This window comes from Chryseobacterium luteum (assembly GCF_000737785.1).
In the GTDB taxonomy this organism is placed as follows: Bacteria; Bacteroidota; Bacteroidia; order Flavobacteriales; family Weeksellaceae; genus Chryseobacterium; species Chryseobacterium luteum.
In genome coordinates, this window is the sequence record NZ_JPRO01000015.1 from 1 (window position 1) to 115,343 (window position 115,343).

The following is a 115,343-nucleotide window of genomic DNA, read 5'->3' on the forward strand; positions in this document are numbered from 1 at the left end:
GTCATTTTTATCGTAGAATCCTTCGGCAGAGAATATTCAGGTGCTTTCAATAAAGATAAAAATATAAAAGGCTATGTTTCCTATACACCGTTTATAGACAGTCTCGCCGGTCAGAGTTTGATCTTCCCTAATATGTTTGCCAACGGCAGACAGTCCATTCATGGGATGAGCAGTGTTTTGGCAGGAATTCCAAGCCTTACCGATGCTTTTACCAGCTCGCCGTATTCCAATCAGAAAATTCAGTCTATTGTTTCAGTGTGCAATGATCTGGGCTATGATACCTCTTTTTATCACGGAGCTCCGAACGGATCGATGGGTTTCCTCGGATTTGGGAATATATTGGGCTTTAAACATTATTTCGGGAAAAATGAATACAACCACGATGAAGATTTCGACGGAATGTGGGCCATCTGGGACGAACCGTTTCTCCAGTATTTTGCGAAGAATGTAGGGAAAAAACAGCCTTTTATGGCTACGGTATTTACCGCCTCGTCACACCATCCGTTTAAAATTCCTGAAAAATACAAAGGAAAGTTCAAAAAAGGAACCATAGAAATGCATGAACCGATCCAATATACGGATTATGCCATCAAAAAATATTTTGAAACCGCTAAAAAGGAGCCCTGGTTCAATAATACCATTTTCGTATTCACAGGAGACCATACCAACGAGATCGCTTATGGAGAATATGAAAAAGCAATGAACCGCTTTGCCGTTCCCTTGATATTGTATTCCCCGAATCCGGCATACAATCTTAAAGGTGTAAACCCCGAAACCGCACAGCAAATAGATATTTACCCTACGCTGGCAGACCTTATCGGGTACAATAAACAGATCAGAAGCTGGGGAAGAAGCCTGGTGAGCGATAAAAAATATCCTTCTATTGTAGTGAATTCAGATGGAAGCTCAGAACAGTTCATCATTGGAAACCACATGTACCGTTTTGACGGTAAAGAAATTACAGGAGTATATGAAAAGAATGACCTTGGCTTTACAAACAACTTAATAGGAAAACCGAAGACCCCCGAAATAGAAAAAGAAATGCAGACTGCAAAGGCCTGGTATCAGGATTATATGGACAGGGTAATTAACAGGAAACTTAAATAAGTTTGAGGGTCAGAGAGTTTTAGCGTTGTAGAGTCGAGTTGCTGGTTATTCGTTCAAACCCCGAATCTCGATCCGAAACTTTATTATTTGCGGAAATTTAAGAGTCTGATGTCTTAAATCTAGATTCTTGACTCTTGTCTCATCAACCTTTTTACCCTTTGGCCTATGATATGCTCTGTATAGTAAAAGTTTTTGTCTGTTTAAAATTAAATTTATACTTTTAGCAATAGATAGATAACAAAAAACGTATATCGGAATTAAAACTATAAGAAATATGAAAAAATTATTATTAACATTCGTGCTTTCTCTGTTTGGCGTATTATCATTTGCACAGATTGAAGGCAAATGGAAGACTATAGATGACGAAACAAAACAGGCCAAATCCATTGTTGAGATCTATAAAAAAACAGACGGGAAATATTATGGAAAAGTTTCCCAGCTGCTTATAAAGCCCGCCAATCCAAACTGTACATCATGTAAAGATGACAGAAAAGGCAAGCCGATCTTAGGACTGGAAATCATCAGAGGACTTCAAAAAGAAGGAGATGAATTTACCGGAGGAACCATTACCGATCCTAAAACAGGTAAAACTTACAAATGTACCATTACAAAAAGCGGTGACAAACTGAATGTAAGAGGATATATGGGAGTTTCCGTGTTTGGAAGAACACAAATCTGGGAGAAAGCAAACTAACCAGGTTTAAATAGAATTTTAAGACGGCATTTCAGCAATGAGATGCCGTTTTTTTTATTTTTTTTTGAATAATTCTGTAACGAAAATAAAAACTTCCCACTCATAAGGGATGAACTCAGAACTGGAGAAAACTTTTGTTGATTTTTTTAAGCCCAACCAGAGGCTTATCCACAAAATATGCAAAATATACACAGACAATGCCGAAGACCATGAAGATCTCTTTCAGGAAATTACCGTCCAGCTCTGGAGGTCCTTCCCCGGTTTCAAAGGAGAAGCTAAATTTTCCACCTGGATGTATAAAGTGGCACTTAATACGGCGATGACCCTTTTCAGAAAACCACGGAAAAAAGGACTGCAGCATGCTGATATAGACGTTTCCTCCCTGAAAATGGAATATGAAGTATACGAAGATGACGAATATAAGTTGAAAAAAATGTACCAGGCTATCCACGGGCTGTCCGATGTAGAAAAAGCTTTGATCATGATGTACCTAGAAGACAGGCCCTACAGAGAGATTGGTGAAATTCTCGGGATCACGGAAGGAAATGCACGCGTAAAAATGAACAGGGCAAAGAATAATTTGAAAACCAAAATAAACACAAAATAATATGGAAGAACTGGAACTTTTAAAAAAAGACTGGAATAAAAATGAAGAAGACTTTAAAGATTATTCCGAAACTGAAATTTATTCAATGATCAGGCAGAAATCCATTTCTGTAGCAAAAACTTTATTTCTGGTTGGCTTAATAGAAATTATACTCTGGTCGGTATATGGATATATTAACGGTGAATTTCCATATCTCAGATTCATCCTGTTTTCCGGATGTATTATCTTGGCAGTTTTGCTGTTCCGGAGACTGAAAACCGGGCAGGATTCCCTGTCATTGATGAAAAATATCCTCAATATAAGAAAGCTGGTCCTCGGCTACGCAGCCATTTCTTTTTTTCTCATCATCCTGGATAACCTGATCCATTTTGATCTTTATACAAGAGATTTTATGGCAGGAACAAAAGACGGCTGGAATGAAGGATACAATACAACAGTGCATACCGATCCTGGCAGCATGGTTCCGGGATGGGGAAATTATGCTGTATTCCTGTTTTTTATGCTGTTGGCATTTTTTATTTATAAAAGGACTTATGGTAAAATCCTGTCTGATCTCAGAAAAAACTATAGAGACCTCAGCCGGACAGAGGAAAAATCTTTTTGATTAAAATGAATATTAAGGCATCACATTCAATGAGATGCCTTTTTTGTTATGTTAATAATAAAAAAACACTATTTTTGTAGTCTAAATTTTTCAAATAAATATGGCAGAATATACTTTTCGTGAGGTAATTGCACAAGCAATGAGCGAGGAAATGCGTAAAGACGAATCCATCTTTTTAATGGGGGAGGAAGTTGCAGAATACAATGGTGCGTATAAAGCTTCAAAAGGAATGTTGGATGAATTTGGTCCTAAAAGAGTAATCGATACACCCATTGCTGAGCTTGGTTTTACAGGGATTGCTGTAGGGGCTGCGATGAATGGTAACAGACCAATTGTAGAGTATATGACGTTCAATTTCTCTTTGGTAGGTATTGATCAGATTATTAACAATGCAGCTAAGATCCGTCAGATGAGTGGTGGCCAGTGGAACTGTCCTATCGTTTTCAGAGGTCCTACAGCTTCGGCAGGACAATTGGGAGCTACACACTCCCAGGCTTTTGAAAGCTGGTTTGCCAACGTTCCCGGGCTTAAAGTAGTGGTTCCTTCCAACCCTTACGATGCGAAAGGATTATTGAAAACAGCTATCCAGGATAATGATCCGGTTATTTTCATGGAATCCGAGCAGATGTATGGCGACAAAATGGAAATTCCTGAAGAAGAATATTACCTGCCGATAGGCAAAGCAGATATCAAGAGAGAAGGTACAGATGTTACTTTGGTTTCTTTCGGTAAGATCATGAAGTTGGCCATCCAGGCTGCTGAAGATATGGCTAAAGAAGGAATCTCTGTAGAAGTGATCGATCTTAGAACCGTTCGTCCTCTTGACTTTGATACCGTTTTAGCTTCCGTTAAAAAAACAAACAGATTGGTAATCCTGGAAGAAGCCTGGCCATTCGGTTCAGTATCTTCCGAAATTACTTACATGGTACAGCAGAAAGCATTTGATTACCTGGATGCCCCTATCAAGAGAATTACTACTCCTGATGCCCCTGCACCCTATTCAGCTGCATTATTTGCAGAATGGTTCCCTAAGCTTGAAAAAGTAAAAGAAGAAATCAAAAAAGCGATGTACGTAAAATAACGATTATAGAGAAAAACTTCCGAAAGGAAGTTTTTTCATTTATTATATTCATGAAGAATAATTCATGACCTCATAAAATTAGTATAAATTTGCGCGTTTAAAAAAAATAAGCTGACATGGCAGACGTTACAGAAGAAGGTTATCATTTTGACATAAAAAAACTTTCTTTTATTGGAGTTTTAGTCTCTCTCGGAATTGTATTCGGAGATATTGGGACATCACCGCTTTACGTAATGAAAGCGATTGTAAATGCAAGAGACGGTGGCAGCAATATGCCTTTCAACGAATACATAGAAGGAGCTCTCTCCTGTATTATTTGGACCCTGACTCTTCAGACTACGATAAAATACGTAATCATTGCTTTAAGGGCAGATAACAAAGGAGAAGGAGGGATTTTAGCCTTATTCTCGTTAGTTAAAAACCTTAAAAAAGGATGGCTCTATCTTATTGCTATTATAGGCGCAGCAGCACTTGTTGCAGATGGGGTAATCACGCCATCGCTTACCGTGATGTCGGCTATTGAAGGTCTTGAGATCTATAATCCGCATACCCCTGTGGTTCCTATTACGATCGGAATTCTGATTGTCATTTTTGTGGTGCAGCAGTTTGGAACCAGCTTTATCGGACGATTTTTCGGACCGGTAATGGTAGTATGGTTCCTGGTGTTAGGCGGTTTAGGAGTCATGCATTTGAGCGAAAATTTCGAAATTCTGAGATCTTTCAATCCTTATTATGCTTATAAGCTTATTGCAAATTCTCCAAGCGCAATTGTTATTCTTGGTGCTGTTTTCCTTTGTACAACCGGGGCAGAAGCTCTTTACTCGGATTTAGGACACTGTGGTGCCAAAAACATAAGAGTAAGCTGGGGATTTGTTAAGATTATGCTTATTTTAAACTATCTTGGACAGGGAGCCTGGTTATTAACCAATCATGGGAAACCTGGGTTTTCTGTAGTCAACCCATTCTTTGGAATCATGGAAGAGTGGATGATTGTACCGGGAGTAATTTTAGCAACTGCGGCGGCAATTATTGCAAGTCAGGCTTTGATTACAGGCTCTTTTACCATATTCTCAGAAGCAATGTCTCTTAATTTATGGCCTAATCAAAAAATTGATTACCCTTCCGGAGTTAAAGGACAAATGTATATTCCAAGAATCAACTGGGGACTTCTTATTCTGTGCATTATTGTAGTGCTTCATTTTAGGGAATCTGGCAAAATGGAAGCCGCATACGGCCTTTCTATTACAGTAACGATGCTTATGACAACAGTTCTGCTGGTTTTCTGGTTGTTGAAACACAGAGTGAGCAAAGTATTAATTGTACTTTTCGCGTTAGTTTATATGGTTATTGAACTAGGATTTTTCAGTGCAAATGTCATCAAGTTCATGGAAGGTGGATGGATTACAGTTGTCCTGGCTGGCTCTATCGGAATTTCAATGTATGCATGGTATAATGGAAGGCTGATAAAAACAACATTTATTCAGTTTGTAAAAATAGAAAAATATGTAGCTATCATAAAAGATATGAAGCTGGATGAAAGCATTCCAAAATATGCGACCAATCTTGCCTATCTGAGCAGAGCTAAAAGAAATGATGAGGTAGAATCAAAAATTATTTATTCCATCATCAAGAAACAGCCCAAAAGAGCCGATCATTATTTTATATTAAGTATTGTTAATCAGGAAGATCCTTATACCTTTAAATATACGGTGGATGAAATTCTGCCGGGTACAGTCTACAAAGTCAATTTCCTTTTAGGATTTAAAGTAGACCGCAGGATCAATGACTATTTTAATATGGTGCTGAAAGATCTTATGGCAGACGGAACCATTCCTTCAAGAAGCAGTCATCCGTCTCTCAGAGTTCATAACATTCCGCCCGATCTGAAATATGTCATTATAGATAATACATATATTAACGATATACTTTTGACTGTTAAACAGAAGATTACACTTAATATCTACAACTTCGTTAAATACATTGGAAGTGACGATTTCAAAGCATGGGGAGTATCCTCACACAACGTAGAAGTGGAGTCTGCACCGATTACGGAACTTACGGTTTACGACAATAAAATTGAGCAGTCCGGTTTCTTCCGTCATAATTCCTAAAACTAACGGCTTCCGGATCATAAGGGTTATTTAAATAAAAATCAATAAATTTGTAGATAATTTTTTTGATGGATACAGTACAAAAAGAAAAAAATATTGCTTTGATTAAGGATGTTTTAAGAAACTACCTCTTGGAAAAGGGTTTCAGAAACACTCCCGAACGGTATACGATATTAGAAGAGATTTATAGTATGGATCACCACTTCAATGTGGACGATCTGTATCTTCTCATGATGCAGAAGAAATATCATGTTTCAAAAGCAACGATTTACAACACTATTGAAATTTTCCTTGATGCAGGATTGATCCGGAAGCATCAGTTTGGAGAAAAAACATTGACCTCTTCATCCTATGAAAAGTCTTATTTTGACAAGCAGCATGACCACCTGGTGATCTACAAAAAAGGCTCCGATAAAGAAATTGAAGAGATTATCGAATTCTGTGATCCGAGAATCCAGGGAATTAAAGAAGCAATTGAAGAAGCATTTGGCGTAAATATTGATTCGCATTCGCTGTATTTCTATGGTACTAAGAATGATTAATTAATGAGAATAATCCTTTTTCTGCTGATTTTTATTTCTGCGTTCAGTTCCGCACAGGACAATAAAACCACGCAGATGGATCCTTATATTCAAAATAAAGGGAAACCTGTGGCAGTAAAACCTGAAGATAAGGTGAAGATCATCCATTCCGATGAATTTAAAAAAGACACCAAATACGAAGGAAACCAGTACATGACAGGCCACGTTCAGATAGAACACCAGGGGTCTGTCCTCTATGCCGATGAGGTTATTATCTACAACGATCAGAGTCTTGTAAAAGCCATTGGCAACGCAAAGCTTCAAAATGCTGACGGCTCCGTCATTACGGCCCACGAAATGGAGTACAATGGAGTTACCCAGAAAGGAGTAGCCAAAAAAGATGTTGTTCTTACAGATCCGAAGCAGACCATCAAAACCGATATAATGTATTACGACAGGCTTGCCAATCAGGCCTACTTCAATACTGGAGGAACGATTTCTGATGCGCAGAATGTAATGTATACTAAATCTGCAACCTATTTTCTCGATACCAAAATGATTGATTTTGTTGGGAATGTAAAAATAGACAGTCCTGATTACATCATTGAAGGTCCCAACATCAAGCAGAACCAAAATACAAAAGTTGCTGAGTTTTTCGGACCTACAACAATTACTAACCGCGCCAATCCTAAAAACCGTATTTACACCGAAAGAGGAACGTATAGAATGGAGACGAAGGAAGCTTTTCTTACCAAAAACTCCAGAATTTTTTATAATGACAAGATCCTTACCGGGGACGATATGTATTTCAACAATATTACAGGATTCGGTAAAGCAACCGGAAATGTTACGCTCGATGATCCTATAGAAAGAAGATACATGAAAGGAGGTTACGGAGAAATTTTTCAGAAGAAAGATTCTGCCATGATGACCAAAAATCCTTATGCAGTTAAGATCATGGAAAAAGATTCCGTTTATTTTGCAGCAGAAAAAATACTTTCCTACCAGAGACCTGATCCGGCAGATATAACCTTAAAGAAAAGTTTTTTAAGAGCCTATAAAAAAGCACGTATCTTTAAGTCAAATGCTCAGGGAAGAGCTGATTCCATTGCCTTTAATGAGACAGACGGGATCATGCATATGTATACCAATCCCATCCTTTGGAGTGGTGAAAAACAGGTTACCGGCGACAAAGTTGAAGCGTATTTTAATACCAAAACTGAAAATATAGATTCACTTAAAGTAATTGGAAATGCCTTTGCAATCAGTAAAGTGGATTCATTAACTCTGAAAGATGAATTTAATCAGGTAAAAGGAAAATTCATGACCGTTTACTATGAGAAAAATGATATTAAAGAAGCCAGAGTAGTCGGGAATGCACAGTCAATTGTATATGTAGACGATGTGGATCAGGAGACCAAGCAGCCCCAGAGAATAGGGATTACACTTTCTACCTGCGGGATTATAGGAGCTTTGTTTGAAGAAAAAGCCTTACAGATTGTATCATGCAGTATAGGAGCCAATTCAGATACCTATCCCATGAGTAAAATAGAACCGGAAAAAAGGAAATTCTCAGATTTCAACTGGAATACCAAAGACCGGATCAGGAAGTGGCAGGACATACTTGTAGACAGCCCTAATTACGAAGAAATAAAATATTCTTCCGATAATGATCTGTTTAATAAGGCTCAGGAAGCTATAGATAAAGAAAAAGCCAAAGAAGAAGCCAAGAAACCTAAAAGAGTACGGAAATAAAAATCAATATTCTTCAACGAAATAATAAAACACCATTTTTTAATAAGAAATGGTGTTTTTATTTGAAAAACAGTGAAAATGAGGCAAAACAAGAGGTTATTATCTATAAGTGCTTTTGCTTAGACTTAAAAATCAGCCGGATGCTTTATAAAATCCGTGTTTATCATTGTATTTCTGTTTAATTTCTATTCCAAATTCAGGTTAAGGACTGATAATTTCTGCATGTGCCGAATCTTTTTTAGCTTTGCTGAAAATTTTCGAGACAATGGAAATGCATAAAGACTTTTTTATATACCAGGCACAGACCACACAATTTGCATCAGGTTTTGAAGTGGAGAAAGCAGAAGGAAGCTATATCTACGGGACAGACGGAAAGAAATATCTGGACTTCGTGGCAGGCGTTTCAGCCAATACTTTAGGACATTCGCATCCTAAGGTTGTGGAAGCCATCAAACAGCAGGCAGACAAATATCTGCACGTAATGGTGTACGGTGAATATGCACAGGAAAAACCGGTAGCATTATGTAAACTCCTGGCAGAAGCCACTCCCGATCCTCTGGAAATCACTTATCTGGTAAATAGCGGGGCGGAAGCTATCGACGGAAGCCTTAAACTGGCAAAACGTTATACAGGAAGAGAAGAAATTGTTTCCTTTAAAAACTCATACCACGGGAACACACATGGTGCATTGAGCGTATCCGGAAACGAAACCCATAAAAGAGAATTCCGTCCCTTACTGCCGATGGTGACTTTTATTGAATTCAATAATGAAAAAGATTTTGATAAAATTACGGAGAAAACAGCCTGCGTGATCCTGGAGACAATTCAGGGAGCGGCTGGATTTTTAGTGCCCGACGACAATTACCTCATCAGGCTTAAAAGAAGATGCGAAGAAGTGGGAGCGCTTCTTATCCTTGACGAGATCCAGCCGGGATTCGGAAGAACCGGAAAATTATTCTCTTTTGAGCATTTCGGTATCGTTCCTGATATTCTTGTGATGGGTAAAGGAATGGGAGGCGGAGTGCCCGTAGGTGCTTTTATGAGCTCTAAAAAAATCATGGAAACACTGTCGCATTCACCCAAATTAGGACATATTACAACGTTCGGAGGAAATCCTCTGATTGCAGCAGCCAGTCATGCCACTCTGAAAGAAGTCCTCGAAAGCGGTCTCATGGATGAAATTGCTGAAAAAGAAAAACTGTTCAGAGAACTTCTAGTACATCCGAAGATCAGAAATATCAACGGAAAAGGCCTGATGCTCGCCGTTAATCTGGAGACACCCGAATATACCCTCGCCGTAGCCGCGAAATGCATGGAAAAAGGGCTTATTGTATTCTGGCAGCTCTACAGAAACGAATACATGAGGATCTCACCGCCACTTACGATTTCCATGGACGAAATCAGGCAGGGATGTCAAATTATTCTGGATATTTTAAATGAAAAATAGCTGATAAAATCTCTCCGTTACGGAGAGATTTTTTTATGCTTTACATTGCAGTTTCCGGCCGGAAAATTATATTCAATATATATTTAAAACCCGTGATAAATATCATGAAGATTCTTTAAAAAAGTAATTGCTTTTTTGTGTAATAAAAAAATTAATTTATATATTGCGGGACGATTAAAACAAAGATATATGGCGAAACATAAAGTCCATTACGAATTTCCAATGCATTGTTTGTCAGAGATTTTATACGAATATCTGGCAACAGCTGAGGGGTTATCTGAATGGTTTGCGGATGAGGTAACAGAAAAAGGCGATGATTTCTTTTTTAGTTGGGGTGGAGGACCTGCTGAAAAGGCCACTTTGATTAGATACAAGCCCGAAGGTTTCGTGCGTTTCAGATGGGAAGAAGATGAGGGGACTAAAAATTTCTTTGAAATGACTATCACTGTAGACGATATTACAGAAGACCTGGCCCTGAATATTACAGATTTCTGTGAAGAAGGGGATGAAGAGGAAAATGCATTGTATTGGGAGAATCTTATAGAAAACCTTAGAATAAAATTAGGTGCGGCATAAGCCGGATACTATTAAATGGTAAAACTGATGAACGATTTATCGTTCATTATTTTTTTATAAATAAATCACATCAAAAATTGGAAAATCAATATTTTACATCAGACGGTTTAAATATAAAGAACAGGGCGTTCCTTTTGGGCGACGCAGTGAAGGTTTCTTTCTTTGTGAGAAACGGAGGATTAATCATGGATGAAGAATGCTATTTCTTTTTAATGGCCTCCATGAGGAAAATGAGAATGAATATTCCCCTTACCTATACCCTGGAGTTTTTTCAGACCCTTTTTCATAAAGATGTTATCGACGGTAAAGGAATAAAAAACGGGATTATCAATTTCCAGGTTTTCAGAAATAATGATGCTGTGACGGTTTCAAAATCTTCAGTATCTTATTTTTATGAAGTGACGGAATCGGATGATGTACTAGCCGTTCATCAGAGACCGCTGGAAATGGATCTGACTAAGGAAATCAATGTAAACAATAATTTGTTAAGCAATATCAGGGTTCATTGCCCGGAAAATATCTACGGTGGCATTTATGCAGAAGAAAATGACCTGGATGATGTAATCCTGCTTAATCCGAACAAGAGGATCGCCCGTACAACTTCCGGAAACCTGTTGTTTTTAGAAGGAAATGTAATTAAAGTTCCCAGGCAGTCCGAAGGTGCATACATCTCTCCTTTAATGGAAAATTTTGTTACTTTTTTGCATAAAAATAACCTTGCAGATATTCAGGAGCATGAGATTATAGCTTTTGAATCGCAAAAAGCCGAAGAGATTCTGATGATCTCTGACGAGAAGGGCATATTTTCTGTAGGTAAAATAAGAAATAAGACATTTGAAAGCTCCCGATTTATCGAAATGGTGGAAAGCTGGAAGAATAGTTTTTAAAATTGACAAACCCGGTAAACAACAAAGTACCCAAGTCCTTTACCGGGTTTTATTCTGAATGTATCAGAAATTGTTTCTTTATTTAATATTCACGGATAATCTCTGTGAATTTTTGAGCGATTTGTTTCTGTCCCTTTTCACTGGTAACATATTCCCTGTCTTTAGTGTTATTGATAAAGCCAAGTTCTACCAATACCGCAGGAGATTTGGTTTCTCTCAGCATATGGAGATTGCGTTCCTCGATTTTAGCGACATTGAATTTTTTAGAAATTTTTTCAGCCAGTTTTTTTGAATGGTCAGTATTCTGAATAAACACCTCAGTTCCCTGTTTTGGCGTTTCCTTCTGCGGATTGCTATTCATATGAAGTGAAATAACAATTTCCGGATTCAGCTTGTTGATCATAGCTGTTCTTTCCTGAAGAGAAGGATAGCTGTCAGCATCTCTGGTTAAAATCACCTCATACTGATCCTGGCTTTCGTTCAGTTTCTGAATCTCTTTAGCTATATTAATGGTAATCTCTTTCTCCGAAAACTTTTCAAAGACCGATCCCATATCATCTCCACCATGTCCGGCATCAATAACGATATACTTTTTGTTGATAGGTGTAAATGATAAAAATGAAGCAGAGAAGGCAGATATAGCAAGTAATTTGATTCCTTTCATTTCATGAATTTTTGGTTTTTCAAATAACGGGAATTCTTTCTTTAAAATTGGTTAACATAATCTTAAAATTTGTTAATGTTTTCAAAGTGTATCAAAAAGGAATTCAGCTAGTTAAGAGAAATGTCCTCAGGTGCGTTGGCCCAAAGCAGATATTCTCCGCCCAGGTTCTGCATGATAGACTTCCAAAGGGTTTGGTCATTAGGAAGCGTGTAGTCCAGATTATAAACATCTACTACGGTCCACATTTTTCTTTGTACCTCATCGTCCAGCTGCTCGGCAGACCATCCGGAATATCCCGAGAAAATTTTCACATCAGTAATGCTCAGTTCCTTATTAAGAACAGCGCTGATGATACTTTCAATATCTTCCGTAATATAAAAATCTTTATTGATCTCAGAATAGATCTCCGTTACCTTATTTTCTTTAACGATGAAGAAAACCTTGTCATTCTCCACAGGCCCGCCGTCATACACCTCTATTTTGAAATCAAAAAACTCTTTGAACTTACTACTCATCTGGCTGTTTTTTTTGTTCAATATCAAACCAAATGCACCGCTTTCATTATGCTCAACGATCAGCACCACCGACCTCGAAAAAATATCGCCGGAAATGTCAGGTGTGGAAATTAATATTTTACCTTTGTATGAGTAATTCATACTCAAATTTAATAAAAAATATTTATGGAAAACCTGCACGACAAAAGAAAAGTGTATGAGAAATCCCAACTTATTGAAAGTGAGATAAAACAAAATCCCATAGAACAGTTCAGAGACTGGTTTATGGCTGCCAATGAAAGCCCGTCGGTCTCCGAAGCTAATGCCATGGCTGTTTCTACAGTAGAGGAAGACGGATGCCCGAGAACCAGGATGGTCCTTCTTAAAGAGTATACCTACGAAGGATTTATCTTCTATACCAATTATAATAGCAGGAAAGGGAAGGCCATAGAACACAACCATAAGGCCTGTCTTAGTTTTTTCTGGCCCGGCCTGGAAAGGCAGATTATTATTAAAGCAGATCTTGAAAAAATTGCCGAAAACCTCAGTGACGGATATTTCCATTCAAGGCCCAAAGGAAGCCAGCTGGGAGCTGCCGTTTCACCCCAAAGCCAGAAGATCCCGAACAGGGAATTTCTTGAGGAAAAATTGAAAGAGCTGGAAAAAGAATACCAAAACAGCGAAGTACCTAGACCTGTCAGCTGGGGCGGATATATAGCAAAACCTTATGAAATTGAATTTTGGCAGGGAAGGCCCAACCGTCTTCATGATAGAATTATTTATCAGCTGGAAGATCTGGACTGGAAAATTTCACGACTGGCACCTTAGATATTTAAAGGTTAAAAGCCGGAAATAAAAGGTTAGAAATGGATGCTGGAAGTTGTGATGGATATATCACAACTGCTAGCCTTTTTATTCAAACAGTATTCTATCTCTTTATTTTTGAAAAGATATCATGTAAAATTCAATAGGAGCGGGCTTTTAGCCTGCTCTTAATTTATAAGCATTAGCCAAAACTTAAAAGAGATATTTATAATGTTTATATGATCCCTGGGGTGGCTGAGGTTCTCGAAACCACCGGAACCACAAATAAGTATTCATTATTTGCAATAAAAAAAGCCGCTTCCCGGGAAACAGCCTTTGATTTTTTTAATCTGAATGATTATTTTTTCTTAGCACCAGAAACTGCAGTTGATAAATCAGCTCCTGCTTTGAACTTAGCAACTTTTTTAGCAGCAATTTTGATTGGCTTTTTAGTTGCAGGATTGATCCCTTGTCTGGCAGCTCTCTCAGCTACTGAGAAAGTACCGAATCCTACTAAAGAAACCTTTCCGTCTTTTTTCTTTAAAGTAGTTGTTACATTACCAATGAATGATTCTAAAGCAGCTTTAGCTGCAACCTTAGTGATTCCTGCATCTTTTGCGATTGCGTCGATTAATTCAGACTTGTTCATAATTTTTAATATTAAGTTAGTTCGTAATTATAGCAAATATAATACTATTTTCTAATTGTGCAATTATTTTATTAAAACTTATAAAATTTTTTTGCTTTTTGATGAAAACAGTTAAAATATGATAATTTGACTTTTCACGTAAAATCTACGTTACCGCTCACTAAAATCATGCCAAATGCTTATGAGTATTGACTTTAGCAAAAAATTAATATTATTTCCTGTATTTATTAAATCCTGAATTACGTATAAACTATTAATGCTTTTACCGATATGTTTGCATATTTTGTAAATAATGGCTTGAAAACTTGTATAGTATAAAATTAAATGACTGAGTTTGTGGGAGTTTTAAAATGAATTCAAAAGCCCGATTTATTAATTTTTATTAATAAATTTGCAGAATGTTAATAGAAGTTTTCAAGTCTAAGATCCATAGGGTACGGGTTACGGCCTCAGACCTTAATTATATTGGGAGTATAACGATCGACGAAGATCTTATAGAAGCTGCCGGTCTGGTAGTGGGAGAAAGGGTCTATATCGTCAATGTGAACAATGGAGAGCGTTTTGATACCTATGTTATCAAAGGAAAAAGAAAATCGGGTGAAGTATGCCTGAACGGGCCTGCCGCAAGAAAAGTACAGAGAGATGATATCATTATCATCATTGCTTACGCGCAAATGACTCCGGAAGAAGCAAAAGTCTTTCAGCCGAAAATCGTTTTCCCGGATGAAAAAACAAATCTTCTGACCTGATCCCATGGAGAAAAAATCAAAGAATCCTTTAAAATCAATACTAACAATAGTAATCTCGCTTGCTTTTGCAGGCTTTTTTTTATGGCTTGCTTTAAAAGGTCTTGATTTTAAGGTGATTAAAGCCTCTTTGGCAAAAGCTAATTACCTCTGGGTACTGTTTGCGTCTGTTTTTGGAATTCTGGCTTACTGGTTCAGGGCCATACGCTGGAATCTGATGCTGGAACCGATGGGACATACAATTTCTAATTCAAATTCGCTGTGGTCGATATCTTTCGGATATCTTATGAATCTTACCATTCCGAGAAGTGGTGAAGTGGCAAGAGCTACTGCCTTATACGGAGTAGAGAAAGTTCCGGTAGATAAATCTTTCGGGACGATCATTCTGGAAAGAGTGGTGGATCTTATCTGCATGCTTGGGTTTCTGGGACTGACGTTGCTTTTCAAATATGAAGCTATTCTGTCTTTCTATGAAAATTCAGGTGTTAACATTAATCCCAATAAAATATTACTTATTGTTTCAATTCTCGCTGCAGGGACAGTTGCATTCTTTGTATTTAAGAAGAAATTGGCCAATGTTCCGTTTTTAGGAAAGATCGTGAATTTTATTGATGGAATTTTCGAGGGATTGGCATCCATATTTAAATTAAAAGAAAAAGGGAAATTTATTCTTTATACTATAGGGATATGGGTTTGTTATTATTTTGCAGCTTACTTAGTATGTTTTGCACTTCCTGAAACTTCTAATTTCACTATTGCTGACGGCTTTTTTATTATTGTTGTCGGTACCCTGGGAATGATCGTTCCTGCCAGTGGTGGAATCGGTGCTTTCAATCTGGCCATGAAGTTCGGATTTATGGCGCTCTTTATTTCAATGGGTAAAAGTGCTGAACTGGGCGGTGAGATGGGACTGACATATTCATTTATATCGCTTCCGTTACAGATTACAATTATGCTGGTAATGGGGCTTATTTCCATTCCCATGCTGGCAAAAGCAAGAGAAAAGGCCGTCTCCGGTAAGGAGTTTGAAGCCAGTTAATTCAACAATATCTTTTCAATTCATACTAGTCCGATTTTTTTATCGGACTTTTTTAATGTTGTTACTGAAAGAACTTGCCACTTAAAACATAAACCTTATAGGTTTTTAAAACCTATAAGGTTTCCTTTTTTATCATCAGAGAAAATTCAAACAACAGATAAAGACAGAATGTCTGTTTTTTCAACAATATCCTTATGTTAAAACCCTATTAAAATTAAACATACCGAATGTCATTTATTTTTTTATCAATAAATTTGGTCAATTCGCAAATCAAATTTATCTTAAACAAAAAATAATTAATAATCTAAAATACTATGGCAATTAATTTACAGAAAGGACAGAAGATCGATATAGGACTGACAAAAATGACGATAGGGCTCGGCTGGGACCCGAATGAAGGAACAGGTTTTGATTTCGATCTGGATGCTTCTGCCATCATGATTGATTCCGAAAGAAAATTATTAAATGAAGAATGTTTTGTTTTCTATAATAACCTTCAGTCTCCCGATGGGGCACTTACTCATACAGGAGACGATCCGAGCGGTAAAAACAGTGACGGGGACGATGATGAGGCAATTATTGTAGATCTTGAAAAAGTAGATCCCAGAGCTGAAGAAATTCTTTTCGTGGTAACCATTGAAGATTTTGAGAGAAGAAAACAGAATTTCGGTCAGGTAAGAAATTCATACATCAGAATTGTGGATAACAGCACCAACCAGGAAATCGCAAAATATGAACTGGACGAAGATTTCTCTATAGAAACCGGAGTAGAGTTCGGAAGACTGTACAAAAGAAACGGGAGCTGGAAGTTTGAAGCCTCAGGAATAGGCTACAGAGCAGATTTGGCTTTCTTCCTTGAGAAATATTATAAAGGGCAGATCATTAAATAATTATACTTCAAATACACAAAACGATAACTATGGCAATTAATTTACAGAAAGGTCAGACGATTGATTTAAGAAAAAATGACCGTGGAGAAAGTGTTTATGACCTTTCAAAAGTAACGATCGGTTTAGGATGGGATGTAAGAAAACAAGGCGGTTTCTTTGGGAAACTCTTCAGTAAAGAAGCAGAATACGATCTTGATGCCGTTGCATTTCTTTTAGACGGAAACGGTAAAGTAGCCAATCTGGGAAAAACGGTACAGACCAATGAAGGAAGACAGATCGCGCTTTATCAGGGTGATGTGGTTTTCTTTAATTCTATGCAGCATCCAAGCGGAAATATATGGCTGACCGGAGACAACAGAACCGGCGCAGGAGACGGAGATGATGAGCAGATCATCGTTAAACTGGACCAGCTGGACGAAAGCTATCAGAAAATATTATTCCTGGTGACCATTTATCAGGGAAAACAGAATAACCAGCATTTCGGGATGATCGAAAATGCTTTTATCAGAGCGGTAGATGCCAAAGGTAAAGAGATTACCAAATACAGCCTTTCAGGGGATGCGAGTATGAACGGAAAATGTGCGATGGTATTTGCCGAAGCCTACCGTCACAATGGCGACTGGAAGTTCCGTGCCATTGGAGAACCTCACCAGACGGATAACTTTATTGAAATTCTGAAGGAGTACGCATACAGCAATTAAACCCGAATATTTATCAAACTCAAAAGCCGGCAGCGGAAGTTGAAAACTTCCCTGCCGGCTTCAGAATTAATATTGTCTTACCATGAGCAGGAGATTATTAGCATACTTTTTACTGGATACTTCCGGATCTATGAACGGAGAGCCTATCCAGGCACTGAATAACGGATTTAACGGGCTGATAAGCATGCTCCGTGCAGATCCCCAGGCAATGGACAGCCTTCATCTGAGCGTGATCACTTTTGACCGTGAAGTGAAAAATATCATTCCGCTGACCGACCTGGCCAGTTTTTACCCGATGGAGATCACCTGTCCTGACAGCGGGCCTACCCATACCGGTGCGGCACTGGAGATGGTTTCGGAGTTGGTGAAGAAAGAGCTGGTGAAAGGTTCTTCAGATGAAAAAGAAGACTGGAGGCCATTGCTGTTTATATTTACCGACGGAAGGCCATCCGATATCCAGAAATACAGACAGATGATTCCTGTGATCAGAGGCCTGGAATTTGGAGCTATTGTTGGCTGTGCAGCAGGTCCGAAAGCAGATGAGCAATTTCTGAAGGAGCTTACCGATCATGTGGTAAAACTGGATACAACCGACGCTATAACGCTTTCCTCATTTTTCAAATGGGTGAGTTCATCCATCACGATGGGCGGAAAGTCACAGGGGACAGGAGAAAGCACACCGCTGCCTCCACCGCCTTCCGAGCTTAATATTATTATCTAAACCATTTGTCTTTACTATAAATTATGAGAAGACTGCCCATTTATTTTTTAGTCGATGTTTCCGAATCTATGGTTGGAGAGCCTATTGAACAGGTACAGGAAGGTATCGCCAATATCATCAGAGAATTAAAGAAAGACCCGTATTCACTGGAAACGGTTTATATTTCCATTATAGGTTTCGCGGGAGAGGCCGAAGTGATCACGCCGCTCCAGGATATCATCAGTTTTTATCCGCCAAAGATCCCGATTGGAAGCGGTACATCGCTGTCCCAGGGTCTTATCAAAGTAATGGACTGCATAGATAAAGACATTATAAAAACAACTTATGAAAGAAAAGGCGACTGGAAACCTATCGTTTTTCTTTTTACGGACGGCGTTCCTACCGATGATGCTACAAAAGCTATCGAAAGATGGAATAATAAATACCACGGAAAATCCAACACCATAGCTGTTTCTATCGGAGAAAACACCAACTATAAACTGCTTGGGACGTTATCGGATAACGTTTTACTGTTCAATAATTCTGATGAGAATTCTTATAAAGAATTTTTCAAATGGGTGACGGATTCCATTAAAACAACCAGCCAGAGTGTTACCGAGGCCAATAAAGAAGGAATCAACCTTTCCAAGATCGATTCCATTATTCTGGAAAAAGTAGATCCTGAAATGGAACAGAAATTCCCCGACAATAATTTTGTGGTTCTGAACGGGAAATGTTCGGAAACGGAGAAACTGTATTTAATGAAGTTCAAAAAAACATTCGCCGAATCAGGGATACCGGGAATGTCTACAAGATATTACAGACTGGATGGAGCCTATAAAATTGATGAAAAAGCCTATTTCAGGCTGTCATCTTCCCGGAAAAATAATCTTAAAATTTCGATAGAAGAGCTTCAGGGAGGCACTTCGTGCCCTCACTGTGCGAATCCTGTTGCATTGGCTACCTGTTCGTGTGGCGGAATTCACTGCCTGAAAGGAGAAGGGTATAACAAATGTCCGTGGTGCGGCACTTCAGATTATTACGGATTTTCAAGCGAAGGATTTGATATTAACCGGACACTGGGATAACAGAATGAAGTCCTGTTTCTGAGACCAAACACAAAACCATGGAAAAAGCTGTTATTTACAGGGAAAAAGAAGAATTTAAAGAAGTCCATCTGGTCCTTAAAAATGCCAGTTCAAAACAATTTTATGAATTCAGTTTTGAGATGGATGATTTTCCGAATATAAGGATCAAAAATATCGTTAATCTGCAGGAAACCGGGCTTGTATTCGAAAATAACAAAATATCCGGAATTCCTTACACAAGTAACGTTCATGACCTGGATATTGAATTCTATCACATTCATGACCAAAGCAATACGGAGATCAAAAAAGTGCACCTGTTTGTTAATGCGGATCCCAAAGATCTCTGGAAAAATATTCCATCCGATCCCGGTGATGTTTACTATAAACCGGACGAAATAGCTTATAAAGGAAAGTTTTCAGATAAAAAAATTGCCGTTGTATCGAAAAGAGGACGTTCCCATGCCCATGAAGGAAAATTCAGGGATGATGATTTTGCAGTGAACGAACTTCCCGGAGACTGGAACATTGTTTCTGTGGCAGATGGCGCGGGTTCTGCAATCATGGCAAGAGAAGGATCAAGGCTGGCGTCTGTTTCAGTGAACCGATTTTTCAACTCTGAAGAAATTTTAAAAGGAATCGAAAAGAATATTGAAACGGTTTACAATACTTCTGAATTATCAAAGCAATCTGAAGCCAGGGAGAATATCATAAGACTTTTGTATGAAGGAGTGCTGCATGTATATCATACTTTGGATCAAGCAGCAACAGAGAATTCGTTTTCTATAAAGGATTTCCACACGACGCTGATCTTTGCGCTAACAAAAAAGTTTGATTTTGGGTATGTTATCCTCACTTTTGGAGTGGGAGACTGCCCGATTAACCTGATCAGCCCGGAATTTTCTGAAGTAAAGCTTCTGAACCGGATGGATGTGGGTGAATTTGGCGGCGGTACCCGGTTTATCACAATGAAAGATATCTTTGGCGATGATATGGCTTCAAGATTCGGAATAACCTGCGTGAACGATTTTTCCTATCTGGTACTGATGACGGACGGTATTTACGATCCAAAATTCATGACAGAAAGTAAGCTTGAAGATACAGATAGCTGGACAACTTTTTTTAACGATCTGAAAGGAAATAATGATGACCGCGCGAAGGTAGACTTTATCAACGATACACATATTGATCAACAGCTTCTGGCATGGACTGATTTCTGGAGCCGGGGAAATCATGACGACAGAACACTGGCCATAATCTATTAAAAAACATGAAAAAAACCGTTAAAGTTGTTTCCATCCTGGATGCTGCAAAATCTTATGAATACATAGATGAAAGCCCGATTCGCGGCGGAGTGAAGGATGTTTATTTTTCGCCGGAAAGGGAATATGTGGTGGCTTTTTACCGCAATCCTCTGGATGCGGGGCAGAAAGAGCGGATTATGAGAATAGTTTCCACTTATCTGGGGAATATCCGGAACGGCAATTCAGCGGATTATTTTCTGAACGAAATCTTCAGATGGCCGTATGATATTGTAGAAAAAGACAAGCTGACGGGAATTGTGGTTCCCATTTACCATAATAAATTCTTCTTTGCGAAAGGATATATAGGATCAGATAATATCCAGGGGCAGGATAAAGTCGGGAAATGGTTCACTGCTCCCATGTTCAGGAATAAGCAGTATCCACTGAGGCTGGATCATTCGGAACTGGGAGACTGGCTGAGCTACTTCCAGATCACCATCAATATCAGCCGGGGAGTGAAAAAGCTTCACCAGATGGGGTTGGCGCACTCAGATCTTTCTTATAATAATATTCTGATAGATCCGGTAACGAAGTCTGCCTGCATTATTGATATAGACGGATTGGTTGTTCCAAAACTGTTCCCACCCGAAGTAATCGGAACCGCAGATTTTATTGCTCCCGAAGTTTTGAAGACCAAACATCTGAGTATGCAGGATCCCGGAAGACATCTGCCCAACCAGAAAACGGATCTGCATGCATTGGCGGTGCTGATCTATATGTACCTGCTCCGAAGGCATCCTTTAAGGGGAGGAAAAATATGGGACCTGGATTCTGAAAAGGATGAGGTGATTTCTATGGGTGAAAAAGCTTTATTCATAGAGCATTCCAGTGATCCGTCCAACCATGTAAAAGCTGATCATCTGAGAAAATGGGATGCTTTCTGGGGCGATCCTCAAAAAATTCCTTACACCGCTGCCGGTCCTTACCTTTCTGAACTGTTTAGAAAAGCATTTATCGACGGACTTCACGACCCGATAAGGCGCCCTACAGCCAATGAGTGGGAATCAGCACTTCTGAAGACCGCCGACCTGATCCAGCCCTGCCATAATCCTGAATGCACTGAAAAATGGTACGTCTTTGACAACAGCAGCAACCCGAAATGCCCTTTCTGCGGTACTCCACACCGCGGAACGCTTCCCGTCCTGGACCTGTATTTTAAATTTGATGATGAGGTCTGGAAGCCGGAAAACCACAGATTGATGGTGTACAACAACCAGTATTTATTCAAGTGGCATGTTTCCAGAAAGGTGATCAGAAATGAAAATCTTACGATGCAGGATAAAATGCCTGTCGGGTATTTCACTTTTCATGATGGAAGATGGGTATTGGTTAATCAGAGTCTGACTTCTATGAAAGATGTTACGGAGCAGAAAGAGATTCCACCCGGATCTATGGTAGAGCTTACGGATGGCAAGAAAATTCTGTTATCAGCCGAAGAAGGCGGGAGACTGATCTTTGTTACTTTAGCGAATCAGTAATTTGAGGATTGAGATCCTCGAAGTCCTCATGAAATTCCATAAAAAAAGAATGCTCGTCTTCATCTGTAATTTTAAAGCCTAAACCTGAATATAGATTTTGAGCCTTATTGGTTTTTAAGACGCTTAATTCTACTGTTTTTCCTTCTTTGGAAGCTTCCTTCAGAATATCTGTTAAAATCATTTTTCCTAGTCCTTTTCCCTGTTGGTCTGGGGCTATCTGCAGTTGCAGAACTTCTGTTTTATCATCACCTCTGTTGATTTTCAGTAATCCGGCCGGTTCATCATTTAAAAGGATGATATGGGCTTTGTCGAACTGATAAAGAATTCTATGAAGTGTTGTTTCTCTGTCTGTCGGAAGATTGGAATCTGCGTAATGCGGATTCATGGTTTTCGTTCTTAGATCAAGAAGATAATCAATGTCGTTTTCTGAAGCTTTTCTGTACGTAATAGTGGTGTTCATAAGTTGAGTGAGATCCAGTTTTTGAGCCAGTTTGTTATTACCTGCCAGGAATTAATAGGAATCTAAGATAACGATTCTTGGATTTTTTTCTGTATCAATTCTCAGTTTCATTTCGATGGACTGTTTAAAAAATGCATACGCATAGTAGATAGTCTGTATGTAAGGATCTTTCTCATCAGATGAACAGTCTTTGATAAAGTCACATTCACGTTCAATTTCTTTAAACAGGATGAGGTTATTTTCATGGTCTGCCGTTATATGCCGGATGATGTCTTCCTCAGTTTTCGTAAACTCATACTCATAACCGTCCATTTTTTTATCCAGGATCATTTTCATCAGCAGGATCATATAATCATTAAATTTTAAAAATTTTTTTGAATCTATATTAATGCCGCCATCACTATTCCCCAATTCATAATTCTCCGGTTCATAAATGGGAAAATAATGGGTGTAGTTTCCATATTGAAACATATAGCTCGTACAAACCGTTGAGGTAGGAAGTTCATACAGCAGGATGAGTCCATAACGGTCATACAATTCCTCAAGATATTTTTCCCTTGTGGCATAATCACTCCCTGTAGATTCCGAATATATTTCTTCAGAGAGAAAAAGAATGATTTCAAACAGTTCATCAGCCGTTATGGTGTTGATATCACTTTTGACCTTTTCCAGCACTTTTTCAAGGGTAATATCATAAGTGCCTATTTCTTTTTTCCTGTCTTCCAGATATTCTTTAAACGTTCTTGTGTGGAAGGTTCTGTTTTGCAGATCCTCATAAAGGTTTGCAGAAGCCTTTTCCTTATCGAACATATAGATTTCGGTATTTCTTCCCATGCAGTTTAATTTGAACTATTTCAAGCCTATTTTCAGTCCCATTTCATTTTTCATATGCAGCAGAACTTCGGCATTTCCTCTTGCATCATCTACAGGATTGTGCGTATGTTCTGTTTTGCGGAGATGCTTCCACTGGGCGAAAGTATCTTTTTCCAGTCCGCAATACAGATCAGACAGCCTTCTTGATGAATAACCGAAAGGATTTTTCCCGGTGAAATGATGAAAATACCAGCAGATGAACATCCAGTCGAAACCGTTGTTGTCACTGATGAAAATGGGCCTTCCTTTAGAATTTTCTTTAATCCATTCTTCAAATTCTGTCATGACTTTCCCGGGATCATCAAAATTCATCGTTTCCTCCCTGCTGAAACCGGAAACGGCCAAAGCATCCGGATTGAACTTTTCTGAGATAGGTTTCAGTTTTCCGTAGAAAGTAGTATCCAGTTCCTCATTCACAAGGACTGCTCCAAAACATACCATTGAAAAATCTCCGGGAATCGGGCCGTCCGATTCAATATCGACCATAAAATAGCTCATTGTCTAATCAAATTTTATATTTCTGCGGTCCAGATAGGCTTCATCAATCTCTTCTCTTTCCAGCCGGTCAGGGTAAATGGAAATTTTTATGAATTCATTTTCGTAAGAATCTGCGACAAACAGCTCATTACCATTTAATTTTATTTTCTTGCGGAAGCCTTTCGTAATAATTTCTTCTGCTTTTAATGTATGGACATTGAAAATAAAAAGCCTTTCACCGTGCTTATCAAGGTATTGGGTCACAAGGGAATTTTCAAAAAACTGTAAATATCCTCCTGATGAAGGCTGTCCCATTGTATTAATCGGGGGGCGCCAATTGATGATGGTATCCCTGTTTATTTTTATTCTTACCAGTTCGTGTCCCACTTCGTTACTCTGCCACCATGCGAAAACTCCCTGGTTATTGATGGCTGTACTGTACTTGCATATTTCAATTTCGGCCCCGAATGCATCTTTCCAGAAAATCCGGTCTTCTTCAATTTCAAAATCCCGAACCGTCATATAGAGTTCTTCCTCTATTATTTCGAAAATTTCTTTTGTGGTCATACCGTTTATTAAGAAAACAAATATATTAAAAACACCTCTACTTATATCAGTTCAAAAAAATCTCTTCTTCCTATTTTGATCTTTGTCTGTACAAGTAATTCAATTTCCTGATCAGGATCCATGACCTTGATATTATTAATCTGAATGCCTCCGCTTTGGATCAGTCTTCGGATTGCCGATTTACTGAGTTCGCTTTTAAGCCGGCTGCATAATTCCACTGCTTTCATTGTATTTTCGTGAGAAAATGAGGCTAAAGAAATAGGTTCGTAAACTTTCTCTTCAAAGTTTTTATTCTGAAACTGGCTGCTGAAAAATGCTTCTGCAAGCTCTGCCGCTGAATGATCATGGTATTGGCTGATGATATTTTTAGCAACCAGCTTTTTGATATTCATGGGGTTTTCACCGTTCTCTAATTTTAATTTCAAATCAATTTTTTCTTCAGCAGAAAAATCAGAAGCAAGATCAACGAATTCATCGATCAGGCTGTCTGGAATCGACATGGTTTTTCCGAACATCTCATTCGGTTCATCTGTAAGCCCGATCATATTGTTTAAAGATTTACTCATTTTTTCCTTACCGTCAAGACCTTTCAGAAGAGGCATACACATTACAGTCTGGGCCGGCATCTGGTGAACTTCCTGGAGCTGTCTTCCCATGGTACAGTTGAAAAGCTGGTCCGTTCCGCCCATCTCAATATCACATTCAATCTGTACAGAATCGAAGCCCTGGAGGATAGGGTATATGAGTTCATGCATGGCAATCGGAGTATTTTCCGTAAACCTTTTATTGAAATCATTACGGTGCATCAACTGGGCTACCGTAACTTTCGACATCAGCTGAATCACTTCTGAAAAGTTCAGCGCATCCAGCCATTCAGAATTAAAGACAATATTAGCTTTTTCCACATCAATAATCTTCGAAAGCTGATTGATATACGTTTGAGCATTACGACTGACCTCTTCAGCGCTTAATGGTTTCCGTGCCTTGTTTTTCCCTGTCGGATCCCCGATTCTTGCCGTAAAGCTTCCGACAACAATCACGAGCTGGTGTCCCAGGTCCTGGAACTGTTTGAGCTTTTTAAGCACCACAGCGTGCCCCAGATGCAGATCCGGAGCGGTAGGATCAAATCCCAGCTTGATAATTAATTTCCTGTTTTCCTTCTCAGCGGTTTTCAGTTTCTGTTCCAGACCGTTTTCCGGAAGAATGATGGCTGCATTTTCTTGTAATGTATTGATCATATGTATTAGGTTTTAAAACAAAAAAAGCCCGGACAATGCTGTCCGGGCTCTATATTTAGTTAAGTTATTCTTGTTAGATTACAGATATAGAAAGTCTTCCCGAACGGTTCGCCGGGGAGTAATACTCATTGAAAAAAGGAAGACGCAATATGCTGTTTAAATGTTTCATTGATAATGTAAATATAAAGTTTTTTTAGGTTGATCCCATATTTAAACCATTAAGATCCGCTGTAAAGTTCCATACCAGTTAAGATTGATGAAAAAACTTACTGCTCTTAACAGTTTATTAGTCCTAATGGTTTAAAATAAAGGTTTCAAAACAATTTTACTTAGCGCTTTTGAAGCTAATTTTATGCCATAAACCTCCGGACAGAATAAAGAATTATTATAAATAAGGCTTTATGTAATGCTTTTCTCTAATAAGCCCTTTTATCCCCAAATATAGTATGCCAATAGATCCTGATCCTAAAAAAATTATGTAGTGTGAAGCTGAATAATTGACCCTTTATAAAATTTTGTCAGATCATAAAGCTCCGCAAAATAGTGCTGCAAGGCAAGATCCTGATCCTCATCAGAACCTTTTTTCCTGAACTGATCTTCCGCAAGAGTATATAAAGAAGCATAATCTGATTTTAAATAATGAGAAAGTACTGTACAGCTTCCTTTTTCTTTGAGTGCAATGTCTGTGAAAAATAATCCGTAGACAAGGAACCGGTTGAAATTTTGAGCATCTACCATAAAATCCAGTTTCTGCTGAGAATAATTTTCGTAATCTGAAAGCATTTCCCGGAAGGTTTCTACATTTTGTTCCTCCTGAATTTCAAAAAAGATATCAATTCCGTGGATGAAAAGCTGGGTTTTGACTTCTTCATGGTCAGCCGGATAAATGCTGCCGAACCAGTTGAGAATGCTTGAAAGCTCCTCTTTAGAAAGGGTTTCTACCGAATCTTTTACTTTATTTTTGATGATCTCAAGGCTTACTTTGGCATCCGCATGAAGAAAGCGTATGATATTTTCTTCTTCTCGGCAAAGTTTATTGTACAGATTGATTTTGGCAATATTAGGATTCGTTTTGATAAAATAAAGTTCTTTTGCCATTGCTTTGTACCACATGATCTTTTTGTAAAGTGGTAACTAAAGATACAAAATATGTAGCGATTAAAATTAAAAATATTTATGCAGTGAATTATTGTTCGTTTTTACGAATTTATAAATTATAATTCTGTTTCTTTTTGAATTTTAAAATTCAGTGACGAAAATTCATAACTTTCTCTTGATTTCTTTTCATGGATGAACTTGAAAGTAAAACATAAAGTAAAATAGATAGACTTATCTATTTTGGTGTATATTTGTAAAAATTTTCAAATGAAAAAAGAAAAAGTACAGGAAAGGATCATCAGGGTAGCTTCGGATCTGTTTTACAGACAGGGTTTCAATTCAACCGGGATCAACCAGATTATTGCTGAGGCAGATATTGCGATAGGATCACTGTACAATCACTTTTCATCCAAAAATGATCTTCTCCAGGCTTATCTTATCAAACAGGAGGCGGAATGGTTCAGAGGTTTTGAGGAGCATTCCGCTGCAATTTCAGATCCCGGAGAAAAAATACTTTCTTTAATCGGCTACCGCAAAAAGCTACAGCAATCCTCAAAGTTTGCAGGCTGTCATTTCATAAAAATTGTTGCCGAAGTGGGAGACAGCAGTCCTGCAGTTTCCGGTTTTGCCAGACAGCACAAGGAAAAACAGAAAGAAATGATCAGAACAATGGTGAATGTATATGCAGAAAGCAAGAATGATATTGATTCAGATATGATGGCAGAACAGATTTTTCTTTTGATAGAAGGTGCTGTGGTCACTTCCACGATCAATAAAAATACAGATTCTTTTGGTCAGATCCAAAAAATGATTAAGGCTCAGTTATCTTAATTTTTTTTTCTATTTAAAAATAGATATATCTATATAAAAATGAATGCTAAATATTTGAAATTGATTGTAATATTATCCGGTCAGTTGCTTACCATCATGGATATTTTCATCATCAATGTATCCATTCCGTCGATACAGCGTGATCTTCATGCTTCCAACGGAGAAATGCAGCTGGTGATCGCTTCTTACCTTATCGGTTTTGCTTCATTTCTGATTACAGGAGGAAGGCTGGGAGATTTGTACGGAAGGAAAAAGATATTCGTGGCCGGTCTGCTATTTTTTATGCTGAGTTCTGTCGCATGCGGAATCTCTTCGGGTGCAGCGGTTCTTGTGATCTCCCGTTTTATCCAGGGGATCAGTGCTGCGTTTTTGTCTCCGCAGGTACTGTCGATGATACAGGTGCTTTTTACCGGACATGAGGAAAGGACAAAGGCAATGGGCTGGTACGGGATCACTATTGGCGCGGGGACCATCCTGGGACAGTTTCTGGGTGGTTATTTTTCATCAATGACACTGATGGAAGAGTCCTGGAGGCTTATTTTCCTGGTCAATATTCCAATATGTCTGCTGGCTGTATTTTTCAGCAAAAAAATATTGAACGAATCTAAAGTCTCAGCCGGAAAAAAAACTTTTGATTTTTTCGGAGTGATGATACTGGCCGCCGGGCTTTTTTGTTTTACGTATGCGCTTACCATGTCTGAACATCAGGGAATTCAGATCAAAAGTATAATGCTGGCTATAATTTCAATACTTATTTTAACCCATTTTGTCAAAAACCAAAAAATGAGGTTAAAGTATGGTAAGTCTTACCTGATGGATTTTACTTTATTCAGTTACAAAAATTTCAACTTGGGTATTCTGGCTGTTTCTTTTTTCTTCATTATGCTGGATTCTTATTTTTATATCCTGTCGCTGTTTTTTCAGGACGGATTGAGGATAGGATCACTGGAAGCCGGAGAAATAATTGTTTTTCAGGGCTTTGGATTTATTCTGGCTTCCCTGTTTTCGGCGAAAATGATTTTAAGATATGGTAAAAAATTTTTAGTAACAGGATTGCTTTTGATCATGGCCGTCCTTATCCTGCAGATCCTTTTGTTTGCCGGGGAAATCCCTTTTTTTGTACTTTGTCTTTTGCTGTTCTTCCACGGAATCGGGGTGGGATCCATTATCCCTTCGTTGGCTAATATTGCTTTATCAGGGCTGCCGGAAGGGCTGGTGGGCAATGCTTCGGGAGTTTACAATACTTTTCAGCAGGCCGCTGCGATTGTAGGAATTATTGTGGTGGGAAGTATTTTCTATTATTTTCTTGGAGCGAAACCTTCACAGCAGCATTATCATACTGCTTTCTCGGTGGCTTTGGCTGTCAATATGATCTGTCTTTTTATTGTTTTATTTTCGATTGTGAAGGTTCCGGAACATATACTTCCTGTAGCGAAACGGAAAGTTTAAGCCTTAATTGCTTAAAATACGGTCTATTTTTGTAATAAGAAAGTTCTCAGGTGACAGGAACTGATAAGAAATTTCATAATCAACATAGCCGTACATAAACACAAAATGAATTTTAAATTCATAAGTTGATAGGTTTAAGATTTCAACATAGTAGTTGATATAATTTATTTCTTCTTTACCAATGTCATGATTGTGGGCTATAAGACCATCAACGGCTGTTTTAGTTTCAGAAATGATTCTCAATCTGTTATCTATATAAAAATCGATGAACTGGCCGAGATACTTTTCAAAATCTGTAAGTGTAGAGTATTCCCTGTAAAAATCGTCCTCAAATGAGAAAACGGGGCTTCTGTTGGTACCGTATGTATCACTATCAGTGTCCGGGTATGCTTAAGGCTTTGCCAGATTTCATTATAGTGCTCAAATTCAAAGATTCTTCTTTTGGTGTTTTAATTTTCATTCAATAGTTATTTTTTAAGGGACTGCAATGCAATTTTTGCAATGTTTCTTGTGATTTCTGTGGGTGAGTGGCAGTCACAGTTGCTGAATCCTATAACGTAAATATCTTCACCGGGAATATAAACGCCCATACTTTTAAACCCGAAAATACTTCCGCCATGTTCCCTGTCCGGGGTTCCATTGATTTCTTTCAGGTGCCACCCGTATCCGTAAGTAAATTCTTCTCCGTTGTTCAGCTTATACTTCTGGAAAGCTTTTTTTGTTTCTGCCTGATTAAGAAGTATATTCTGGTTCAAAGCCTGCTGCCATTTCAGCATATCATCCACGGTTGACATTAAAGAACCTGAGGAAAAAGGAACGCTGAAGCTGATGACGGTTTTATTGACAAATCCGTGCTCTTTCTGATGGTATCCATACGCTCTTTTAGGGATAACCTGGCGGTCGGTGGCATAGTAAGAATGTGTCATACCTGCTTTTTCGAAGATGTTTTTTTTAATGAAATCTTCATAAGTCTGTCCGGAAACCTGTTCAATGATATATCCTAACACCACATATCCCGAATTATTGTATTCAAATTTTTCTCCGGGAGCAAAATCAACCGGTTCATTTTTGAAAAAATCAACCATCATTTCAGGCTTCATTTCCTTTTGTGCAATGGTGGATAAAGTTTTCATTTTTGTAAAATCCCTGATTCCCGAAGTATGGGTCAGGAGATGGTGGATTGTAATTTTATCCCCTGAAGGATAGTCTTTAATGTATTTTGAAACAGGATCATTCACATTTAATTTACCCTGCTGCTCCAGCATAAGAATAGCTACGGATGTAAATTGCTTGGTCATGGAACCGATCTGGAAAACATGATCAGGAGTCATATTGACATCCAATTCAAGGTTGGCTTTTCCGAAAGCTTTCCGGTAAATAATCTTCCCTTTTTTTGCTATAAGGAATGCTCCACCAGGCTCATTTTTATTAGAAAACCCTGAAAGTATCGTACTATCTGTTTTTTTCTCATCCAGCTGCGCATTGATGGTATTGCAGAAAAATATCAGAAACAGCAGGGCTGTAAAAAGTTTTTTGAGAGTCATAATTATTATTTTGTTATGCAAAGATATAATTATTTTACATTACTATGTTATGCTTTGTAGTAATTTAAATAAAAAATAATCAAATGTTTTTATTGATTATTTCTGTGACAGCTTTACAAAGGTTTTTTAATAATTTGGAAAATTCTCCAACCTCATAGGTTTTTAAAACTTATGAGGTTTAATTTACTCCCACTTTAATTAACATGATTTTATCTTTGATTCTCCCTCATGGCCCGGATCAGTTTGTCATTTCGACGGTCTGCTCTTGCATTGTTTAGGGATAAAGCCGCCCAGATGGCAGCAGGAAGCCAGCCAATGACGGTGATTTGCAAAATTAAACAAATGATTCCGGTAAGAATTTTTCCACGGATCATGAAAGACAGAAAGGGAAGTAAGATGGCTAGTAACATGATTGTACGTTTTGATAATATTTTTTATTGGTTTTCCGGATTTCATTCTCTGGCTACGGTCTCTTCGTAATTTTCCGGTTCATTTTCCAATGGAACAGGCATGAAATTATTTCCTTTTTTCTTGTAGACTTTGGCCCGGTAAGGATGTTTTTTGATGCTGGCTTCAATGGCTTCAAATAAATCAGATTGAGTAAACCATACACTGCCGCATTCCCCGCATCCCCAGAATGGTTTTTGATCTTCCACATAAGAAATCAACCCGTAACAGGAATCACATGGGCATCTTAAAAGATCTTCATCCGTTGTTTTTTCCGGAACGGGTACAGTCATCGTTAACGGATTTAAAGAAAAGCTTTTATAACAGGAAAGACATTCAAGCATAATAAACCGCATCCCTTTTTTCCGTGAATCTGAGATGAATGAAATTTGCTCTCCGGATGCTGTAAACGTTTCTTTGCACTGGTCACACGTAATATTCATAATACCTCTTCTGGTTTAGTGTTATTCTAAAAACGGTTTGTCATTATATTTTTAACTGATCGTTCCCGTCTTTACTGATGTTCTGATAACAGGGCTCGAACCTGTGTCCTCCCGGAAGAGAGCCGGGTGCTCTGCCGCTGAGCTATATCAGAAGTGGGATAGGTGCAGGGCTCGAACCTGCGTCAGCCCGGGTGAAGAGCCGGGAATTCTACCACTGAATTAACCTATCTTTATGGTATTGTTTTTCAGACTTTGCCCGAAAAATACTTATTTTTTCTTAAAACCGAGGCCAGAAACGGATTGGAAACTATCACTCCGTGTACCAATTCCGGTGTAGGGGTAAACCGGCTTACCTGATGGGTCCGCGGCGCAATCCATCCTGATTTTTCGGGATCCAGCTCCGCTTTTCTGCAGGCTTCCACGATCATTTTTTTATTGCAGAATTCTTTTCCCTGAAAAACTTCCCATGGCAAAGGTACCCTATTCCATACTTCCGTATTGGGATCGAGTTTTCCGCCGGTGGACAAATGCCATGCGATGACATCGGCTGCCATCAGGCGCATCACTTTTCCAAAACTGAGATCTTCCAGGATATATTCCATTCCCAGGGCATAGATCAGGTTCATCCAGTTATCTCTGGCTTTGTTCCATGCTCCGGCAGTATTATTCCATGTGGTGGAATCGTTGCCTTTTTTTACGGCCATTGTTTTCCTGTTGATATCGTTTTCATTCCATAATTCTCCAAGGAATTCAGCAATTTCCCGAAGGATTTCCGTCCACCTTCCCAGCAGAGTTCCCTTCTGTTCATCGGTAAGATGCTGCAGAACTTCTTCTGTGGTATAGATGTAGGCAATAGCCTGCCAGTTGGTTCTGTCCGGATTTTCTTTGCATCGGTTGAACAGCATTTCACATATTTCATCGAACGGTCTTTCCTGGCTCTGATTGGTAAATGTACTCCTAAGACCGCTTCGGGCATTGAAATAGGCTATGAAACAGGCCGTGTTCAGATCTGCCTCAAAATCCTGCTGGTTTATGGTGTGGGAAAGCCCATGTTTGGCTATTTTCTGGAATTCAATTTTTTTGGATTCCTGGATGTATTTGTAAAGTCTTTTTTCAATCCGTTTCAGAAGACGCCACTTTTTATTGTAATTTCTTTTGGAAATATCCAGCCCAGCTTCTATTCTCTGGATTTTATTAAGCCTGTCCGATTTGAAATTGTTTTGGCCTACAGATTTTTGAATTAAAGGTGATATCCGGTTGAGAAAAGCTTCAATATTTTCAGCATTGTTATAATCTGACTTCTCACTTTCAGCGATCTTGAAAATTTCAATGGCCTTTGTAATCTGTTTTTCAGCACCGGCAGCGGTTCCGAAAGTTTCGAGCATGGAAGTATACCCGAACATACTTCTTTTCAGAGAACCTTTGGCAGCTTTTTCCAAAAGGGTCCATTCATGCTTAGTCAGCTTATTTTTCAACAGTTCAATAATGATTTCCGCGACATCTTCCGGGCGTCTGCGTTGGTCTAATGTTTCGTAAAGCTGTTCAACTGTTGTCATGTTACATTCAAAAGTATTGAAAAATGCTGATTGTTCATAATTTATTCATGAGGATTTTTCTTTTTCATCTATTTTCTTTTTCCCTCCCGTTGCCTGTTTAATGGCACTAAAAAAATAGCTGCGGTGAGTCCCAGAATGATCAGCAGTAATGCTGCCATACCAGTTACCATATTATAAAATAACGATCCCTGAAAATAAAATAAATCTGTGGACAAAAATAATTTACTTTTTTCAGGTTGATCAGGATCGCTGAAAATGATATAATCCTTTTTCTTTATTTTCTCTGAAACTGATTTTGAAAACTCATTGACCAGCTCGTGGCTCTTCTTTCTGTTCCATAAGGGATAATACTGATATAACGCTTCGGATGCTGAATTTTTATATAGTTTTCCGTCAGACAGATATTCATAGTAGACATCTACGTAGGAATTTCCTTCTCGCTTATACCCGGTATCCCATAAAGCTGTGGGTTTTATTATTTGTGCACTGACAGGTTTCCAGCCCGGGTGGGAAAGTTTAAATTCCTGAATTTTCAAAAACGGGGAAAGTGATAAGAGGGTAATTAAAGATAAATAAGCCACACAAAGCGTGATAAGAAAATTCCCCGCTACTTTTTTAAAATCAATTCTAAGGTTTGGAAAGCTCTTAAAATTGATAACAACCGCCAGAAATACAACATAAAAAAAATATCTGACCGGATTTTCTATGAAGACAAGGAACAGTATTCCTGCTCCCATAACAATAAATCCTAAAACAATGGAAAAGGTATCTGCTATTTTTTTCATTTTTCCGGTCATAGAAATTAGTTTTTAATCGGGAGGATTTACTTTTGGATCTTCTTCCATTTCAGTTGGTGCTGCGGATCATGTCAAAAGTAAAGAATCCGTTAGATAATTCCAATTCCGGGAATAATTATTTATAGGTAATAATCTGCTTTCTGAGCTCATCAGGCTGTCTCAAAAAGTACAAGGACACTCTGATAATCTTATAAACAGGAGTCTGGGAGAATTATACTTCATTTTTATTTTCAATGTAATCAGACCGCGGCTAGGTAAAATCATTTGTTTTTTCTTCTCCCAACAGACTGATATATGAGGACGGTGAAACGCCCGTGACATCTTTAAACACCTTGGAAAAAGCATTGGCTGATGAGAAGCCCGTTTCTTCTGCCAGATAGCTCAGCTTATATTTCCTATATTCCGGGGCGTTCTCTATTTTATCTACGATATAATTGATGCGCAGGGTATTGATATAATTACTGAAATTACCGGCTTTGTGATTTTTGATGACCATAGAAAGATATTTGGTGTTGGTATTGAGTTGAGACGCAATTTTCCCAAGTGCAATTCCTTTTTGGTTGTAGCCTTGTTCTTTTTCAAACTTTTCCAGACCTTGTAAGAGCCTGATCTCGGTTTCCTCATTCAGAGTGTCGTTTTTCGGTACTTCTCCGTTGGCTGGTTTGATTTCTGGATTTTCTGTTATATTGTTTTCTGTAGAATATTTCTCTTCAGAAATTCTGTTTTTTCGGAATGCTTCAAAGGCCGCTTTTTCTTTGAGGCGCTTTCTTCTCTGTTGCCCCAGAATGATGATCAGGATGATGATCACTCCGCCAAGCCCGCTTACAGCTTTATAGAAATTGGAGATCACAGATTTTTTCTCTTTGTTTTCATTTTTTATTAATTCGGTAGCGGTATTGAGTCTGGATTTCTGCTGGCGGTTTTCCAGCTCCAGATAGGCAGATTTGTATTCTTTCAGTTTATTTTGATCTCCTTTTAATTCGTACAGCTTTATAAATTGGGAATAAAGTTCTTTTTCTTCATTGATGAATCCTTTTCCCAGGAGAAACTCTTCAGATTTTTTCAAATTAATTTCTGCTGAATCCAATTTTTTCATTTCCAAAAAAAGTGTTCCCTTTTGCAGGTAAGAGCCACCGGACATATAGGTATTTTTCCCTTTATTCAGAGCAAGTAATTTATTCAGTGCTGCAAAGGCAGAATCATACTGTTTCAATTCACCGTAGAACATTCCCACATTTCCATATCCCAACGCACTGGCCTTTTCGCGCAAGTCTTTATTTTCTATGGTAAGATATGTGGCAAGTGCCAGTTTTGAATATTTCAGATAGATACGGATGCTGTCTTTTCCTGTTTCTTTTGTGTATATACGGTAGGTGTACAGATTTCCCAGATGGTGCTTTTCGGCATCATTCTTAGGCTTTTTGATGAGGTCTATGCCTTTTTGCAGATATTCTTTTGCATCATCGTCTACCCCCATTCTTCCGTATTGCTGCCCGATAACGCCATACATCACCGCAGCTTCTGCAGGATAATTGTGCTGCTCTGCAAGTTCCACAGCTGCCTTTGCATATTTCAGTGCGTTTTGACTGTCATCCCTGGTAGAATAATGATAGGTAATGACTTCATACGCACGAATGCTCACAAGATGAAGCTCTTTCTTTTTGGCTTCATCTATCAGAGCCAATATTTTTTTCTGTGCTGCTTCCGTGTTGGTTTTTAATTCTTCCTCATATTGCCCCAATTTAATCTCATAGGATTTTGGCATTTCAGGCATCTGGGAAAAAGATAAAGACCAGATCAGCATACATGTAAAGGAAAAAAGTATTTGTGTTTTCATAGTGCCACAAATATATAATATTAATCAAATTTTCAAATCATAATGATCGGTGTTTATAATAAATGAATATTGCTTTTTTAGTTTTTAAAACATTGATTTTAAATATAATATATAAAACCTTATCTAAAAAATATATCTACATAATTCCGAATTATGTAGGGGAATTACAGGATTCCGTACCCACAGTTGTTGTGAAACTGTTGCATTTGTTCCATTTTCCGAAGAAATTTTCAGAGAGTTCACCAATCAGGATGCTTTATTACAAGCTCAAATATATCACGCAATGATAAAGAATAAGTTACAGTATTTGGCAGGGAAAAGTAAAGAAGAAATTCTGGCAGAAATGGGGCAGGATTTTAATTATTACCCGGCAGAGGTTTGGACGTACATTCTCCACATCAACTGGCTGGGCAGGAAAACCGTACTGTATCTGTTTTTTGAAAACGACACCGCAAAAGAATTTATCATCAAAAAGCACTATGGAAAAATAAAAAGCATACCCAGGCAGCCAAAAAACTATCCTGTATAATTCGGAATTATATAGATTAATTTCCGAATCATGTATGGGTAGCAGTTGTATCTATGCGTCTGGATGTTTCTCTTTGTTACCTGAAAATAATTTATAAAACACAAAAGAATACCAACGGGAAACTTTGTAATTGTCTGAGTAAAATTTTAAAATTATGTTACCTATCAATCCACAGTACAGCTTAACTCAAAACACCATTACATCTATTATCTGACCAATCGTCTCTTATGGAGAAGTTTCAGAAAACTTTTCTCCGGCGGGATTTTCATTTTCTCGGGGTAAACAAATTATATCATAACAATAAAAAAAAACAGAAATGAAAAAACTTTTAACAAGTGTTGCTTTTATCGGAGCAACAATGGCAATGGCGCAGGTCGGGATAAATACCGAGATGCCAAAGGCTTCCTTAGACGTGATGGCGGAGCCTGCAAACCCTGCAAAAACTGACGGTCTTATAGCACCCCGTCTGACGGGTACCCAATTAAGAGACAAAGACGCTTTATACACCAATGCTACCGGACAAACAGGAACCATCATTTATGCAACGACTGCAAGTCCTGATGCAGGTGTGAGCGGCAAAAAAACCATCAATATCAATAGAGCGGGTTATTATTACTTTGACGGGTCTATTTGGCAAATGATGCGCATAGAGCCCTGGAATGATGTGGCTACAAATGAACCAGCAACTCTTAATAACCAGAATATTTACCAAATGGGAAATGTAGGCATCGGGACCAATGCACCGGGAAGACCTTTGGAGATCGTAAGAGAAAGTACAGGGGCTGTTAATTCAGGAATTATGTTAACTGAATATGTTGGTAATCAGGGTCAGTACGGCTCTCAATTTAATCTTAGAAGTTCGAGAGGATCAAAAGCCGGTCCGCAAGCTTTACAGCCTGGCGATGTCATTGCATCTTACCTTTTTGATTATTATTCTTCGACAGGCTTTACTAATGGTGATGGCTCAAAAATTATGTCTAACTATGTTGGAAATGGTACAAACCGTAGAAACGACCTTCGTTTTTTTACCACAGCAAGTACAGCAGCTGCGGAGAAAATGAGACTTGATCCGGATGGTAACTTAGGTATTGGTACCGGTTCAAATGCAATAACAAACAGGTTACAGGTAGTAGGTGCAGATGCCATGTCAGGAATTGCCGCAGCGAGTTTCAAAAATGGTTCTGGTGCTACCGGTAGTGTAGAAATAGGCGCAAGTAGCAACAATGTTTATTTTGATTTTAAAACCGGTAACACTTTGCGGTCAAATGTAGCTTTTGTGATAGCAGACAATAGGTTAGTGATCAACGGTAATGACAGCGCTGCAAATCAAGTAGTTGTGAACACGGGCGATCAAAAAGGGTATTTTGGAGTTGCAGAAGTCAATCCAAAGGCGTCTTTACATGTTATCAAAGCTAAGGCAGCAGATCTTACTCCTGTTATTATAGAAGGTTTGCCAAGTTTTGGATCAGAAGCACTTGGTCTTAGTTCAGCATTGCCACCCGGTGGTTTGTTTAAAGTGGGTAATGCGTTGTATGTAAAACCGTAAAAAATATAAAATCATATCTGAACTTAATTAATTAAGTGGTCACAGAATGCAGGATTAGTCCCGCACTTAATTTATCATACTTACTAAGCACAAACACCTGTAAGGTTTTCCCGGGCAGGTGTTTTGAAAAATATCCGATATGAATAATTGTTTTACAGGTCATTTTGGATGTCTTGCCACAGAGTTTGTTCTCTAGGGTAAGTAGCCTGTCGGGAAGCTTGCCGTAACTGACAATTTATTTAAAAATACATCTGACAAGTATCTTTAATATAAAAAAATGAGAATCATTGATACACAAACAAAGCCGGATTATAACCGTATTTATCAGGATATTCTGGACCGTAAATATCCTCATAAAAAAGAAGAATGCCGGACATTGCTGGAAAAAAAAGAACTCTCCTTACTGGATATTATCCAGCTAAATGATAAGATTTTTGGAACAAAAAATACGGAGACCGAGGCATTCAACCAGCAGCACCGTTCTTATGACCGCCAAACGATTTTTGAAATACTGGATTATCAGAAAAAAAACAAACTGAACAACAGTCAGTTGGCGCACCATTTCAAACTGAGCAGGAATACGGTCGCAAAATGGAAGAAGATGTTCTTTTGATAAAAAGCGAATTTATTCCCTAAAAAATTAAAAGTTTAAATAAGCTTATCTTATATTAGAAAAATTAATACTTTCTGATTTTCACACTGGAAGCTCCCTGAATTTTTATTTTTCTGCCTGCCTTTTTTAATAAACCTGTTTCGGGATCACGTTTGAATACAACAACATTCCCACTGGCTGCACTGGCTGTAATTAAGAATTTTCCCGCCTGGTCAATGTCAAATACCCTTAACTGTTTTCCGAAAGTCGGCTGATAACCAATGTTTCTTAAGGTTCCGTCTTCAAGAATTGATAAAATGGCTATATTATTTTCGTAGCCGCGGTTGGATGCGTATAAAAATCTTCCGTCAGGCGAAATATGAATGTCGGAACTTTCAAAATCTTCTTTGTATTCGTTGGTATGGGTATTTACTCTTTGAATACTTTTCAGAGCAGCATTTTCATATTGATAGGCATTCACGCTTCCTGATAATTCTTCAATGCAATAGGCGAATTTACCATTGGGATGAAACGTAAAATGTCTTGGTCCGCTTCCTGAAGTGGATGGGATATAAGATTGTTTTGCCGGCTGCAATGGTTCAGCTTTATCGCTGTCAAACATATAAGACCTGATTTTATCGGCCCCCAGATCGGGTAAAAACAGCTGTTTGAAATCCGGAGAAAAAACGGCTGCATGAACATGCGACCTATCCTGCCTGTCTTTATTGATGCTTCCTTCCGAAAAATGGAAATTCTGTACATAGGGCTGTATAGTTCCGTCCTCAGACAATGGGTATGCAGAAACGCTGCCTTCTGTATAGTTGGCATTAACCAGCCATTTCCCGTTTTGATGAACGGCTGCATACACCGGGTTTTCACCGCCACTTTTCTGGCTGTTGATAAACGTAAGGGTTTCATCTTTGGGGTTGAATTTAAAGCTGCTGACACTTCCTGCATTGGGTGTTTTGCTTTCCGTACAGGCAAAAACGTATTGGCCGTCTGCCGATAAGGTCAGAAATGATGGGTTTAAGATTCCCTTCAAAGAAGTTACTTTGGATAGCTTTCCTTTTATGGTATCCAGTTTATAGACGTACAATCCTTCGGTTGCTTTATCCCGGTTAAATGAACCGAAAAAGACATATGTATTTTGAGAATATAAATGAATGAAGGTAAATAATAAGGTGATTAAGCTGAGTGTGTTTTTCACGTTTCCGGATGGTTTTATAGTGGGGCTGTTTAAATTTTTAAAATCTCGCTGATTTGGCAGATACGCAGATTTTTATAACTGAAATAAATCTACTTAATCTGCGATGAATATGTTTCTTTAGTAGATTATTTCTTCATAATAATTGTACTGAATAACATTTAAAAAGGCTCTAAGCTTCTCTGAATTTACAATTTACTGTTCCACTTTATAGTCTTCCTCGCTTAAAGACGGCAGCCAATGATTCAGGTTTGAGAACCGCATGATATGGAAACAGTCATAACCGCCTAAAAGGTTTTTGTCAGTTGTGAGAATTAATGTGACTTTTTTTGGAAAGCAACTATACATAGCTTCATAAATTGATAATCCTTCAAAAAAGTTATTAAGGATATACGGGCTTTGACGGCTTCCATCCCCATACTTGAATACGGATTTGATGATTTTCACCATCATTGAAAAATGAAGATTCGACCGTTTAGGGTCATCCAGACGTTTGTATGCATAAGCCATTTCTTTGTGGGCGGTAATGTTGTTGGGACTCCGGGTAAGTATTTTTTCAGATACTTCAATAGCTGCCCGGTAGTTTTTATTTTCGTTCAACAGATAAGCTTTATTGGCCAGACTGTCTAAATAGGCCGGATGTATTGCCTTAGTATGTATTTTGTACTTTGTGAGGCTTATGATTTGTTCTCCGGATAACAGGGTATCCAGTTTTGCTATCTGTTCTTCAATGTTTTTGAAATAATAAATGGAATTTTTATCCATTGACTGATCAATGGATATATTGAATTTTGGAATATTGTTTTGTGGAATTGCTTCTTTCTTTTCATTGTTTACCGAGATCTCTATCGGTCTGATCATTTCTTTTCTAGAATTATCTTTTGAACTGTAATTTCCGGCTTCCTTAGGAGCCGGAGGTAATGGAGGAGTCTGCCCAAAGCTGAAATTGAATAGCAGGACGATAAAAAAAGTCAGGCAGTAGTTCTTTGTCATTTGAAGTATATTATTCGTTTTTGCTTTGAAATATCCTTTTCCTCTGTGCGGAGTTTCCGTATTGGTCATATTCATTTTAACCGTAAATTCTGTTATTCGTTTTATGCTGATTGATTGAGAATCAGTTTTTGTTTAGGATTTTTTAAATATTGAAGGTTTTTCATAGCCTGCAATATGATCACTGAAACTAAACGTAGAAACTTCATATTGAATCTGTCCATTGAATCCCGTTATACAGGTATTTTCATCCGCGTTTATTTAAATTGATCATTCTTTCTATTCGCGGCCGGTTGTATCGCTGAAGAAAAACAGGGTATATATTGAGCAATATGTTTAAAACCAGTAGCCATAAGGATTGAAGAATTCCAAATTTATAGGCTACAAAAATATTAAATCCCAGAACAATAACCATGATGACCAGGTGGCCAAGTTCATCCTGTTTTGTACGATAATGCAGATTCATTAAAGCTGTGATATTCTTTTCTACCGGTTTGGATTTTTTGTTCAGTTTTTCCCAACCCGTCACTACTAATAACTTTCTGAAAAAATGAACTCCCAGAGATTCATATATTTTTCCTCTCTTTTCCCAGCTCTTTTCATTAAAATAAGAAGAGTTGAGCTGACTTTTCATTGTTTCTGTAAAAATAAGTGTACATGCCATCAGCGTGAAGTTTAAAGCCACTGCGAAAGAAAAGCTATCCATCCTGATATAGTAAGTCATTGCATAAATCAATCCAATGCTAATGAGTACAATAAAAGTTAGAATTAAGATTTTTTTCATGTTTTGTTTTCGTTTGGGAGCTAATTTAATTTACTTCTTTGATCAGCAGAATTTTATTTTTCAGGTACATACATCCTCCATTATTAGTTCCAAAAATGACATCAGGACGGATGTTTTTTAAGCTATCTGCTTTTTCAAGTTCAGAAAGGGTTTGTTTATCAAGCCACTCGAATTTAAAGTCATTTTTTTGATAGTTTGGATTTGGAAAATCTACATTTTTATCAATTTTCAAGATTCTTTCCATCATTTTATCGTCAAAATATAGAACGGCTTCCAAATAAGAATCAGAAGGACCAGGAACTCTTCCTTTTGAATTGTCGATAAATATATATTTGAATTTAACGTTTTCAGGTTTGAATTCTGATAAGTCAATTAATTTTTGAAGTTGATTGACATCTGTTGAAATTTCAGCTGTTACATTTTCTTTCTTTTCCGTTATTGACTCGTTCTCAATTGTAACGGTATTTTTAATATTTTCTTTACACGAAAATAAAAGTAAAATGATGAAGCAAAAAATTATATTCCGGTTCATTGGTGAGAATTTTTGATAATGTTTTGGAGATTTGCATTCGGATGGAAAAACCAAAGCACAAAATGGTGCCGGCAAATGTTTTTTATTTAATTATACTGTATTTATAATCTTTTAATAAATATCTGTGACTTGCCTGTTGAAGATCGCTCCCTTTCGGTTTAGGTATTCCTTGTTGAATTATTGAGTCATTTTCATTAGGAATAAAAACAGGTAAATCACTTTCTTCTATTATAGTTCCTGTCACTTTCACAGTTTTAGTGTTCAAATCATCGTCTTTTACGTAATATCCATCAGGCCAGCTATCCAATCCGTCCATCCAGATACTTTCTCCGTTTTCTGAAATCAATACTGCGCCAAGTTTCATGTTTACTGTTTTACCGGTAACCGTTATGCTTTTACCGATAAACTCTTTTATATCTTTATTGTTGATCTTCTCTTTTGAAAAGCCATGTTCGTTTCCGGCTTGCTTTGTTTTTGAACAGGCATACATCCAAAATATACTGAGAATTAAAAATCCTTTTATTACTAATTTTTTTTCATTACTGGTTTTTGTTTAAAATATTTGATAACGTTTTAGACAGAATTGCAGCGCAAATAGATTATGGTTGGTTTAAAGGTGTGAAGTTAACTTTTTGTCAACCTTAATTTATATTGAGTATGCAGATAGGCTAATTTATATATTTTCATGGAGATACAAATTAAAATTTGCATGGCAACCTATACTTTGTATGATCGCTTAAAACTAAAAAAGAACAGCTGGTGACTGTTCTTTCTATATAATTATCGGTGATATTTTTCTCTATTTTACCCAAACGCTCTTTTCAGCAAACTTTCCACTTTCGGCTCACTTCCCCTGAAACTCTTATACAGTTCCATCGGATCTTTCGTGCCGCCAGAAGAAAGAAGAATTTTATATTTGGCAGCCGTTTCCGGATTGAAAATTCCGGTTTCCTTAAAATACTGGAACGCATCTGCATCCAGAACTTCAGCCCATTTGTAAGAATAATAACCCGCAGAGTACCCTCCTTGAAAAATATGAGAGAAACTAGGACTCATAGCCGTTTCAGGATTAACAGGGTAAAGCGTTGTTGCCTTCGTATACTTATCTTCAAACTCTTTTACAGTCTCATTTTCCAGTTCTGCCACTTTCGTATGGTAGTTCATATCCAGAAGCCCAAAACCAAGCTGTCTCATCGTTTGGTAACCTTCCATAAAGCTTTTGGACTGTTCAATCTTTTCGATCTTTTCATCCGGAAGTACTTCCCCTGTTTTATAATGCTTGGCAAAAGTTTTTAAAAATTCGGGTTCGTAGCAGAAATTCTCCAGAAACTGAGAAGGAAGTTCTACAAAATCCCATTTCACAGAAGTTCCGGAAAGACTTGGGTACTGCGTATCGGCCATCATGCCGTGAAGCGCATGTCCGAATTCATGGAATAAAGTTGTCACTTCCTGGAAAGTCAGCAAGCTCGGTGTATCTTTCGTTGGCTTACTGAAATTGCAGACAATGGAAATATGCGGACGGGAGTTTTCACCGTCTTTTTTATACTGGTTTTTATAGCTGGTCATCCAGGCTCCGGCTCTTTTTCCTTTTCTTGGGAAATAATCTACATAAAGCAGAGCTTTAAAACTTCCATCTTCAGCCTTCTCGCTTTCCGTCTCAGACACTTCATACACCTTCACATCTTCATGGTATTTCGGTATATCATTTCTTTCCGAAAAACGAAGTCCGAACAGTTTGCCTGCCAGGCCGAAAACCGCTTCCTGTACCTGATCCAGCGGAAAATACGGCTTCAGTTCTTCATCGTTGAAATCATATTTCTGTTTTCTTAGCTTTTCTGCGTAGAAAGCATGGTCGTATCCCTGCAATTCCTTTATCCCGGCAGCTTTGGCCAAAGATCTCAGTTCGTCAATCTCTTTATCTGCATAAGGCTTTGCTTTCGTTAAAAGTTCATTTAAAAACTCAAAAACCTTCACCGGAGATTTGGCCATTCTTTCCTCCAGAACATAATCTGCATAATTCTGATAGCCTAGCAATTCAGCTTTCTGCTGCTTTAACTGCAGAAGTTCCTTAATGAGCCCCTGATTGTCGAATTCTCCGCCGTCAAAAGATTTTTTACCGCTGGCCAGGGCAATTTCCTTTCTCAGCTCGCGGTTTTCAGCATACGTCATGAACGGAATATAGCTTGGATACTGTAACGTAACAACCCAGCCCTCCAGTTCTCTTTCCTTAGCTTCCTCAGCATATTGCTCAAGGATAGCCTCCGGAATTCCGGCCAGTTCTTCTTGATCCGTAATATGTTTAAAATAAGAATTTGTAGATGCCAAAACATTCTGCCCGAACTGAAGCGATTTCAGAGATAGGTCCATATTGATCTTCTGCAGTTTTTCTTTGTCTTCCTCATTCAGCAGGGCACCGCTTCTCACAAAGCCCTTATACGTTTCGTTCAGCAGCATTTCCTGTTCTTCATTCAGGTTGTATTTTTCTTTTTCGTCATATACCTTTTTGATCTTGCTGAAAAGAGCTTCGTTTTGAGAGATCTTTGAAGAATATTCGGTTAAAAGCGGAGAAACTTCCTGGGCGATCTTCTGAATTTCGTCACTTGTTTCCGCAGAATTCAGGTTGAAAAAAATATTGGAAACCACATCCAACTGCTCCCCTGAATAAGCCAATGCCTCAATGACATTTTCAAAGGTCGCTGCTTCAGGATTGCTGACAATACCATTGATCTCATCCTCAGATTTTTTGATCAGTTCTTTGAATGCAGGAAGGAAATCTTCATTTTTAATGCCGTCAAAAGGTGCTGCGTGATATGGTGTATTGAATTTCTCTGTTAAAATATTCATTGTTCGATTTTTAGGTATGGTAAATTTAATGATTCATCGGGAATCACAGCTGAAACACACAAAAATAATGCCCGGATATCAGGATGTGACAAAAATGCTTTATCTTTAATAATCTTGTCATATGAAAAGAGCCGGAGAGGGTGGAATGCTTAATTTTGAAAACAATAAAGCCACAGATGTGTAAGTTTCGTAAACATTTGATTTTCAGAATAACTAAATTTTTATATTTGGAAAATTTAACCAATAACTTTAAATATCAAAACTATGAAAACACTCTTAAAAATCCTTGGCGTAATCATCCTTTTGGCTGTAGTATATGCAGTTATTGCCATGCTGGCTTTCAGTAAAAATTATCATTTTGAAAAATCGGTGGTGATCAATGCACCCAAAGAAAAAGTATGGCAGCACGTAGGTTCATTAAAAGAATACAATGTCTGGGATCCATTTTCCAAAGCTGATAAAGATATTGTGATTACCTATTCCGGAGCCGGCGATAAAGTGGGTGATTCTTACCACTGGAAAGGAAATGACAAAGTAGGAGAGGGCGAGCAGTCTGTTAAAGAAACTGTCCCGAATGAAAAATTGGTGACCAAGCTTCATTTTATCAAACCTTTTGAAGGCGATGCTAAAGCTACCTTTATTTTGACTCCCGAAGGAAACGGAACCAAAGTAACCTGGGCAATAGACAACGAACTGAACACGATGATGAAGATTATGAAACCGATGATGGATATGAACATGAAAACCATGTTTGATCAGGGACTCGGAGACCTTAAAAAACTTGCTGAAAAATAAAAAATATAAGCCTTGTCAATTCTGCAAGGCTTTTTAATTACGCACAATCTTACCAGGTATCCTGCTCCATGAGAATAAAAAAGCGAAACAATTATTTGTAATCCTTTGCTGGTGAAATGACCTTTGTTTGTCTTTGCAATAAAATAAAATTGGTTTCAAGCATTTTTTTATCCTGAACTCAGGTTATTTTAAAAAATTATTATCTTTATGTAAAGATTAGATTCATGGAGAAGACCGTATTTGAAAAAAGTGATATAAGAGATTACGTAAAGACAGTGATCTCTGAAAAAATAGAAAAACTTAAAAACTTTATCGAGTTTACCCTGGAAGCGAGCCGGGATATCAAGAAGACTCCAAAATATGACAGTATGAGGGAGGAAATGCAGGAGGAGATTTACCAGATGCAGCGTCAGCTTGGCAATTTGAATGAGCTTAAAAGAAATATGTCAAAGGTTCTGAATGCCTCTACGGAAAAAATACAGCTGGGTTCACTGGTGATTACCAACAAAGCCCGCTTCTATATTTCCGTTTCATTAGGAGAATTTTTTTATGAAGGTGACCGGTTTTATGCTATTTCTCCGGAAAGTCCCATGGCCAAAAAAATGATGGGAATGAAATCCGGTGATGCCTTTACCTTAAATAATATTCATCAGAAAATTGTAGAAGTAATCTGATTCCTCAATCAAGATGCCGGATTTCAAACCACCGAAATCTTTAGCTCAATTGATTATTCACCGATAATTTCCAAATCCACACTCCTACCCTCAAACCCCTCAAACCCCTCACACTCTCACACCCTCAAACTCTCAGACTCTCAAACTCTACCACCCTAACTCATCAACCATGACATTTGAAAGGCTACGGACAAACAGATTCAATCATTGGATCATCATTCACCTAAGGTATTTAGTGGGATTCGCATTTTTTCCTTCCGGCCTTACAAAATTAATAGGAAACAGATTTACCGTTCTTTCAACAGATACACCGATAGGATATTTCTTTGAAGCGATGTACCTGACGGGATTTTACTGGAACTTTTTGGGGTTCTGCCAGGTGGTGGCAGGAATTTTACTGATGACACAGCGGTTTGCCCTTTTGGGAACTCTTATGTTTTTAGCGATATTGAGTAATATCTGGATCATTACCATCAGCCTTTCATTTACCGGAACCTGGATCATTACCTCTTTCATGATGGTTGCTGTCATCATATTGCTGATCTGGGATCACCATAAACTGATTCCTGTTTTTGGATATAATCAGCCAATGACCGTAAAAGCTTATCCGGATCCGGAACGTCCGTGGATCAGTGCCGGACTCATTTATACCGCCTGTCTTCTTTACTTGTCATTTCCCGGGCCTTCAACTCAGGGCCCGGAGCTTTGGATTTTGAGAGGATTACTTATTGTCATTGTATCCACATTTTTATTCACTCATTATAAGGTATATAAAAGCCGGAGCGCATTGTTGAAAAATCAGGGCTAAATCAATATAATACATTCAATTACATATCGTAAATTTGCCATATGAATAATGCAGAAATTTTAAAAGAAATCATAGAAAAGAGGAGAAGTATCTTTCCAAAAGATTATTCTGAAAATGAAATATCCCGGGAAATTATAGATCAAATTCTACACTCGGCCACACTGGCCCCGAATCATAAGCGTACAAAACCATGGCGTTTCAAGCTTTTCCAGGGGGAAGAAAAAGCAAAATTAGCAGCAGAAATGCAGGCTGTTTACAAAGCTGCACAATCAGAACAGACTTTTCTGGAGAAAAAATATCAGGATATCGGTTTTAAAATCAATAAAGCAGATGCTGTAGTTTCCATCGTTGTTAATTTCAGCGGTATGGTTCCGGAATGGGAAGAGATTGCTGCCGTTTCCATGGCGGTTCAGAATATGTATCTTACCTGTACCGCAAATAATGTAGGCTGCTACTGGAGTTCTCCGCCGATTGTAAACCACCTTAAGGAATCTTTAACCATAGAGGAAAACCAGAAATGTCTTGGGCTTTTTTATATGGGAAAAGTAGACTGATAAATTGTTACATTTAATAATTGTTGAATAAAATTTTTTATATATCTTTGCACTCTTAAATATTTAACTGGGACGAGTTCCCGTAAAATTCACAACATTATGTCAGTAAAAATCAGATTACAAAGACACGGTAAAAAAGGTAAGCCTTTCTTCCACATCGTGGTTGCAGATTCCAGAGCTAGAAGAGATGGTAGATTCATCGAGAAGCTGGGAACTTACAATCCAATTACTAACCCTGCAACTATCGATTTGAACGTTGATTCTGCTGTAAAGTGGTTAAACAACGGTGCTCAGCCAACTGATACTGCAAGAGCTATCCTTTCTTATAAAGGTGCCCTTTACAAAAAACACTTACAAGGTGGTGTTGCTAAAGGAGCTTTTGACGAGGCTGAAGCTGAAAAAAGATTCAATGCATGGGTAGAATCTAAAGAACAAAAAGTACAAGGTAAAGTTGAAGGTTTAACTAAAGCTCAAGCTGACGCTAAGAAAGCTGCTTTAGATGCTGAAGCTAAAGTAAACGAAGCAAGAATCGCTGCTGCTGCACAAGTTGAAGCCGATGCCAAAGCTGCTGAAGAAGCTGCTAACGCACCTGCTGAAGAAGTTGTTGAAGCTACAGAAGGAGAAGCTCCTGCTGCTGAAACTGAAGAAAACACTGAAGCTTAATAACAAACCTGTATGCGTAAAGAAGATTGCTATTTATTAGGAAAAATCACACGCAGACATGGCCTTGCGGGTAACGTTATCCTTAAACTGGATACCGACCAGCCCGAGCTTTACAATAAATTGGAATCAATATTCGTTGAAATCAACGGATTATTGGTTCCTTTTTTTATTGAAAAATCATCATGGAGCAAAAATGATGCTCTGAACCTTGCTTTTAAAAACTCTTCCGAGGCTCTGGTAGACCAGTCTCTTGGAAAAAGTGTCTACTTACCGCTTGATACCCTTCCCAAACTTTCCGGAAAACAGTTTTACTATCATGAGATCATCGGGTTCGATATCCTTGATGAAAATGGTAAAGAATGTGGTGTGATAAGATCTGTAAACGACCAGACTGCCCAAAACTATTTCGTAACCAACCTGGATGGAAAAGAAGTGGTGATCCCTATCATCAAAGACTGGATCCTTGAGGTGAACCGGGAAGAAAGATTCATCAAAATGCAGCTGCCGGAAGGACTTATCGACGTCTTTTTAGTTTCCTCTAAAAAAGACGAATAATCATTTTCTCAGATAATAAATCTGAAATTTACCCTCTTTCATATTACTTACCGGAAAATATTTTCCCGTTTTAGTCTTTATAGGATCAGAAACGATTATTCTGGTTTGGTCTTCTTTGGTGGAAACCGTTTTGTTCCCCAGCTTTACATCATAATAATACATATACACAGGATGATACCCGAAAGACGCTACAAAGTGATTTCCGGTACTGAACCATTGGTTTCCCGAGACAATCTTATCCTTTATTTTGAACGTTACCGTATCTCTGTACTCTTTACGGATTTCAGGAGAGAAGCTGTTTTCGCGTGGAGAAAGTTTGATCTTCGGGCGAAGTTGGGCGTAAATAGGATCCTTTTCCACAGCAGAATCCTTTGCTTTCAGCTCCTGTAAAAGGTTGTAAGATACAAAATATGCATTTTTATGTCCCGGATTAAACAGATAGTTACCACCGTATATTGCCTGATCCGGGATTTCATCATTTACTGCATCAGCTATCATTAAGATCTGATCCCCTTTAGCAAGAATATTTTTCTGTAAAACAGCCTGTTCTTCATCTATTTTTTTGAAGAGTACAGAGTCTTTTTCAGATTCACCTACATGGAAAAGAGGTTCATATTTCTTTGTAATATCATTTGCGTCATAGAAAGGCAGGATCTTTTTGTAATGGAAGTCCGGAGCCAGATATTTCCGGTTATTAGCGTATATATTCCCGGCATCATCCATGAAAGCAAGGTTATTGATATTCGGTCTGCTTCCCCAGTGCTCAAAAATAACAGGCTTGCCTTCAGTAATGATAAAAAGCCTGTTGGTGCTGTTTTCGTAAGAATCCATCCCCGGGGAATTGTATACAAATAGATAATTGTCTTTAACCAGATAGCTGCAGTTGCTTTTCTGTGAAAGCGGAAGCTCCATGACTTTCTCCAAAACAACTGTTTTATCTGAAAAATTGGGAAATTCCGGGATCTCAGGATATTTGTCTTCTTCCACATCCGTCTTGGGACTATAGCATGATGATAAAACGAAAAACGACAGCAGAAGTGAAATTCTCATGGGTTATTTTTATTAAAGATACATTTTTTGAAAAGTATAAAGTACCATAATAACCAAGCCTTTCAATAAAAAGATGAGTGACTATATCAATAATCACTCATTATTTATTACCCATTACTCATCAGTTATTAATCGCCGGAAGCAAATACTCCTCAACTATCTTTTCAGACTGTAAGTGTGCATAAGACTTATTGTATGCTTTTGCTGTAATGACGATGACAACTGGGATTTCCGTGAATATGATAATTTTGTTCCCACCGTTTCCACTGGATTGATAGGCCTCAAAACTTTCATTTCCCACTTTATAAACTTTCCTCCAGAATAGATAGCCATATCCTTCAAAATCCTGGTCATTGGTGAAATAGTTGGTGAAAGATTTCTTTATCCAATTTTTATCGATGACATTTTTGCCGTTCCATATTCCGTTATTTTTATAGAGCTGTCCGAATTTTGCAAAATCCAGCGTCCTCATACGAAGTCCTCCGGCCAGAGAAGGTTTCTTCTGCGGGGTAAACTGCCATTTATAATTCGTGATTCCTAGAGGTTGAAACAGCTTTTTCGCGGCATAGTTTTCCAGACCTTTGGGAACTGTTTTATCCAAAATATCTCCTGTCAACATAACACCTGCCGTAAAATAGCTCCAGGTTTTTCCGGGCTTGTTTTCTGTAACAGGTAGGTCCAGTGCAAACTTCACCCAATTCTCAGTAGGGTACATATTTTCCTCATTTCCGGGAGAGCTTTCATCAGAATCATTTCCGTCAAATCCCGAACTCATGGTCAGAAGGCTTTTAATTGGAATACTGTCTTTGCGGGACGAATAATTTTTGAACTGTTTCAGGTCATAAAACTCTTTCAGCATCTGGTTTTCACTTTTGAAATAGCCGTCTTTAATGGCAATTCCCATCAACGCAGAAGCAAAAGATTTCCCAACCGAACGGGTGTCCTGCAAAGAATCTCTTCCGGACTGACTGAAATACTCTTCCAAAAGAATATTTTCATTTTTGATAATGACAATACTTGTGATATCCCTGAACCTGTTCTCTGCAATTTTTGTATTTAAAAGCCTGATTTTTTCCTGATCCAATTTTTCATCAGACACTTTCCAGCCGCTGTTGGGTTGGATGTTTTGCACGGCAATTTGCTGTTCCGAAGTGTTTTTGTGAGGAACGGTTAAGCTAATTTCACCCGAAGCAATCGTATTCCCGGCTTTTACTGATGATGTTTTTAAATAAGGCCTGATTTCAATCTTTAAAACGTGATTTCCTTCATTCATGGCATCAATTCCGCTATGGGCCAGATAAAATCTCATCCACATATATTTCCCCCAGGAATCTTCGTTTTTTGAACTTAATAAAGGAATTCTGAAAGTGGTTTTCTTCTTTTTATCTTCTGAGATTCCGGCTCCCGGATTCAGGTTCTCTGTATAAATTAATGTTCCATCAACGTAAAAACTAAATTGGTAATTCCCTTTTTTAAGCAATTCATCCGCAGATAAATTGGAGTCAAGCTGATGTAAATAATTAACCAATGAGTTATCCAAAAAAACACGAAGGTCAAAGTCTTTATCTTCCTGGAATATCATTGTTTTGAGGAAATCGGTTTCCTTTGTATTTTCTGCAGAAATCACTTTATCTAAAAAGAGAATTTTATTCAGATGGTTTTTCTGAACAGGATTTTCAATCTTTTCAGGCTCAATAAGATTTTGGCTTAAAGAAAGACCGGAAATGAAAATCAGAACAAATAAAAGGATTGGTTTCATGGTACATTTTATCTGAACAAAAGTAGGCATCTGTTTTTATAAAAAATAGAATGAAATTAACATCTTTATTTCTTCAGAAGATTTTTGTAGTGCAGGGGAGTAATTCCCACATTCTCCCTGAACGACCTGATAAAGTGGCTTTGATCTGCAAAACCACATTCCAGTGCTATTTCCGTTAAAGACTTTTCCGTGTTGAGAAGGGCTAAAGATGTACTGATCTTCAGTTTTCTGATGTATGTACCTAAAGTACAGTGAAAATGCTTCTGAAAATCCCTGCTCAGATGAACGGGATGAATGTCTAAAGTCTTTGAAAGCTCTGTCAGGCTTAATTTTTCCGTGAAGCTTCCGTGAAGTATTTCATCAATCTCACCTACCCATTTCGGTTTTTTATCAGCATTTTCAGCCTTGCCCGTTAACCGGCTGAAAATGTTGAGTAAAAGTTCATGAACAGACAGCTCAATCCCTGGATCATTCATTTTTGTCTCCCTGAAAATTTGGTGCATAAGCAATTTTATATCAGGATCTTTCAAATTAAAGCTTCCCTCAATGCAGTCTTTTGAAATGTCAAATTGTTCAAACCAATCTTTCGTAAGTTCAAGATGGAATCCTCTTGTGAAAATATCAGGTTTTATATTGTAATGCGCATCTTCCCAATGATGATAGAGTAGTGTTCCTGCAGAACAGTCGTACATTTCTTTTTTGTTTCCTTCCGCCATATTTCCCTGCAACAGAAAAGTGAAATAGGGGTTTTCATGATAATGCCAGTCGACATAAGGATGCGTGTATTCCGTATCCGTAATGGTCAGTCCGCCGAAATGTAGGGTTTCGTTGGTTGTTCCGAAAAATTCACCATGATGGAGGCTTTTCATATTATAGTTTTTGTTTTAAATTTTCAATCTGATCGTACATTTTATTGAAAAATATTTTCCTGTCCCGGTTTCCCGAAGTGTTCAGCGATTTTGAATTTTTAATCTGGTGTTCAAAATAATTCCGTGTTTCACCGCAGGTTTTTTCATCGTTAATCAGAATATACCCAAACATATTCACAGGTATGGCAAAAAGCGATTGGTGCGGATGATGAAAAAAAATGTCGTTGGAAAGATGCATCAGTTCGTTTTCATACAAGTGAAATTTTGGATTGTTTTCTGTCTTCTGTTCGATATATTCAATAAGTTCTTTCAGCTCTTTCAGGATGATTCCTGCTTCATTCTTCTGTAAAAGTCCGGTTTCGTGATAAAATAAAATCTGTTGCAGAATACTGGAAATCGTCCTTTCATTCCAAAGTTCCACTATGCTTTGTGCTTCGTATTTTTTCTTGAGCTCCTGTGTGTTTGATTCAAAATGAGGAGGTGAAAACTGCAGAAAAGGAATAAAAACCTGTTTCGCATTAAGCAGATTCATCCAGACATAAATCTTAAAACGGGAAAGCAGGGTGTCCGAAAGTGTATAGAAAAAAGGAATATCCTTCGCAGAGTAATAAACCGTCATTTCATCAGTAAGGGGCAGATTTTCAAAAACGCTGAGATTATTCTGAAAAAAAGACTGCAGGTCTTCTGTTTTGTCCACCGCCGATGTTTTTTGAACCACAAGCTGCTGGTCTGAAGTGATGAACTGATTGAGGGAAATCTGATAATATCTGGCCAGCTCCAAAGCTTCTTCAAAACTGAATTTTGCCTTCATAGACGTCCTTCTGTGCGATGCATCATAACTTATATTGAGAATATTTGCAATCTCATCATTCAAAGATTTGTCGCCAATTTTTCTGCGGATTTCCTTAAGCAAAAGTTCCTGATACATGTTTTTTGTGATTTTCACAAATGTACTTCTTTATTTTAATTTTTTTTCGCATTCGGATTGGTGTTTTTCACAGATACTTTTGAAGTATAATTTTAAAATAAGTTATCATGAATAAGAATTTAATACTATTGAATGTGCTCATCAGCATGGTATTACATGGCCAGGACCACGACAGCGTTAAGATAAAGCCGGCTGTATTTTCAGTAAACCCTAAAAAAGCAGTGACAAGAAATACGTCAGGAATTAACGTTGGGGTTTTAGATGATTACAAAAAACAAAAAATTAATGGACTGAATCTACAGGCGAACCCGCTTAGCCTGATTTATCCCCTTATTCCTAAAGCCATACCCGCCCCTACAGAAAAAACATCAACCGTTACGGTAAACGGACTGCATATTTCTACCGGTGGAATGGTGGATGGTGAAAAACTTAACGGGGTCGGGATTTCGATCTATCATCATGCACGGGTTACCAACGGGATTTCTTTAAATTTTTACAATAATACTTCAGGAAATTTAAGAGGGATCCATATTTCCGGATTCGCTAACAATTCTGAAAAAGGGTACGGTTTGCATATGGCTTTTATCGGAAACTATTCAGATGATTTCAAAGGGTTGCAGGTTTCTGGGTTCAATGAATCCAAAAAGATGAGAGGGGTGCAGATCGGGCTGATTAATAAGACCGAAAATCTTAAAGGTTTTCAGCTTGGATTTTGGAATGTCAACGAAAAGAGGAAATTGCCTTTAATCAATTGGAATTTTAAAACTAAAACTAAGAAGTCATGAAAACAATACCTTATATTTTAATTGCTGTAAGATTTATCCTGGCGCCGGTTATTATTGCTTTAGCATATCTCAAAGGAGAAGAATCCCGGTTTTTGATTTTAGCCTTGATGTATTTTGGATTATTAACGGATATCTTCGATGGAATTATTGCCCGGAAAGTTGGTGTTTCATCAGAAAAATTAAGAAGATTAGACAGCCAGACCGATTTGATTTTCTGGCTTTCATTAGGATTTTCTGCTTATTTTCTGAATCCCGGATTAATTCAGAACGAATGGCAGGGAATTCTTTTAATCCTTGTGATGGAAGCCCTTTGCTACATGGTCAGTATCTGGAAATTCGGGAAAGAAACCTGTACTCATGCTTTTCTGTCCAAAATGTGGGGCTTAAGTCTGCTGATCGCTTTTACCTATTTAATCGGGTTTCAGCAGACTGGTTGGGCATTTTACCTTACGGTCGGATTAGGATTTGTATCTCATATTGACGTTATTTTGATCGTCTTGCTGCTTCCGAAATGGCAGTACGACGTACCAAGTTCCTATCATGCCTGGAAAATCCGGAACGGAAAAGAACGGAAGAAAACAGTATTCTTTAATTAGAGTATAGGTGAGGAAACGCAGTTGGAAGAGGGGCGTTTAAAAGCATTGCTGTAACACGGTTTTATTGACTTTTGATATCCCGATAAACTATAGGGCTGCTTCCTGATACTTTTTAAATTCTAAAATAAGGCCACAAAAATTATGTGAGCATTCAGTGTCTGAAAACTGTTATTCAATTTGATTACAAATAATTGTGACTGATAAAATATAAAAACAGGAAGTAGCCAATCCGTTTTTTATGAATATTCTTCTTTGAGTTTTTTATCCAGTATAAATGGTACAAATGGAAGTACTGAACCTACTAGATACAATATGATTCTTTTTAAACTCCACCTGTATTTTATTGCGGATAACAGAAGAGCTATTAGAAATATAAGAAACAAGACTCCATGGATCCATTCAAAATATTTTACCCCTTCCGGTATATTAAAAAAGTACTTTAAAGGCATGGCAATGAAGAGCAGAATCAGATATGAAAGCCCTTCGATTAAAGCTGTTTTACGGTATATGATGATCATCTGAATAATTATACTATCAAAAGATTATTTTGATACTAATATACTTTAATCTGGCATTTAAAGCTCTAATAAAATCAAAATTAATTATAACAGGACAATAAATACAGCATGTGTATTTACAAACATATGGATAGAAGACTTAATAAATAGTTATAATTGGTACATTAAAGTATATCATCGCCTGAATAATATCCATAGCATAGTTTTAGATTCAGTATTTTGATAAATGATTTTTTAAAAAGGTAGCGTAATCATCAGGTTACGCTGTTTTTTTGTAACTTTGCAGACGTTAATTTTTATAAGAAAATTTATAATCAACAAATGAAAAAGCAGACCATTAAGGAAGTCCTACAGGATTACAAGAAAGTATTACATCATGACATTACGGTTTACGGTTGGGTAAGAACGTTCCGTGCCAATCGCTTTATAGCACTAAATGATGGTTCTACTATTAATAATTTGCAAATAGTTGTTGATTTCGAAAATTTCGATGAAGAGATTATCAGTAAAATCAGCACAGCCGCCTCTTTAAAAGTAGTGGGTGAAGTAGTGGAAAGTCAGGGAGCAGGGCAGAGCGTTGAAATTGTAGCAAAGAAAATTGTTATTTTAGGAGATAACTTTACAGAAGACAGGGACAAAACGATTCTTCAGCCCAAAAAACACTCTTTGGAAGTTCTGAGAGACCAGGCTCATTTAAGATTCAGAACGAATTTATTCGGGGCTGTTTTCAGAGTACGTCATGCCGTAAGCTTTGCAGTACACTCATTTTTTAACAAAAACCAGTTCTTCTATATCAACACACCGGTAATCACGGGAGCAGATGCAGAAGGAGCAGGAGAAATGTTCGGAGTAACCAACTTTGATCTGAATAATATCCCTAAAACTGAAGACGGGGAAATTGATTTTGCACAGGATTTTTTCGGAAAGAAAACCAATCTTACAGTTTCCGGACAGCTTGAAGGAGAAACCGCGGCAATGGGACTAGGCAGAATTTATACATTCGGACCGACTTTCCGTGCTGAGAACTCAAACACGACAAGACACCTTGCGGAATTCTGGATGATAGAGCCGGAAGTGGCATTCAACAACCTTGAAGACAATATCGACCTTGCGGAAGATTTCTTAAAATATGTGATCCAGTATGTTCTGGACAACTGTAAAGATGACCTTGAATTCCTTGATAAACGTTTTGAGGAAGAGCAGAAAGGAAAACCGGAAAAAGACAGAGCAAAAGAAGGACTTATCGAAAAACTTCAGAACGTTATAGCTAAACGTTTCAAACGTGTAAGCTACACAGAAGCGATCGAGATCCTGATGAACTCGAAAGAAAATAAAAAAGGGAAATTCCAGTACCCGGTTGAGAGCTGGGGAACGGATCTTCAGTCCGAACATGAAAGATTCCTGGTTGAAAAACATTTTGAGAGCCCGGTAGTATTGTTTGACTATCCAAAAGAGATCAAAGCCTTCTACATGAAACTGAATGATGACAATAAGACCGTTGCAGCAATGGATGTTCTTTTCCCGGGTATCGGGGAGATCATCGGAGGATCGGAGAGAGAAGCAAGATTAGACGTATTAAAACAGAAAATGGCAGATATGCATGTAGATGAACACGAACTTTGGTGGTATCTTGATACCCGTAAATTCGGTTCTGTGCCGCATGCAGGTTTCGGTTTAGGATTGGAAAGACTGGTTCTTTTCGTAACAGGAATGACCAACATCAGAGATGTGATTCCTTTCCCGAGAACACCGAAAAGCGCTGAATTCTAGACCAATAAAAAAGCCTTAATGTAAAAATTAAGGCTTTTTTTATTTTCTTATAGTTTATTATGTTAATAAGTTAATGCAAAAATCATGCTAAATTTGTTTTTTGTCGAATTAATTTATTAAATTCGTAGAATATGTTATGTTAAAACACAAAGACTAATATGCTTAAACAACACTTACAACTCAAATTAGGACAGAAGCTGGCACCTCAGCAGATTCAGTTGATGAAGCTTATTCAGCTTCATACCCTGGAATTCGAAGAGGAGCTGGAAAGAGAGCTAGAAGAGAATCCTGCTTTGGAAATTGTAAAGGAAGATCCTAAAGAAGATGATTTTTCTTCACTTGAAGATGCTTATCAGGACGAAGGAACAGAAAGTATTCAAACAGATTTTGATGTCAACGAATATATTTACGATGACGAACCTAGCTATAAAACTGCTTCCAGTAACTATTCTCCGGACGATGAAGAGTTCGATAATGAAAGTCTTTTAACAGAAGGCCAGTCGTTATACGATTACCTGCTGGAACAGATCCATTTGGTGAATATCAGCGACGAAGATGAAAAGATCGCCGAATATGTGATCGGAAATCTTGATACAGACGGGTATCTGAGAAGAGAGATCAAAGCTATTGTCGATGATCTTGCTTTCTCGCAGGGAATTTACACCACCAAAGAAAAAGTGGAAGATATCCTTGAAAATTATATCCAGAAGCTTGACCCGCCAGGTGTGGGAGCAAGAGGTCTTCAGGAATGCCTTCTTCTTCAGATCGAGAAAAAAGTGAGCTCTGATAAAGCGGTTTCTCTGGCGGCCAATATTTTAAGATATCAGTTTGATGCCCTTACCAATAAGCATTACAACAAGATTATCCAGAAGTATGATATAGAAGAGGACGATCTGAAGGACGCTTTGGAAGAAATTTCCAAACTTTCACCAAAAGTAGGAGGAAACTTTGATACCCAGACGATTACCATCAACCAGGAAATTATCCCGGATTTTGTGATCCAGGTGAAAGACGGATTGGTCATTCCGATGCTTAACAGTAAAAATGCACCGACTCTGAGAGTTTCCGAAGAATATAAGGATATTTTAACCACGTATTCCCACGATAAAAACTCTTCTGAGCATAAACAGGCGGCACTATTCATCAAACAGAAGCTTGATGCTGCAAAATGGTATATAGATGCTATTAACCAGCGCCAGAACACCCTGTTGCAGACCATTACGGCTATCGTTAAATTTCAGAAGGATTATTTTATCACAGGTGACGAAAAATCCCTGAGACCAATGATTCTGAAAGACATTGCAGATATCACAGGATTTGATATTTCTACCATTTCAAGAGTAGTAAAAAGCAAATATGCCGATACATCAAACGGCATTATTTATCTGAAAGATCTTTTCTCAGACAGTCTGACCAATGATGACGGTGAAGAGGTTTCTACCAAAGAGATCAAGACACATCTTCAGGAAGTTATCGGGAGAGAGAACAAGAGAAAACCTCTTACAGATGATGCCCTGGTAGTAATGCTGAAAGAGCAGGGTTATAATATTGCCAGAAGAACGATCGCAAAATACCGTGAACAGCTCAATATTCCGGTAGCCAGATTAAGAAAAGAACTTTAATAAGTTATCTATACATAAGTAAGCCCGGAAATTCCGGGCTTTTTTATTTGAAAGTAAAGATTTGTATTTGCCTGGTATCCTAAATAAATTATGGGTTTAAAATAAAATATGGCTGATCTGCTCAGTCTGCGGGATATGTTAAGTGCAAAGATTTACTGCAATATTACGAAAGTAGTTTTTTTTCTAAGTTCACTGCTTCAGTGTATCCAGTTGCAGTTCTTTTATAGAGATCTCCCGCATTTCCACCTTCCTTATTTTTCCTGAGATTGTCATAGGAAATTCATCTACAAACTTCCAGTATTTCGGAACTTTATAATGGGCAATTCTTCCCTGGCAGTATTCTAAAAGTTCGGCTTCCGATACTTCAAAGCCCTCTCTGACTTTTATCCAGGCCATTACTTCTTCCCCGAATTTTTCACTCGGAACCCCGATGATCTGTACATCAAGGATATTGGGATAGGTGTACAGGAAATCTTCAACCTCTTTAGGTGAAATGTTTTCGCCACCGCGAATGATGAGGTCCTTTATTCTTCCGGAAATAGTAATATAGCCTTCATCATCCATGACAGCCAGGTCACCGGTGTGCATCCACCGGGCATCGTCCAGTACTTTTTTCGTGTTTTCCGGATCGTTCCAGTATTTCAGCATCACGGAATAGCCTCTGGTACATAATTCGCCATGTTCACCACGCTTTACGGTTTTTCCGCTTTCGTCAATGATCTTTATTTCAAGATGATCCTGAACGGTACCTACAGTACTGACCTGCTTTTCCAATGGTGTTCCTATCAGGGTCTGCGTAGAAACAGGGGAAGTTTCCGTCATTCCGTAGCAGATGCTCATTTCCTTAATATTCATCAGGTTTTCTACCTTTTTCATGATCTCAGGCGGACAGACGGACCCTGCCATAACACCCGTCCTTAGGTTTGAAAAATCATAAGTGTCAAAATCCTTCACTGCCAGTTCAGCGATAAACATCGTTGGAACTCCATATAAAGACGTACATTTTTCTTCAGAAACTGTTTTTAAAGTAATACCGGGATCAAAGCTGTCATTAGGGATCACCATACAGGCACCGTGAGCGGTACAGCATATATTCCCGATCACCATTCCAAAGCAATGATAGAAAGGCACAGGAATACAGACACGGTCTTTTTCTGAGTATTTTAAGCGTATGCCGATAAAATATCCGTTATTTAAAATATTATGATGGGAAAGGGTAACGCCTTTTGGAAAACCTGTCGTTCCCGATGTATACTGAATATTTACAGGATCATCAAACTGTACATGCTCTTCAAAACTGTGAAGTGTATCATCTGAAATATCCTGCCCTTTGTTTAAAAAATCTTCCCAGTTGTCATCAAAGAAAATTTCATGTTCAAGACTGGGACAGACTTCCCTGGCATATTCTACCATTTCCCTGTAATTGCTCGTCTTAAAGCTTAAAGAAGAAAACATAAACCGGATCCCCGACTGGTTGATCACATAAGTAAGTTCGTGTGTTCTGTAAGCAGGATTGATATTGACAAGTATAGTCCCTATCCGGGCGGTAGCATACTGAAGCAGGACCCATTCATAACGGTTAGAAGACCAGATTCCGATTCTGTCTCCTGTCTTGGCTCCTGAAAAAATTAAAGCTTTAGCCACAGCAGTGGTCTGGTTATAAAATTCCTGATAGGTAGCTCTGTAACCCTGATGAACACAGACTAATGCTTCTTGGTTGGGATATTTTTCAACGGTCTTTTTAAGATTTCCACCGATAGTTTGTCCGAGTAATGGAATGGCAGAAGCTCCATAGACGTAAGATAATGGCATAGTTTAAGATTTGGTAGAATAAAATTAATGAAAAATCTTGAATTGATGCCTGTTTATGCTAATTTTCCTGAGAATCTATGTCTTTAAGCTGTTTAAGATTTCTGTCCAGTTTTTTGATGATAATTCCATAGACAAGCCGGTAGTAAAGCCAGATCAGCAGTATACACAACACCGTGCTTACAATGATCCCGATAATCACAATAATCAGGTTGGAATTGTCCGGACGTACATTCTGGGAATTTAATACGTAAAAGATAAAGGCTGTAAACACAAATGTAAAAACAACCAGTATAGCAATACTGATAAGGATAAAAGCGTTGACCGTTTTTTTGAACTTAATGATCCTTATAATGAGGCCTTTGAGATTTTCCTCGATCCTTATTTTGCGGTAATTCTGATAAAATTTCAGAACAAAATAAGCTGTAATTAACAGGCTTAAAATTTTTATGGCTAAATAAGCATGATCAAAATTAGTCTCTATTTCGGGGGCTTTCTGGGCTCCAAGCTTTTCTAATATTTTACGGAAGCTGTCCGATTCCTCATCCTGAAAGAAATAGAATACACCCAGCACGGAAAAGAATAGAAATTCTGCCACGCTGATCCAGAAAATATACTTCACATAATTGCGCGATTTTTTGTTCAGCATCTGAAGAATTTCATTACTGTCGTATTTCGGCTGAACAGGCTGCTCCTGCCATGTTTTCTTAAAGCTGTCTAAATCAAAATCAGGCATATTTTTGCATCTGTTCTTTAAGGGTTTTCTTTAATCTGTTCATTTTTACACGTGCATTGACTTCGGTAATCCCGAGGTTTTCTGCAATGTCCTTATAAGGCAGGTCATCAAGATACATCATTACAATTGCTCTTTCTACATTCGGGAGTGTTTTGATCACGGTATACAGAAGCGAGATCTGCTGCTGTTTTTCATCATCATCCTCCACAAAATCCCTATGGTTGATATCCAGTTCGTTTGTAAGGAGGCTTTTGCTTTTTTTTCTGAAAAGAGTAATGGCTGTATTAAGGGCTACGCGGTACATCCACGTAGAAATTTTAGAGTTTCCTTTAAAAGAATCGTAGCTTCTCCAAAGCTGCAGGACAATTTCCTGAAACAGATCCTCTTCATCTTCAAGAGAATTGGTATACAGACGCGAAACTTTAATAATCAGGCCCTGATTATCTTTAATAAGTTGCGCAAATTCTTTTTCTCTGGAAGTCATAGATTTATAATGGCACGAAGATAACAATAATGTGGTAATTTGTTGATATGATGACAGGATAATTTATTGATCTGAAAATGGAAATATAGTACTGATGGGAACTACATAATATCAATAGCAATGGGCTTTAGCCCATTTTGAAAAAAACATTCATGCCATTGGCTTCAGCCAAAACCTAAATGCCCATTTTTGTCAATAGTCTGCTATTTCTCCTCACATTAACAAATCCTTTCATCAGCACATCACCAAATAATATGTATCTTTGCAACCGCGAGAAAATCGGTTTGTTGATTCCTGTTTCGGCAGGGGTAGGAAAGTCCGGACACCATAGAGCAGCAAAGCGGATAACATCCGTCACCCGTGAGGGTAGGACAAGTGCAACAGAAAGCAGGTACAGTTCGGCTGTAGTGAAACCAGGTAAACTCTTTGCGGTGCAATGATAAGTATATCGGTTCTTTTCAGTAATGGAAATTAGGGGCGGCTCGTCCTGAAAGCCGAGGGGTAATCAGCTCAAGTTTTGCAGCAATGTAAGACGCAGATAAATAACAGGCACTTCTTAGGAAGAACAAAATCCGGCTTACAGATTTTCTCGTGATTTTTTATGTACGCTATAAAACTGTTTATAAAAATAAAAGCGGAGACCCGGTCTCCGCTTTTTTCTATGGATAAATACTGAAAAAAGTAATCTTTCCTGTAGATGTCGTAATGGTAAACCATTCAGCTTCTATACCGCTGTTCACGCCCACTTGATAGGCATTTGCAGTTACCCCTGCATTAATGGCAATGCTGGGATCTCCCACAAGATAGGAATCCACTGTATTTCCTGCACTGTCCTGCAGAAAAAAGTGAAAGGATGCCCACTCATTGATTGATGACATCGTAGAGACAATGTAAGGATCGTTATAAACAAAAGAGGCGTTATTGGCTGTGTTGGCAGGATCGGTCACATTCCACTGATTCATATTCATAGGAAAGGAAGCCAGACCTGTAGTTCCGAATGATGCGTAGGACGAAGAGATTCCTGCCGGCATCGTATACGATCCAAAAGAACCGTTGGGTGATGCATACATGTAACGGATCGGTCCTGGATTCGGACTGCAGGTCATCAGTCTTCCAACGGCATCATAGACATTGTAGTTGTTGAATACAAAAGACGAAGTCTGTGCAGAGGAAAATATTCCTGTGAGACCCAATAATAAAGCTGCTGTTTTTTTCATGGATATATTTGGAAATAAGTAATTGTTTCAGTACCTGTGATGGTAAACCATTCTGCAGAACCGTTAGGAGTGGAAAAATAATCAACACTGACGATGCATGAATTCGGGGTTGCATCCCCAATGTTTGTATTGAATCCTATTACTGGATTCCCCGTTCCTGGATAATGCATCTGGAATTTTGAAGTCACCCATCTGGTATTGTTGGAAATGACACCTGCGGGACCAGGCATAAGACTTGGGTGGTTCCACGGTCTTATGGTCGAAGATGGCGGTCCAAGTGTCACAATCCAATTAGTAACAGGGTATAAAGAAGTACTGAACTGATCTCTGTAATTATCTATTCTCCAGGCCAGGCCGTTCCCCATGTGTGAATTGGCAGGAACCTTCATTGTTGCCGGGCTGTTGTTCATGACAGCAGGAACACAGCCGCTGAAATTCATGGCCATAAGATTTCCATAATAATCATACGGAGAATAATTGTTGAGCATAAAGATTCCCTGCGAATAAGCCAGCGATGTTACTGCGGTTCCCATTACTGCTAAAATCTTTTTCATGGTTATTTATCAGATTTAATATTTTTACGGATTTCGTCACTTTTCTGCATATAGATCTGCGTAGCCCAGACGATGATCTGGCTCATGTCTCCCCCTGTTTTTCTCGTCATTTCAGCTTCTGTAACGCCTGTGGAAAGGATCAATTCCTTAGAAGCAGGTACCAGAAGAGCTTTTCTTCTGTCGCTCAGCTCGGAGGTGTTTCTGTTCTTTTCCTCTTCAGTAGGTCTGTTTTGGGAATCTCCCAGACTTTTAAAAGCTTTATCAAAATTTTCCATCTGTGGAGTTTTCATGCTTTCTACAGTATTTACTGTGCTCCTTTCATTATTACATGATACTAAGGTTAAAGTGGCAAAAGCGGCTGATATAAAAAGTTTTTTCATAATAAATTAGAATTTAGGTTAGTTTTTTTTGATTAATAAATTTGTAAATAAGAATAAGTAATGTTCGCTGTTGTAATGTTGAACCATTCTGCATCTCCGTATGGAGTAGAAATGTACCCTGGGGCACCTGTACAAGGATCAGGAGATTCCCCGATCTGTCCGCTGAAACCAGGTTCCGGAGTGGAAGTTCCCGCATAATACATCTGAAACTGTGAAGAAGCCCATTTTACATTATAGGAAATAACACCGCCCGGTGCTATGCTGGGATGATTCCAGGATCTTACCGAAGAGTTAGTGGCACTGGTCTGCAACGTCCAGTTAGTGGTAGGATACAGAGAGCTTGCAAACTGGTCTTTGAAATTTTTGTAAGCCAGCTCTTTGCCGTTACCCTGATGTGAATCTGCCGGAACAATGATGGCTGTTGGAGTACTCGATGTTACATAAGGATAGCAGCTCCCTGCGAAATTATGAGCCCCAATTTTCCCCTGAAAGTCAAAGTTGGTAGAATAGTTATTGACGATCATGATGCTGTGCTGCGCGTAAGCGGATGACAGTAATGATAGTGTGAGAATAGTGAATATTTTTTTCATGCTTTTCAGTATTAAAAATGCTTTTAAAAATTAATAAAGCTGTAGATAAGTAATGCCTGAAATGATGAAAATTTCCGCACTGTTGTCTCCCGACGGAGTAGTGTAATAACTATAGGCGGTAGGGTTGCAAGGATTTGCCAGATTTAGATTGGCCCGAAAGTCTGGTGAGGATATAGTCGTTCCGGCCTCCGTCATATCAAATTTAGTGGCAAACCATCGGGTTGTGGTTGAAATGGTACCGCTGGGTGAAAGATTGGGATTATTCCAGGCCATGATGGAAGAATTAATTGGGCTTAATGTGACAGCCCAGTTGGCGGTAGGATATAAAGAAGACAGGTACTGGCCGTTGTAATCTTTATAGATCAGCTCTTTGCCGTTACCCATATGAGAATCGGCAGGGACTACAATCTCGCCGTCATTTCCTATATAGGGATAGCACCCGGCTGTAGAAGCGGAAGCCATAATAAATCCATGAAAATCAAATTTTGAATAATTATTAATGATTATCGTGCCCTGTGAGTAGACAAAAGAAGCGGCGGCTGTTCCTATGATAGCTAAAATCTTTTTCATAATTCAATCAGATTAATAGAGTTGGATATAGGTATAGTTAGTGCTTCCGCTTGTTATGGTAAACATTTCCGCACTGTTACTTCCGGATGATGTAGTAAAATAATCATCAGACAGGTAACAGGTATTTCCTGCAACACTTAAATTGGCATTGAAATTATCCGGAGCATTAGTGGTAGTACCTGCAATACGCATTTGAAATTTTGTAGCACCCCATCTGGTGTTAAGAGAGACTACACCTCCTGGCATCACAGCAGGATGGCTCCATAATCTTGGCTGTCCGTTGGTTGGTGAAAGGCTTACCTGCCATTCAGTTACCGGATACAGCGATGAGGTGTATTGGTCTCTGTAGTTATCATACCTCAGCTCGGTTCCGGTTCCCATATTGGAATTGGCGGGAACTGTGATCATCGAAGGGTCTTTGTGATTGACATACGGGTAACATCCTCCCGCAAAATTATGAGCGATTATGGCTCCGAAAAAATCATAGGGAGTATAATTGTTCACAACAAGTGTCCCTCCCTGGGAGTATCCTAAAGAAAAGGCGGCTATTCCCAATACGGTTAATATTTTTTTCATAACTTATTATTTATCAGATTTAATATTTTTACGGATTTCGTCACTTTTCTGCATATAGATCTGCGTAGCCCAGACGATGATCTGGCTCATGTCGCCACCTGTTTTTCTGGTAAGTTCATCTTCTGTAACGCCAGTTGAGAGAATCAATTCTTTGGACGCAGGAACCAGAAGTGCTTTTCTCCTGTCACTCAGCTCGGAAGTATTTCTGTTCTTTTCCTCTTCAGTAGGTCTGTTCTGCGGATCACCGAGACTTTTAAAAGCCTTGTCAAAGTTTTCCATCTGCGGAGTTTTCATGCTTTCCACAGTATTTACGGCATTTCCTTCGTTGCTGCATGAAGCCAAAGTTAAAATGGCAAAAGCACCGGATAACAGTAGTTTTTTCATAGAGATATTTTTTTAATGATCAGTTTTATTTTGATAATGGAAGAATTAATAGATCTGGAAATAAGTGACTTGCCCGCCAGAGGTGGTGATCGTAAACCAGTCTGCCGAAGAACCGGTATTGGGCCCTGTTTGGCTTGAGCTTAAGAAACCTCCGGAAAGTACGGGATCTCCTACCTCAAAAGTATCATACGTATATCCCGTACTGTCTGTAAGTGAAAAAGCAAATCCCATCCATTCATCAATGGAAGTAACAGCGGTGATTATCGGGTGATTGTACGGATAGATTCCCGTGTTGGCGCTGTTTAACGGATCAACATAATACCATTCTGTAATAGGAATAGGATTGAATCCTCCCGTATTGTCAAATTTGTCATACTTGGTATACCCACCGGCAGGAATTGTATAGGTAGTATAAGGCGTATTCGGAAGAGCATACATATAAGGCTGGTATGATCCGGAACCTGCTGATCCAATCGTCATAAACCTCCCTGCAGCATCATAAATGCTGTAATTATTGATTACCAGCGTAGTAGATTGGGCCGTAATGGCTATCCCTGCAATGGTACATAAAATAATGCTTAGTTTTTTCATAGTACAATTTGTTTAGATGGTTAGTGTTTTAAAAAAATGGATTAATACATCTGGAGATAGGTATATGTGGTGCCGCCGCTGGTGATTGTAAACCATTCTACCGATCCTTGCGGTGTGGTGGTAACATTAGGAACAGGATCGCATGTATAGTTTGTATTGCCCACAGCTCCCGACGATAAAGCCGTTCCTGACTTGTAAAACTGAAATTGAGAGATCACCCATTTCGTATTGAGGGAGATTACTCCTCCCAAAGCAAGGCTTGGATGGCTTCCCGGTCTTAGGGTTGCAGGCGAAGATGATGTGGCTACCTTCCAGTAAGTACCCGGAATATTGAAACTGTTATAGCTGGTAGAACCCCCGCTTGGAATCACAAGCTCAGGATGGTCTAAGGCCACATAAAAGTGACATCCCGGTGTTGTAAGATTAGCCGCCGTAACTCTTGTGTGGAAATCATACGATGTATAATTGTTCACAACAAGAGGACCTCCCTGAGCATAAGCAAAAGATAAGAATAACAATCCTGCGATAGTTAAAAGCTTTTTCATAATTTATTTCTCTGATTTTAGGTTTTTTCTGATATCATCACTTTTCTGCATATAAATCTGCGTGGCCCAAACGATGATCTGGCTCATATCGCCACCCGTTTTTCTGGTAAGTTCAGCTTCTGTAACACCTGAGGAAAGAATAAGTTCTTTGGATGCCGGAACAAGAAGAGCCTTTCTTCTGTCGCTCAGCTCGGAAGTATTTCTGTTCTTTTCCTCTTCAGTAGGTCTGTTCTGCGGATCTCCGAGACTTTTAAAAGCCTTGTCAAAATTTTCCATCTGCGGGGTCTTCATACTTTCCACAGTATTTGCAGCTATGTTTTCATTGTTGCATGACGCTAAGGTTAAAACGGCTACCAAAGCCGGTAAAAAGAATTTTTTCATGATTAAATTGTATTAGAATATGAGATTAAAATGATAGTGAAATTCGGACATATAATATCCCTCAGAAGGCAAAATGCTGCTTTCCGTATCAATGGTTTTTAATAAAATAAACAGCTGCCGGAACAGCTGCCTGTTTATTTAAAAGATCTGCAGATAAGTGACAGGCCCGCTGGGTGTCGTTATTGTGAACCAATCTGCGCTTGAAAAAGCACCGGTTATTGACGGACTGAATCCCGGATACACGATAGGATTCCCAAGTTGATAGGTGTCTGTATTTCCGGTTGAGGTGTCTGTAAGGAAGAAATGAAATCCGCCCCATATATTGGAAGGATTCATCACAGATGTAATGAAAGGATGATTGTAAGGATAGCTTCCGTTATTTGCCGGGTTTGTTGCATCTCCTACATACCAGATTGTTATAGGAAGCGATGCCGTACCGCTAGTGTCAAATGTATTATATTGCGTAGAAGCTCCGGCAGGAACTGTATAGGATCCGTAAGGAAAATTGGGGGCAGCAAACATATATGGACCAGGTGTACCAGGTGTTCCGGTACGAAGTCTTCCTACTGCATCAAAACTGCTGTAGTTTTGTATAACCAGCGGAGAACCCTGGGCAAAAGAAAGAACTCCTGCCAAAGCTGATAAAAGTAATGATATCTTTTTCATGGTGATAAGGTTATTGGATGTTCAGGTAAGTGTACACATTTGTACCGGAAGTGATCGTGAACCAGCTGGCATTTCCCCAGGATGTTGTAACAACATTAGGAGCAGTGTTGCAGGGAGGGGCCGTTTCTCCGACATCTCCGTTAAAGTAAGTCTCCGGTACTGAAGTTCCGGCATGATACATCTGGAATTTAGCCATAGACCATTTTGTGTTATTCGAAATGACGCCGCCCGGGGCAAGGCTGCCATGATTCCAGGCTCTTGGCGAGGCAGCAGATCCTGCTCCTAAATAAACATTCCAGATAGAAACCGGAAAACCAGAGGTAGCATACTGGTCCTTATAATTTTCGTATTTCGCAGCAGTTCCCGCAGGTATTATTATAGCATCAGGAACTTTGGAGACAACTAACGGATAGCATCCTCCTCCCGTATTATTATTGGCATAAAGAACTCCGTGGAAATCATAATTCGTAGTGAAATTCTGAATAATCAGCATTCCTCCCTGAGCATATGCCGAAGAAACGGAACATATGCCGAATAGCAGTAAAAACTTTTTCATATCTATTTCTCTGATTTTAGGTTTTTACGGATCTCGTCACTTTTCTGCATGTAGATGTTGGTAGCCCACACAATGATCTGGCTCATATCACCACCTGTTTTTCTTGTCAGCTCAGCCTCTGTAACACCTGAGGAAAGAATCAATTCTTTGGATGCCGGAACAAGAAGAGCCTTTCTTCTGTCGCTCAGCTCGGAAGTATTTCTGTTCTTTTCCTCTTCAGTAGGCCTGTTCTGTGGATCTCCCAAACTTTTAAAAGCCTTGTCAAAGTTTTCCATCTGTGGGGTCTTCATACTTTCCACAGTATTTGCAGCTATGTTCTCGTTGTTGCATGATGCTAAGGTTAAAACGGCTGCCAAAACCGGTAAAAAGAATTTTTTCATGATTAAATTGTTTTAAATATGAGATTAAATTAAGAGTAAAATTCGGACATATAATATCCCTCAGAAAGCAAAATGCTGCTTTCCGTATCAATGGTTTTTAATAAAATAAGCAGCTGTAAGAACAGCTGCCTGTTTATTTAAAAGATCTGCAGATAAGTGGTAGGGCCGCTGGGCGTTGTTATCGTGAACCAGTCTGCGCTTGAAAAAGCACCGGTTATTGACGGACTGAATCCTGCATACACAATAGGGTTTCCAAGTTCATAGATGTCTGTATTTCCGGTTGAGGTGTCTGTAAGGGAGAAAATCCTTTGACAGAAACCTTTACGATCTCTGCAAGAAAGATTGAATTAGGAGGCGGTTTTTACGAAAATGAGTGGCCTGGTAACAAGTAAATAAATTAAGAATGGGCAATAAAGCATTGCCCATTTTTTAGTTTTTTCTGAATAATTCACCTTTCTTTTATTTTATAGAAAATTTAGAAATCAAATAAAACATTCAGTTTATACCCATTAGCCAATACAACTGCCAATAAACAAAAAAATATGTCCTTTTTAGCAAAATTAGAATTAGACGGTAATACATACAACGTATTAGAGTGTAGATATAGCTTCACCCAGCCCACCGACGGTACCGGGAAACCACAGGGAATGCCACAGGGTGGAGAGATTAGCATCACAATTGAAAGTACGGGAAATCCTGAGCTTTTAGGCTGGATGTTGGATCATAATAAAACCAAAGACGGAAAAATTATTTTCTTCCGTAGAGATGCAATGAGCAAACTTCAGGAACTGAATTTTGAAAAAGCGTACTGTATTCATTTTGTAGAACATTTCAGCTCAAGTAACAACGAACCTCTTCAAATTGAATTACAACTCATTGCCCAAACATTTGATGTCAATGGTGCTACTCACGAGAAAAAATGGAGGTAGAAATTGATGAAAGTTCAATTTTTTAAGTTGAAGTAAATTCAATTTAATTAAAAACCAACAAAAGATGATAATTAATGTTTTTGGAAGAACTTCCAAGCAAATTGATAAAAAAATAGATCCAAATGAAATTAGGTATGGGCGTGGTGAACAGCCTAGTACCACAGAAGGAAAAAGACTTCTAAAAGAAAAATATGCTTATCTTCTGAAGATGTCCGATTCCCAATTGCTTAGTATAATGTGGGATTCTGGAGGACTTAAGTTTTTAGATCGAGTAGGTTCAGGAGATCTTAAAAAGATACTGGAAACGAATTATCGAAATCGTACAGGAAAAGAACTTTTTGTAAATATGCCCGATAGCTATTGGGTAAGTTCAAGTTCTAATGATCGTGAGGGTATTTTGAGAAAAGTTCGGGATGAAGTTCAAAAGGCATTGGAGAGCAAAAGATGGTCTCAGTTCGAAAACTATAGCGTTGATTGTAGTTCAATCTTGGACAAAGCAGATATCAATTTTCGTACCGACATTGCCAACCCCAGTCTTGCTATGCCAATGGGAGGAGTGCAAGAGATTGCGGTAAGAACCATAAGAGTGCAGGAAGAAAAACATAATCGTCCGCCCAGACCAACTTTAATGGATTTTTCCACAACCAGCCATAAAGATTATGCAATTACTTTGGAGATAAGGCTAAGGGATCGGTTTGCCGTAGATGAAGGCGATTTTTCAACCAATGACTGGAAAAACCAGAAAGGTAAGACTGCCGCAACTGCATTAGGACGTGAAGCATTAACCGCTTTTTGGATATTGCAACACCAGCGCGGTTATCCGCCTTTTAAATGGAATGCTATTTTTCAGTCTACGATTCGTGTACACCAACCCGTAAAGAAATAAGTTATGAGTAAAAAGTTAATATTTGGATTGTGGATTTTATGGACTTTTGTTGTATTGTTTAAGTTTCCGCTAAGAGAAGAGTTTGAAGATTTTCTATATAGCTATGGCTCAAAAATAGAATATTTTCGTGATAATACTATTCACATTTCACTTTTTCTAGGTGTATTTCTATTTCCATTTTTACTAAGTCTTCTGTTCTTATATTATTTTATAAAATATAAAAATAATTATAAAGATATAGCGAAATGGTGTTTAAGAGTAATTATAATTATTGCGGTAGTTTTTGCTTTTCATGGTTTGTTTTGGGCTGTTCCAAGCTTAGGAGATAATCTTCCAATTTTAGGAGGTCTATTTGGAGTTTTAATACTTTCCGAAACATACTTTAGCGTTTCTCTATTGTTATTGTTTATAACCTTATTCTTTTTTGCGTTTGGTAAAAAGGATATTCCAAAAAACTATGAGGTATGAGTAAGAAATTGGAATTCGGGTTATTAATACTTTGGTTTTTAGTTTTTATGTATAAATATCCAGTATGGGAAAACTTAGCATTTTATATTAGTGATATTACCAATCATGTAGTAGAAATTTATGATATTTCTTTTTTTTGTGCTGTATTTTTATTTCCTTTCTTGCTAAGTTTATTGTTTTTGTATTTCTTTAGGAAATATAAAAATAACTACGGAGACATCGCACAATGGTCAATGAAAATTATAATTTTTATAGCAATATGGTCTTCCTTTGATGGTGTTTTTTGGGTTTGTTATAATTTTCGTATTTTCTTTGAAAGTTATTACCTACTGTCTTTTTTGACTTTTTTTTATCCTATAGAAGCTTATCTAAGTTTATCATTAGTGCTATTATTTATATGTTTATTTTTTTTCGCCTTTGGTAAAAAAAACAGTAAACTAACCATTGAAACGATATTTTGGATATTGCTCTTTTTTTCACCAATAATTTTAGGGAGTATATACCTATCGACCCAACGTTACAGAATTCCCGAAGACATAAAATGCGAAAAAGTCTATCAAGAAGAAATTCCAAAAAAAGAACTTGGAGTTCAGAATGATTTTAAACTCAATGGTGGGTATGGCTATTACAGTTTCTACGTCAACTTTAAGCCCAAAGAAAAAGGATATTTATACATAAAAGCATTTAAAGTAACCACTAACGATCTATTATCCGACGAATACCTCAATGACTGGTCAAAATCAATGATTGATGATGTAACCGCCAAAATTTATTCAGGAAGTTTTACAATCAATAAAGGTGCGGGAGATCGATATTGTGCCAGAATCGAACTTTGGTTTAAACCAAATAGCGGAAAAGAATATATGGTGAACCAAAAAAATTATATTGTAGAGGGTAAGGATTAATAATAGATTTTGACCGTATTAGTCTATTAGATTTTTTCTATAAAATTTTCTTACATCTTTAAAAAAACAATAAAAATCTTGTCTTTCAACCTTTAACAATAGAAATAAAAACTATTATAAAACCAATTATCAATAATCATTAAATCAAATCCATAAAATATGTCATTCCAAGAAACCAATCCTAAAAATCCCCTTGACGGCGGATTGGACGGACTTAAACAGCAAGGATTATCTGCTGCTGAAAACAAAATTACAGGAATAATTTCAGAAAAACTGGATAATCCCATTGTCAATAAAATTGCCGAAAATAAAGACACCATTAAAAATGTGGTTAATAAATTTTCCTCTGTCGAAACCCCAATAGATGATGCTTCTATTGGCCGGCTCAACCATCCGGATGATATCAAGAAATATCTTTCTAAAAAGACGTTCAAGGATTTTTTGAAGGAAAAAGATAGTCCGTTGGTGTATTGCACCCTTACCATAGACGGTAAAGAATTCCTGGCTAAAAACAGCTATGTGGTAGAGCTTAGGCAGCATACCAACGACCACGACACGTTTACAATTATCACTCCCGACGATTCATTGGATAGTTTTGAAGGTTACGTAATGGAAAATTCCAAGAACCTTCTTGGTAAAAAGGTGACTATTAATTTCCATCGATATGGAGAGGTTCGGCAATCTTTTATGGGAATCATTGCTAATATCCGTAACAAAAAAAATGAAGGAGGCGGATATGGAAAATTATTTATTACAGGATACGCTCCAAGTATTTTGCTGGAAAATGGTAAAGACTGCCAAAGTTTTACTGAAAAAGATTTGAAAGGAATTATTGATGAAGCTTTGAAAGAATACAAGAATGAGATACCAATAATAGCAGAAAATCTAAATACCAAATATTCTATTCCTTACACAGTACAATATAAGGAATCAGACTATCAGTTCATCAAAAGATTAGCTCACAGATACGGCGAGTATTTTTATTATGACGGACAGAACCTGATATTCGGAAACAAAGTACAGCCTATCGTAAAGCTAGGAGAAAATATGGATCTGATCGATATTGAATTTGAGATCATGATTAAGCCTCAAGGTTTCAAGTATATGTCATATGATAGTATATCAGCAGAGGTTAAAGAAAAGGATTCCGATTCTGTACAAGCTCAGTACAAAGAAAACGGTTTTCAAGCAATTGCTGTGAATGCCTCCAAACAAGTATTTAAGAAAAAAGCTGAAATGTTATTTAATGCTACCTCACAACAGAATGTAGATAGTGACCTTAAAGAAATGGTGCTTCGCCAAAAGGAAAGCAGGGAAAGCCTGATGCAGGTAAGAGGAAGAAGCCGTGACCCACAGCTGAAGATCGGAGGAAGGGCAGAAATTTCCGACATCAATGCCAAAGCGATGGAAACCTACCGTATCATAGAAATTACTCATTCCCACGATGGTAACGATTACTATAATGAATTTATAGGGATCCCCGATATCTTTATCTCCCCATTTTTTGATGAAGATGCTTTCCCAACCTGTGAAGAGCAGTCAGCCATTGTTACAGACAATGATAATCCACAGGGAATGATAAAAGTACAATTTCCGTGGCAGAAAAAGAAAGGACTGAAAACCCCTTGGCTGAGAGTTGTTACACCTTACGCGGGAAAAGGGAAAGGAATGCACATCATCCCGGAAGTTGGGGAAGAGGTGGTATTAGGATTTGACAATGGTAATGCTGAAAGACCGTTTGTATTTGGAGCAATGTTTAATGGAGAAGCTAGTGCGGGATTGGGTGGTGCAGGGAATTTTATGAAAGGACTACAGACACCAACAGGAAGCCGACTACACATGAACGACAAAGACGGCTCACTTCATATGCAGGATAATGGAGGTGTCAGTATGAAGTTTGATGGCGGGGGAAATGCAACTACAAGTGCAGAAACAACTAAAACCATTAATGTAGGAAAGGGAGGCGAAAGTATTTTAAAAATGGATAACGGAGGAAATATAAGTTTAACATGTAATACGACAATTACATTATCAACGGGTTTGAGTTCAATTACATTGAATACCGATGGTACTATTTTGATTGGTGGCAAGATTATAGGAATTGGAGCAACAGATGGTGTTGGCATAAATGGTACTAAAGCAATTGATATTTCTTCTAAAAGCAATCATATTGGTGGTGGTACCACAAAAATTGACGGAGGTGATGTCTTTATAAATTAAGCCATGGGTAACAAAATAATCACTGAAAAAGATTTTTGGATATGTTCCAGCGGAGCTGCCCCAGCACAGTTGCAAGGAACACGAAAAAGCAACAAACAGAAATCTGGGGAAGTATATATTACTATAGCTGATACTGCTACCAGTAGTTGGATAGATTTTGGATGCACCAAAAACATGCTTATGAATGCCTTAATTGCTGCTGTGGTAGTAATTGTTGTAGTTGCATTAATAGTGGGTACTGGTGGAGTTGCAGCTATTGGATTGGTGGGTATGATGGCTATTGGTGCAGGTGCCGCAGTAACAGCAGGTATTGTAACAGCGGTTGAGGGAGCATTAACCTGTGGACAAAATAATGCAGGGCAAAGAGGATGGCAGAATTATAAAAAAGATCTTATACTTACAGGTAGTTATGCGGTAACAGGAGGGGCTTTTATGGAATGCAAAGTAGGAGGCGTAGTGAAATATTCTCCGAAAGTAAAAACATGGACAGATGCCTTATTATTTGCAGGAACCAGTTATTCGCTTAAACTTGTGGAGTGTGCAGCTGTGGGAGCGGGAGCAGGAGCAGGAGGTTTTTATATGGCACCTGTTGTTGCTGGCTTATGGGGAGGTACTATGTCTGCTGGTTGGGGTATGTCTAGCATAGGAGGTAATTTATGGGGAATGATATATGGTGCAAAAGGAGAAATGGCTGTAATGAGGGGAGCTGGTGGTGCAGACAGTTTGTTACATGATTGGGCTACAAAAGACAACGAAACAGCAGGAGGTGCGTTTGATGCGTTTGCCACAGGAGCTTCTGGAGAATATGCATTAGGGAAAAAAATATACAAACAAGGCTATGTAACAGCAAGTGATGCAGGGTATATAGCTTTATATTTGCTATTTTTAGGAGCGAATTTTAAGCAAAAAGTACCCGCACCAACAAAACCAAAATTTAACCCCGAACAAAATGCAGAATTTATAGATACACCCGAAAATTTAGGAAATCCTAAAGACCCTGAACCACCGAGCACTCCTAAAGATGGAGAGGCGTTTGAGGATCCTGCACCTCCGCCGCCGCCAAGAAATTTTGAACAAGAAGCTGCTAATTTAGATAATGATGGAGGGCATTCTTATGCTGATCACGGTGCACAAACAACAGGGAATCAACACAAAATAAGATTAGAGACAGGAGAAACACCTGGAGGTAGTCAAAGGGCAACACCAGAAGCTTCTGGTAAATTCAATTCGCATGAAAAACATATAGCTGCTTATGAAGATTCACAAGTAAAGTTACAAACTGAAAAAATTAATTCTAAAGGAGGGTTAAAAAAGAAAGTTGAGATTAAAAATGAACCTTTCAATGGGGGAACTTCTTATACTTTAGATGCGAATGGTAATCTGATAAGTAGCCCTACTAGCTATTATACAGCTATTTACAAATTAAATCCTACAACAGGTCAATATGAATTAATAACTTTGTACCCTAACAATTAAAATATATATATATGTTAAAAGAATTAATTAAAAAACTCTACTTATTACAAAATAATAAACAAGTAGATAATGGAGTTGAAATTATAATAGATAATATTTTAGAAGAAAATGATTTAATTGAAACAGAGATGATTCCTCAATGGTTTGTTGCTTTTTTAGAATCAGCAATCCAAAAGCAGGTTAGTCCAAAAACAAAATTTATTTATGAAAAAGGTAAAGGAGATGTATCCAATCTTATTTCAGAACTAGAAAGCCTAATTAATGCAGAATGGAACGATTATGGTGAGGCTGTTGAAGTTAAATTTGACAATTTAGGTTTAAAAGCAATTATTTCTACAGAAAGTAATTATTACGAAATAATAAAAATAGATTAAAATAATATTATTAAAAATGAACATCCGAAAACCTTGGAAATCCAAAAGATCCAGAACCACCAAGTATTCCTAAAGATGGTGAGCCGTTTGAGGATCCAAAGCAAAAAATAGAGAATAAGTATCCTGAAGATCCATTCCCTTCTGACGGAAAAACTACCGAAGTTTATGTAAAGGATGGATTAATCATTGATAAAAATGGCAATCCTGTTCATGCACCAAATGGAAAGAATTTTATCATTGATATGAATGGTAATCTTAAAATAGGTAGTAGACATGTACATTTAGCTAATGGAGAACCTGTTCAAGTGACAGGATCAATAACCATAAAAAGAGGGAGAGTTTGTGAAATAGATAATGGTTCTGGATACTATGAACCTACACAAAAAGAAGCGGCTAATTTTAAGAAAATATTTGAAGAATCAGGTATAGATATGAGTAAGGCTAAAGAAAATTATAAATATTTTAAAAATTAAGAAATGGAAAAGTTTATAGAGATTTTTTGGACTAAAATGTATGACATATATTGGGAAAATGGTGATTTTGAAAATGACATTAAAAATTATGATATTAGTTCCTTTAATTTGGTTGATGTAATTATTTATCTATTCAATAATAAATGTGATCAAGGATTTATATTATCTGCGTTGAAATGGAAAACTGACTTATGGTCTTTACTATCAAAACAGGATTGGATGAAAATTATTGAAAATATCAAACGTAATGTAGGAGCAAGATATCTTATTGGAAATTATGGAATGTATTGCGATATTGTATTTTTATATAGATATTTAAAAATAGATGGATTGAAATTATTAATGGAAACCAATATTTATAAAGAAACTAAAAACAATATTTTACAAGATATTCAGAAAATATCATTTGAGTTAGAATATTCTATTTTAGATGAAGAAAATTTTGAAGATGGAACATTTCCTAATAAAGAGTTGTATCCATTAATACATAATAAATTAATAAAACAAGCATGTAAAAAAGCAAAATTAGATTTAGCTAACATAAACAAAGACATTCTTAAATTTATAGAAAACCTATAACTTATTTATAATTATGATTCTATACAATTATCAACAACTTTGTATTATAATAATTAAGAAAATATGAAAAATTGTAAAAAAGTGCATGCAAGATTGGCAAGATGCTGTTAAAGCTAATCAGAATGGAATAGCAACAGAAAGTCAAAAAGAAATATTAGAAGGTTGACCTAATGTAGAAGATAAAAATAAATATTTAATAAAAAATATTGAAGATATTCCTATAGAGAAATCAAACATAACATTTTAAGGTATTTGTATGCCTATTTAGATATTTTTATTCAAAATTCAAGAATTTTTTGAAATAATAGAAAAAGTAAATTAAACGATGAACAACAAACAACTTTTAATAAAACAAACTTATACAGAGCAATATACACTTGTTATAGATTCAGATATGATGGCTGTAAATGCAAAAATGCAGTCTAAAACCCAAATCCGTTGGGATTTAAACGTATTAAAAGTTTCAGATAACGAAGTTGAGGTGAAATTAATATTATTAGATCATATTTTATTAGAAGCCAATAATCCCTTAATAAAAGAAGTAGCTAATTTAACAAAAGCATTTTCTCGTTTGTATAATGAATTACACCTAAAAATAGACCAGCAAGGCAAAATACTTGATGTATTAAATATGGATATTATTTTATCCAAATGGAAACAAACCAAGGCAGAAATGGAAAAGATAGCAGAAAATACGCCAGATATAAAAAATGCAATTCTTTTACATGATTCCATTTTCCAAGACAAAGCCAAACTCACTCATGGCATACAAGCAAGTGAGTTTTTTATGCTACATTTCAATTATGTATATGGCAACGATTTACCGTTTAATAAAAAAGACATTATTAAACCCAACTTCTTTAATTCAGCCAATGTGCAATGGAGTTGTTTTGTAAATCCTATGCACGAACTCCCAACAGATGTCCAATCGTTTTCAGTAAACATAGACATGCAATCTTTTATGCCCTTAGGGGTAGGCTTTTATAGCAGAGCTTATGGTCAGTTTGCGAATCAGATAGATATTACAAAACTCAATACAAGGCTCAAAGAATCGGGAACTTATAAAATAAACCCGCAAACAGGAAAGTTATTAGAAGCATTTTTATACAGAGAAGAAGTAGCCGATGAAAAGCAACTTTTTACCAAAATGCAATACACTCTAATGAGTGAAGCAGTGTATAAAGAATCAATTAAGGACAAATTTTCATCAGAAACAGTAGGAACTTCAGAAACAGCTCCCACGCGAAAAATCTCTTTCCTAGCCGATGATGAGACCCCAAAAGCCAAATCCAAATATTTGGTTTTCAATAAATATGATACCCAAGTCAGCGTGTATAAATACCAAGCCGTAAACAGTGACTTAGTAGATCTACTCAAAAATGAAGAAGAAATTACCCTACTCGAACCCCAAGGAAGCGGTTGGTATAAAGTGCGAACCCCAAAAGGAACAGAAGGCTATATACAGGAAAACCAGATAAAAAATGTTACTTAAGCAGCATAAAAAACCCACAAAAAAGTATGTGTTTTCATATACCATTCGGCTCAAAAAAGCGAAATATATAGCTGATATCACTACATTATTTACCTTAGGTTTTCTCATTAAAAAAGAAAATAACAGAGTACAAATTGGTTTCATAAAACGAACTCTAAAGCTCCAAAGAACAGAATGAAAACGACATAAAAGTCAATTTCGATTATGATAAGCAAGAAAAAAACCTCTCCAACGAACAAGGAGACCAATACAAATTTATCAGAAATAATAGAGGCGATATTATAAAGGAAGTCTCTTTTGATGGGATTAGCAAATACTACAACCGTGACCATGCTGGAAAGGTTGTGAAAGTAAAAAGAAAAGGAAACCGATATACTGAATATGAATATAACAAGAGAGGGCAGATCATACGGGCAGATTATTTTGATGGCTATTGGGAGGTATTTGAATATAATAAAATAGGGCTTTTAATTGCAGCACAAAATCCCAATATCAATGTTGTTTTCACGAGGAACAAACAAGGTTGGGTTACTCAAGAAAAACAAGGGGAGCATGTTATTGATTATCAATATGACGAAAAAGGGAATTTACTTTCCGTGGAGAGTTCTTTAGGAGCAGATATTTCTTATGAAAGAAATAAAAATGGACTGGTTACTTCCATAAAAACAGGAAAGGATGAAAATGAATGGATAGCCAATATCAAACATAATATGTTGGGATTGGAAATTGAAAGAAGTCTGCCGGGAGGAATTAAAAGTACATGGTCTTGTAATCTTCCCTTACTTAGTCACACTCAAAAGTAGAGTTTTTGGTTAATAATTTCCTGTTGTCTTTGTTGGAATTTTGTTGGAATGTGGGAAACTCGTTGGACAATATCGAATAACTGATAAATATTTTTAGAACCAAACTGTCAGATCAAGTTGTGGCTATTACAAATAAGGCTTTAAGAGCAAAAAAATAAAGAAGGTGTTTTTTAGACACCTTCTTTTAGATTCAAAGTATTTATTTCTTGAATTTTTGTAAAAATATTAAGCTATTTACTCTTTTTAACGACATCTACGAAAACTGTTCCGAAAACAGCACTTTCTTTATTCCATTTTATTAATTCCTCCGGAGTCATGTTGGTCAGCTGTATATTTTCCTGATCCATAGGTCTAGAAAAATACCAAAAATAATGATCGTAATAGCCTGGTGCAAAAATAGTTGAAACAATTGCGGAATCCGAAACAAGCTTAAAATGATGGGGCTCCATTTTAGGGACAAATACAACATCTCCAGTACCTGCAGTGATAATTTTATCTCCAACATAATAATTAACAATTCCGTCATGAATCATAAAAGTTTCATCTACAAATTCGTGGATATGACGAGGGGGTTCATTTCCTTTCATTAAGTAAAATTCAGTTATACTCAAACTGCCATTCGATTCTTCTGATGTCAGTTTAAAATTTATAATGGACCTATCATCCATGTACATTCTTTTTCGTTTATCTGTTGTTAATTGCTCAGGTATAGGGTGAGCTTCTAAAAATGCTTTTAATTTTTTTTCGTTTACAGTTTGCATAATTTTTTACTTTATATGATTATTAAAAGAAGATAGTATTGAGAATACTATCTGTTTGTATTTTTTTTGCAAAATGATTTTATCATTTCTTTGATACCTAATTCATAAGGGGTTATATGGAAGTCAGGGAAATGATTTTTAAATTTATCACTTACCATAATATAATCATGTTCAAATTGATAATTCATCTCAGAAGCTTCTTTGATCGTCTTAGAAAATAATGACAATAATTTTCGCTCTATCGGAAATATTATTTTGATTTTATAATTCTTTTTAAGAATTCCATTGAAAATCTCTATTATTTGCTCAATGGTTATTGCTTTCCTAGTCGGCAGATGCCATACCTCTCCATATGTTGAAGAATCTAAGGCTAAAAGGACAAGAGCTCTTCCATTATCAAGGGTGTATGAATAAGTATGCTTTTTATCAGGGCTTCCTAAAAAATAAGGATTTTTATCAAGTAACATTCTTTCAAGAAAAGAAATATAAAAAGGACTATTTTTAGCAAAAGGGCCATAAAAGTCTGCTGATCTTCCAATGACTGCTTTAATTTTTTCCTGTCTTATTGCATCCATTATCATATCGGATATTTGTTTTCTTGTAATCCCTTTTTTTGTTAATGTGTATTGCGGAGTATTTTCATCAAAAGAAGATGGTAGATAATAAGGGTCATACATGTAAACATTATCAAAAAAAATAAGAACTGCATTTGATTTTTCACAGGCATTGATTACATTTTTCATAATTACGGGCCATTGTGAAGCCCATATTGCCGAATCATATGGAAGTCCTACACAAAGATATACATAACCGGAACCCTGTATTGCCTTTTGGGTTAGAACAGTATCCATTAAATTAGCATAAACCCACTTAACTCCTTGCATAGGATGTTTACTTACGGCTCGAATTGATAGGTTTTTATTTTGAAGAGCTTTAATAATAGCAAAGCCTATTGCACCAGAAGCGCCAAGAACTGTATGAATTTCGTTATCCATGATCAAATATTTAAGTATACCAAAATTGGTATAAAGAAATGAAGAGAGTCTGAACAAATGTTAAGAAATTACTTTATGTTTTTACGGAGCCTACTGAAATGTTGGGGTGTAATTCCTAAAAAAGAGGCTGTGTATTGGAGTGGTACATTTAAAATAATATTCGGATTTTCCATCATCATTTGCTCATATCGCTCATTTGCTGTTAGATCCAGAAGATTTCTTGTTCTTTTTTCAAGTTTTATAAAAAGATTTTCGGCAATGACTCGAAATAAAATATGAATTTTTGGAACAACAGTACAAAGAGTTTCTAATGATTTATTGTCTATTATCAATAGCTCAGAAGCATTTATTGCTTCTACACACTCTAATGATGGTGTTTGAGTAAGAAAACTTGTATAAGAAGAAATAAAACTATTTTCCTCCCCAAAATAGATAGTTACTTCTTTTCCTGATTTACTATTGTAGAATGCTCTTAACCTTCCTGAGCAAATAAAAGCAATTTGATGGCAGATAATTCCTTCTGCTATCCAAAGTTCTTTTGCTTTAAGACTTTTTTGTTTAAAAGCAATGCGAATACAATCTTTTTCAGAATCAGACAAAGAAAGAATCTGCTCAATATAAGTGATTAGTTTATCCATTATACATAATGATGTATTTCTAAAGGTAAAAATAAACTCTATTTTATAAATATCGTTATAAAACATAAAGCTTTAATTGCTTCGTTTACCGTAGTTTTATGCTTCGAAATGCTATAAGTTTTAACGAATGGATAAATAAAGCACCGATAAATTTGCAAAAACTATTCCGAACTAAAAAACTTATTGGATGACGGATAAGTTGTTCTTGTTCCTTTGCTGGCGGATTTTTCATTTCCAAAACTATCATATTTCCATTTTTTTCCTCGAATTTATATTTCTGTCCGAAATAATGTTCTTCGCTAACTATTTTCCCGTTTAAGTAATCGTTTATTTGCTTCAGTTTTAAGCTGTCCTTTTTGGTTTCTTCATCATAGAGAATATCGAAATATTTAAACAATTGCCCTTTTTCATCGTACTCGTTATATTCATCATAACAGCCTATTTCTCCCCGCTTCCATTCTCCGTTTTTTTGTAAAGCAGAATAAATTTTTCGTTCAGATTTGATAATTGCTTTTGGGTTGGACTGTGAAAAAACCAAGCAAAAAAGGAAAAGTGAAATAGCCGTAATTATTTTCTTTAACATCTTATATTTTAAAAGCATTTTACAAATCGACCAATTTCCAACCCAATTCTGTTTTTCAATCTCCTTCAATTTATCAAAATTGATGATGTGAAACCGTAACCAATCCTGATTATCCAAATACGCCACATAAATAAGGTTTTTGATTTTCCAACTGAATAATTTTTCACCAACTAAAATCCCACATTGGGTCTCTGAATTGGTAGTTTGGTTTGCCCAATTTCTCCTGTAGATAAACAATTTTTTCTTTAAAAGATTCATCATTTAGTTTGGTGTTATTTTTAAAAACTAAGCCATAAAAAGTATTTTCTTGATTTGTAAATCCCTCAATATCATTAAACTTAAGTGAACCAAAGTTTGCAAAAGTATCAGCCGATGAATGAAATACTAAATTGTAATTTATAATATCTTTCGTTTCTTTCTTTTGAACCACCAGTTTTCTTTTTCGTAACAGTTTATATGGGTTAATATCACCAGTTGATGAGAGATAAAGAAACCATGACTTGTGAAACTTTAAAAAATAAGCTTTAGGAAGAGGTTAGCCAAAGAGAGCATGTTCATTCCTATTTTTCCAGGATCATAATGGTAGAATGAACATGCTGGCAGAGAAAGAGTTTAGAAAAGGAACATTAACCCGCTGTAACGTCTAAAGTATACCAAAGAATTTTTGAAATGGAAGTACAATATTTCTGATATTGATATTCAAAAAAAAGACTATACTTTTCTTAATGACTTTAAGTTCTTTTTAAAGAACCGAGAAATCCAGTAATAATAACTCCGCCGTAAAGTACATCAAGAATTTTGGTAAGATCATTGAATCTGTTAGATGGATTGAAAAAAGACCTTTTATAAATTTATCATTCTAAATTTAATGGATTAGAATGAATTTATTATCAGGAGAAGTTAATATTTTAACTAAGATATTTGCCTCTCAGATGAAGAAAATGATAAAAACTGAGAAGGTGAAACTCCGGTTACTTCTTTAAATTTTGTAGAAAAGGCACTGTGAGAAACAAAGCCAGAATCTTCAGCAAGAAAACTGATCTTATAATTTCGGTAACTGGGATTTTCAGTTATTTTTTTTGTTATATAATTGATCCTTAATTCACTAATGTAGTTGTTGAAATTTTTATTGTAACGCTGGTTAATGATTCTGGAAAGATAATTAGTGTTGGTATTAAGATGTGAGGCTAATTTGGAAAGTGACATATCCTGATCTCTGAACATTTCCTCATTTTCAAAAATATTAAGTTTTTCCAGGATATCTAATTCCAGATCTGTACTGATTGAAGTTTGCGAATGGTTTGCTAAACTTTCAATTATTGTTTCTGTTTGCGTTTTATTCAGGGATTGAGCCTGTAATACATACTCCTGATAAAGTTTTTTCTGCTTTTTTAAATTCAAGAAATACCAAAGAGTACTGATAATTAATAAAGCTCCAAAAAACAACAATAAGTACAGCAGATTTGAAACCTTCTTTTCCTTTTCATTAATAATTGCGATCTTATCATTTTTAATTTTATCAACAGCTGTTTCTAGCCCTTTATTACTTTGTGTGTAGGCTTTTGCACTATATATTTTGGCACTGTCAGTGTATTTTGATACATTTTTTATGCTTTTTAGTTTAAGATATGAGTCAGCTATTTTCTTGTAGATATCCGATTTCGCATAAGGGGGAAGCTGAGAAGAAAAAGATAATGCATTATTATAATTTTTAATAGCCTGAGTATAATTTTCTGCATTTACTTCAATGTCTCCAAGACCGCTGTAAAGGGCATAGATATATCTTTTTTGGGGATCTTTTAAGCTGGTTTCAATACCTTTATCATAATAGAATCTGGAACTGTCATATATTTTCTTTTCACCAAAAGCGTCTCCCAATCCAAGATAAGTATAACTTAAGGCTCCATAATATTCAGGTCTGTGTTTAATTTTGTCTGAAAGAAATAAAGAATTCTTATAAATATTCAGGGATTTATTGGGTTGTTTTTTAGACTTATACAAGTTCCCGAGAATTGAATTGATACTGAATATCGCAATTGTACTTTCTTCATTATCTTTAAGATGAGTAGAATATTCTTTTGCTTTCAAAAGATACTCTTCTCCCTCAGATGTCAATCCCAATGCACTGTAAGCTTCTCCCATACTGCAGTTTGTCTGGACTTTGCATAAATAATCATCTGACTTTTCAGCAAAAGCTATTGCCTTCTGATAAAATTCTTGCCCGGTTTTAAATTCTCCTTTAGTCATAAAAGCAGAACCTACAGAACGATTGACATATGCTTTAAAACGATCCGAATATCCGTCTTTAAGTAATAATGACTCACCTAAAGTAATTTTTTCATCGGGACTCGCTGTTGATTTAAGGAGAAAAATAAGACTGTCTTCTTTCTTGTTAATTGTCTGAGCATTTGCTGCGAAAATAAACAGTAAGAAAAGTATAAAGTATGGTTTCATCATTTGTAAAGTTGTACAAATTTAGATAAAATAAATTTCAGTATTGAGAAAATAATCTCGTATTTATATTTTACAATAATCTGATTATCAATATTTTATTTTTATATGTTTTTTGAAATTAATAATTCCGAAAGCCTATTCTTTTTTGATTGAACTTATTCAGGTTTTCTTTGCATTCTTAATTAATGTTGAAAACGTATCAAGATTTTGACTAAAAGAATATTAATAAAAAATGATTAAACGATGAAAAATTATTTACTTCCCCTTTTTGCATTACCCTGTTTTTTTAATGCACAAACCGGCAATGTTGGAATTAATACTCCAACACCCACCAAAACACTTGATGTGAATGGAGATTTTTTAACCAGAAAATTATCCAATGGACTTTACCACACCATTAAAACCAATGTAAGTGGACTGGGATCTTATATGGCAGTATCCGATGGTACGGAAATATCCAACTCTACAAAATTTAACATCCTTAGTTTGAGCGATAATCTTGGTTATATGACTTCACAAGATGCAAATTATAATACGGCAACGGTACAAGTCAACGGGAAGTTTGGAATTTTGTCTACGCAAGATGGAACAACAAATCAAAATTCAGCATTTACTGTTTCAGCAGAAAACAAAGGATATACCTCAATGAAACTATCCGACGGAACCAAAAGCTCATCGGTCTCATTGGATGGTAGCTCTAGTGGATTAGTAGATTTTTATTATTTTGATGGGTTGGGAGGTTATGCTTTATATACATTTCCTAAAACCAATCCTTTAGATGGACAGATATTAGTGAATGAACAAGATGCCGTTACAGGTAAAAACAATTTAGTTTGGAAAAATAACACGGCAGGAGGAGGAACCGGACCATGGCAAATTAGCGGGACAACTAATCCTGCGACAAGTAACACACAAAACATTTATCAGACAGGCAAGGTAGCTATTGGTGGTGATCCAAGCGCAGATCCAGTAGCAAATTTGGATATTTTTGAAAATAATACTTCAGGGGACACTGGTGTTTCTTATGGAATTCATAATTCATTGACTACCAATAAAAAAGGAAGCAAAAGCGGGATAATGAATGAACTGAAAGATGATGCGACAGATGGAGGTGGCTCCGTTTACGGGATTTCCAACGCTACAAGCACAAAAAACCCTTCTGCCACTGCAATAAAAGGTATTTACAATACTTTAAATATTGACAATGGATCTGCACCCAATATAACTCCATCTGGTATTGATTCGAGAATTGTGGACTCCAGACAAGGAATTACTGCTGTTCAACCAATCAGAGCAAATAACTTCATTACTACTATTGATGGCTCAAGAGTTGGTAATAGTGGGACAGGTGCTGGAACATATATGTTTACTGAATTAAAGCCTGTTTCTGCCTATGGAGGTTCGCAATATTTTGGTCAGTACAATCAGATAATTTTTAGTCCCCCTTCCGGTGGAGATGTCAATATGGGGCTTGCAACGGCGGCTTCTGCCAATTTTAATTACATACTTCCTGCGGGAAATTTTACGAGTACCGGAACCCATGGATCTGCTTCAGGATTTGACCGGTTGCATATTGAACCAACCGCTTCCGGAACGGCAACGATAAGTACATCTTTTGGACACAGAAGCTGGACGGAACATATCAGTACCGGGAATATCACTGTAAATAATATTAAAACCATAGAATCCAGAACAGCATTAATAAAAGGATCAGGGAGTTTAAATGTTACAGGAAACGTGTATGGTCTGGATATTTATAAAGACCCATTTTCTGCTGGTTCTGCAAATATCGCTGGAAATATTTATGGGATTCATATTGATCCGTTTATTTACAATGGTCATGCCAGCGAAAAGACATATAATATCTATTCTGAAGGCGCAAACACCAAAAATGTTTTTGAAGGAAGAGTTGGAATTGGGCAGATTGCTCCCAGCGCACAATTGCATATTGTAAAACAAGCCGCCGATCTTACTCCGGCAATTATAGAAGGATGTGGCGTATATGCAGACAATACCGAAGCATCTGCCGCAGGTTTACCGATTGGAGCTTTGTATCGTACAGTTTCAGGTGTTTTAATGGTAAGATATTAATAATGGTTTAGATTCCTAAATCGGAGTAGTTTATTTTATAAAAATGCATAAAAGAGTTATATGAAATAACCTTTAATATCATGAGTTTTTGTCGTTATTTGGATACACCTTTTAAAATAAATAGTTTAATAAAATAATGTGACGATATACTTAAATGTACAACCCCTGAAAATATTGAAGAATACTACGATAGTGAAATAGATTTTAATCTTAATATTCCTCGAGGCTCTATCTCGGGGAATTATTTATTGTTTAGTGATTTTAAAGAAGTAAAAGTGGTGAAGTACCTATTGGTGATCCCGAATGCATAGGAAGTTTTAATGATGAATGATATAGGTTATATTTCATCAGGAACAAAACTACTAAAAATCACATTCCGTTTTAAAAGTCAAACAATCAAATAAGGTCAAAGAAAAACAAATACCTCTGTCGAATTTTCGGCACTCCATCATAAAAACTCCAATGATTTACAGTTCATAAGATTTATAAATTAGTACAATGATTGATCCTCTTCTTATGCAATTGATATTTGCTTTTTAATGATGAATATTTGATGAAATTGTGCGGAATAATATCCGAAAATCACACATAAAAATAGTGTAATATATTTTTTATCAGTTATTTTTTAATGGTGACAAAGTAAGGATTTGTTTACAAGGGAAAATATAAAATAACTGCGCTGATTTCGTAAAATATTGCAATTGTTTTTTAAAATTAAATATTTGATATTCAAATGTTTGATGCTTTTTTTGTTTTCTTTCATATGTTAGAAATGTGATTTTTTAATTAAAACAAGTATGATATATATTCTTATATTCTCTCATACTCTTATTTCTTATGAGAAAAAAACGGAATATTTTTACTGAAAATAATTGCATTTGATTCTCTTTAAACGGAAGTAGAAAATGTGCTGTTTTTTTGCTTTAATAGTTCCCCAATTATATCTAAGAGCAAAAATGATGAATGCCTATTTAATTAACAAAACGCTGTTCTGTTTTTTTAGCAGACATGTTTTGTTTTTTTTGTTTTTCATGATTCCATTGCATGCATTGGCTTCGGATACAGACAATGGAGTAGTTGTGCAAACTACTCAATTGTCAGGAGACATTCATGTTGCAGAAGGAACTGTTATATATAATCAGGAGAACATTTACCAGGTAGGTAAAGAATCTCCTACCTCCAGGCATCTTTCAAAACCTAAAGTAACAAAAAAGAAATCTGCTCTTTCAAAAGCAAAAAAAAAGAAACCAAAAAAGGTTGACCAGTATGTCAAAAAAATATCTGTAGAAATTCAGTTTAAACCTTTACCACCTGGTGATGATGGCTTTTTTTCTAAATCTTCTTCACGATATAAAACGCTATTACCTGTCACTCAGCATCTAAAAGTTGCAGGAGCCTTACAACAAGGTTATACTTCCTTTTTTTATAATGGCAAAGGTGATTGTACTTTAATTAATCAGCAAAATATTGCGGATAATTTGTCTCAACGTAGACTGCAGATTCGACCTCCTCCTGTTTCATAAATTCTTTAAATAATATGACTTTTTACGGTCATAATTTCTTTTATTCTGAAACTGTTGAAAGATAATAAAACATATTTCAGCCAAGAAAATCATTGATGCTCAAAGATACTTTATTTCCTTAATAAGGACAATCTCGTCATCCTGAGTAAAAATGATGAATTTCAATTGACATAATAAAATAAAATCATTAGTGAAGTCCTGATAAATCAAAATATGCAGGAGTACACTATACATACCAAAGTGGAAGAGATTAAGCAATTTTTCATACATACAGACAGTGGAAATACTACACCTCCTGAATCCACTGAAAAATAGTCAAAGACTTGAAAAATGGATTTAGTAACGTCAAAATTGATCTTTCTTATATCTGATAACCTATACAGAATATTTTCATCCAAAGCGAAGAACCTAAAGTGACGATTAGGGTCGTTAATGTTTATAAAAAACAACATTAAAGGGTTATAGATTGTTCAACAAATTCATTCTGTAAAAGAAATTTGAAATCTCAAAATAACTTATAGAACTAGAATCTATTTTTTTCAAAACTTAATAAATATAATAACATAAATATGATGAACATTAACCAATTAAAGCAAAAAGGAGACTGCTTTTTCAGAAAAGCCGCTTTGCTTTTGGCATTAGTAGGGAGTATTACTGCTTTCTCCCAGGATGCGGCAGTAGCCCCCACCAATGGCTACGTTGAAAACCCACTAGTTCCTGCCGAAGTTTTTAAAATCCCCTGGATAACTGGCGGGGGTAACGGCACCGGTGGTAGTGCCATGCATTTTGATACAGTAACAGCTCCCGCAGTAACAGGATGGGTAGATACTCCCAAGATTGTTGATAACAATCTTGCAATAACAGATTATGCACAGTACTCTTCGAGTGTTGCTGCGTTAGCTACACCGTATACCACTACTCCCGTTAGTGTAAGTGACGGCAATACCTACAATACCACACCATTTACAGGGTATCGTATAGGGGTAAACGTAAGCAGAACTACTACTGGATTTACAGCTGCAAGCCTCGGTAATATTATTATAAAGACATATTTTGGGACCAGTACTACTCCGGTAGAAACCAGCGCAAGTTTAGGATGGGCAGTTATAGGAACTACAGATGTTAGTTTTTTTGCCCACAAACCATTTGACAGAGTGGAGGTTCAGCTAACATCAATTGGTACTGGTATTGGTACACTAAACCAAAGAATCCATAATGTCTATTTCCAGCGCTACACCCGTACCGGTGGCGGTTATGATACTGTCGGCAGCAAGGTTGTCACCTGCAATGCGCAGATACCGCTTACAGGTCGTGGGGTAACAGCAAACGGATATGCAAATATACTAGGTGTTCCTATTGGTGCGGGTATAATACCAGGGTTAATTACTGCCTTGGAAGATGAAAAGCCTGGTTCGCATGGTTTTCTTCCTTATTTCAGCCCCGGTTTAGCTACTTATTCAGGTAAATTAGAAGACAACGGGGTCGTTTATCCTGCCGGTACTTTTGGTGGTGGCGTTTACCAGCTGAATGCCGTAACTGGAGGACTAAATGTGAGAAAAACACTCAGGTTCTTTAAAAATGGTTCTCAGGTCGGACCAAGTATAGTGAATGATGAATTTCTAAGTGTCGAAGCTAGCGGAAGTCTTTTGACCGTAGGTGCGATATCTCCATATGACTTTGATGCTATTGAATTTGAAATTCAGACCAATTTCTCTGCAGCTCTCGGTGCACTCGAAATTTATTACCCTATCGTGCAGCGTTTTTGTAATGCTGACATTACTTGTGGAGCGCCGGTAAGCCTTATTTCCGGAGAAGTTACTCCGGGAGGCGCACAAAACCACCCGGTTTATGCAAAAGTGATTGGTATCAGTGTTGGTTCTGCTACTATTGGCAACCCGGGTATCAACAATGTACAAAGAGTGATAGATACCGATTTGAGTAATTATGCAGAAATAGGTGCTGCCACAGGTGGTACGCTCTGGTCCAACTATGGTATTTCGGTTGTTTCCCGACAGACGATGGATGGTAGTGACCCAAATAATATTACTAATATTGACCGTGGTTACCCAGACGGTACTTTTGCCGGTTTTGAAATTCAAGACGATGACTTTGCAAAAGCAAACGTGGCTAAGAATTTTATCATCAGTACTTATAAAAACGGATTTGAAGTAGGTAGATACAGTACCACAAATGTATTGGGAGCAAACCTTTTTACACCCAATAATGGGAAGTATATTATAGGTTTTAAAAGTAAAGCCTTTGATGAGGTAAGAATTACAGTAGAAGCAATAGGAACTGTACAGGCAGGATCCAGCACAAAAGTTTATCGTGCTGTGATAGAAAAGTTTTGCCCTTCTACAGCGCAGGCTTGTAATGTAATTACAAATCTTAAAAGAGGGGTTGACGCTTCACATCCAAATGATTACCCAGTATTTATAGATGCTGCAAATACAGGAGTAGAAGGTTTAGCAACAGCAGATACTTATTTTAAAGATTTGAACAATATTGTGGCAAATACTACTTCTCCAGCTAAATTATATACTGTATTTGGAGGTGTAACCAATGCTTCGGTAGCGGTGCAGGATGGTAGTAAAGCTATTGGTAATCCGGGAGATCCTACCTATGAGTTATATCCAGCAGGTACTTTTGCTGGTTTTGATGTAGAATTCCCTACACTTGTTGCAGCAGAATTATTTGGCAGTACTATTACGATTACTACGCTAAAAGCAGACGGAACTGTTGCAGACTCAGCCGTGATGAATTCTAGTTTCTTCGGTGTGCATACCTCTATTGGTAATTCAACTAATAATCGTCAGATATTAGGATTTGCTTCCGATGTTCCATTTAGCGGGGTAAAATTTACCGTAAACAAAGTTGCAAGTGGAAATATGGGTGTTATAAACATTTACTCGGCAGTTATTCAAAGATTCTGTGCAACACCTGTTATTCAATGTAACGAGATAGAAAACATAAGCGTTCCTAAGTATCCATTATATATCAATGGGGAAAGAACAGGAGTTACTGCTTTCATAGATGGCAATAGCTCTGTAAGTGAATCTCAGAAGGCAATAGACAATGATCCAAACAGCTATGCCGCAATGCAACTTGGGGCCAGTGTAGGTTCAGGATTAGCTTTCAGCGTAGCGAATGGCTTTGGAGATTTCCCTAAAGATACTTATATAGGTTTCGATATTAGCACATTAGATATAGCGCAGGCAAGCACTTTTGAAAGTAATAAAATAGAACTATACAAAGACGGAATTCTGGTACAAACCAGTACAGGTACCCAACTTGCCGGAGGTTTAAGTACTGCTGCAGTGACAGGAGGCTTTCAACGTCTGGTAATAGGAACAGTTGCCCACGTTCCATTTGATGAAGTGCGTTATGTGATAAGCCGCGCTGCAGGTGCTTCTGCCGGGGAGATTAGAATCCACAATGTAGTAGCAAGAGATTTCAGCCCTACTTCTACGACTACGTGTCCATTAGTTTTGCAATGCGATGGTACTTATGTACTTACAGATGGTCCTACGATTATAACTTCTCCTACAATCCCTGCGGTAATAGAATATGCCAACACAGGGTATGAAGGTTTAGCAGCAGCAGGATATGGTATTGATCATGTTTGGAATGCGGTAAGTCCGGATCCGGAAGATGTTGCAACGATACATTTACCTGCAGTAGCTGGTGTTACAGGCTCTATCTCCATAGCGATACCAAAAGTTACTTTACCGCCGGGCACATTTGCAGGATTTACTGTAGATAAAGATAACTTTCCTTTTTCCGGTGGTTTTTTACCAAATGTTACGGTAACAACGTATCTAAATGGTCAATACAGAGAGCATAGAAGCGGAGGTGCCTTGATAGATTTTTCTTTCTTTACACAATGGTTTGGTACCAATACCAACATCTATACACCTGGCTTCCAGACAACATTATCGTTTGATGAAGTTAAGATTTCTATCGGAAGTGCTGTTTCATTGGGAGACCAGACATTGAAGGTATATTCTGCCTATATAGATACAAGAACATCTGTAGTAACGGTACCGGGAGATGGATATACGCCTATTGTTTGTACCAACGGTGCCTGCTACAAACCAGGAATTGCTGCTACAGCGGGAAATCCTGCTTTAATAAGTAAGATAGGAATCAGTTCATTACTAAGAGCTGGAAGTCAGAATTCAGACAATTGGCCGGCAGTTCGTAATGGGGCCTGGTTGGCTTTAGAATCAAGAACGAAAGGTTTTGTTGTTAACAGGATGGATTTCAATTCTTCTGGAAATCCTGTCGGGATTCCGGTTGCTGATTTTATCGAAGGAATGCTTGTTTATGATACCACTAATAAATGTATGAAAATGTATACCTCTAAAGACGGAGGAAGCACATTTGGGTGGTTCTGTATCAGCACGCAAGCATGCCCTGATTAATAATAATTTTTGTGAACCTGAATGTTGATATTTTCATTTTTCAGGTTCACAGTTTTCATCAAAATTAAAATTAAAATGATTAAAAATACAATAATAGTAATTGGGTTTCTAATGGGTGTTTTTTTACAGGCACAAATAGGAATCAGTAGAGACAACGTAACTAATGGCTCTGTTTCATTGCAATTTGGGGACAACGAGGATAGAGGACTTCTACTCCCTTATGTCACAGATAAAACAGGGATTATAGAAAACGGAACCCTTATTTTTGATACCTCAGACTACAAAGTAAAATATTTAAAAGATACCAATAACTGGGTTGATCTGAGCGTTGATGCAACCGGGACTGCAGATTTAAATATCCAGGCAAATGACAGGGTAGAGCAGCCGGGAGCAAAGGTTTGTATCAGCACGACTTTGGGGGGAACAGATACCACAAAAGGAATATTAGTTCTGGCTGATAATAATAAAGCTATGGTTTTACCTAAAGTTGCCAGTCCGCATTTGAGTATTATAGCCCCATCTGCAGGAATGATGGTGTATGATACCACTAAAAAACAGCTTGCAGTTTATAACGGAACAGTATGGAGCTTTTGGAAGCCTTAATAATGAATTAATGATTTCTCCAGCCGGGTGAGTTAGATTATATTGATTTTCGCATTTACTGATTTACTTTGGTTGGAGATATGTTAACGTTTCAAATGTGTTGATTTGATATTTTTGGAACTATAATAATTGATTTCCAGTTATTTACAAAAGGAAATAAATAATGAGAACAACCTTCGGGTTGTTTTCTGTTTTTTGCGAGCTCAAAATCTCCTAAATGAGCCAAAAAGAAATCAAGCGTTTCAGATGTGTTGATGAAAAAATACCTCCGCCGGAAATTCGGCACTCCATCATGAAAACTCCGGTAGTTCGAGTTCTATAAGGTTCTGTAAATTAGTGTAATGTGTTGATTTACAATGTTAAGTGCTTCGGTATGATGTCGCTGGGTGTCACTTTAAACCTGTTAGGGTATATTTTTAAAGGTGTGAAGGTCTGGATGGCCTCCTTCTAAATAACGTCGCGTATCTTTGCTATACCATTGCGATTGTCCCTGGATCATAACACCCAAATAAAAGGCGAACTGACGTACGGTCTCCGTATATTCACCAAAATCCGGAATATTCTGCTGTAAATTGATTAATTGTTGCACGTCATCGTTGTGTAGGCGTAATGCCTCTTCGTTGGCTTTTTCAAGAGATAGCTTATAATGATGTTTAAGCACCAATACTAAATTTAATGGTTCTCTATCTAAGTCTTTTCTTATCGAATAAAAATCATTACACCAGGCAGATATCCTTGCGGTGAGTGTATATAAATCTCTAAAAAAAGAGCTGTAATAAATCGAATCAGGTAATATTTCCTTTGTCTGAAATTCAATAAGGTCTATAAATGCCTGTATTCCAATGGTAATTTCCCGCAGAGCAAAGAATTCATCTAAAGTGGGAAAATAATCCGGAATCTTATAAGGTATTTCAAAAAGCATGCTTTCCATATAGGCGTCAAAGCTTTTAATAAAACGCTTCATCCATATATCTGGCATAAGTGCAGAAAGCTCATCTCTTATTACAGCAGCTTCATGAAGGAAAAAATGTTCCTTTTCATGTACAGCATCCCCATTAAATATCGCTGTTATTCTTTCTCTCAATAATGATAGCTTTTCTGCAGTACAATATTCATAGTAGTCATCAAATACTGTTGCCCAAAGCATAAATCTGGTACAGGGTAATAGAGACTCATATGGCTGATGTGGAAGACAACGTGCTGTAAAATATCCAAAATCCGAGTATTTATATTTTTTTTGCATATGATCCTCTAAGAAAAGATAATTTGAACAGATCCAGGCTGTTGTTTGCTCTTTTATAAGATCAGCATTGGGATGTATATCGCCGGGGAAAATATATACTGGTTTCTGTAATATTTCCATGGTTATTAATTTGAGATGTAGGTATACTAATATACAAATATTTTCATACACCTTATTTTGAAATGTTAGGACTCCATCATAATAAAAATAATGAAACAAAACTTCATTTTTTTAAGTCAAAGAAAATAAAATACCTCTACCGAAAATTCAGCATTTCAATATAAAAATCTAAATAATTCAATTAATATTGGGTACCATTATATTTTTTGATATATTTGGGAAAGATAGATCCTTGCTTTTCTTTTTAAGAAATGATGATGTTTCGTCATCGATGTAAAATTGCTTAGCATACTGCACTACATACTATCTTTAATGGTGAAATTGGTACTAGTGCGTGCCTTTTCAGTTCATTTTCCGGGAAAATAAAGGTACGCACTAGTACCATTTCTGGAGTTGATAGATATAGTCCTCAGAAGATACGAAGGTATATCAAACAAAGCCCTATTCAGTTGTAGGGCTTTTATTTATAAAAAATACACCAAATGTCACAAAATCTCAGCAGACAACAGATTTATGACCGTATAAAAGCATCTTCCAAAGACAGTTACATCTTGGATGAAATGAAAAGACTTGGCTTTTGGCAGGAAACTTCCACGCCTTCCGTTCCCGAACAGCTGATCCAGAGAGAAGCCGTTTTACAACAGGAATTGCAGGAATTATTGGCAAAAGACAGGAAATACGGCAATCAGGAAGCTATGCTCCGTGAAATGCGTAAAAAACGCATGAATGACGCAAAAGCCAAAAGAGAAATAACCAAACAAAAAAGCGAACAAAAACGACAGGACAAAGCTGATTACTGGAAAAATTTACAGCAGCAACAAATCATTTATCTTGGTGAAAATGTTTCGAAAGGTCTTCATAAAAGCGATTCAGACACGGAAAAACTGCTTCAGTTTTCACTTCCTGTTTTTGAAAATGTATTGGATTTCAGTCAGAAATCGGGTTTCGGTCTTTCAGTGATAAAATACCTTGCTTTTCACAGAAGCGTTTCAAAAAAATCTCATTACCACGTTTTTGAAATTCCAAAAAAATCAGGGGGAAAAAGAAAAATTTCCGCTCCGAAGCCTCAATTGAGACATTTCCAGCATTGGATTTTAGAAAATATACTGAATAAAATTCCTGTAGGAGAGGTTGTTCATGGTTTCACCATAAAAAAATCGATTGTCACCAATGCAGAATCACATCTTAAAAAAGACATCATCATTAATATAGACCTGCAGGATTTTTTCCCGTCAATCAGCTATAAAAGAGTGAAAGGTCTGTTTTCAAAGCTTGGATATTCAGAACAGCTGTCAACCATCTTTGCATTGGTCTGCACACAGGCTCATACAGAAGAAGTCTTACTTGATGATGTTAAATATTTTGTTCATAAAGGAGAACGATTTTTACCGCAAGGATCACCTGCAAGTCCGGCGATCAGCAATATCATTGCTTACAAACTGGATAAAAGATTACAGGGATTGGCTGCAAAATACGGATTTACATATACCCGTTATGCAGATGACCTTACTTTTTCTGCCGGTCAGGATAACGAACAGAACATCAATAAGCTTTTATACTTCGTAAAACAGGTGATTAACGCCGAAGACTTCACGATCCATCCCGATAAGCTTCATATCATGAGAAGGAAGCATCAGCAGAAAGTGACAGGAATCGTAGTCAATGAAAAACTGAATGTCGAGCGAAAAAAGCTCAGAAAATTCAGAGCACTTTTACACAATATCGAAGTCAACGGATGGCAAAATCAGACCTGGGGGAAAGCATTTCATCTCATCAATGCGGTGGAAGGCTATATCAATTTTGTAAATATGGTAAATCCGTCCAAAGCATTGGTTTTCAAAGAAAAACTGAGCGCAATCATTGCAAAACACGGCAAACCGATTGTAGAAGTCAGAACAACCATTCCTGAAATTGCAGAAACAATTAAAGTTTCCGAAGACAAAGAAGAAATTATCGCACCAAAAGAAGAAAAAACAGACTGGTGGAATATTTTTTAGCCTGAACCCAACCCATACTAGCAACCATCTTAATCAATAAGATAGATGAGAATTATCAAACAAACCAAACTATTTTTCCACGAAGGAAAATCGGATAAAGTTTACGAAATAGACCTTTGTGAAGTCAATCCCGATGCTTTTATAGTCAATTTCCGTTACGGAAAACGCGGGACTGCATTGAAGGAAGGCAGTAAAACTCCCGAATTTGTCTCCAGAGAAAAAGCTGAAAATATTTTTGAGCAACTTGAAAAAGAAAAAAGAAATAAAGGATATCAGTCTGAAATCGAAGTATTTGTAGAACTTCCTTCATTAGACACCGTAAATATGAATTCTGCGGAAGGCGTTATATTGAAACGTCTGGAAGATGCCACACAGGGAATCAATTCCTTCAAAACAGAATGGAAAACTTCCCGTGTGATCTGGAAAGCCGCTCAAATGGAAATCAAAGAAGTCACTCCTTACATCTTGAAATTGGCGACAAAAGGTGATGAAATGCAGTTATATGCTTCCATTTTTGCAATCAGAACATTAAAGATTGCTCAGGCTTCTGAACTTCTTCACAGCATTGCAAACAGTACAAGGCACAAACAGTATATCAGAAATGTGGCTTTTGATGCGCTTTTGACAATTAACGAAGGTCCGGAATTGGAAAAAACGGTTTCTGAATTATTGGAGATTTTGCCTCCCGAAATAAAGTATGCCATCGATAAAGGCGATTACGGCAGTCTGAAGAAACATTATTCGGAAAAATTCGCAAAAAAAGAAAAAGCAGACGAACTGGCTTATCTTTATCTTCTATCAAAAGCATACCCTTCCTTGATTCAAGTGATTGAAGATATTATAGGGCAGATCCCGTTTGAATCGCCTTATTTCAGAAACATTCGTGCGATTTATAAACTCGCCCGTTTCAGAGATGATGCTCAGGTTTTGGGAATGCTTTCATTTTTGTTTGAAAAGAAAACGCCGATGTTCAACAGAACGGCCAGTCTGGACAAAGAAGCATGGAATCAGGACCAGTATTTTTATCAGTTCGGAGATTCCGTTAATGTAAGAAAAGAGCTTTCCGGCAATGAAAGCAGGCTTGCATTTTCAAATTTCACCAAACTTTATTTTCAGAAGAATGGTTTTTACTATTTAAAAGAACTGGGAAAACAAAATAAAGCAAAAGAATATTTAAGATTTGCAGTAAATGTTCTTATTCAATATTCTGATGCAGATTATACTCCCGAAAACAGAAGACCTTTAAGCACTTACGGAAGATATGACTGGGAAAGCAAACGATTCCATTATACGGTGGTCGATTTCCCTGAATGTTACCAGTCTTTACTTCTTACAACCTTACTTTTCGGGAACGATAAAAACCGTAAAATGGACTCCAAACTTCAATTTTATTTCAAAAAAGAAGAATTTTGGAGTGCAGATTATTATTATCAGGAAAATAAAGTCAATAAAGTAGAATCGGGGACCAATGGAAACTCAATTTCTTCCGAAGACTCTTCCGCTAAAAATCAACAGAAAGGAGCTTTAGAGAATATCATAAGTACATTTAAAAATATTTTTGGATCAAATAAAGAAAAAGAAGTTGTTCCTCAACCTAAACAGGAAGAAGATGTAACAAAGCCTGATCCAAATCCATCAAGACCTGAACTTTATCCCGGATTTTGGGACGAAATGCCCGAAGCTTACATTCAGCTTTTGATGCAGGCAAAAATGGATCTGGTCATGAAATTTGCTTACGAAAATCTTTCCGTTCATCCGGATTACGAAGATTTGCTGCAAAAAATAGAGCCTGAAATGATGGTACAGCTCCTCTGCAAATCTTCAAAATACCCTCAAAATTTAGGTTTTGATGCTTTGAAAAAAAGACAGGAAGAATTAAAGCAAAATGAAATTTTTGTAGCACAAATTTTAATTTCCGAAAACGAAGAGGCAAGAAACTGGGCAAAAACAACAATAGAAAACAATACACAACATTTTCTTTCTTCTACAGAATTCATCACGATTCTGGTTATGAACTCACGAAAAGAATCCAATGAATTCATTAATAATTTACTCCAAAAAGCATCTTTGCCGGAAGATCAGCAAAAAGCCGTGCTTGGAAAAGTAATCATACAAATGATTTCTCTGGAAAATAATGAAGAAAATAACAAAATTGCAGAATTTGCCACAAAAAAACTTAAAATAACGGCTTTCTCTAATTTTTCCGAAATCAGTTGGGAAATTATCGCGCAATTACTGACTTCTCCGTTGAATAATAACCGGTTTTTGGCAAGTGAAATTCTACTTTCCAAATCCAAAAAATATCCTGTAACGGAAATTCCTCTTTCAATTATTGAATTGCTGTTAAACAACGAAAACGAATCCATCAGGCAAAACGGAATCAGTCTTTTAAATCAATATCCGAAAGAAGAAATTGCGAAAAACTGGCAGGAAGTTATTAGATTGATTTCTTCCGGTTACAAAGAAGTGGCAGAAAACATACTTTCTTTGAACGATCAGTTTGAATTTCAATCTGAAATTCAGCTGCAAACCATTGAAAAGTTGTTTGATCTGTTGATGACCGAGCAAAAATTTGAAAACTCCCATCAGTTATTCAGAGATTATCTTGAAAAAACAACATCGAAATATAGTACCGATATCCCTGTAAAATGGATCATCAGATTACTATTTGCAAACAGTGTGAAAAACCAGCTTTTCGGCTTTGAACTCCTTAAAAAGGTAAATGATGACAGCAGATTTACTTTGAAACAGGTGATTTCTCTGGCCAATCACGAATTTCTGGCAGTAAGACAATGGTCATGGAATTTTTATAAAAATAATGTTCAAAAAATCAAATCGGACCGTAATCATGCGCTGGGAATTTTGGATGCAAAATGGGACGACAGCCGGGAATTTGCATTTCATTTCTTCCAAACCGAATTCAAAGATGAAGACTGGGATACGGACTGTCTGGTCGGAATAGCAGATTCTGTGCGTACTGATGTGGAAAATTTCGGTAAAAATCTCATCATGAAATTCTTCAAAAAAGAACACGGATTGGAATATCTTACCAAACTGAGCCAACATCCGAGTCAGAACATACAGCTTTTCGTGACCTCATATCTTGAAGAATATGCAACAGACAAACCCGAAAAACTTAAGGAATTAGAGTTTTACTTCCGTTCTGTGCTTTCAAGGGTAAACAAAGCGAGAACTGCCAAAAACAGGATTTTCACTTTTCTGGAAAAAGAAGGAAGAAAAAATACAGAATCGGCAGAAATCGTCAGTAAAATTTTAGACGATTTATCGGCAACTACAGCACTTCAGGATAAGGCAAAGTGCATCAATATCATTTCCGATCTGAAAATGATTTATCCCCAACTGAATGTTCACCTCAAACTAATCTCTTAAGCCATGTTATTCGATTATAAATTTCATAAAGATACAGCCATTACAAACTCTGCAACGAGTACGCAAATGAGCTTTTCACCTGATCTGCAAAGAGATCCGACATTTTTTGTAGGTAAACTCAATAAAAGAATTCCTTTTAGGGAAGCCATTTCTGCATTGCATGATGTGGTGGTTTCCGATCTGCGTTTCAAGCCGAAAGACAAAACAGAATACAAAGAATGGGTCGCTGAACAGGAAAAACTTTGGCTGAGCGATTATATGGCAGAATTCCAGATAGAAGAGGTCCGAAAAAGAATGGCTGAAGTAAGGGGAGAACTCGATCTGGTGTATAAGGAAAAAAACAGGGTGTTAGGCCCTTTCAATACCGCTAAAAAAACTTATTTCGATTATCTGTACCAAAAAGACAAAGATGCATGGTTTGTTCTCGATCCCGTCATTACGGTTCATCCTGATGAAGTTTTCTTTGAATGTTTTAGTCAGGACGAATCCACTTACGGAAAACTGAGCAGCAGTTACAATGTTTTCACGGAGATCAGCGAATTCAAATGTGGCACGACAAATATTGATTATTCGGCTGCGCTTTACAACGAATTCCAAAAAATAAGGGACTATAAAGACACAGAATTTAAAATTGATCCTTCGGGTTTTGAGGCACTTACCACAAACGAAGAAGTTTACAAGGAAGAAAAAATAGATTTACCAGATTCGTGGGTTCGCGGATTTTTACAGGTGAGTTCTGCAATGACTTTACCAGCAACGACTTTCGATCTTCATCCGATGGATATTTTCAGTATTTGTCAGTTTCTAAGGAGGTTTAAGGAGAAAAAAGGACCGAGAGCACTGCGTTTTATTCTTGAGCCCGGAAAACCTATTCAGGCAGTTTTTGAGCCGTGGTACGAAACATTAACTTTTCACCGTTCTATTTATAAAGGACCGGAAAGTAAAACGATCAGAATTTGGGGGAGAAGAAGGTTGTTGATTCTGGAAAGATTGATTCCTATTGCCAAAAATTTCAGAGTGGTTTTATTAGGAAACGGACTGCCTTCATTTTATATTGCGGATTTGGGAGATATGTCCTTTACTCTGGGACTTTCAGGATGGACCACCAATGATTGGAGCAGAGCCGGAAATTTTGATCTGATGGCTCCGAGAAGTCATGTGGATTTACTGACTCAGGAAAAAGTTTTCAATGCCTTAAAGGAAACATGGTTCGGAACCACTACTGAACTTTCAAGAAAACTGAATCTCGATACCGCTACAGTTTCGGCTTCGCTGACGTCTTATACACAAGCGGGAAGAGTAATTTACGACCTCAATTCGGGATTGTACAGGGTTCGTGAACTGACCCAGGAACCTTTGGACATGAAGCAGTTGCGTTTTTCGAGTCCGCAGGAGGAAAAAGCGGATCAGCTGATTTCGGAAGGCAAAGTGAAAATTGATTATAGTGTAAAAAATGAAGTTCTCCATATCTGCGGAACGGTAAAAGAAAATAATTCCACTCACAAAACGGAAGCTTTTATTGATAAGGACCAACGATTGACGGACGGAAATTGTCAGTGCGGTTTTTACAAAACAAATGGTTTAAGGCAGGGTCCTTGCGAGCATATTTTGGCAACGAGAATGATGCTCAACAGGAAGTAATATTGGAAGTTGAAATAATGTCTTAGGGTAATTTCTACACGAGGATGTTAAGCTATTGCAAGGGAAGGTTTTGCAAAACGATGTGAAATCTTATTAGGGCTCTGTAACTGAGAATAAATAAAATTATGAAAATATTCATTTCCTTAATTTTTAGTTTGTGTTTTTTTTTAAACTCCTGCGCGCAACAAAAATATGAAAAACCTCCAGGATTTGGAAAGGGTAAAATATATAAAATTCAAAAGGGAATTCCTTATAAAAAAGAATTTAATTATCTAAATGTAAATCAATTAGATAAATTAAGTAACGGTTTGTTCTGTTGGAAAAGCGATAACGATTGTCAGATACTTGATGGAAAAACAAAACTTTTTAATTACTATCAAACTTCAGGAGATGATAATCCTACACTTGTCCCTTATACTTATGCAGAAGGAGAATTTTTAAAAGGGAAATATCAAGGAATCTGGAAATATTTTGATAAAAAAAGTAGACTAATTAAAAAAGAAAAATGGGCTAATGGTCAACTTATTTACAGGAAAGAATATAATTTTAATACCTGTGATAACTGGGAACAATACAAATTTTCTAATATCAACTCATCAGAATATAATTCAATTGAACAATTTAAAAAAGATTTTTCAATTAAATCCGGGAACCTGGTTTGTGAAAATGGTATTGTTAAAAGTATGCAATTAATATTTGAAGACGAAACGACTATTCAATTTATATCTATTAATAACGGACTTACAAAAGGACATGAAATTCAAATTAAAGGCGATCCTGTTCCATCAGGGAAAAGCTATTTCTATGATAAGAAGGGTAACGTAAAAAGAATATCTGAAGTGGAAAATGAGCTTTTAGAAGGAAATGGTCATTATATAGATTACTATTATCCCGAAAATAAAAAGAATTCAGGTGTTGTAACAATTCCCATTAAGAAAGCTGAAGGTGAGGTAAGAAATAATTTGAAATTTGGAGAATGGAAGTATTACAATAAAGAAGGAAAAATGGATAGTATCAAAACTTATGCTTTAAAAGATTCTATAGATGTGCGTTTTCCATATTGTATTTTTAATAAAAATGAACCTTGTTACTAACATTGAGTCATTATAAAATATTTATTGGCAAATCGGAATATATGGAGAATTACGATGTCCCTAAATTTATAAAATTAGAGAAAAACAATATACTGTTGATCAATCTTAATGGTTTAAAAGAGCGTCAGTATCGTTTATATTTTTTCATCAGGAACAAAACTGCTAAAATTAACAGTCCATTTAAAAATCAAACAAAAACAAAAAATACCTCCATCGAAAATTCGGCACTCCATTATAAAAAACTCCAGTGGTTCGAATCGTAAGATTTACTATATTAACGATTATGATTAATTTGTAAGTTTTATGGACAGAAATACAATAAAAATTACAGTAACAGTAATCCTTGTCAATTTATCAATTGGAAACGGGATTTTATTCCTGGGAGGTTTAAACTCGTTTAATGAAGATGTCAATTATCCTTTGATGATTGGGATGTCGGTCGCTTGTATTGTGTTCTATATTCTGTTTTTCAGATATTCAAAATTTGAAAATTATAATACTTTCAAGCTAATTCTGACTTCTGTTTTGAGTTGTATGACGATTTTATTTATTGGTAATTCTCTTGCGTTGATGTTTAAAGAACCAATAAGCGAAGTTATTGATAATCTGCCTGCAGCTATTTTTATGGGAATGATGGGAATCATGATATTTTTTCCTGTTTCCCTGATATTGGGATTGTTAAATTTCAGCATAATAACTTATTTGAAAAGACGAAAAACGAATGAAAATTAAAAATATACTCAAGATTCTATTGGCCCTGTTTTTTCTTTTCAGTTGTAAAGACGGCAAAAAGGAACCTTTACCATCCGGCAATGGCAATGAAATATCAAATACGGAATCCGTTGAAAAAACCAGCATTAAAGCATTAGAAAAACCAGCATTTAAACCTTATTCAGATTCTTTTCTGAAAATAGAAGATGCATTGTTGAATAACCATAAAATGATTTTGGATAAGAAAATCTTTGATCAGCTGTATCCGAAAAGAGATTCTGTCAAAACAGAAATCTGGGAGTGCGGAAATCCTTTTAATTGGCTGGATGACAAATGGATGACCAAAACCTATGGAAAGTACAATGAAGACCGTGATACCTACGGAGATTTTGATGGAAAGGTAACTTCGATTTACACCGGCAATGTTCAGTTTGATACCAATAATCATATTGTGCTCTTCAATACTGCACTTTCAAAAGGGAATGAGTTTAAAATCAAATCTTATCAAATTATACTGAACGAAAACACAACATTAGAAGAGTTCCAAAAATTTTTCCCCAATTTGAAGAAAGAAGAATTGGAGCATAAGAATGAGTGCAGATTCAGGATTGGTCTTGAGAATGACGGCGATGATGCTTTTTTATTCTATTTCGAAAACGGAAAACTAAAATCATTCAATTTGTGGTGGCTGCTTTGTTAAAAATATAAACTGCTGATATTAAAATATATTTGGCTTTTTCCGGTCATTAATGGTAGGAATTCTAATATTGAAGAATAACGATAACTTATCAAAGCCAATGAAACGCCAAACCATGTTCAGAACTTTCATTAGCTTTGATTATTACTTCATTTGGAAAGTCCGGCGTTTTCAGAGGAAGTGATACCAAAAAGATGATAGCTGCCAGATTAAGTATTGACTAAATTCAGAGTTCAAAATAGTAAAATCCTTTACTCCTTCTTCTTCCAGACAATTTCTTCACCTTCTAAAATAACTTCTACTTTGTCGCCGTCTTTAAATTCCCCGGCAACAATTTTTTTAGCTAAAGGTCTTCTTAATCTCCCTCTGATTACACCTTTCAATGGGCGTGCTCCGTATTTAATGTCATAACCTTCTGTAGAAAGATATTCTTTCGCCTCCTGGCTGATAAAGAGTTCAATATTCAGATTTTGCGCTAAATCCAATAATTCTTTTTTCAGGTGAATTTCAAAAATTTTCAGGGCATTATCTTTGCTGATAGGAGCAAAAGGAATGGTTTCGGTAAGCCTTCCTAAAAATTCGGGACGGAAAAAACGGCTCATCATTTCTAATAGTTTGGATGACTGCGGAATTTCTCCGTTTCCGAATGATTCAACAATAAATTCAGACCCTATATTTGAAGTAAACAGAATGATGGCATTTGAAAAGTCCCCTTCTTTACCCAATCTGTCGTGCAGTTTTCCTTCATCCATAATCTGAAGAAACACATCAAAAACAGAAGTATGCGCTTTTTCAATTTCATCAAAAAGTACAATAGAGTAAGGTTTCTGTCTGATTTTATTGACCAGAAGGCCTCCTTCTTCATATCCTACATATCCCGGAGGCGCTCCGTAAAGCAGTGCCGCAGAATGTTCTTCTTTAAATTCAGACATATCAAAACGGATAATCGCATTTTCATCCTGAAATAAAAATTCCGCCAGCGATTTTGCCAGTTCTGTTTTCCCGGTTCCTGTGGGTCCCAGGAAAAAGAAAGAACCGATGGGCTGTCCGGCTTTACTCAGTCCGGAGCGGGTTTCCAAAACAGCTTCCGAAACAATTGTAATGGCATGATCCTGTCCTACAACTCTTTTTGCAAGAACGCCTTCCATTTCATTCAGCCTTTGTTTTTCTTCTTCTTTTAGTTTTCCTGTCGGAATATTTGTTTTTTGAGAAATGATAAGCGCAAGATCAAATTCTGTAATATGTGTTCTTTTTTCCTGGGCAATCTTTTCTGTTTTTTCAATAAGATTTCTTGCGTAAGCTAAAAGTTCATCCGTATTTTCAAATTCAGGAAGCTCATTTTCTTCTTCATGAGTATCTGCGGTACTGATAAGGTATTTTGTTTTCTCAACTAAATCTTTGAGAAGCCAGTCTGCATGCATCTTCCGTTCATCTTCCGTATAATTATTGGTGTTGTCCTCAAGATGAATAATTCTTGTGATAAGGTGATTTCTTTCCTTTAAAAAAGATTCGCCTGCCGTTTTTAAAACCGACATGGTGTGATCAATAAGATCAATTGCAGAAGCCGGAAGGCTTTTTTCCTTCATGTACCTTTGAGAAAGTCTTATCGCTTCCCGCATTGTCTGGTCATCGATGCTGATTTTATGGTGAATCTGATAATCTTCCAAAGTTTGCTTTAACATCCTGAAATGAATTTCATCCGTGCTTTCTTCCAGCTTCAGAAGCTCAAACATTCCTGCAAGACCCTGCTCTTTTTCAATTTTTTTGGTGTACTCTTCTATGGTAGAAGTGGCAATAAGGGTAAGGCCATTGGAAAGCTCACTTTTTAAAAGGTTGATAATTCCTGAATCTGAACCGTGGCTGCCAAATAAAGAATGAAATTCCTCTATAATCAGCACCGATTTGGGAATTGCTTTCATTTCGTGGGCAATATTTTTGATACGGTCTTCAATCTCTCCTTTGTAGGAAGCTCCGGCAATCAATGCCCCCATATCAAGTTCGAAAATTTCCAATCCGCCCAAAATATCAGGAATTTGTTTCAGGAGTACTTTTTGTACAAATCCCTCAATGAGTGCTGTTTTTCCAACACCGTGATCTCCAATAACAAGTACATTCTGCTTGCTGTACCGGCATAAAATTTCTGTAATTCTGTTGATTTCGGTATCTCTTCCGACAAGTAATTCTTTTCTGTTCTTTTTCTTAACCTTGTCTTTAGTATTGATGCAATATTTCTGAATAAAGCCTTTGCTTGTTTTTTTGATAGGTTCGGCTGTCCCTGTCATATGATCTTCTCCAAAAGAGGATACATCTTTTAATAATTCATTTCTTGTTACCGGAAAAGTTTTCATCTGATCAAAGCTAAAAGCAACACCGGGAGAACTTATGGCGGTCATTATTGCAAAAAGGGAGATTTCCTGTTCATCCAGGATTTCTCTTATCTGGTCTGCTTCAGCAAAAATCTCATCAATAATTTCATCCGGTTCACACGAATATTTATTCGGTGATTTCGGTAATTCTTCTATACGGACTTCGGCCCATTCTTCCAGATAAAAAACATCCACGCCAAGATTTTCTAAATGCTTCAGCAGCGACAGGTCTCTGTTAAGCATTGCTTTGAGTAAATGTGCACCGGTATATTGAGCGTTGAGGTTTTCCCTTCCGATTTTTTGTGCAATATTGAGGGCTTTGGTAACTTCCTGGCTATAAGTGATTTCTTCTTGATTCATCGTTTTTGTGTTTATTTTTCCTTCATCCAAATCATCATTTTTTTGACTTTATATTGAATGTTTAGATTCTGAATACAGTTTTTTTGATCTTTATTGATTCTCAGGGCAGTAATTTTTATTTTTTTACCGGCAATCAGTTGACAGAATTGATCAAAAGGGATTAGTTTTTTATCATTAACAACTACAGGAATGTCATATTTTCCGCAGAGATAGTCTTTGAAATCATCTTTTGTTTTAAGCTGTGCTGCTACCTGATTTAATAACAGCTGAAGTTGTTCATTGGAGATTTCAGGAGCTTTATTCTCAATTGATATAGAATCTTTTTTCAATTTAGATTTTGGAGACACCGGGATGTATTGAAGCATATCTACCAAAGGATCTTTCTGTGCACTTCCTACAGGGAGTGAGAAGGCAACATGAGGTCTTTCAAATTCATAAGACTTCATATCAATTTTCTGTTTTGCTATGATAGTTTTGGGAGCTACATAGATCGTTTTCACAGCGGTGTGTTCTACATCGCCATTCACGATAAGTGTTATTTTTTTCTCACCGACAGATTTAAACTGATAAGAAGGGTTTTTATCAAGAGCATCAGTACCTCCATTTTCCCCGAAACTCCATTCCCATGATTCTCCACCTTCTTTTTCAGCATCAAACTTTACAGCTTCTCCAACGGAAACAACGTTCGGGCTTATAATTGCGGGTAAATATCCGGTTTGCTGGCTTATGCTGGAAATATTGATGAGCTTTTCATGGACACAATTACCGTTAATTTTTAACTTAACAATATAATCTCCCGGTTTTCTGTATTGATGAAGTGTTCGTTGTCTCAAATCAACGGCCGTACTGTCTCCGAAATCCCATTCCCAGGACTTGGCTCCTTCTGTATTGTCATAAAACTCTACTACACGGTTAATCATAAATTCATCGGAATGAACAATGAATTTTGCATTTTCACAATCCACATGCCTGCGGTATTGGAATGAAAGAACGATTAAACCCAGCAGTAAAAGGACTCCCAAACTTGCATAAACTTTGGGGTCAATATTCGAAAATAAATTGATCTTGGTTTTCTTCATTGTGTTTTTTGTGTTCAGGACAAATATATTTATGATTTTATATATAAAACAAGCTTTTTTTTTACAGCAAAATAATTTTCGTGTTATTTTTTTAAATATATTTGTCAAACACAAATGATTTGATTAATGTTTTCTCAATGGCAATTCTACAAATTGATAGTAGTTTTATTAGGTCTGCTTTCAATAATTTCTTGCGGTACCCAAAAATATATCCAGGAAATCCCTTATAATTTTTCATCCGAAACGTATGCTGAAAAGGCAGGCGGAATCCAAAATAATGTCAACTCACAATATTCCAATGTGGATGATAATATTGAGAAATTAAGCGATGAAGAGCTCCGCATAAAGGAAAAATATTCCATCATAATGGAAGTGATGCCCAAAATAGTTACCAACTACAAACTATACTCATACATTGATAATTGGATAGGTACTCCATACAAAAAACAGACATTAGAAGAAAAGACCGGAGTAGATTGCTCTTATTTTATCCAATCCCTGTACAGCGATGTCTATGGGGAAACTTTCCAAAAAACACCGGACGGTATCTTTCGTTCAAAATCCTTACAATTATTTACAGGAAGAGCCTTTTTAAAAGAAGGGGATGTTTTATTTTTTCGGTATGACAAGATGCACCCGATTTCCGATGTGGGGATTTACCTGAATAATGACAGGATTTTAGCTTGCACGTCCAATGGACTTAATATTTATGATTTCAATGATGAATATTTTCAGCTCAGGTATGTGGCAGCAGGAAGGCTAAAACCGAAAAACTAATTATGGAAAAACTAAATAACCTTTCGAAACACATCACCTCGCTTAAACATGACATCAGGGGAGAAGTTATCATCAACAATCTTTTGAAGAGTAAAGATATTGATGAATCCCAGTATGTGGTTTTTAGGCAAGGCCAGTTTTCCAGGGCATTCCGTTTTGATGTATTGGATTCTGAGGTGGTAGACTATGACCTCGACGATACCCAAATGCTGAAAATTGTACTTTCCCGTGACGGATTTTACGATATGCTTCCCGAGAATTTAATCCACGCAGCAAGAAATGATTCGCCTGAAAAGGATGTGGATGGGATGATCCAGGAATATCAGGTACAAAAACGGCAACAAAAAGAAGCAAGACGGTTTTTTCAGCCTTTTGAGAACGAAATATTTAGTTATGGTGTTGCCATAGAAGGATTTGAACAGGACTTTTTATCTGATCTGAATGGCTTTTTAGTGCCTGAAATGTTTTACGATTTTTGGGGAATCAGTAAAGATCTTCCATCATTATTGGTGTCGAAATTCATCAGAATACTTCCCTATACATACAAAATAGTAGGTAATATAGATCTGGCATGCCAGATACTTTCATCATTAATAGAAGAAAAAGTAAGTACGAATACAAAGGCTTACCAGAAATATCTGGATGAGGAGCAAAGTATTCTGCTTGGGAATGCTAGGTTGGGATTGGAACTGATAACCGGTAATAGTTACGATGATTATTCAAGTCACTTTAATCTTCGGATTGGTCCATTGGTCAACTCTAATTTCTCTGACTACATTCATGATGGAGCTATGAAAAAATTTGTAGACCTTTTTTATGAATACTTTTTCCCGATAGAAGTTGAGATAGAAACAACCATTTTACTTCCCGAAGAAAAAGAAAATTTCGAATTCCATTCACAACAAAACTCAGTATTAGGCTATAACACACGCATATGACACGATTGAAAAAATATTTTATTAATTTATTTGAACCGAAAATATTAGTAGCAATTCTGATTTTTTTGGCTATCAGTATTATCCTTACCATGGTCTTTTCCCAAAAAGTTCCGGAGTTTAAGCAGAAGTATAAAAGTAAATTTTATACCTATATTTTCTCTGTAGCCTTTATTTATTCCATCATTGCATTTTTGGGATTTAATAAGCTGTTTCAGGATAATAACCTGTACGAATTCATTTTTTATCAGGTATGTTCTTTAGTGATAGGAGTGATCCATTGCTCGATGTACAGAACTTATTTCAGAAAATTTGGGACAAAGAATATTGGAACCGAATATCTCTTCGCACTTGTAACAATAATGTATTCTGCAATACCCTTCATACTTATTTTTACTTTTCTGAATGGGATTGATTTCTCATTTTTAATGTTAGGACACTTTCTTATATTCTTTATGCCAATATTTCTGAATGATACCTTCAACAGAGCAATGGCAATACCGCCGAAAATCTATAAAACCTGGCAATTCCCTGAAAATTATAAAGAACTGGCAGGGGTAAGCGATGAAGAAATGCGGGATTTGGTAGTATTTACATTTTTAATGGATAAAGACCGTCATGCGGAAAAATATAGTGTTTACCGGGCAAAAGGTCCTACAAGAGTTGATTTTGGAAGGTTATTTTACAACTTTGTAATAGATTATAATGAAAGACACTCTGAAGACCAAATTGAAATAGACGGACCCAATGGCCTTTACAGCTGGGTTTTCTTTCTGCAGCCTAAATGGTACGAATCTACGAAGTATATTGATCCCGATCTTACCCTTTATATGAATGGTATAGAAGAAAACAGTGTCATATTCTGCCTCAGAACCAACGAGCTGGCACTGCCGGAAGACCGAATAGGCAACGAGGTTCCCGATTTTGAATATGATAAAGAAAAAGACAACGAAAGAGTTATAAGCGAATAAAAAAAAATCAAAAAAAACATAATATAAATGAGTAAGGGCTTATTATCAATAGGAATACTTCTTCTGGGAATAGCACTGTATATGGGATACAATAAATATACATTTTTGGAAAATGCCATTACAGCAAAGGCCACAGTTATTTCCTACAGAACAACAACAGATACAGAAACAAAGAAAAACGGAAACAAAAGAACTACAAAAAAGATCACCTATTATTATCCCACCTTTGAATTTAAAGATGCCCAAAATCGTCTTACACAGGTAGAATCTAATGTAGGGCATGGTAATTCAAAGCCCTATTCAGTTGGAGATCAGGTAGAGATTGTATATTCAAAAGAAAATCCACAGAATGCCAGGATTAACAGTTTTTTGAACCAATGGCTATTCACAACAATTGTAGGAAGTTTTTCTTTACTTTTTTTAATTATAGCTTTTACATTTAAAATAAAAAAATAAGATTTTGACTTTTTTTAAGAGAGCAGTGAAAATTTTGATAATACAATAAATTCAGTAAGAACAAGTAAACACCATGATAGAAAAACTAAACCACTTTCCCGTAAACTGGATAGACGGGATGAAAATCAATAAGAATCATTTTGCAGATGTACAGGATTTTGTAAGCGATTCTGTAAGAGATGCGGTTGGGATTCATACTTCTATGATTAATTACGGGTTATTGCCTGTAAATGATTCCATTAAACTGAGCCTGATTATTGATAATCATAAACTACTTAGAATAAAAGTAGAAGAGTGCCATGCGATCAGTCCAAGCGGATCAAGAATAGATATCGGTACCGGAAGTTCCGAAGCCATTAATCTCTCGATCCCGTATCCTGAGGCAGCATACGAAATAAAAGATAATGAGAGCGTGGTTTTGATGGCTTGCCTTTCTGTGAACCATTTTAAAAGAACACCTTTCGGAGAGCCCGACCCCGAAGAAAACCCGCCAAGATATCCTTATACACAGCCTGAATATTCATTAAATCTTGTTCCGGAAAAGGAACTGAAAAATACTTTAGGCTTCGGTACAGGCTATCTTACAATTGGTAAGATATTGGTCAACGCAGGAGAGTCCAGAATTGATGAAAATTATATTCCACCCTGCGTAAGTATTACAAGTTCTAAAAAATTACAGGATTTATATGTGGAAATCGACCGTTTTTATGGGCAGATTGAATTGTACGCCGTACAGATTGAACAAAAAATCCACGTAAAAAAGCAGAATAATTCCTTAGCTGTGATGATGGGACTGATGGCGGATAAAACGCTTAATTATCTTGGCCAGGAAATCAACAGGTTCAGGTGGCTTTCTCCACATACACCTCCGGCGAATATGTTGCTGTCGGTCGTTGCTTTGGCAAGAGTGCTTAAAAATTTTATTGATGCGCGTTCAGGAGCCGGAAAAGAAGAATTACTGAATTATTTTGCGGAATGGTGTAATGTGAGCCAGGGATATTTTGAAACCATTTTTTCAGATGTTATCAATACAGATTATAATCATAACCATATGGATGTGACCATTGCCAAAGTAAATGTTTTCATGAAAACTCTTGAAGATCTGTATTCGGTCCTTAACAGATTGGATTACATCGGCAAAAAACGGGACGGAAGCATCTTTGTTTCAGAAAATACAGACGACAGAGATTCGGTTATCCATTCTAAACGAAGCAGAACTTTTCTCGCAGATTAAATTTAATTAAACGCAAATATTACTCATTTATATGGAAGTCCTTAATAAAAAAGAACGCTCGAGAGCTTTTTCCTTTTTCATCCTGTTTTTCGTTATTACCGTTATTGTTTTGCTTGTTGCTGTATTTTTTAATGCCTATTTTCCTTTCAAAGAGAATAGTTTGCTGAAAGCTGAAAATGCAAAAATGAAAAAAGAAATGGAAACTCAGGACAAGTTTTCTTTCCAATTAGAAAAAGTAAAGGCAGCTGTAGATTCAATAGGTGTACCGGGACAAAATGATTTCTTCAACGAGAAATTATCATTATCCATTCTTGCCGATATGTACAAGCAGCTTCCGAAAGACACTCTGAAAAACAAAATCATGTATAATAACACCATCATGACCTTTAAAGATCTTGTGGATGCTAAAAAACAGATTAAGCAGCTGTCCGGAAACCAAATGACAATGGACAGTCTGAGTACCATCAATAAAACTTTAAAGTCGGAATATGATAAAATAAAAACAGACCTTGATGTTTGTCGTCAATTGTATCAGGCACAATAACAGAAAAATGAGAAATTCAGTATTCATTCTTATTATTTTTCTTTCGGGAATGTTCCGGGCAAATGCTCAGCAGAAAGCTGTTCCAGACAGTGCAGGTATTTCCTATGCGAGCTATGACTGTGGAATTGTACAGACCAGGCAAAAACTTGACAAAAAGCAATTTGCCAGTACTACACCATTATACCTCAGGGTTAACAATAGCGATTATGTTTATGCTACACTGCAGTTGGGGAAAAGGAAAAACAAAGTTTTTATGTACATACAGATTTTGGACAAAAATGTATGTGTAAAAAAAGACAAGGTTTTGGATGTTTTTTTTAAAACAGGAGAGGTGGTTACCTATAAAAATGGTTTTTCGCTGAATTGTGATGGTTTTTTTGCAAAACAGCTCAGTAAAAAGGAATTTGAAAAGCTGAGACTTAATGATATCGATCTGATCAAATTATACACTTATAAAAAGAACTATGAACTGTATGTAAGTGAAGTTCAGAATATTGATATAGACAATCAGCTGGACTGTTTGTCTGTTTATAAAATTAAAAAAACTGACGAAGTAAAAATTAAAAAAACGAAAAAAAATGAGCCCGCTTCCGGAACTTAACCTCAATCTTGGAATGTCCAATATCGACCCTGCTACGAATGAGAGTAAAGATGAAATTGTTGTGAGAACCGATTCCGGACTTCGTAAGCACTCCATATCAATGATTATTTCGGATCAGGAAGCTGGAAAGGTTCATTTGAAAATAAACAATAAAGAAGTTGAGGTTCCTACTTATAAACTTACGGTTACTGACGATAAAACGAACGAAACCGAAGCTTATCAGGTAACAAGAGATACTTTAAATTTTGTAAAAACGACCACTAAAAAAAGTTTTCTTTCTTTTTTAGGAATTAAACGGTTTGATAAAACTTCTTTTTTGTATGAAAATATAGCCTATGAACCGCTTCGCGAGAATATTGAAAAATTTGATATTTCCAGACATCGAAGTCTTAGTCAGGATAAACTTATTTACCTGCTTTCGGGAAATGGACAGAGTATAATGCTTTATTCCGGTAACATCAATGAATTTGAAAAACCGGATGAAATCAATCAGTATTTTATCATTGTCGATAATAATGATGGTAAAAGCTTTATCGGAGATATTTTATACCGTGAAAAATTTTTGAAACTCACACCAAAAGTAGAATTGCAGATTATCAGAAGAAGCAAAGTGGCGAAAAATTTTGAATACGATGATAAAGGAAATATTAAGAGAACGATTTATTTTTAGAAATAATGAGAGGAGTATACTATAAAATACCAATGGATTTCGAGGCAATTGTTAATAAGAAAGATGCCCATAAAATTTCTATTGATAATTCCATAAGCCAGCAGATTTTTCTTATTTCTACAACAGCTTTGGGAGAATGCAAGTTTGATGAAACCTTTGGGACAGAAATTTGGGAAATGGATTTTGACCTTCTTAAAACGGATAACAGCCTGAAAGAATTCATCGTGAGTTCTATGAAAAAAGCAATTGTGATGCACGAAAAAAGACTTTTGCTGGAAGACGTAGAAGTTTCTGTAAAAGACCATAACCTGGGAACCATTGGAAAAAGAAGAATGAAAAAAAGAGTTGTTATCTCTGTGAAAGGACAGGTTTTAGAGACCAACAGGCCTTTTCTTTTCCAGAATTCCTTTTTTGTAGGACCCCTTTCATATTAAAAAACACAAGACACTAATGACTAATGAATCAGGAAAGAATTAAAGATAGAATATTAAGAAGAGCAGCAAGACTTTGGGGCTACAATGAATTGGAAGCAGAAACTTCCTTTGACCCGGTGGTGAGTCTGCTTCTTTCTGCAACTGCTTCAGAACTTGAGAAATTGGGGTTTGAACTGGAGAGTTCGCGTTCAAGAATTATAGAAAGAATTCTTGAAATTATGTTTCCGGAAGAAGTTTCCGGGGTTATTCCTTCAAGATCATTGATCCAGGTTTTTCCTTTGGAAAATCAGTCAAAAATATCTTTATATAATCATTTTAAAACGAGTAAACGTATTCATAACGTATTCAATCCTGTTGAAAGCGGAAGTAAAGATGTTTTCTTCTGTCCTACTATTGAAG

General features: G+C 36.9%; 117 protein-coding genes, 2 tRNA genes, 1 other RNA gene and 1 pseudogene (1 of these 121 running past the window's edge). 68 read left to right on the top strand and 53 right to left on the bottom strand.

Annotated elements, in window-relative coordinates; genetic code table 11:
• The 11 genes from IX38_RS15490 to IX38_RS15540 all read left to right on the top strand — a co-directional run.
• Positions 1–1,107 (top strand): LTA synthase family protein (locus IX38_RS15490; RefSeq protein WP_034706507.1); only part of this gene is annotated, 1,107 nt, incomplete at its 5' end.
• Positions 1,108–1,381: 274 nt separating this feature from the next.
• The gene (locus tag IX38_RS15495; RefSeq protein ID WP_034706510.1) at positions 1,382–1,801 is read left to right on the top strand and encodes a DUF2147 domain-containing protein; all 420 of its coding nucleotides are present in this window, start codon (positions 1,382–1,384) and stop codon (positions 1,799–1,801) included.
• A gap of 109 nt (positions 1,802–1,910) precedes the next feature.
• Positions 1,911–2,408 (top strand): RNA polymerase sigma factor, encoded by a 498-nt coding sequence (locus IX38_RS15500; protein WP_034706512.1) that lies wholly within the window; start codon positions 1,911–1,913, stop codon positions 2,406–2,408.
• Between the two features lies 1 nt (position 2,409).
• Positions 2,410–3,012 (top strand): hypothetical protein, encoded by a 603-nt coding sequence (locus IX38_RS15505; protein ID WP_034706514.1) that lies wholly within the window; start codon positions 2,410–2,412, stop codon positions 3,010–3,012.
• Positions 3,013–3,112: 100 nt separating this feature from the next.
• Positions 3,113–4,093: a pyruvate dehydrogenase complex E1 component subunit beta gene (locus IX38_RS15510; RefSeq protein WP_034706515.1), complete on the top strand. Its 981-nt coding sequence runs from the start codon at positions 3,113–3,115 to the stop codon at positions 4,091–4,093.
• Positions 4,094–4,209: 116 nt separating this feature from the next.
• On the top strand, positions 4,210–6,204 hold the full coding sequence (locus tag IX38_RS15515) for a KUP/HAK/KT family potassium transporter (protein ID WP_034706516.1): 1,995 nt from the start codon (positions 4,210–4,212) through the stop codon (positions 6,202–6,204).
• 68 nt (positions 6,205–6,272) lie between these two features.
• The gene (locus tag IX38_RS15520) at positions 6,273–6,746 is read left to right on the top strand and encodes a Fur family transcriptional regulator (RefSeq protein ID WP_034706517.1); all 474 of its coding nucleotides are present in this window, start codon (positions 6,273–6,275) and stop codon (positions 6,744–6,746) included.
• Between the two features lie 3 nt (positions 6,747–6,749).
• Complete coding sequence (locus tag IX38_RS15525) at positions 6,750–8,480, top strand: OstA-like protein (RefSeq protein ID WP_034706519.1); 1,731 nt, start codon at positions 6,750–6,752, stop codon at positions 8,478–8,480.
• Between the two features lie 271 nt (positions 8,481–8,751).
• On the top strand, positions 8,752–9,927 hold the full coding sequence (locus tag IX38_RS15530; RefSeq protein ID WP_034706672.1) for an aspartate aminotransferase family protein: 1,176 nt from the start codon (positions 8,752–8,754) through the stop codon (positions 9,925–9,927).
• A gap of 189 nt (positions 9,928–10,116) precedes the next feature.
• Complete coding sequence (locus tag IX38_RS15535; protein WP_034706520.1) at positions 10,117–10,503, top strand: START-like domain-containing protein; 387 nt, start codon at positions 10,117–10,119, stop codon at positions 10,501–10,503.
• A 77-nt stretch (positions 10,504–10,580) separates the two neighbouring features.
• Complete coding sequence (locus IX38_RS15540) at positions 10,581–11,390, top strand: aminotransferase class IV (RefSeq protein WP_051884806.1); 810 nt, start codon at positions 10,581–10,583, stop codon at positions 11,388–11,390.
• Positions 11,391–11,472: 82 nt separating this feature from the next.
• On the opposite strand, the gene IX38_RS15545 is transcribed toward IX38_RS15540, so the two are convergent.
• Positions 11,473–12,054: an N-acetylmuramoyl-L-alanine amidase family protein gene (locus IX38_RS15545; protein WP_034706522.1), complete on the bottom strand. Its 582-nt coding sequence runs from the start codon at positions 12,052–12,054 to the stop codon at positions 11,473–11,475.
• Positions 12,055–12,161: 107 nt separating this feature from the next.
• A complete protein-coding gene (locus tag IX38_RS15550) occupies positions 12,162–12,710 on the bottom strand; it encodes a YqgE/AlgH family protein (protein WP_034706524.1) in 549 nt (182 codons plus the stop codon).
• 24 nt (positions 12,711–12,734) lie between these two features.
• Between IX38_RS15550 and pdxH the strand changes: the two genes are divergently transcribed.
• Positions 12,735–13,376 carry a pyridoxamine 5'-phosphate oxidase gene (pdxH, locus tag IX38_RS15555; protein ID WP_034706525.1) on the top strand — a complete coding sequence of 214 codons (642 nt, stop codon included), beginning with the start codon at positions 12,735–12,737 and terminating at the stop codon, positions 13,374–13,376.
• 334 nt (positions 13,377–13,710) lie between these two features.
• Here the strand turns inward: pdxH and IX38_RS15560 are convergent, their stop codons facing one another.
• Positions 13,711–14,001 carry an HU family DNA-binding protein gene (locus IX38_RS15560; protein ID WP_034706527.1) on the bottom strand — a complete coding sequence of 97 codons (291 nt, stop codon included), beginning with the start codon at positions 13,999–14,001 and terminating at the stop codon, positions 13,711–13,713.
• A 398-nt stretch (positions 14,002–14,399) separates the two neighbouring features.
• On the opposite strand from IX38_RS15560, the gene panD reads away from it, so the two are divergent.
• The 8 genes from panD to IX38_RS15600 all read left to right on the top strand — a co-directional run bounded on the left by panD (position 14,400) and on the right by IX38_RS15600 (position 21,944).
• Entirely contained in the window at positions 14,400–14,750 is a 351-nt protein-coding gene (gene panD / locus IX38_RS15565; RefSeq protein WP_034706528.1) for an aspartate 1-decarboxylase, read from the top strand.
• A gap of 4 nt (positions 14,751–14,754) precedes the next feature.
• Positions 14,755–15,786 carry a lysylphosphatidylglycerol synthase transmembrane domain-containing protein gene (locus tag IX38_RS15570; RefSeq protein ID WP_034706529.1) on the top strand — a complete coding sequence of 344 codons (1,032 nt, stop codon included), beginning with the start codon at positions 14,755–14,757 and terminating at the stop codon, positions 15,784–15,786.
• Between the two features lie 314 nt (positions 15,787–16,100).
• Entirely contained in the window at positions 16,101–16,676 is a 576-nt protein-coding gene (locus IX38_RS15575) for a TerD family protein (protein WP_034706531.1), read from the top strand.
• A 29-nt stretch (positions 16,677–16,705) separates the two neighbouring features.
• Complete coding sequence (locus tag IX38_RS15580) at positions 16,706–17,377, top strand: TerD family protein (protein ID WP_034706533.1); 672 nt, start codon at positions 16,706–16,708, stop codon at positions 17,375–17,377.
• A gap of 82 nt (positions 17,378–17,459) precedes the next feature.
• Positions 17,460–18,098, top strand: coding sequence for a vWA domain-containing protein (locus tag IX38_RS15585; RefSeq protein ID WP_034706535.1), 639 nt, complete (start codon positions 17,460–17,462; stop codon positions 18,096–18,098).
• A 23-nt stretch (positions 18,099–18,121) separates the two neighbouring features.
• Positions 18,122–19,165, top strand: coding sequence for a TerY-C metal binding domain-containing protein (locus IX38_RS15590; RefSeq protein WP_034706536.1), 1,044 nt, complete (start codon positions 18,122–18,124; stop codon positions 19,163–19,165).
• A gap of 38 nt (positions 19,166–19,203) precedes the next feature.
• Entirely contained in the window at positions 19,204–20,427 is a 1,224-nt protein-coding gene (locus IX38_RS15595) for a PP2C family serine/threonine-protein phosphatase (protein WP_051884808.1), read from the top strand.
• 5 nt (positions 20,428–20,432) lie between these two features.
• On the top strand, positions 20,433–21,944 hold the full coding sequence (locus IX38_RS15600) for a helix-hairpin-helix domain-containing protein (protein ID WP_034706538.1): 1,512 nt from the start codon (positions 20,433–20,435) through the stop codon (positions 21,942–21,944).
• On the opposite strand, the gene IX38_RS15605 is transcribed toward IX38_RS15600, so the two are convergent.
• The 6 genes from IX38_RS15605 to IX38_RS15630 all read right to left on the bottom strand — a co-directional run bounded on the left by IX38_RS15605 (position 21,925) and on the right by IX38_RS15630 (position 26,672).
• Positions 21,925–22,404 carry a GNAT family N-acetyltransferase gene (locus IX38_RS15605; RefSeq protein ID WP_051884810.1) on the bottom strand — a complete coding sequence of 160 codons (480 nt, stop codon included), beginning with the start codon at positions 22,402–22,404 and terminating at the stop codon, positions 21,925–21,927. The genes IX38_RS15600 and IX38_RS15605 overlap by 20 nt on opposite strands.
• Before the next feature lie 51 nt (positions 22,405–22,455).
• Positions 22,456–23,238, bottom strand: coding sequence for a hypothetical protein (locus tag IX38_RS15610; protein WP_034706540.1), 783 nt, complete (start codon positions 23,236–23,238; stop codon positions 22,456–22,458).
• Positions 23,239–23,253: 15 nt separating this feature from the next.
• Positions 23,254–23,775, bottom strand: a complete 522-nt coding sequence (locus IX38_RS15615) for a 3'-5' exoribonuclease domain-containing protein (protein WP_034706541.1) — start codon at positions 23,773–23,775, stop codon at positions 23,254–23,256.
• Positions 23,776–23,778: 3 nt separating this feature from the next.
• On the bottom strand, positions 23,779–24,321 hold the full coding sequence (locus tag IX38_RS15620) for a hypothetical protein (RefSeq protein ID WP_034706542.1): 543 nt from the start codon (positions 24,319–24,321) through the stop codon (positions 23,779–23,781).
• 41 nt (positions 24,322–24,362) lie between these two features.
• The gene (tyrS, locus tag IX38_RS15625; RefSeq protein WP_034706544.1) at positions 24,363–25,559 is read right to left on the bottom strand and encodes a tyrosine--tRNA ligase; all 1,197 of its coding nucleotides are present in this window, start codon (positions 25,557–25,559) and stop codon (positions 24,363–24,365) included.
• A 474-nt stretch (positions 25,560–26,033) separates the two neighbouring features.
• A complete protein-coding gene (locus tag IX38_RS15630) occupies positions 26,034–26,672 on the bottom strand; it encodes a hypothetical protein (RefSeq protein WP_228377975.1) in 639 nt (212 codons plus the stop codon).
• A 252-nt stretch (positions 26,673–26,924) separates the two neighbouring features.
• On the opposite strand from IX38_RS15630, the gene IX38_RS15635 reads away from it, so the two are divergent.
• On the top strand, positions 26,925–27,488 hold the full coding sequence (locus IX38_RS15635; protein ID WP_034706546.1) for a TetR/AcrR family transcriptional regulator: 564 nt from the start codon (positions 26,925–26,927) through the stop codon (positions 27,486–27,488).
• 60 nt (positions 27,489–27,548) lie between these two features.
• Positions 27,549–28,937 carry an MFS transporter gene (locus IX38_RS15640; protein ID WP_228377976.1) on the top strand — a complete coding sequence of 463 codons (1,389 nt, stop codon included), beginning with the start codon at positions 27,549–27,551 and terminating at the stop codon, positions 28,935–28,937.
• A 3-nt stretch (positions 28,938–28,940) separates the two neighbouring features.
• Here the strand turns inward: IX38_RS15640 and IX38_RS15645 are convergent, their stop codons facing one another.
• The 9 genes from IX38_RS15645 to IX38_RS15685 all read right to left on the bottom strand — a co-directional run bounded on the left by IX38_RS15645 (position 28,941) and on the right by IX38_RS15685 (position 35,561).
• On the bottom strand, positions 28,941–29,180 hold the full coding sequence (locus tag IX38_RS15645) for a hypothetical protein (protein ID WP_034706549.1): 240 nt from the start codon (positions 29,178–29,180) through the stop codon (positions 28,941–28,943).
• Positions 29,181–29,404: 224 nt separating this feature from the next.
• Positions 29,405–30,481: a serine hydrolase domain-containing protein gene (locus IX38_RS15650; protein WP_034706550.1), complete on the bottom strand. Its 1,077-nt coding sequence runs from the start codon at positions 30,479–30,481 to the stop codon at positions 29,405–29,407.
• Positions 30,482–30,690: 209 nt separating this feature from the next.
• A complete protein-coding gene (locus tag IX38_RS15655; RefSeq protein ID WP_228377977.1) occupies positions 30,691–30,891 on the bottom strand; it encodes a YqaE/Pmp3 family membrane protein in 201 nt (66 codons plus the stop codon).
• Positions 30,892–30,933: 42 nt separating this feature from the next.
• The gene (locus IX38_RS15660; protein ID WP_034706553.1) at positions 30,934–31,371 is read right to left on the bottom strand and encodes a hypothetical protein; all 438 of its coding nucleotides are present in this window, start codon (positions 31,369–31,371) and stop codon (positions 30,934–30,936) included.
• A gap of 80 nt (positions 31,372–31,451) precedes the next feature.
• Positions 31,452–31,523 (bottom strand) — tRNA-Glu (locus IX38_RS15665).
• Positions 31,524–31,527: 4 nt separating this feature from the next.
• Positions 31,528–31,600, bottom strand: a tRNA-Lys gene (locus IX38_RS15670).
• Between the two features lie 16 nt (positions 31,601–31,616).
• Positions 31,617–32,927, bottom strand: coding sequence for a hypothetical protein (locus IX38_RS15675; protein WP_034706554.1), 1,311 nt, complete (start codon positions 32,925–32,927; stop codon positions 31,617–31,619).
• A 68-nt stretch (positions 32,928–32,995) separates the two neighbouring features.
• Entirely contained in the window at positions 32,996–33,712 is a 717-nt protein-coding gene (locus IX38_RS15680; RefSeq protein ID WP_131368693.1) for a hypothetical protein, read from the bottom strand.
• Between the two features lie 262 nt (positions 33,713–33,974).
• Entirely contained in the window at positions 33,975–35,561 is a 1,587-nt protein-coding gene (locus IX38_RS15685; RefSeq protein WP_084680297.1) for a helix-turn-helix domain-containing protein, read from the bottom strand.
• 283 nt (positions 35,562–35,844) lie between these two features.
• Between IX38_RS15685 and IX38_RS15695 the strand changes: the two genes are divergently transcribed.
• The 3 genes from IX38_RS15695 (at position 35,845) to IX38_RS15705 (ending at position 38,249) form a co-directional block, all read left to right on the top strand.
• Positions 35,845–36,090 carry a hypothetical protein gene (locus IX38_RS15695; RefSeq protein WP_034706559.1) on the top strand — a complete coding sequence of 82 codons (246 nt, stop codon included), beginning with the start codon at positions 35,845–35,847 and terminating at the stop codon, positions 36,088–36,090.
• Between the two features lie 316 nt (positions 36,091–36,406).
• Complete coding sequence (locus IX38_RS15700) at positions 36,407–37,636, top strand: hypothetical protein (protein ID WP_034706561.1); 1,230 nt, start codon at positions 36,407–36,409, stop codon at positions 37,634–37,636.
• Positions 37,637–37,913: 277 nt separating this feature from the next.
• Positions 37,914–38,249: a hypothetical protein gene (locus IX38_RS15705; RefSeq protein ID WP_034706563.1), complete on the top strand. Its 336-nt coding sequence runs from the start codon at positions 37,914–37,916 to the stop codon at positions 38,247–38,249.
• Between the two features lie 64 nt (positions 38,250–38,313).
• On the opposite strand, the gene IX38_RS15710 is transcribed toward IX38_RS15705, so the two are convergent.
• From IX38_RS15710 to IX38_RS15735, 6 genes are all read right to left on the bottom strand, one after another.
• Entirely contained in the window at positions 38,314–39,435 is a 1,122-nt protein-coding gene (locus IX38_RS15710) for a lactonase family protein (protein ID WP_034706564.1), read from the bottom strand.
• A 192-nt stretch (positions 39,436–39,627) separates the two neighbouring features.
• Positions 39,628–40,494 (bottom strand): DUF4919 domain-containing protein, encoded by an 867-nt coding sequence (locus tag IX38_RS15715; RefSeq protein WP_034706565.1) that lies wholly within the window; start codon positions 40,492–40,494, stop codon positions 39,628–39,630.
• A 175-nt stretch (positions 40,495–40,669) separates the two neighbouring features.
• A complete protein-coding gene (locus IX38_RS15720; protein ID WP_034706566.1) occupies positions 40,670–41,206 on the bottom strand; it encodes a glycosyl-4,4'-diaponeurosporenoate acyltransferase CrtO family protein in 537 nt (178 codons plus the stop codon).
• Between the two features lie 25 nt (positions 41,207–41,231).
• On the bottom strand, positions 41,232–41,738 hold the full coding sequence (locus IX38_RS15725) for a hypothetical protein (protein WP_034706567.1): 507 nt from the start codon (positions 41,736–41,738) through the stop codon (positions 41,232–41,234).
• Between the two features lie 82 nt (positions 41,739–41,820).
• On the bottom strand, positions 41,821–42,228 hold the full coding sequence (locus IX38_RS15730) for a hypothetical protein (protein WP_034706568.1): 408 nt from the start codon (positions 42,226–42,228) through the stop codon (positions 41,821–41,823).
• A 314-nt stretch (positions 42,229–42,542) separates the two neighbouring features.
• Positions 42,543–44,582, bottom strand: coding sequence for a M3 family metallopeptidase (locus tag IX38_RS15735; RefSeq protein ID WP_034706569.1), 2,040 nt, complete (start codon positions 44,580–44,582; stop codon positions 42,543–42,545).
• Between the two features lie 264 nt (positions 44,583–44,846).
• On the opposite strand from IX38_RS15735, the gene IX38_RS15740 reads away from it, so the two are divergent.
• The 6 genes from IX38_RS15740 (at position 44,847) to rimM (ending at position 48,631) form a co-directional block, all read left to right on the top strand.
• Complete coding sequence (locus tag IX38_RS15740; protein ID WP_034706570.1) at positions 44,847–45,377, top strand: SRPBCC family protein; 531 nt, start codon at positions 44,847–44,849, stop codon at positions 45,375–45,377.
• 224 nt (positions 45,378–45,601) lie between these two features.
• On the top strand, positions 45,602–46,051 hold the full coding sequence (locus tag IX38_RS15745; protein ID WP_034706572.1) for a hypothetical protein: 450 nt from the start codon (positions 45,602–45,604) through the stop codon (positions 46,049–46,051).
• A 169-nt stretch (positions 46,052–46,220) separates the two neighbouring features.
• A complete protein-coding gene (locus IX38_RS15750; RefSeq protein ID WP_034706573.1) occupies positions 46,221–46,859 on the top strand; it encodes a hypothetical protein in 639 nt (212 codons plus the stop codon).
• Between the two features lie 41 nt (positions 46,860–46,900).
• Entirely contained in the window at positions 46,901–47,413 is a 513-nt protein-coding gene (locus IX38_RS15755; RefSeq protein ID WP_034706574.1) for a nitroreductase family protein, read from the top strand.
• Positions 47,414–47,512: 99 nt separating this feature from the next.
• Positions 47,513–48,076 carry a 30S ribosomal protein S16 gene (locus tag IX38_RS15760; protein ID WP_034706575.1) on the top strand — a complete coding sequence of 188 codons (564 nt, stop codon included), beginning with the start codon at positions 47,513–47,515 and terminating at the stop codon, positions 48,074–48,076.
• A gap of 12 nt (positions 48,077–48,088) precedes the next feature.
• Complete coding sequence (gene rimM, locus IX38_RS15765) at positions 48,089–48,631, top strand: ribosome maturation factor RimM (RefSeq protein ID WP_034706576.1); 543 nt, start codon at positions 48,089–48,091, stop codon at positions 48,629–48,631.
• On the opposite strand, the gene IX38_RS15770 is transcribed toward rimM, so the two are convergent.
• From IX38_RS15770 to IX38_RS15785, 4 genes are all read right to left on the bottom strand, one after another.
• The gene (locus tag IX38_RS15770; protein ID WP_034706577.1) at positions 48,632–49,681 is read right to left on the bottom strand and encodes a hypothetical protein; all 1,050 of its coding nucleotides are present in this window, start codon (positions 49,679–49,681) and stop codon (positions 48,632–48,634) included.
• A 121-nt stretch (positions 49,682–49,802) separates the two neighbouring features.
• Positions 49,803–51,440, bottom strand: coding sequence for a serine hydrolase domain-containing protein (locus IX38_RS15775; protein ID WP_034706682.1), 1,638 nt, complete (start codon positions 51,438–51,440; stop codon positions 49,803–49,805).
• 65 nt (positions 51,441–51,505) lie between these two features.
• A complete protein-coding gene (locus IX38_RS15780; RefSeq protein ID WP_034706579.1) occupies positions 51,506–52,309 on the bottom strand; it encodes a helix-turn-helix transcriptional regulator in 804 nt (267 codons plus the stop codon).
• A gap of 1 nt (position 52,310) precedes the next feature.
• The gene (locus tag IX38_RS15785) at positions 52,311–53,255 is read right to left on the bottom strand and encodes an XRE family transcriptional regulator (protein ID WP_228377978.1); all 945 of its coding nucleotides are present in this window, start codon (positions 53,253–53,255) and stop codon (positions 52,311–52,313) included.
• Between the two features lie 89 nt (positions 53,256–53,344).
• Between IX38_RS15785 and IX38_RS15790 the strand changes: the two genes are divergently transcribed.
• Both IX38_RS15790 and IX38_RS15795 read left to right on the top strand, forming a co-directional pair.
• Positions 53,345–54,022: an LA_2272 family surface repeat-containing protein gene (locus IX38_RS15790; RefSeq protein ID WP_051884812.1), complete on the top strand. Its 678-nt coding sequence runs from the start codon at positions 53,345–53,347 to the stop codon at positions 54,020–54,022.
• Positions 54,019–54,618, top strand: coding sequence for a CDP-alcohol phosphatidyltransferase family protein (locus IX38_RS15795; protein WP_034706581.1), 600 nt, complete (start codon positions 54,019–54,021; stop codon positions 54,616–54,618). Before IX38_RS15790 ends, IX38_RS15795 begins: the two co-directional genes overlap by 4 nt.
• A 236-nt stretch (positions 54,619–54,854) precedes the next feature.
• Here IX38_RS15795 and IX38_RS15800 read toward each other — a convergent pair whose 3' ends face one another.
• Positions 54,855–55,136 carry a DUF3817 domain-containing protein gene (locus IX38_RS15800; RefSeq protein WP_034706584.1) on the bottom strand — a complete coding sequence of 94 codons (282 nt, stop codon included), beginning with the start codon at positions 55,134–55,136 and terminating at the stop codon, positions 54,855–54,857.
• A 321-nt stretch (positions 55,137–55,457) separates the two neighbouring features.
• Between IX38_RS15800 and asnS the strand changes: the two genes are divergently transcribed.
• Together asnS and rpoN are read left to right on the top strand one after the other, a co-directional pair.
• Positions 55,458–56,906, top strand: coding sequence for an asparagine--tRNA ligase (gene asnS / locus IX38_RS15805; RefSeq protein WP_034706585.1), 1,449 nt, complete (start codon positions 55,458–55,460; stop codon positions 56,904–56,906).
• A gap of 158 nt (positions 56,907–57,064) precedes the next feature.
• The gene (gene rpoN / locus IX38_RS15810) at positions 57,065–58,528 is read left to right on the top strand and encodes an RNA polymerase factor sigma-54 (RefSeq protein ID WP_034706587.1); all 1,464 of its coding nucleotides are present in this window, start codon (positions 57,065–57,067) and stop codon (positions 58,526–58,528) included.
• 189 nt (positions 58,529–58,717) lie between these two features.
• On the opposite strand, the gene IX38_RS15815 is transcribed toward rpoN, so the two are convergent.
• The 3 genes from IX38_RS15815 to IX38_RS15825 are packed head-to-tail and all read right to left on the bottom strand — an operon-like array spanning position 58,718 to position 61,557.
• On the bottom strand, positions 58,718–60,340 hold the full coding sequence (locus tag IX38_RS15815) for an AMP-binding protein (RefSeq protein ID WP_034706589.1): 1,623 nt from the start codon (positions 60,338–60,340) through the stop codon (positions 58,718–58,720).
• A gap of 58 nt (positions 60,341–60,398) precedes the next feature.
• A complete protein-coding gene (locus tag IX38_RS15820) occupies positions 60,399–61,073 on the bottom strand; it encodes a hypothetical protein (protein WP_034706590.1) in 675 nt (224 codons plus the stop codon).
• Positions 61,066–61,557, bottom strand: coding sequence for an RNA polymerase sigma factor (locus tag IX38_RS15825; protein WP_034706592.1), 492 nt, complete (start codon positions 61,555–61,557; stop codon positions 61,066–61,068). Before IX38_RS15825 ends, IX38_RS15820 begins: the two co-directional genes overlap by 8 nt.
• Before the next feature lie 271 nt (positions 61,558–61,828).
• On the opposite strand from IX38_RS15825, the gene rnpB reads away from it, so the two are divergent.
• An RNA gene (gene rnpB, locus IX38_RS22045) (RNase P RNA component class A) lies at positions 61,829–62,153 on the top strand.
• A gap of 63 nt (positions 62,154–62,216) precedes the next feature.
• Here rnpB and IX38_RS15830 read toward each other — a convergent pair.
• From IX38_RS15830 to IX38_RS15890, 13 genes are all read right to left on the bottom strand, one after another.
• On the bottom strand, positions 62,217–62,774 hold the full coding sequence (locus IX38_RS15830) for a hypothetical protein (RefSeq protein ID WP_034706594.1): 558 nt from the start codon (positions 62,772–62,774) through the stop codon (positions 62,217–62,219).
• A complete protein-coding gene (locus IX38_RS15835; RefSeq protein ID WP_034706595.1) occupies positions 62,771–63,328 on the bottom strand; it encodes a hypothetical protein in 558 nt (185 codons plus the stop codon). Before IX38_RS15835 ends, IX38_RS15830 begins: the two co-directional genes overlap by 4 nt.
• 2 nt (positions 63,329–63,330) lie before the next feature.
• Complete coding sequence (locus tag IX38_RS15840; RefSeq protein ID WP_034706597.1) at positions 63,331–63,708, bottom strand: hypothetical protein; 378 nt, start codon at positions 63,706–63,708, stop codon at positions 63,331–63,333.
• A 32-nt stretch (positions 63,709–63,740) separates the two neighbouring features.
• On the bottom strand, positions 63,741–64,298 hold the full coding sequence (locus IX38_RS15845; RefSeq protein WP_034706598.1) for a hypothetical protein: 558 nt from the start codon (positions 64,296–64,298) through the stop codon (positions 63,741–63,743).
• Between the two features lie 30 nt (positions 64,299–64,328).
• Positions 64,329–64,868 carry a hypothetical protein gene (locus IX38_RS15850; protein ID WP_034706599.1) on the bottom strand — a complete coding sequence of 180 codons (540 nt, stop codon included), beginning with the start codon at positions 64,866–64,868 and terminating at the stop codon, positions 64,329–64,331.
• Positions 64,869–64,880: 12 nt separating this feature from the next.
• Positions 64,881–65,444 carry a hypothetical protein gene (locus tag IX38_RS15855; protein ID WP_034706602.1) on the bottom strand — a complete coding sequence of 188 codons (564 nt, stop codon included), beginning with the start codon at positions 65,442–65,444 and terminating at the stop codon, positions 64,881–64,883.
• Positions 65,445–65,450: 6 nt separating this feature from the next.
• Positions 65,451–65,828: a hypothetical protein gene (locus tag IX38_RS15860; RefSeq protein ID WP_034706603.1), complete on the bottom strand. Its 378-nt coding sequence runs from the start codon at positions 65,826–65,828 to the stop codon at positions 65,451–65,453.
• A gap of 45 nt (positions 65,829–65,873) precedes the next feature.
• Entirely contained in the window at positions 65,874–66,419 is a 546-nt protein-coding gene (locus tag IX38_RS15865; RefSeq protein WP_034706605.1) for a hypothetical protein, read from the bottom strand.
• 41 nt (positions 66,420–66,460) lie between these two features.
• Positions 66,461–66,964 (bottom strand): hypothetical protein, encoded by a 504-nt coding sequence (locus IX38_RS15870; protein WP_034706606.1) that lies wholly within the window; start codon positions 66,962–66,964, stop codon positions 66,461–66,463.
• A 3-nt stretch (positions 66,965–66,967) separates the two neighbouring features.
• Positions 66,968–67,345, bottom strand: a complete 378-nt coding sequence (locus tag IX38_RS15875; protein ID WP_034706608.1) for a hypothetical protein — start codon at positions 67,343–67,345, stop codon at positions 66,968–66,970.
• A 138-nt stretch (positions 67,346–67,483) separates the two neighbouring features.
• Positions 67,484–68,011, bottom strand: coding sequence for a hypothetical protein (locus tag IX38_RS15880; RefSeq protein WP_034706609.1), 528 nt, complete (start codon positions 68,009–68,011; stop codon positions 67,484–67,486).
• A gap of 10 nt (positions 68,012–68,021) precedes the next feature.
• The gene (locus tag IX38_RS15885; protein ID WP_034706610.1) at positions 68,022–68,567 is read right to left on the bottom strand and encodes a hypothetical protein; all 546 of its coding nucleotides are present in this window, start codon (positions 68,565–68,567) and stop codon (positions 68,022–68,024) included.
• 2 nt (positions 68,568–68,569) lie between these two features.
• Positions 68,570–68,947, bottom strand: coding sequence for a hypothetical protein (locus IX38_RS15890; protein WP_034706612.1), 378 nt, complete (start codon positions 68,945–68,947; stop codon positions 68,570–68,572).
• Between the two features lie 305 nt (positions 68,948–69,252).
• On the opposite strand from IX38_RS15890, the pseudogene IX38_RS22670 reads away from it, so the two are divergent.
• From IX38_RS22670 to IX38_RS15950, 12 genes and pseudogenes are all read left to right on the top strand, one after another.
• Positions 69,253–69,339: pseudogene (locus IX38_RS22670) on the top strand (hypothetical protein); the annotation flags it as partial.
• Positions 69,340–69,489: 150 nt separating this feature from the next.
• Entirely contained in the window at positions 69,490–69,876 is a 387-nt protein-coding gene (tssD, locus tag IX38_RS15895; RefSeq protein WP_034706613.1) for a type VI secretion system tube protein TssD, read from the top strand.
• A gap of 64 nt (positions 69,877–69,940) precedes the next feature.
• Positions 69,941–70,762 (top strand): hypothetical protein, encoded by an 822-nt coding sequence (locus IX38_RS15900; protein WP_034706616.1) that lies wholly within the window; start codon positions 69,941–69,943, stop codon positions 70,760–70,762.
• A 3-nt stretch (positions 70,763–70,765) separates the two neighbouring features.
• The gene (locus IX38_RS15905) at positions 70,766–71,230 is read left to right on the top strand and encodes a hypothetical protein (RefSeq protein ID WP_034706617.1); all 465 of its coding nucleotides are present in this window, start codon (positions 70,766–70,768) and stop codon (positions 71,228–71,230) included.
• On the top strand, positions 71,227–72,135 hold the full coding sequence (locus IX38_RS15910; protein WP_034706618.1) for a hypothetical protein: 909 nt from the start codon (positions 71,227–71,229) through the stop codon (positions 72,133–72,135). The genes IX38_RS15905 and IX38_RS15910 overlap by 4 nt, the downstream gene beginning before the upstream one ends.
• Positions 72,136–72,294: 159 nt before the next feature.
• Positions 72,295–74,355: a type VI secretion system Vgr family protein gene (locus IX38_RS15915; protein WP_051884814.1), complete on the top strand. Its 2,061-nt coding sequence runs from the start codon at positions 72,295–72,297 to the stop codon at positions 74,353–74,355.
• A 3-nt stretch (positions 74,356–74,358) separates the two neighbouring features.
• Positions 74,359–75,831 carry a hypothetical protein gene (locus IX38_RS15920; protein WP_034706620.1) on the top strand — a complete coding sequence of 491 codons (1,473 nt, stop codon included), beginning with the start codon at positions 74,359–74,361 and terminating at the stop codon, positions 75,829–75,831.
• 11 nt (positions 75,832–75,842) lie between these two features.
• A complete protein-coding gene (locus tag IX38_RS15925) occupies positions 75,843–76,205 on the top strand; it encodes a hypothetical protein (RefSeq protein WP_034706622.1) in 363 nt (120 codons plus the stop codon).
• A 242-nt stretch (positions 76,206–76,447) separates the two neighbouring features.
• Complete coding sequence (locus IX38_RS15930; protein WP_034706623.1) at positions 76,448–76,678, top strand: hypothetical protein; 231 nt, start codon at positions 76,448–76,450, stop codon at positions 76,676–76,678.
• A 3-nt stretch (positions 76,679–76,681) separates the two neighbouring features.
• Entirely contained in the window at positions 76,682–77,257 is a 576-nt protein-coding gene (locus tag IX38_RS15935; RefSeq protein WP_034706625.1) for a hypothetical protein, read from the top strand.
• A 325-nt stretch (positions 77,258–77,582) separates the two neighbouring features.
• The gene (locus IX38_RS15940; RefSeq protein ID WP_034706627.1) at positions 77,583–78,749 is read left to right on the top strand and encodes an SH3 domain-containing protein; all 1,167 of its coding nucleotides are present in this window, start codon (positions 77,583–77,585) and stop codon (positions 78,747–78,749) included.
• Between the two features lie 344 nt (positions 78,750–79,093).
• Positions 79,094–79,552 (top strand): hypothetical protein, encoded by a 459-nt coding sequence (locus IX38_RS15950; protein WP_034706629.1) that lies wholly within the window; start codon positions 79,094–79,096, stop codon positions 79,550–79,552.
• Between the two features lie 230 nt (positions 79,553–79,782).
• On the opposite strand, the gene IX38_RS15955 is transcribed toward IX38_RS15950, so the two are convergent.
• The 5 genes from IX38_RS15955 to IX38_RS22035 form a co-directional block, all read right to left on the bottom strand.
• Complete coding sequence (locus IX38_RS15955) at positions 79,783–80,313, bottom strand: cupin domain-containing protein (RefSeq protein ID WP_034706630.1); 531 nt, start codon at positions 80,311–80,313, stop codon at positions 79,783–79,785.
• A gap of 47 nt (positions 80,314–80,360) precedes the next feature.
• A complete protein-coding gene (locus IX38_RS15960) occupies positions 80,361–81,308 on the bottom strand; it encodes an NAD-dependent epimerase/dehydratase family protein (protein WP_034706631.1) in 948 nt (315 codons plus the stop codon).
• Positions 81,309–81,376: 68 nt separating this feature from the next.
• Entirely contained in the window at positions 81,377–81,946 is a 570-nt protein-coding gene (locus tag IX38_RS15965) for a Crp/Fnr family transcriptional regulator (RefSeq protein ID WP_051884816.1), read from the bottom strand.
• An 85-nt stretch (positions 81,947–82,031) separates the two neighbouring features.
• Complete coding sequence (locus IX38_RS15970) at positions 82,032–82,790, bottom strand: hypothetical protein (RefSeq protein WP_034706632.1); 759 nt, start codon at positions 82,788–82,790, stop codon at positions 82,032–82,034.
• Positions 82,791–83,441: 651 nt separating this feature from the next.
• Positions 83,442–84,986 (bottom strand): helix-turn-helix domain-containing protein, encoded by a 1,545-nt coding sequence (locus IX38_RS22035; RefSeq protein ID WP_051884818.1) that lies wholly within the window; start codon positions 84,984–84,986, stop codon positions 83,442–83,444.
• A gap of 240 nt (positions 84,987–85,226) precedes the next feature.
• Here IX38_RS22035 and IX38_RS15980 point away from each other — a divergent pair, with 240 nt between their 5' ends.
• The 4 genes from IX38_RS15980 (at position 85,227) to IX38_RS15995 (ending at position 93,624) form a co-directional block, all read left to right on the top strand.
• On the top strand, positions 85,227–87,074 hold the full coding sequence (locus tag IX38_RS15980; RefSeq protein ID WP_034706634.1) for an autotransporter outer membrane beta-barrel domain-containing protein: 1,848 nt from the start codon (positions 85,227–85,229) through the stop codon (positions 87,072–87,074).
• A 956-nt stretch (positions 87,075–88,030) separates the two neighbouring features.
• On the top strand, positions 88,031–88,597 hold the full coding sequence (locus IX38_RS15985) for a hypothetical protein (protein ID WP_034706636.1): 567 nt from the start codon (positions 88,031–88,033) through the stop codon (positions 88,595–88,597).
• Between the two features lie 569 nt (positions 88,598–89,166).
• A complete protein-coding gene (locus IX38_RS15990; protein WP_034706639.1) occupies positions 89,167–93,021 on the top strand; it encodes a hypothetical protein in 3,855 nt (1,284 codons plus the stop codon).
• Between the two features lie 111 nt (positions 93,022–93,132).
• Positions 93,133–93,624 carry a hypothetical protein gene (locus IX38_RS15995; protein WP_228377979.1) on the top strand — a complete coding sequence of 164 codons (492 nt, stop codon included), beginning with the start codon at positions 93,133–93,135 and terminating at the stop codon, positions 93,622–93,624.
• Between the two features lie 403 nt (positions 93,625–94,027).
• On the opposite strand, the gene IX38_RS16000 is transcribed toward IX38_RS15995, so the two are convergent.
• Positions 94,028–94,987: a terpene synthase family protein gene (locus tag IX38_RS16000; RefSeq protein WP_034706640.1), complete on the bottom strand. Its 960-nt coding sequence runs from the start codon at positions 94,985–94,987 to the stop codon at positions 94,028–94,030.
• A 482-nt stretch (positions 94,988–95,469) separates the two neighbouring features.
• Between IX38_RS16000 and IX38_RS16005 the strand changes: the two genes are divergently transcribed.
• The 6 genes from IX38_RS16005 to IX38_RS16035 all read left to right on the top strand — a co-directional run bounded on the left by IX38_RS16005 (position 95,470) and on the right by IX38_RS16035 (position 104,520).
• Positions 95,470–96,984, top strand: coding sequence for a retron St85 family RNA-directed DNA polymerase (locus IX38_RS16005; RefSeq protein ID WP_051884820.1), 1,515 nt, complete (start codon positions 95,470–95,472; stop codon positions 96,982–96,984).
• Positions 96,985–97,029: 45 nt separating this feature from the next.
• On the top strand, positions 97,030–100,374 hold the full coding sequence (locus IX38_RS16010; protein ID WP_034706641.1) for a WGR domain-containing protein: 3,345 nt from the start codon (positions 97,030–97,032) through the stop codon (positions 100,372–100,374).
• A gap of 3 nt (positions 100,375–100,377) precedes the next feature.
• On the top strand, positions 100,378–102,015 hold the full coding sequence (locus IX38_RS16015) for a hypothetical protein (RefSeq protein WP_034706643.1): 1,638 nt from the start codon (positions 100,378–100,380) through the stop codon (positions 102,013–102,015).
• A gap of 125 nt (positions 102,016–102,140) precedes the next feature.
• Positions 102,141–103,109, top strand: a complete 969-nt coding sequence (locus tag IX38_RS22040; protein ID WP_051884821.1) for a hypothetical protein — start codon at positions 102,141–102,143, stop codon at positions 103,107–103,109.
• A 303-nt stretch (positions 103,110–103,412) separates the two neighbouring features.
• Positions 103,413–103,841, top strand: coding sequence for a hypothetical protein (locus tag IX38_RS16030; protein WP_034706648.1), 429 nt, complete (start codon positions 103,413–103,415; stop codon positions 103,839–103,841).
• Complete coding sequence (locus IX38_RS16035) at positions 103,831–104,520, top strand: hypothetical protein (RefSeq protein ID WP_034706649.1); 690 nt, start codon at positions 103,831–103,833, stop codon at positions 104,518–104,520. Before IX38_RS16030 ends, IX38_RS16035 begins: the two co-directional genes overlap by 11 nt.
• A 248-nt stretch (positions 104,521–104,768) precedes the next feature.
• Here the strand turns inward: IX38_RS16035 and IX38_RS16040 are convergent, their stop codons facing one another.
• Together IX38_RS16040 and IX38_RS16045 are read right to left on the bottom strand one after the other, a co-directional pair.
• Positions 104,769–107,243: an AAA family ATPase gene (locus IX38_RS16040; RefSeq protein ID WP_034706698.1), complete on the bottom strand. Its 2,475-nt coding sequence runs from the start codon at positions 107,241–107,243 to the stop codon at positions 104,769–104,771.
• 11 nt (positions 107,244–107,254) lie between these two features.
• On the bottom strand, positions 107,255–108,322 hold the full coding sequence (locus tag IX38_RS16045) for a PKD domain-containing protein (RefSeq protein ID WP_034706650.1): 1,068 nt from the start codon (positions 108,320–108,322) through the stop codon (positions 107,255–107,257).
• 153 nt (positions 108,323–108,475) lie between these two features.
• Here IX38_RS16045 and IX38_RS16050 point away from each other — a divergent pair, with 153 nt between their 5' ends.
• The 10 genes from IX38_RS16050 to IX38_RS16095 all read left to right on the top strand — a co-directional run.
• Positions 108,476–109,099 (top strand): C40 family peptidase, encoded by a 624-nt coding sequence (locus tag IX38_RS16050; RefSeq protein WP_228377980.1) that lies wholly within the window; start codon positions 108,476–108,478, stop codon positions 109,097–109,099.
• Between the two features lie 2 nt (positions 109,100–109,101).
• A complete protein-coding gene (locus IX38_RS16055) occupies positions 109,102–110,037 on the top strand; it encodes a type VI secretion system baseplate subunit TssG (protein ID WP_034706655.1) in 936 nt (311 codons plus the stop codon).
• On the top strand, positions 110,034–111,005 hold the full coding sequence (locus IX38_RS16060; protein ID WP_034706656.1) for a TssN family type VI secretion system protein: 972 nt from the start codon (positions 110,034–110,036) through the stop codon (positions 111,003–111,005). Before IX38_RS16055 ends, IX38_RS16060 begins: the two co-directional genes overlap by 4 nt.
• A 27-nt stretch (positions 111,006–111,032) precedes the next feature.
• The gene (locus tag IX38_RS16065) at positions 111,033–111,461 is read left to right on the top strand and encodes a DUF3592 domain-containing protein (protein ID WP_084680299.1); all 429 of its coding nucleotides are present in this window, start codon (positions 111,033–111,035) and stop codon (positions 111,459–111,461) included.
• Positions 111,462–111,534: 73 nt separating this feature from the next.
• Complete coding sequence (locus IX38_RS16070; protein WP_034706659.1) at positions 111,535–112,695, top strand: hypothetical protein; 1,161 nt, start codon at positions 111,535–111,537, stop codon at positions 112,693–112,695.
• A gap of 31 nt (positions 112,696–112,726) precedes the next feature.
• Positions 112,727–113,239, top strand: a complete 513-nt coding sequence (gene tssO / locus IX38_RS16075) for a type VI secretion system TssO (protein WP_034706660.1) — start codon at positions 112,727–112,729, stop codon at positions 113,237–113,239.
• Between the two features lie 7 nt (positions 113,240–113,246).
• Entirely contained in the window at positions 113,247–113,840 is a 594-nt protein-coding gene (locus tag IX38_RS16080; RefSeq protein ID WP_051884823.1) for a hypothetical protein, read from the top strand.
• Positions 113,818–114,510 (top strand): hypothetical protein, encoded by a 693-nt coding sequence (locus IX38_RS16085; RefSeq protein ID WP_034706661.1) that lies wholly within the window; start codon positions 113,818–113,820, stop codon positions 114,508–114,510. The genes IX38_RS16080 and IX38_RS16085 overlap by 23 nt, the downstream gene beginning before the upstream one ends.
• Positions 114,511–114,542: 32 nt before the next feature.
• Entirely contained in the window at positions 114,543–114,944 is a 402-nt protein-coding gene (locus IX38_RS16090; RefSeq protein WP_228377981.1) for a GPW/gp25 family protein, read from the top strand.
• Positions 114,945–114,967: 23 nt separating this feature from the next.
• Positions 114,968–115,343: the 5' portion of a type VI secretion system baseplate subunit TssF gene (locus tag IX38_RS16095; protein WP_034706665.1), read on the top strand. The gene runs 1,451 nt beyond the window's last position; 376 of the gene's 1,827 nt are visible here — the first part of the coding sequence; its start codon is at positions 114,968–114,970; its stop codon lies off the right edge, out of view.

Coding starts and splice junctions, on each gene's coding strand:
- IX38_RS15495 (WP_034706510.1), top strand. CDS start 1,382: ATGAAAAAATTATTATTAACATTCGTGCTTTCTCTGTTTGGCGTATTA.
- IX38_RS15500 (WP_034706512.1), top strand. CDS start 1,911: ATGAACTCAGAACTGGAGAAAACTTTTGTTGATTTTTTTAAGCCCAAC.
- IX38_RS15505 (WP_034706514.1), top strand. CDS start 2,410: ATGGAAGAACTGGAACTTTTAAAAAAAGACTGGAATAAAAATGAAGAA.
- IX38_RS15510 (WP_034706515.1), top strand. CDS start 3,113: ATGGCAGAATATACTTTTCGTGAGGTAATTGCACAAGCAATGAGCGAG.
- IX38_RS15515 (WP_034706516.1), top strand. CDS start 4,210: ATGGCAGACGTTACAGAAGAAGGTTATCATTTTGACATAAAAAAACTT.
- IX38_RS15520 (WP_034706517.1), top strand. CDS start 6,273: ATGGATACAGTACAAAAAGAAAAAAATATTGCTTTGATTAAGGATGTT.
- IX38_RS15525 (WP_034706519.1), top strand. CDS start 6,750: ATGAGAATAATCCTTTTTCTGCTGATTTTTATTTCTGCGTTCAGTTCC.
- IX38_RS15530 (WP_034706672.1), top strand. CDS start 8,752: ATGCATAAAGACTTTTTTATATACCAGGCACAGACCACACAATTTGCA.
- IX38_RS15535 (WP_034706520.1), top strand. CDS start 10,117: ATGGCGAAACATAAAGTCCATTACGAATTTCCAATGCATTGTTTGTCA.
- IX38_RS15545 (WP_034706522.1), bottom strand. CDS start 12,054: ATGAAAGGAATCAAATTACTTGCTATATCTGCCTTCTCTGCTTCATTT.
- IX38_RS15550 (WP_034706524.1), bottom strand. CDS start 12,710: ATGAATTACTCATACAAAGGTAAAATATTAATTTCCACACCTGACATT.
- pdxH (WP_034706525.1), top strand. CDS start 12,735: ATGGAAAACCTGCACGACAAAAGAAAAGTGTATGAGAAATCCCAACTT.
- IX38_RS15560 (WP_034706527.1), bottom strand. CDS start 14,001: ATGAACAAGTCTGAATTAATCGACGCAATCGCAAAAGATGCAGGAATC.
- panD (WP_034706528.1), top strand. CDS start 14,400: ATGTTAATAGAAGTTTTCAAGTCTAAGATCCATAGGGTACGGGTTACG.
- IX38_RS15570 (WP_034706529.1), top strand. CDS start 14,755: ATGGAGAAAAAATCAAAGAATCCTTTAAAATCAATACTAACAATAGTA.
- IX38_RS15575 (WP_034706531.1), top strand. CDS start 16,101: ATGGCAATTAATTTACAGAAAGGACAGAAGATCGATATAGGACTGACA.
- IX38_RS15580 (WP_034706533.1), top strand. CDS start 16,706: ATGGCAATTAATTTACAGAAAGGTCAGACGATTGATTTAAGAAAAAAT.
- IX38_RS15585 (WP_034706535.1), top strand. CDS start 17,460: ATGAGCAGGAGATTATTAGCATACTTTTTACTGGATACTTCCGGATCT.
- IX38_RS15590 (WP_034706536.1), top strand. CDS start 18,122: ATGAGAAGACTGCCCATTTATTTTTTAGTCGATGTTTCCGAATCTATG.
- IX38_RS15595 (WP_051884808.1), top strand. CDS start 19,204: ATGGAAAAAGCTGTTATTTACAGGGAAAAAGAAGAATTTAAAGAAGTC.
- IX38_RS15600 (WP_034706538.1), top strand. CDS start 20,433: ATGAAAAAAACCGTTAAAGTTGTTTCCATCCTGGATGCTGCAAAATCT.
- IX38_RS15605 (WP_051884810.1), bottom strand. CDS start 22,404: ATGAACACCACTATTACGTACAGAAAAGCTTCAGAAAACGACATTGAT.
- IX38_RS15610 (WP_034706540.1), bottom strand. CDS start 23,238: ATGGGAAGAAATACCGAAATCTATATGTTCGATAAGGAAAAGGCTTCT.
- IX38_RS15615 (WP_034706541.1), bottom strand. CDS start 23,775: ATGAGCTATTTTATGGTCGATATTGAATCGGACGGCCCGATTCCCGGA.
- IX38_RS15620 (WP_034706542.1), bottom strand. CDS start 24,321: ATGACCACAAAAGAAATTTTCGAAATAATAGAGGAAGAACTCTATATG.
- tyrS (WP_034706544.1), bottom strand. CDS start 25,559: ATGATCAATACATTACAAGAAAATGCAGCCATCATTCTTCCGGAAAAC.
- IX38_RS15630 (WP_228377975.1), bottom strand. CDS start 26,672: ATGTGGTACAAAGCAATGGCAAAAGAACTTTATTTTATCAAAACGAAT.
- IX38_RS15635 (WP_034706546.1), top strand. CDS start 26,925: ATGAAAAAAGAAAAAGTACAGGAAAGGATCATCAGGGTAGCTTCGGAT.
- IX38_RS15650 (WP_034706550.1), bottom strand. CDS start 30,481: ATGACTCTCAAAAAACTTTTTACAGCCCTGCTGTTTCTGATATTTTTC.
- IX38_RS15655 (WP_228377977.1), bottom strand. CDS start 30,891: ATGTTACTAGCCATCTTACTTCCCTTTCTGTCTTTCATGATCCGTGGA.
- IX38_RS15660 (WP_034706553.1), bottom strand. CDS start 31,371: ATGAATATTACGTGTGACCAGTGCAAAGAAACGTTTACAGCATCCGGA.
- IX38_RS15675 (WP_034706554.1), bottom strand. CDS start 32,927: ATGACAACAGTTGAACAGCTTTACGAAACATTAGACCAACGCAGACGC.
- IX38_RS15680 (WP_131368693.1), bottom strand. CDS start 33,712: ATGAAAAAAATAGCAGATACCTTTTCCATTGTTTTAGGATTTATTGTT.
- IX38_RS15685 (WP_084680297.1), bottom strand. CDS start 35,561: ATGAAAACACAAATACTTTTTTCCTTTACATGTATGCTGATCTGGTCT.
- IX38_RS15695 (WP_034706559.1), top strand. CDS start 35,845: ATGATAAAGAATAAGTTACAGTATTTGGCAGGGAAAAGTAAAGAAGAA.
- IX38_RS15700 (WP_034706561.1), top strand. CDS start 36,407: ATGAAAAAACTTTTAACAAGTGTTGCTTTTATCGGAGCAACAATGGCA.
- IX38_RS15705 (WP_034706563.1), top strand. CDS start 37,914: ATGAGAATCATTGATACACAAACAAAGCCGGATTATAACCGTATTTAT.
- IX38_RS15715 (WP_034706565.1), bottom strand. CDS start 40,494: ATGACCAATACGGAAACTCCGCACAGAGGAAAAGGATATTTCAAAGCA.
- IX38_RS15720 (WP_034706566.1), bottom strand. CDS start 41,206: ATGAAAAAAATCTTAATTCTAACTTTTATTGTACTCATTAGCATTGGA.
- IX38_RS15725 (WP_034706567.1), bottom strand. CDS start 41,738: ATGAACCGGAATATAATTTTTTGCTTCATCATTTTACTTTTATTTTCG.
- IX38_RS15730 (WP_034706568.1), bottom strand. CDS start 42,228: ATGTATGCCTGTTCAAAAACAAAGCAAGCCGGAAACGAACATGGCTTT.
- IX38_RS15735 (WP_034706569.1), bottom strand. CDS start 44,582: ATGAATATTTTAACAGAGAAATTCAATACACCATATCACGCAGCACCT.
- IX38_RS15740 (WP_034706570.1), top strand. CDS start 44,847: ATGAAAACACTCTTAAAAATCCTTGGCGTAATCATCCTTTTGGCTGTA.
- IX38_RS15745 (WP_034706572.1), top strand. CDS start 45,602: ATGGAGAAGACCGTATTTGAAAAAAGTGATATAAGAGATTACGTAAAG.
- IX38_RS15750 (WP_034706573.1), top strand. CDS start 46,221: ATGACATTTGAAAGGCTACGGACAAACAGATTCAATCATTGGATCATC.
- IX38_RS15755 (WP_034706574.1), top strand. CDS start 46,901: ATGAATAATGCAGAAATTTTAAAAGAAATCATAGAAAAGAGGAGAAGT.
- IX38_RS15760 (WP_034706575.1), top strand. CDS start 47,513: ATGTCAGTAAAAATCAGATTACAAAGACACGGTAAAAAAGGTAAGCCT.
- rimM (WP_034706576.1), top strand. CDS start 48,089: ATGCGTAAAGAAGATTGCTATTTATTAGGAAAAATCACACGCAGACAT.
- IX38_RS15770 (WP_034706577.1), bottom strand. CDS start 49,681: ATGAGAATTTCACTTCTGCTGTCGTTTTTCGTTTTATCATCATGCTAT.
- IX38_RS15775 (WP_034706682.1), bottom strand. CDS start 51,440: ATGAAACCAATCCTTTTATTTGTTCTGATTTTCATTTCCGGTCTTTCT.
- IX38_RS15780 (WP_034706579.1), bottom strand. CDS start 52,309: ATGAAAAGCCTCCATCATGGTGAATTTTTCGGAACAACCAACGAAACC.
- IX38_RS15790 (WP_051884812.1), top strand. CDS start 53,345: ATGAATAAGAATTTAATACTATTGAATGTGCTCATCAGCATGGTATTA.
- IX38_RS15795 (WP_034706581.1), top strand. CDS start 54,019: ATGAAAACAATACCTTATATTTTAATTGCTGTAAGATTTATCCTGGCG.
- IX38_RS15800 (WP_034706584.1), bottom strand. CDS start 55,136: ATGATCATCATATACCGTAAAACAGCTTTAATCGAAGGGCTTTCATAT.
- asnS (WP_034706585.1), top strand. CDS start 55,458: ATGAAAAAGCAGACCATTAAGGAAGTCCTACAGGATTACAAGAAAGTA.
- rpoN (WP_034706587.1), top strand. CDS start 57,065: ATGCTTAAACAACACTTACAACTCAAATTAGGACAGAAGCTGGCACCT.
- IX38_RS15815 (WP_034706589.1), bottom strand. CDS start 60,340: ATGCCATTATCTTACGTCTATGGAGCTTCTGCCATTCCATTACTCGGA.
- IX38_RS15820 (WP_034706590.1), bottom strand. CDS start 61,073: ATGCCTGATTTTGATTTAGACAGCTTTAAGAAAACATGGCAGGAGCAG.
- IX38_RS15825 (WP_034706592.1), bottom strand. CDS start 61,557: ATGACTTCCAGAGAAAAAGAATTTGCGCAACTTATTAAAGATAATCAG.
- IX38_RS15830 (WP_034706594.1), bottom strand. CDS start 62,774: ATGAAAAAAACAGCAGCTTTATTATTGGGTCTCACAGGAATATTTTCC.
- IX38_RS15835 (WP_034706595.1), bottom strand. CDS start 63,328: ATGAAAAAGATTTTAGCAGTAATGGGAACCGCAGTAACATCGCTGGCT.
- IX38_RS15840 (WP_034706597.1), bottom strand. CDS start 63,708: ATGAAAAAACTTTTTATATCAGCCGCTTTTGCCACTTTAACCTTAGTA.
- IX38_RS15845 (WP_034706598.1), bottom strand. CDS start 64,298: ATGAAAAAAATATTCACTATTCTCACACTATCATTACTGTCATCCGCT.
- IX38_RS15850 (WP_034706599.1), bottom strand. CDS start 64,868: ATGAAAAAGATTTTAGCTATCATAGGAACAGCCGCCGCTTCTTTTGTC.
- IX38_RS15855 (WP_034706602.1), bottom strand. CDS start 65,444: ATGAAAAAAATATTAACCGTATTGGGAATAGCCGCCTTTTCTTTAGGA.
- IX38_RS15860 (WP_034706603.1), bottom strand. CDS start 65,828: ATGAAAAAACTACTGTTATCCGGTGCTTTTGCCATTTTAACTTTGGCT.
- IX38_RS15865 (WP_034706605.1), bottom strand. CDS start 66,419: ATGAAAAAACTAAGCATTATTTTATGTACCATTGCAGGGATAGCCATT.
- IX38_RS15870 (WP_034706606.1), bottom strand. CDS start 66,964: ATGAAAAAGCTTTTAACTATCGCAGGATTGTTATTCTTATCTTTTGCT.
- IX38_RS15875 (WP_034706608.1), bottom strand. CDS start 67,345: ATGAAAAAATTCTTTTTACCGGCTTTGGTAGCCGTTTTAACCTTAGCG.
- IX38_RS15880 (WP_034706609.1), bottom strand. CDS start 68,011: ATGAAAAAGATATCATTACTTTTATCAGCTTTGGCAGGAGTTCTTTCT.
- IX38_RS15885 (WP_034706610.1), bottom strand. CDS start 68,567: ATGAAAAAGTTTTTACTGCTATTCGGCATATGTTCCGTTTCTTCGGCA.
- IX38_RS15890 (WP_034706612.1), bottom strand. CDS start 68,947: ATGAAAAAATTCTTTTTACCGGTTTTGGCAGCCGTTTTAACCTTAGCA.
- tssD (WP_034706613.1), top strand. CDS start 69,490: ATGTCCTTTTTAGCAAAATTAGAATTAGACGGTAATACATACAACGTA.
- IX38_RS15900 (WP_034706616.1), top strand. CDS start 69,941: ATGATAATTAATGTTTTTGGAAGAACTTCCAAGCAAATTGATAAAAAA.
- IX38_RS15905 (WP_034706617.1), top strand. CDS start 70,766: ATGAGTAAAAAGTTAATATTTGGATTGTGGATTTTATGGACTTTTGTT.
- IX38_RS15910 (WP_034706618.1), top strand. CDS start 71,227: ATGAGTAAGAAATTGGAATTCGGGTTATTAATACTTTGGTTTTTAGTT.
- IX38_RS15915 (WP_051884814.1), top strand. CDS start 72,295: ATGTCATTCCAAGAAACCAATCCTAAAAATCCCCTTGACGGCGGATTG.
- IX38_RS15920 (WP_034706620.1), top strand. CDS start 74,359: ATGGGTAACAAAATAATCACTGAAAAAGATTTTTGGATATGTTCCAGC.
- IX38_RS15925 (WP_034706622.1), top strand. CDS start 75,843: ATGTTAAAAGAATTAATTAAAAAACTCTACTTATTACAAAATAATAAA.
- IX38_RS15930 (WP_034706623.1), top strand. CDS start 76,448: ATGAATGGTAATCTTAAAATAGGTAGTAGACATGTACATTTAGCTAAT.
- IX38_RS15935 (WP_034706625.1), top strand. CDS start 76,682: ATGGAAAAGTTTATAGAGATTTTTTGGACTAAAATGTATGACATATAT.
- IX38_RS15940 (WP_034706627.1), top strand. CDS start 77,583: ATGAACAACAAACAACTTTTAATAAAACAAACTTATACAGAGCAATAT.
- IX38_RS15955 (WP_034706630.1), bottom strand. CDS start 80,313: ATGCAAACTGTAAACGAAAAAAAATTAAAAGCATTTTTAGAAGCTCAC.
- IX38_RS15960 (WP_034706631.1), bottom strand. CDS start 81,308: ATGGATAACGAAATTCATACAGTTCTTGGCGCTTCTGGTGCAATAGGC.
- IX38_RS15965 (WP_051884816.1), bottom strand. CDS start 81,946: ATGGATAAACTAATCACTTATATTGAGCAGATTCTTTCTTTGTCTGAT.
- IX38_RS15970 (WP_034706632.1), bottom strand. CDS start 82,790: ATGATGAATCTTTTAAAGAAAAAATTGTTTATCTACAGGAGAAATTGG.
- IX38_RS22035 (WP_051884818.1), bottom strand. CDS start 84,986: ATGATGAAACCATACTTTATACTTTTCTTACTGTTTATTTTCGCAGCA.
- IX38_RS15980 (WP_034706634.1), top strand. CDS start 85,227: ATGAAAAATTATTTACTTCCCCTTTTTGCATTACCCTGTTTTTTTAAT.
- IX38_RS15985 (WP_034706636.1), top strand. CDS start 88,031: ATGATGAATGCCTATTTAATTAACAAAACGCTGTTCTGTTTTTTTAGC.
- IX38_RS15990 (WP_034706639.1), top strand. CDS start 89,167: ATGATGAACATTAACCAATTAAAGCAAAAAGGAGACTGCTTTTTCAGA.
- IX38_RS15995 (WP_228377979.1), top strand. CDS start 93,133: ATGGGTGTTTTTTTACAGGCACAAATAGGAATCAGTAGAGACAACGTA.
- IX38_RS16000 (WP_034706640.1), bottom strand. CDS start 94,987: ATGGAAATATTACAGAAACCAGTATATATTTTCCCCGGCGATATACAT.
- IX38_RS16005 (WP_051884820.1), top strand. CDS start 95,470: ATGTCACAAAATCTCAGCAGACAACAGATTTATGACCGTATAAAAGCA.
- IX38_RS16010 (WP_034706641.1), top strand. CDS start 97,030: ATGAGAATTATCAAACAAACCAAACTATTTTTCCACGAAGGAAAATCG.
- IX38_RS16015 (WP_034706643.1), top strand. CDS start 100,378: ATGTTATTCGATTATAAATTTCATAAAGATACAGCCATTACAAACTCT.
- IX38_RS22040 (WP_051884821.1), top strand. CDS start 102,141: ATGAAAATATTCATTTCCTTAATTTTTAGTTTGTGTTTTTTTTTAAAC.
- IX38_RS16030 (WP_034706648.1), top strand. CDS start 103,413: ATGGACAGAAATACAATAAAAATTACAGTAACAGTAATCCTTGTCAAT.
- IX38_RS16035 (WP_034706649.1), top strand. CDS start 103,831: ATGAAAATTAAAAATATACTCAAGATTCTATTGGCCCTGTTTTTTCTT.
- IX38_RS16040 (WP_034706698.1), bottom strand. CDS start 107,243: ATGAATCAAGAAGAAATCACTTATAGCCAGGAAGTTACCAAAGCCCTC.
- IX38_RS16045 (WP_034706650.1), bottom strand. CDS start 108,322: ATGAAGAAAACCAAGATCAATTTATTTTCGAATATTGACCCCAAAGTT.
- IX38_RS16055 (WP_034706655.1), top strand. CDS start 109,102: ATGGAAAAACTAAATAACCTTTCGAAACACATCACCTCGCTTAAACAT.
- IX38_RS16060 (WP_034706656.1), top strand. CDS start 110,034: ATGACACGATTGAAAAAATATTTTATTAATTTATTTGAACCGAAAATA.
- IX38_RS16065 (WP_084680299.1), top strand. CDS start 111,033: ATGAGTAAGGGCTTATTATCAATAGGAATACTTCTTCTGGGAATAGCA.
- IX38_RS16070 (WP_034706659.1), top strand. CDS start 111,535: ATGATAGAAAAACTAAACCACTTTCCCGTAAACTGGATAGACGGGATG.
- tssO (WP_034706660.1), top strand. CDS start 112,727: ATGGAAGTCCTTAATAAAAAAGAACGCTCGAGAGCTTTTTCCTTTTTC.
- IX38_RS16080 (WP_051884823.1), top strand. CDS start 113,247: ATGAGAAATTCAGTATTCATTCTTATTATTTTTCTTTCGGGAATGTTC.
- IX38_RS16085 (WP_034706661.1), top strand. CDS start 113,818: ATGAGCCCGCTTCCGGAACTTAACCTCAATCTTGGAATGTCCAATATC.
- IX38_RS16090 (WP_228377981.1), top strand. CDS start 114,543: ATGGATTTCGAGGCAATTGTTAATAAGAAAGATGCCCATAAAATTTCT.